This window comes from Myxococcus sp. RHSTA-1-4 (genome assembly GCF_020037125.1).
Classification (GTDB): domain Bacteria; phylum Myxococcota; class Myxococcia; order Myxococcales; family Myxococcaceae; genus Myxococcus.
Window position 1 is genome coordinate 115,343 of sequence record NZ_JAIQDG010000011.1, and the last position, 111,748, is coordinate 227,090.

Below are 111,748 nucleotides of genomic sequence, written 5' to 3' on the forward strand. Positions count from 1 at the left end.
CTGCTCGAGCGCGTCATCTACCCGGGCCTGCCCTCGCACCCGGACCACGCCGTGGCGAAGGAGTTGCTGCTCGGCGGCGGCCCCATGGTGGCCTTCGAAATCAAGGGCATCGGCCGGCCGGAGAGCATGCGCTTCCTGGAGGGGCTGCGAATCTGCAAGCCCGGCCCGTCGCTGGGGGACGTGGGCACGCTGGTGATGCACGCGGCCAGCGCCAGCGCGCGGCGCCTGACGCCCGAGGAGCGCGCCGCCGCCGGCATCCAGGAGAACCTCATCCGCGTGTCCGTGGGGCTGGAGGACCCGGACGACATCGTCGAGGACCTGCTCGGCGCGGTGGCCCAGGTGGTGCGCCGATGAAGATGGTGGACGTGGGCGCGAAGCCGAAGACGGAGCGCGTGGCGGTGGCCACCGCGCGCCTGCGCATGCTCCCCGCCACCCGCGAGCGCATCCTCGCGGGGAAGGTGGAGAAGGGGGACGTGCTCGCCGCGGCGCGGCTGGCCGGCATCATGGCCGCCAAGCGCACCCCGGACTTCGTTCCGCTCTGCCACCCCATTGCCCTCTCCGGCGTGGAGGTGACGCTCACCCCGGAAGAGGAGGGCCTGTCCGTCCGCGTGCAGGTCAAGACGGTGGACCGCACGGGCGTGGAGATGGAGGCCCTTACCGCGGCGTGCGCGGCGGCGCTCACCGTCTATGACATGTGCAAGAGCGTGGACCGCGGCATGGTGCTGGAGGCGGTACAGCTCGAGCACAAGGCGGGTGGCCGCTCCGGCACGTGGCACCGGGAGGCGGAAGGCGCCCGGAAGGCCGAGGCCCGCCCGGCGCGTGGAGGGAAGCGGGGCGGCGGCGCGGCTCCGGCCACCGTGGCGCGTGGCGGGAAGCGCGCGAAGCGCACCTGAGAATCGGAAGGACCGCGCACGGCCCTGGAGACCGTCGTGCGCGTCGGGTGAGCCCAAGCCACCCACCGCTCCACGCTTCCTCCGGCTCCTACCGCGAGCCGCCGGACTCCGCGCGCAGCCGCTCCAGGAAGAAGGCCACCACCACGAGCGAGTGGGTGATGTGGCCCTCCAGGATGAGCCGGGGCACGTCCGCGCGAGGGTGCAGCTCCACCGCGATGTCCTCGCCCTCGTCCTGCCGCCCCGCGTGGTGCTTCACGCAGTCCAGCGCCAGGTAGCTGAAGCACCGGTTGGGCTGGAGCGCGGGGTTGGGGTGCACGTCGCCGAGCGGCACCACCCGCCCCGGCACGTAGCCCGTCTCCTCCTCCAGCTCGCGCGCCGCGGCCACCGCCGGGTCCTCGCCCGGCTCCACCATGCCGCCCGGAACCTCCAGCGTGGGGGACTGGATGCCGAAGCGGAACTGCCGCACCAGGACGAGCTGGTCCTCCGGCGTCACGGCGATGACATTCACCCAGTCCGAGCAGTCCACCAGCACGCGCGGCTGCTCATGGCCCGTGCGCGGGTCTGCCCACCGGTCCTCGCGGACCTTGATGACGCGGTAGTCGTGCTGCAGCCCGTGGCGCAGTCTCAGCCAGGGCTTCACCGTCTGGGACACGCGGTCTCCCTCCAGGCTCCGTCAGTTGAGCAGCGCGGCGCGCTCGCGCAGCTCCCGGGCCGTCAGCTCCAGCCTGTCCCGGTCCGGCGCCTCGGGCGACAGCTCCAGGCACCGCTCCACGTCCTTGAGCGCCGCGCGGTATGCCCCCAGGTTGGCCAGCAGCGCCGCGCGCGTGCGCAGCTCTCCCGGGTGGTCCGGTGCCAGCAGGAGCAGCAGGTCCACCACCGCCAGCCCGCGCTCGCAGTCCTCGCGGCCCAGGTACACCCGCCGCAGGTTGGACAGCATGCGGTAGGTAATCAGCTCCACAGGCGCCGGCGCCAGCATGGCCCGGTCGAACTTGAGCTGTGGCGCCACCCGCTTGAGCAGCTCCTCGCAGCCATGCTCGGTGAGGATGTCCCCGTGGTGGAACGGGTCCATGACGAGCTTGTGGTCCCCCGCGTCGTGCGCCACCAGGAAGTGGCCGGGGAAGGGCACGCCGTACAGGGAGATGCCCGCGCGCCGCGCCACCTCCAGGTAGACCACCGACAGCGTTATCGGCAGGCCCACCTTCCGCTCCAGCACCTGGTCCAGGAAGCTGTTCTCCGGAGAGTGGTAGTCCTCCTCGTTCCCCCGGAAGCCCTCGATGTCCGCCAGCACGTGACGGAGCGCGCGCAGCGGCGCCAGCGCCTCGCCCTTCTCCGTGAGCCGCTCCGCCTCCACCTGCACCCGGCACGCCAGCACGTCCAGCATGTGAAGGCAGCCTGGCGCGTCCAGCGCGGGGCTGCCCAGTGTGGCGATGGCCAGGGCCGCCAGGTCCAGCCGGGGCGGCTCCGCGGCCAGGGCCGACACCAGTCGCTCACGGGCCAGCGGCGGGCTGAATCCAGAGGGAATGCTCACGGCGGGAACGAGTAACCCACGGCGGGCCGGACGGCAAAGGCAGGCAGGCGAACGTCAGATTGCTGGCGGAGCATGCGGCAGCCGTCCCTTGATTTCCGCACGCAGGGCCACCTGGGCCGAAATCAGCCCGGACAGGATTCCGTCCTCGAACTCGAATGTAGGATGCTCCTTGAGTTCTGGGAAATCATGGGGATTGCGCAGCTCCTCGGGGGTGATGTTGGGCACGGCCTCGCGGGCGAGCCGCATCACCTTGGCCTGCTGCTGGGAAATCATCCGCTCGAAAAGCTGGGACGACAGCTCCAGCATCTCCTGGGCCACCTGCTCCGTCATAGGCGTGTCTACTCCTGGGCGATATCCCATTTTGCCCGGCGGTAGCTGTAACGGAAGGCGGACGCGTCCGCCTCCTTTGCGTCGCCCTCGGCCTCACGGCCGTCCAGGAAGGCCACGAAGTCGAGCTGCCGGTCCTCGCGGCCATACTCCGCGTCGAAGAGGCGGACCAGCTCATTGGCGGGCAGGGTGCGGCGGCCGGCCACGTCCACCAGGGGGACGCGCAGGCCCTTCATGTCCTGGGAGGGGGCGTAGGCCTTCCACACCAGCTCCGTGCACACGAGCGTCTGGTCGGAGAAGAAGTCGAAGTTGAAGTCGTAGGGGCGGCCCTGGAAGGTGAAGGCGCGCAGCACGGCGCGGGCCTTCTCCAGCCGGGACACGCGCGGGCGCATGACGCCCAGGTAGTCCACGCGCATGCCGTGCTCCAGGCCGGTGAAGGAGACGCCCTCGCTGATGGACTCGATGATGCGGATGGGGTCCCCGTGCGCGTCCTTGCCGGTGTACTCGGCCCACTTGGCGGGGAAGGCGCGGGCCAGGTGCTGGGTGAAGGAAGCGGGCTTGCCGGGCAGGGTGGCGACCCAGGCCTTCACCTCCGGGTCCGCGTCGAAGTAGGCGGCGAGTTCCTCCGGCGTGCCCACGAACAGCTCCGCGTGCGGCCAGAAGCCCGGCAGGCCGATGTTGGAGAGGTACCAGTTCTGGCGGGCCACCATGACGTCGCCGGGCTCCATGCGCTCGAGCACGGAGAGCACCTGCTCGCGGGCGATGAGCGGCTTGCCGAGGCGGCGCACGCGGGTGTCCCCCATCCACTCGGCCACGGAGCGCTGCACGGGGAAGAAGGCGCGCTGCGCGGTGTCCTGGGTGATGTCCGCCGCCGCCTTGGCGAAGAGCGTGGCGCCGCGCTTCACCAGGAGCCCCTTGGCCACCTTGCTGTTCTCCTTCATCTCCTGCATCACCCAGGGCACGCGCGCGGCGTTGAGCGCGTTGGCCTTCACCAGCAGGGGCCGGAGCTGCTCCTTGTAGCCGTCCCCGGTGAAGAGCTGCGTGGTGGTGGCCACGTGGATGACCTTCTCCTTGAAGCGGGCGAAGGCGCGCGGGGGCAGGCCGTACTCGGGGGCGGGCTCGTCCAGCAGCACCTCCAGTTGCTTGCGGCCGCCGGCCAGCTCCGCGTAGGTGAGCCCGTGAGCCAGCTCCGTGGTGAGCGCGCCGTGGGTGAGCAGGAAGCCCCAGGCGTGTTTCTTCGGCTGGGTGAGGGCGGGCACCTTCACGAAGTCCCAGTAGCGCTGCCGGATGACCTCGGTGGAGACGAAGTAGTCGAAGAAGGCCGCCCAGGTGCTGAGCAGCAGATGCTTCTGGTCCGGCGTGTACGGCTCGCTCTGCTTCTGGAGGTAGACGCCGCGCGACTTCTTCACCTGCTCCTGCAAGGACCGCAGGCCGAGCGCATAGCGCTCCAGTTGGGCCAGGTCCCGCTGCGCCTGGGTCACGAAGGCCTCGTCGTCCAGGTCATAGACGTTGCTCATCCCCGTGGCCTGGGTGGCCGTGGGGGTGGCGGTGGCGGGCGGGGCGGCGGGCGTGCTGGCGAGCGTGAGCCAGGCGGCGAGCAGGGGCGCGGCGGGCATGGGGCGTAGGGCTCCGGCGGGAACGAAGGCTGCGGGGGCACTCTACCTCGGGAAGGCCCGGGGCGGCTGGCCCCCTGCCCGGCGGGGGGCGGGGACGGGGGGAGCCAGGGGGCTCCGGGTGGCTCCTCGCGCGGGGCATCCCCATTTTGTTCCTACCAAGCACCGCGCCCGGGCCTCGTGTCCGGGCAGAAAGGCAGAGTCGCGATGGCATACGGACTCGCGGAAGACCCCGGACTTTCCATCACCGCGCACCTCGACTCGGTGGACTACCCCGCGGAGCGGGAGCAGATAGTCCGGGCCGCGGAGGACAATGGCGCTCCCGTCGACATCATCAACGTCCTCAAGTCGCTGCCCCAGACGGAGTACGCGTCGCGCGAGCACGTGATGAGGGATTTGGCGGAGGCGGCGAGGCGGTTCGGCCGGCCCTGGCTGAAGGACGACGACGGGGTGGACCGGGACCGGCGCAACATCGGGCGGGACCTGGTGGAGAACGCGCCCGAGGGCCACACGCGGCACCCGTGAAGTACCGGGCCCTGGCGTGAGGAAGCGCTCGCGGGCGCTGGCGCTTTCTGCCAGCGTGCGCGGGCGCATGCGTCCAGGCCTCCTGCTGTGCAGTCTCATGCTGTCACTGATTGCCGCCGCCTGTCGGAGGGCTCCGCCGCCCATGGTTCCCGCGGCCGCGCCGCCGCCGCCGGTGCGGCTCGACTTCCAGCCTCCCGTGGACCGGGTCCTCACCGAAACCGTGCGCGCCGTGCGCGTGGTGGAGCGCGGGGGCACCTCCCTGCGCGAGGAGGCGGAAGCCACCACCGAGACACGCTTCACCCCCGCGGAGGGCGGCTGGCTGCTGGCCCAGGCGGTGCCACGCTCGCGCCTGGTGCGAGGGGCCGCGGATGCTGGCACCGAGGTGGACACGTGGGTGGACGACGTACTGGCGCGCTTCACGCTGCGGGTGCGGCTGGCGGCGGACGGCACCTTCGTGAAGCTGGTGTCGCCGGACTCCGCGCTGGAGGCGCTGCGCCAGGGGGGGCCAACGGGGACGGACCTGGCCACGCTGGAGCGCTTCTTCGGGCCGGAGGCGCTGGAGGCGAGGACGCGCCGCGAGTGGGAGGCGAAGTACGCGGGCCTCTTCGCGCGCAACCTCATGGAGGGGCAGCGCATCTGGGCGGTGGACGTGCTGACGGTGGGGGAGGCGCAGGTGGCGTACGTGCTGGAGCGCACGGTGCAGGGCACGCGCGACACGGAGTACGGTGACGCGCTGGTGCTGAGCCTCCGGTGTCTGGGGGCGATGCCGGAGGACGCTCCGGACGAGCTGGTGGAGGCGTGGGAGACGGCGGGGCGGCCGCCACTGACGCCGGGTGTGACGTGCGAGGGCGAGCAGGTGGTGGCGCGGGGCCGCTTCGTTCCGGTGAGCCGGACGCTCACGGTGAAGGCGGCGGTGGCGGGGGAGACGTGGACCGTCACCACGGAGTCGCGAGCACAGGGACTTCAGGAGGAGGCGCGATGAGCTGGGAACAGAACCTCGTGGAGGACGAAGCGGGCGTGGAGCGCGTGGTGAAGAGCGCGCGGCGGGTGGCGGTGCTGGGCATGAAGACGGAGCAGCAGTCGGGGCAGCCGGCCTTCTACGTGCCGGACTACCTGGCGCGGGCGGGCGTGGACGTGGTGCCGGTGCCCGTCTACTACCCGGACGTGACGCACATCCTGGGCAAGCCGGTGTTCCGCAGGCTGGTGGACGTGCCGGGCGAGGTGGACCTGGTGGACGTGTTCCGCCGGCCGCAGGACATCGACGCGCACGTGGACGACATCATCGCCAAGAAGCCGAAGGCGGTGTGGTTCCAGTCCGGCATCCGCAACGACGCCGCGGCGGAGAAGCTGGCGAAGGCGGGCATCCAGGTGGTGCAGGACCGCTGCCTCATGGTGGACCACCGGCGGTACGGGGCGCGGTAGCCGGGCACGTGGAGTGACCTCCACCCCGCCCACGCAGGGGAGCAGGGTGGAGGCCCGAGTCACACGGCCTTTGACTCAGTAGCTGCCGGAGATGACCTTGGGCAGCGCCTTCTTCAGGTCGGGCAGGGGCCCAATCTGCCGCGAGTCGGTGGCCTGCGCGGTGCCGTTGTCGCGCAGCAGGCCGCGCATCTGCACGCTCGTCAGGCGGCGGCCGTTGGCCAGGGCCACGCCCTGCGCGCTGGCGGCGGCGCCCACGACGATGGGCGAGGCGCTCGACGTGCCGCTGAAGGACGACGTGTAGTACTGGTCCTCGCCGTAGGACGAGCCGAACACGTTGCCGTAGCCCATGGAGTAGACGCGCTCACCCCAGCCGTGCACGTCCACGCGGCTGCCGTAGTTCGTCCAGCACATGGGCGCGCGCGTGGCGTACGTGCTGGCGCCCACGATGATGGCGCCCGAGTCGCGCACCGTGCGGTTGAAGGCGCCGCCGTACGCGGCCGCGTCCAGGTTGGCGCTGCCGTTGCCCGCCGCCTCCACCACGATGACGCCGTTGGCCGTGGCCGTGCGGATGGCGTCGTAGTTGGCCGTCCAGTACTCCATGGCGATGTAGTTGCACTGGCTGGTGTTGCACGTGCACGCCGTGCCGTCCGACGGGCCCCCCGCGTGCAGCTCGACGAGGACGATGCCGCCCAGGCCCGCGGCCGTGGCCGCCTTGGAGATGGCGCTCGCGGTGCTCTGGCTGCCGATGCTCTCCACGCCGGCCCGCGCCGCGTTCGCGATGCCCGTCACGCCGTACGCGTTGGCCGTGCCGACAATCTCACCCAGCACCGCCGTGCCGTGGTTGCGCCAGCCGATGTCGGTGTACTGCGTGCCGCCCTGGTAGAAGAGCGCCGGCATGTCCTCGTGGGTGGTGCGCCAGCCGCCCTCGATGTCCACCACCTTCACGTTGGTGCCCTTGCCGCCCCCCACCGTCCACCCGTACTTCGCGTCGATGCCGCCGGGCGCCGCGTTCAGGTAGCCCTGGTTGGCCTCGTACAGCGGCGTCGTCGGAGGAAGGTCCGCCGCGGCCAGCAGGCTCCGCACCGCCGCGTCCATGCCGAAGTTCACCATGGCCGGCTCGGGAGGAGGCTCGGCGTAGGCCACCTCCACGCCGTCCAGGCGGTTCAGCTCGGCGACGAGGTCCGCCACGCGCCCGGCGGTGGTGCCCGGCAGCAGCGGCACCTCGAAGTAGAGGTTCAGGTCCGCGAGCTGCTGGCCGCTGCGCTCCTCACCGGACGCCTTGCGCGCGGCCAGCGTGGGCTCGTCCTCGTCGAAGAGCCGCGACGGGGCGCCGGTGCGCGGCGCGCGCTCCAGCAGGGACTCCACGGCGGCGGTGTCGGCCTGGAGCCGCTCCTCGCTCAGCCCCCGGCCGGCGAGCAGCGCACGCTCCGCCTCGCCCCGCTCGGAGGCGAGCGGCACCAGGCGGTTGTCACGCAGCCGCACGCGGCTGCCCTCGTGGAACTTCACCACGATGCGCTCCACGTACGTCTCGGCGGCCAGCTCGCGGCCGGTGTGCTTCGCCACCAGCCCGCGAGGCTCCAGGGACTTCGGCGCGGCTTCGGCGGCGGGCGCCAGCGCCAGCAGGGACAGGGACAGCAGTGCGCCACGCAGGGGACGCATCGACAGGAGGAACGACGTCGGCATGGACTGCCTCCACTTCGAGAAGAGGACGGCCGTGACGCGCGGCCCGCCCGGACCCATGCCCGGACGGGTGCGAATCACGCGGACATCTTGCGTTCCCGGTCTGTCATCAATTTCTGGATGCGAGCCGGCGACTGTCCACCACCGAACAGTCGCCAGCCACCCGCTCTCAGAGCGAGCCCTGGGGTCCGAACGGCCCCTCCAGGAAGCCCGGGAGCGGCGCTCCACCCGCGGCGCCCACCGCCGGAATCTCCAGCAGCGCGTCATCCGCGAAGCCGTCTCCGTCCGCGTCCACGAGCGACGTGCCGTCTCCCGGGTGGCCGTTGGGCACGAAGAGCTGCGGGTGGTCGAACGGCGCGCGGCGGTAGAGGACCCGCTCGTCGGTGAGCGCCTCCAGCCAGGCGACGATGGCGTCGACCTCCTCCGGCTTCAGGGACGGCACACCGAGCGGCTCGATGGGCGTCCCGTCCGTCTGCGTGACGGGGGCCACGTTGCCACCGCGGCTGTAGAGCTCCACGGCCTCGTGCAGCGTGCGCGCGTCGCCGTTGTGGAAGTACGGCGCGGTGAGGGCCACGTTGCGCAGCGAGGGGACCTTGAACGCGCCCTCCACGCCCAGGCCCTTGGACACGGCCGCGCCGTCGAAGGTGGCGGGCAGCGCGCCGGGGAAGAGGCGCTTCGAATGGGACAACGGGCCGAACACGTCGCTGGCGCCCACGCCCAGGTCATCCGAAGTGGGCCGCAGGCCGATGTTGTTGAAGCCCTTGTCGATGATGTTGCCGTCGCGGTTGCGCACCGGGCCGTTGGCCGCGGCGGTGATGCGGCGCACGGAGGCGTCGGTCAGCTCGGCGGACTCGTGGCAGTTCGAGCAGCGGATGTTCGTGGGCCCGCGCGTGCGGTCATTGAAGAGGTGCGCGCCGAAGAGCGCCTGCCGGCTGATGTGATTCGGCGCGGTGTTCGTCCACGGGTTCAGGGCCGGGTCCGTGGCGGCGGGGTGCTCGCGGCGGAAGCGGTCCCACGGCGTGTCATCCGAGACGAGCGTCGCCTCGTACATCTGGATGGCGATGCCGAAGAAGAGGCTGAAGTTGTACTGCAGCAGCGTGTACTCCTCGGTCGCCGGGTCGTCGTCCGCGTACCTGACGACGGTGCGCGTCCCATCCGGAGCCACCTGGATGAGCCGGCGCGAGCGCCACCACACGTCGTGGAAGGCAGCCTTCACCAGGGCGTTGTACGTCGGCACGTCGAGCCCCGGCTGCGGCCAGCGGCTCAGCGGGCCCAGCACGCTGTCCGTCGGGTCCACCTGCTGGAGCGCGAGCGGGCGGACCTTCTCCATCCGCCGGGCCACCTTCCGCGACGCCTTCGCGAGCGCGCGGCCCACGTCCAGCGGGGTGCGCCCGGGCGCCGCCATCTCCAAATCACTCACGATGGGACCCACGGCCTGGGACGCGAGGCTCGAGTTCGCCAGCTCGACGCGCACCTCCACCGGGTTGCGCGGGTCATCCGCGCGGAACACCTTCGCGTCCGGGTCCCGGGTGCCGAATGGGTTCACCCCGTTGAAGACGCTCTCCGCGCGGCCATCCCAGAACTGGCGGTGGTTGAAGACGGCGTTGATGACCGACGGGGTGTTGCGGGGCTCCACCCGGCGCGCCTTCACGAAGCCCAGCCCGAAGCCCTGCGGGTCCAGTCCCGGCGCCAGCCAGTGCACGCCCTGCGACGAGACGACGTCGTTGCTGTCCGTCGCCGGGTCCAGCGCTCCGCGCACGCCCGGGACGGCCAGCCGCGTCAGGGGGAAGTCCGAGGCCTGGAGCTGGTGGTTCGGCCCGCCGGTGGTGAAGGTGAGGTCGGCGTCCGGCGTGCGCTTCAGGCCCGGGCTGAGCTGGTTCTTCGAGCGCGGGTCCGCGCCGGCCCGGAAGTGGCAGCTCGCGCATGCCGTCTTCCCGTCACTGCCGACCTGCATGTCCCAGAAGAGCGCCTTGCCCAGCGCAATCGCGGCCTGCTCGTCCTTCACGAAGTCACCGAGGTTCGGCGGCTTCGGCACGGAGATGGCGCGCAAATCTCCTGGCAGGTTGCTCAAGTCACTCGCGGGCGGCGGGTTCTGCACGCGGGGGATGCCCTCCTCCAGCGCGCGGGTGGCTGTTCCCAGCCGGCCCTCCGGCGTCGCACTGCCCGCGTCGCCACAGCCGAGGGCCCCCACCACGAGGCTCCCCAGCACTGCTCCAACGTACGGCTTGATTGTCATGGACTCCCCCTCGCTGCACTGTTCAGCGGCCGACAGACTCTAGGGGAGGAGACTGACAATCAAGTTGCAGCAGTTTCCCGGCGCAACCTTCGTGAAGGACGGGTTCTCCCGAGCGCGCCTACCACTCGGCCTGTGCGAAGACCTCACGTTGATCCGGCGTGGGGGGGACGCCCCCAGCGGCAGCGTGCGCGGGCGCCGCTTCGAGCGCGTTCCGGGTCAAGGCTGAACCGCGAGGATGCGCCACTGACGTACGTCGATGGCGTAGGTGGCGCCCGCATCGAGGACAACCGCCCTTTCTTCCTCGGAGCACGCGTCCGGATTGAAGACGAAGCGCACGAACACCACCCCGTCGGTACCGGGAGCAGCCAACACATCGAAGGACTGGCGTCGGTAGAGACACTGCTCGGTGGGAGTGGCTCCGCGATGGGGGCGAGTTCCTGGAGGGCGGAAGTCGTCCATCGCGAGCTGAATCGCGGCGGCGATGGTTCCGGAGAGTTCGTTCAGCCCTTCCGCTGGAAGCTGGTCTGGGAACTGGACCCGTGCCGCCTCTTCAGGCGGAGCATGGACTGGGCGCTCGTGCCGGTGCAGGAGCGCGCATGAGGATGACAGGAGGCAGAAAGTGAGCAGCAGGAGGTGCTTCATCATCGGTCCCGTCCGGAGGCCTGGCCTTGTTGTTCTATTCATCAACGAAGGTCATCCGCCCCGACTTCTTGTCTTCGGGCTTGATGTACGCGGTCAGCACCCACTTCTTTTCTCGCCGCACATACACCTCGCCGGGGCGATCCTCGTTCAGATAGGGAATCAGCTTCATCACGGTGCAGGATGAATCGAACTGGATTCGGACGTGGTAGAGTTGAAGGTTGGCTCGTCTGTCTTCCTCTGACAGGGCAGAGGGGGCCCATGGATGGCTGTGGTAGTCCCCCCAGAAAACCGCCCGGCCTCGCGCATCGTTGACGTAGCGAGGAGGCTGGCACTTCTTCTTCCTGGCCGGTCCGACCAGCACTATCGGAGCCAACGGAGAGGGATGGCTTGCATGGTACACGCCGTCACCGAGGGAGTAGATGACTCCGCAATACTCCTGCCCATAGTCCCCCGCGGTGGCTCGGGGCAACCTCACGATGGCTGGACAGAGTTGGTCGATGACGTCGTCGACGTTGCGTGACGGTTCTATCTCCGGCCAGGGACCGCGTACCCACACCTCCTTTCCCTTGAACCCGTAGTTCTCGGTTTCATCGGTCCGGGTTGCTCCGGTGGAGCAAGCCGTCACCGCCAGCAGAGCCATCCTGAATCGCCGCATGAGTCGATGCCCGATGTGCGCTCCCCGGCCATTCAAGGGGGAGCGGAGTAGCTCCGCATCCGTGTCCAGCCCCCTACCACTCGGCCTGTGCGAAGGGCAGCGGAGGCCGCGCCAGGGCGCGCTCGGCGGACAGGCGCCCCTGGTCCAAAGCGTCGAAGCCGCGCTCCATGGTGGTGGGCGTCACCGGTGGCAGGTTGGAGACGACGACATAGACGGGCACCTGGCGCTGCTCCAGCACGGAGAGCTGGAGGCGGAAGTGGTCTCTGCGCAGCGCCGCCGAGCCCGCGGCCAGGCCCTGCGCGTACGCCATGGGCCCGCCCACCACCTTGCGCGTCCGGCTGGGCAGGAAGTGCACGAGGATGGCGTCCAGCTCCTTGCCCACCGCGCTCTCGTTGAGTGACAGCGCGGGCGCCTTGTCCACGAGCCCGCCGTCCCAGTACAGGTTGCCCTCCAGCGGCACCGCGCGGAACAGGCCCGGATAGGCGCAGGTGGCGTGGACGCGAGGAGCCAGCTCGCCCGAGGTGAAGACCTCGTGCCGGCCCAGCGTGAGATTGGAGGCCACCAGCAGCAACGGGGTCGGCAGCTCCTCGAAGGTGCGCACCGCCAGCGTGTCCTCCAAGAGCCGCCGGAAGCGCTCGCCCTTGAGCAGCCCCGTGGGCCCGTGCCCCGCCGCGCCCGCGTTCAGCACCGCGCCAATCGGGTCCGGGTCCCAGAAGTTGGCCCGCGTCTGCCGCAGCACCAGCTCTTCAATCGCGTGCACCGGCGTCCCCGCCGCCGCGTACGCCGCCACCATGCCACCCGCGGACGTGCCCGCGTACGCGCGGGGCTTCAGCCCCGAGGCCGCCAGCCCCTTGAGGAAGCCAGCGTGCCCATAGAAGCCGAAGTAGCCCGCGGAGAGGACCAGGCCGAACCGTTTGCCTTCGAGGAGTTGCTGCAGGGTGGGAGGCGGCATGTCTCCACATGTACGCCACTGTCCGGAATCAGGCAACGCGACGCGTCGAGAGCCCCCTTGTCCCGCGCCTGGGCATCGACATATGTTGATGCGGCGATATGGAAGAGCTGTCCCAATCATTCCGGGTGCTCGGAGACCCGACGCGGCTGCGCATCCTCCGGCTGGTGGCCGAGGCTCCGCTGAACGTGACGGAGCTGGTGTCCCTGGTGGGGGTGGCGCAGTCCTCGGTGTCGCACCACCTGGGCAAGCTGAAGGGCCTGGGGCTCCTGCGCGAGGAGCGGCAGGCGGGCTTCAGCTACTACTCGCTGGCGCTGGAGCAGGGGGACGCCCGCTGGCCCCTCATCCGGATGGCCCGGGAGGCCGAGGACGCGGCGGGTGACTCGGCGCGGCTGAAGGACTTGCTGCGCGCGCGCGAGGACCGGCAGGCGCTCAACGAGCGGCTCCTGGAGCCGGGCCAGTCCTGGTTCCTGTGGGCCGGGGCGCTGGCGTCGCTGCTGCCGCCGCTGGACGTGGCGGACTTCGGCTGCGGCACCGGTGTGCTGAGCGTGGCCATCGCGCGGTGGGCGCGGCACGTGTGGGCCATCGACCAGAACGCGGACGCGCTGGTGCAGGCCCGCGAGCGCGCCGGCCGCGAGGGCCTCACCAACATCACCTTCCTGTGCGAGGACCTGCACCGCCTGTCGCTGAAGGCGCGGCGGATGGACCTCGTCGTGATTTCGCAGAGCCTCCACCATGTGGAGTCCCCCTCGGCGGTGCTGGCCGAGGCCGCGCGCCTCCTCAAGCCGGGCGGCCGGCTGGTGGTGCTGGAGCTGATGCCGCACGAGGAGCGCTGGGTGCTGGAGCGGCTGGGCCACCGGCACCTGGGCTTCGCACCCGAATCCCTCGAAGCCGCCCTGCGCGAGGCCGGCTTCACGTCCCTTACCCGCGAGACGCACGCGCGCGACGGGGCCAGTCCCTTCCGCGTCTTCCTGTTGACTGGAGTCAAGCCATCATGACGACCCACCTGCCCACCGCACTGCCGCCCCCCGCTGGTGAGAATGGCCGCCGAGTGGAGGCCCTGCGCGCCGCGATGCGCGAGCGCGTGCTGGTGCTGGACGGCGCCATGGGCACGCTGCTCCAGGGGCACGACCTCAAGGCGGCGGACTTCGGCGGCGCGGAGTACGAGGGCTGCAACGAGCACCTCGTCCTCACCCGGCCGGACATCATCGAGAACATCCACGCGCGCTACTTCGCGGCGGGCGCGGACGTGACGGAGACGGATAGCTTCGGCGGCACGCCGCTGGTGCTCAACGAGTTCGGCCTGGGCCACAAGGCGCTCGAAATCAACGAGGCCTCCGCGCGGCTGGCCCGCAACGCCGCCGCCGCCGCCGAGGCCAGGGACGGGCGGGTGCGCTGGGTGGCGGGCTCCATCGGCCCCACCACCAAGGCCATCAGCGTCACCGGCGGCATCACCTTCGAGGAGCTGGTGGACAACTTCGCCGTGCAGGCCGAGGGGCTCGCGCGCGGCGGCTCGGACTACCTGCTGGTGGAGACGGCGCAGGACACGCGCAACGTGAAGGCGGCGCTGCTCGGCATCGAGCGGGCCTTCCAGAAGCTGGGCTACGCGCTGCCGGTGGCGGTGTCCGGCACGATTGAACCCATGGGGACGATGCTGGCGGGCCAGAGCGTGGAGAGCCTGGCCGCGTCGCTGGAGCACGCGGACCTCCTCTACCTGGGCCTCAACTGCGCCACCGGCCCGGACTTCATGACGGACCACATCCGCTCGCTGTCCGCGATGAGCGCCTTCCCGGTGTCGTGCGTGCCCAACGCCGGCCTGCCGGACGAGAACGGCCACTACCTGGAGACGCCGGAGATGATTGCCCGCTCCCTGCGGCGCTTCTGTGAGCAGGGCTGGCTCAACGTGGTGGGTGGCTGTTGCGGCACGCACGCGGGCCACATCGAGACGCTGGCGAAGGCCGTGCAGGGCCTGAAGCCGCGCACCGCCACGCCCCGTCCCCGCGCCTCGCTGTCCGGCGTGGACTACGTGGAGGTGAAGGAGGACGAGCGGCCGCTCATCGTCGGTGAGCGCACCAACGTCATCGGCAGCAAGAAGTTCAAGGAGCTCATCGTCGCGGGCCAGCTCGACGACGCGTCGGAGATTGCCCGCGCGCAGGTGAAGCGCGGCGCGCAGGTCATCGACATCTGCCTCGCCAACCCGGACCGGGACGAGCTGGAGGACATGCGCCGCTTCCTGGAGGTGGTCGTCAAGAAGGTGCGCGTGCCCCTGATGATTGACTCCACGGACGAGCGCGTCATCGAGATGGCGCTCACGTACAGCCAGGGCAAGGCCATCATCAACTCGGTCAACCTGGAGGACGGGGAGGAGCGCTTCGAGAAGGTGGTGCCGCTGGCGCGCCGCTTCGGCGCGGCGCTGGTGGTGGGCTGCATCGACGAGACGGGCATGGCCGTCAATCGCCAGCGCAAGCTGGAGGTTGCGGAGCGCTCGTTCGAGCTGCTCACGAAGAAGTACGGCATGAAGCCGGAGGACCTGTACTTCGACCCGCTCGTCTTCCCGTGCGCCTCCGGCGACACGCAGTACACCGGCAGCGGCGTGGAGACGATTGAGGGCGTGCGCCTCATCAAGGAGCGCTTCCCTCGCTGCAAGACGGTGCTGGGCATCTCCAACGTGTCCTTCGGCCTGCCCACCGCGGGCCGCGAGGTGCTCAACTCCGTCTTCCTCTACCACTGCGTCCAGGCGGGCCTGGACGCGGCGCTCGTCAACTCGGAGAAGCTGGAGCGCTACGCCTCGCTGCCGGAGGAGGAGCGCAAGCTGGCGGAGGACCTGCTCTACAACCGGGGCGAGGACCCGGTGACGCCCTTCGCCGCGCACTTCCGCGAGCGCAAGCCGGCCCGCGCTGCGGTGAGCACCCTGCCGCTGGAGGAGCGGCTGCAGCGCTACATCATCGAGGGCACGCGCGACGGCCTCGCCGCGGACCTGGAGGAGGCGCTGAAGAAGTACGCGCCGCTGGACATCATCAACGGCCCCCTGATGAAGGGCATGGACGAGGTGGGCCGCCTCTTCGCCGCCAACGAGCTCATCGTCGCGGAGGTGCTCCAGAGCGCCGAGTCCATGAAGGCGGCCGTGGGCTTCCTGGAGCCGTACATGAGCAAGGCCCAGGCGGCCACGCGCGGCAAGGTGGTGCTCGCCACGGTGAAGGGCGACGTGCACGACATCGGGAAGAACCTGGTGGAAATCATCCTCGCCAACAACGGCTTCCAGGTGGTGAACCTGGGCATCAAGGTTCCGCCGGAGCAACTGGTGCAGGCGGTGCGCGAGCACCGGCCGGACATCCTGGGCCTGTCGGGCCTGCTGGTGAAGAGCGCGCACCAGATGGTGGCCACCGCGGAGGACTTGAAGCGGGCCGGCGTGGAGACGCCGATTCTGGTGGGTGGCGCGGCGCTCAGCCGCAACTTCGTGGACCGCAACATCGCCCCGGCCTACGGCGGCGGCACGGTGGCCTACGCGCAGGACGCGATGAGCGGCCTGGACCTGGCGAAGCAGATTGTGGACCCGGGCTCGCACGAGAAGCTGCGCGGCGAGCTGGCCGCGCGCCGCGAGAAGCTGGCGCGCGAGGTGAAGGAGCGCCCGGCCGCGACGGCGCCCGTGTCCCGCCCGCGCAGCGCGGAAATCGCCGTCCTGGACAAGGTGCCGTCCGCGCCGGACTGGGAGCGGCACGTGCTGACGAACACGCCGCTGGACCACATCTGGAAGTTCATCAACCCGGTGATGCTGTACGGGCGGCACCTGGGCCTGCGCAGCTCGTCGCGCGCGCTGGGCACGCCGGCGGAGGCGGAGCTCGCGAAGACGGAGGAGGGCCGCAAGGCGCTCGCGCTGAAGGAGGCGGTGGAGGAGCTGAAGGGCATGCTGCGCGGCGGCACCATGCATGCGCGCGCCGTCTTCCAGTTCTTCCAGGCGGCCGGTGACGGCAACCGGGTGGTGCTCTTCGACGGGCGCACCGGGCAGGAGGCGGCGTCCTTCGACTTCCCGCGCCAGGACCGCGAGGGCGGGCTGTGCCTCGCGGACTACCTCCGGCCGCTGGAGGGCGGGCAGCCGAGGGACAACGTGGCCATGTTCGTCGTCACCGCGGGCGCCGGCATCCGCGAACTGGCCGAGGAGCTGAAGGCGAAGGGCGAGTTCCTGAAGATGCACGCCGTGCAGGCGCTGGCGCTGGAGACGGCCGAGGCCTACGCGGAGATGCTGCACACGCAGCTGCGGAGCATGTGGGGGACGCCGGACCGCCCCGACATGACGATGCTGGAGCGCTTCCGCGCGGAGTACCCCGGCAAGCGCTACTCCTTCGGCTACCCCGCGTGCCCGCGCCTGGAGGACCAGGCGAAGCTGTTCGCCGCGCTGCGGCCGGAGGAAATCGGCGTGCAGCTCACCGACGGCTGCATGATGGAGCCGGAGGCCTCCGTCTCCGCCATCGTCTTCCACCACCCGCAGGCCTCGTACTTCTCCGTGACGTGAGCGGGGACGGAGGCCCCGCGTCTAGAAGCGTCCGCTCAGGCTCAGCCCCGCGGTGAAGAGGTCGCCCTCGTCGAAGCTGCCGGGGGCGATGTCCTCTCCGGCCATGACGCGGTACGTGGCGCGCGCGCCCATCGTCACGCCTTCGAGCAGGTATTCGAGGCCGGCCGAGACCGGCACCTCCATGACGAAGCCGTCAGCGAAGACGTTGGCGCCCGTCTCACCCGTCGGGTCGAGGTAGCTGACGCCCCCGCCCGCTCCCAGGAAGGGCGCCCAGCGGTTCGCCAGCACGGGCTGCAGCTTCACCAGGACGCCCAGGTTGTGGCGCCACAGCGCGCCGCTGTTGTCCTCCTCGAAGCCATTGGCCGAGCCCTCGTAACCCACCTCCAGGGCCAGGAATGAGAGGGGCCGGGCCTCGGCCTGGAGGCTCAGGAAGGAGCCCACGTTCGTCTGTCCGCCCAGGCCTCCCGTGAAGGCCGTCACCCCGCTCTGCACCGTCAGTCCCCTGTCCTGCGCGAGCGCGGGAGCGGCCAGGGGCGCCACCGCGAGGACGACTGCACACCCGAAGAATCGCCGGAACCGCATGCGTCCCTCCTGTCGCCGACGGGATGCCTCTCCGGGCACCCTGCGGGAACGATGGGGCCGGCTGGAAAGGTCGGCCACCCGGCGGACCCGGGATGGTGGGGCCCCCCGGAAGAGGAGGGAGCGGATAGACTGGGGCCCATGAGCGCGCCGAACATCCGCCGAGCCGTCCAGCTCCTGCCTGCCTGTGCGACCACCGGCATCGGGAGCCTGCCCCATACCCAGGTGGAGCTGGGCCTCCAGGCCGCGCTGGCCCTGGACATCCCCTTCCTGCCGCAGCTCCCCGTGGGGCACCCCTCCGAGCTGATGATTCCCGCGGCCCTGGAGGGGCTGCCGGGCCTGTCCTTCGACGACGAGGGCCTGTGCACGGTGGACCTGGCGGCCTGGGAGTCGGGCCGCGCGGACTTCGAGGCGCGGCTGGAGGCGGCGCTCTCGGCCGGAACCCTGGAGGCCTTCGAGCCTTCGCCGGAGGCGTGCCGCGCCTGGCGTCCCTTCCTGTGGGAGGTGGAGACGCGGAAGCTGGCCTTCGCGAAGGCGCAGCTCGCGGGGCCCTTCACGGTGCGCTCGGTGGCGCGCACCAGCACGGGCCAGCCGGCGCTGGAGGTGCCGGGGCTGGACCAGGTCATGTTCCGGCTGGTGCTGGCGCGCTCGCTGGCCATGGTGAAGGCGCTGCGGCGCGCGAACACCACGCCGCTGTTCTTCCTGGATGAGCCGGGGCTCTACGCCTTCCAGCGCACCAACCCGCGGCACCTGCTGGCGCTGCAGGAGTTGAAGCTGCTGGTGGTGGCGCTCCAGCGCGAGGGCGCGCTGGTGGGCGTGCACTGCTGCGGCAACACGGACTGGGGCGCGCTGCTGGACGTGCAGCCGGACCTGCTGTCCCTGGACGTGCGGCTGTCGCTGGATGCCATGGTGGAGGAGCGCGACGCGCTGGAGCGCTTCCTCGCGTCGGGGGCGACGCTCAGCCTGGGCATTGTCCCCACGGACCTGGCGTCCTCGTACGAGGTGGGGGAGCTGGTGGACTCGGTGGAGGCGACGCTGAAGGCGGCGCTGCCGCGCGGCTTCACCTTCCCGCGGGTGGTGTCCACCGTGGTGCTGACGCCCGCGTGCGGGCTGGCGATGCGCTCGGTGGTGGACGCCGAGCGCATCCTGGAGGAGCTGAAGGCGGCGCAGCGGCGGCTCCGCGGAGCGCTCGAGGCCGAGCGTCCCGTCGGGTTCCAGTCACCGACTCCCCATTGAGCGGGGACTACTGGCGGCCGAGGCTCAGCTCGCGCTCGGCCTGGAACCAGTCCTGCTCGGGGTTGCCGGGCGTGCCACCCCGGGCGAGGAAGATTTCATAGGCGCGCCGGGCAATCTGCTCGTGCGTGGGGGTGTTCCGGGGCGCCGGGGCCACGGCCATCGTGCTCGGGGGCCGCGCCGGCGTGCTCGCCGGGGTGTGCTGGGGCTGCTTGTTGGCGGTGTTGCGTGCCATGGGAGGCTCCTCCGGTGAATTTGGCGCGCGGAGTTTGGGACTCGGGTGGGGCACGCGAAAGCGACCCCTCGGGTCAGGGGTTCTCGGAGCAACAGGACGGACGCGACACTGTCGGGTGGTGCACGGAAGCTCCGGCGCACCGTCGCTCCGGGTGGAGGCTGCCCGCACGGGCGGGACGTGCGGGATGCTGGTGTCAGGGCTCGGGTGGACGAAGCCGGCGTGGCCCCCGGCAGGGTGGGCGCCGGTGAACCCGCCCGGTGTCAGCCGCCGTTGAGCACGCCCGAGCCGAGCGCGGCGTCCAGCGCGCGCTGCATGGCGGTGCTCATGCCGAGCGCGGCGGCCTCGGCGGGCGTGCACCAGCGCAGCTCCTGGAAGGCGGGAGCGCGGGTGGGGCGCTGGGGGCCGGACACGCGGAGCAGGCGCAGCGTGAGGTCGCGGTGCGTGAGCTGCCGCTTCACCGTGCCCAGCGCGGCCTCCAGCTTCACCTCCGAGCCCAACGAGGCCGCGAGCCGGACGATGGCCTCGGCTTCCGCCAGGTCTTCCTCCACCTCGGCGGCGGGCAACTCCCACAGCCCCCCGAAGAGGCCCGCGTCCGCGCGGCGCGCGAAGAGGAGGGTGCCCGCATGCGGCCACACCGCGAGGGCCAGCGTCAGCTTCTTCGGCGTCGCGCGCACCTTGGCGGGAGGTAGCTCGTCCACGCGGCCCTTGCGGAAGGCGACGCACGCGCCACGCACGGGGCACAGCAGGCACAGCGGGCTCTCCGGCCGGCAGGTGGTGGCGCCGTGCTCCATGAGGGCTTGATTGAAGTCACCTGGGCGCTCGCCCTTCACCAGTGCGGTGGCCAGGGCCCAGAGGGCGGCCTCGCGCTCCTTGTCACCGGGGAGGCCCTCCACCTCGAAGATGCGCGACAGCACGCGCGCCACGTTGCCGTCCACGAGAGGGGCTTCCTCTCCGAAGGCGATGGAGGCCACCGCGCCCGCGGTGTAGCGGCCGAAGCCGGGCAGGGTGAGCAGCTCCTCGGCGGTGGAGGGCAGCCCGCCGCCAAAGCGCGCCACCACCTCCTGCGCGGCGCGGTGCAGGTTGCGCGCGCGGCTGTAGTAGCCGAGGCCCTTCCACCCGGCGAGCACGTCGTCCAGCGGCGCGGACGCCAGCGCGAGCGCCGTGGGGAAGCGCGCGAGGAAGCGCTCCCAGTAGGGAATCACCGTGGACACCTGCGTCTGCTGGAGCATCACCTCGCTCAGCCAGATGGCGTACGGGTCCCTCGTGCGGCGCCACGGCAGGTCCCGCTTGTTGCGGTCGTACCAGCCCAGCAGCGGGCCGCGCACGGCGGCCAGGTGCCCGGGGGCGGGGGACGCGGTAGGAGGAGGAGCCGCGGTTCGTTTCGCGCGGGAAGCTCGCGTGGTGATGGCTTGCCCGGCTCCTTCAGCGTCGGGCGTCGGCGCGGACGTGCCGGAGCGCTTCGCCCGCCCCGTGGCGGTATCGTCCTTCGTGCGCCCGTTCTTTGCCGTGGCGAGCGCCGTGCGCTTCGTGCGAGGCGCCGGACCGTCGGAGTGGGCTTGCACATCGGCGGCCGGGGCCGGAGGGGCCTCGGCCCGCTTCCTACGGGGACCGCGGGGGCTCATGCGTCCTTCTTCTTCGGAGGGGCCGCCATGCGGCGGGCGATGCGGTCGAACAGTCCGGGCACGAGCCGGTTGGCCAGCACCATGACGCGGCCGGGAAGGGTGAGCACGGTGTCGCGGCGGCCGCGCAGGCTCGCGCGCACCATGGCGGTGGCCACGTCCTCGGCGGACATGGCCTTGAGCGGAATGGCCTCCTGCCGCCAGCCCTCCGCGTGGAGGCGGTTCTCCCGGAACTCGCTCTCCGTGAGGCCCGGGGAGACGAGCAGCACGCGGATGCCCTCGGCGGCCAGCTCCGCGCGCAGCGACTCGGTCATCGCGTTCACCGCGGCCTTGGACGCGCAATAGCCTCCCAGCAGCGGCAGCCCCCGGTGGCCCAGCACCGAGCTGACGTTGACCACCTGGGCGCCGGGGCGCCTGCGCAACAGCGGCATCGCCGCCCGTGTCACCCGCCACAGGCCGAACACGTTCAGCTCGAAGACCTGCCGGAGCTGTGCCTCGCTGATGGCCTCCAGCGGCCCGTAGAGCCCCTGGCCGGCATTGTTGACGAGCACGTCCAGCCCGCCGAACGCGGCCTCTGTCTCGCGCATGAGCCGCTCTACGTCCTCGCCCACGGTGACGTCGCACCGCACGGGCAGTGCCCTCACGCCGAGTGACGCCACTTCACGGGCCGCGTCCTCCACCCGCGGAAGGCGCCGGGCGGCGAGCACGACGTCCGCGCCCGCCTCCGCATACCGCTTCGCCGCCGCCCGCCCGATGCCGCCGGAAGCCCCCGTAATGAGGACCACCCGGCCCTTGAAGGGTTGGGTCTTCATGCCGCGCGCACCATACCCTCCTGGTAGCGTCCCCAAAGTGTCTTTCAACCGGAGGCGGGCGCTCGTTTCCCTGCTCGTTCCCCTTCTGGAGGGGCAGGCGAACGCCTAGGATGCGCCGCTTCCATGCGGCGTCCCACCCTCAGCAACGACTTCTCCTGGTCCAAGAGCCGCCACGAGAAGTTCTCCGAGTGCCTCCGGGCCTATTACCTCTACTACTACCGCTCCTGGGGCGGGTGGGAGGCGGACGCGCCGAAGGACGTGCGGGAGCTGTACGTGCTGAAGAAGCTGGCCAACCGCTTCAGTTGGGCCGGCAGCGTGGTGCACGAGGCCATCAAGGACGTGCTGCTCGACTGGCGGGCGGGGCGCGCCGTGGACCCGGCGGTGGTGGAGACGCGGGCGCGCAAGCTGATGCAGGACGACTTCCGGCATTCACGCGGCAAGGCGTACTGGACGCAGAAGTACCGCAAGCAGTTCACCGGCCTGGTGGAGCACGAGTACGGCGACGTGGTGCCGGACGACGCGTGGAAGCAGAACTGGGAGACGGTTCGCTCGGCGCTGGCCTGGTTCTTCACGTCGCGCTGGCCCCAGGTGGCCAGGGGGATGAAGCCCGAGCAGTGGCTGGAGGTGGATGCGGGCTTTGACTTCGCGCACTTCACGCTGGACGGGGTGAAGGTCTTCGCCATCCCTGACTTCGCCTTCGTGGACGCGGACGGCACCACGGTGGTGGTGGACTGGAAGACGGGCAAGGCGCGCGACGGGTACGACGAGCAGGTGCTCGGCTACGCGCTCTACGTGTCGCAGCGCTACCGCGTTCCGGTGGAGAAGGTGCGCGCCTCGCTGGTGTACCTCAACGAGGGGAAGGAGCAGGACGTGATGGTGGACCCGGCGGCCATGGACTCGTTCCGCCGGCACTTCGAGGGGAGCGTGGCGAAGATGCGGGCCCTGCTGAAGGACCCGGTCACCAACACCCCGCTGGACGCGTCCGCCTTCCCGCCCACCGAGGCGCTGACTGCCTGCGCGCGCTGCGTCTTCCGGCGCCCCTGCGGGCGCGAGGCCGCCGCGGCCCAGGCGCAGCAGCAGGTGGCGTAGCGGCTACCGCGTCGCCGCCAGCCGCCGCACCACCACGCCGGCCGCGTTCATGCCGAAGCACGACGTGACGAAGGCCACGCTGCCGTCAATCTGGGTGCGGTGGTCGCAGGTGTGGAAGTCATTGTCCTGCGGGCACACGCACAGGAAGCCGTCGGTGGCGTCGTCGTACTGCAAGGCCACGGGCAGCCGCCGCGCCTCGATGGAGTAGACGGCGGTGATGCCGGTGTGCCGGTCCGTCTCCACCCCGTACTTGCGCTTGAGCAGCTTGCGGATGTCCTTGGCGAACGGGTCCATGTGCGTCTCGGACAGGTCCTCCACGCGGATGGCCGTGGGGTCCAGCCGGCCCGCGGCGCCCATGGAGCTGACCACGGGGATTCCCAGCGTCACGCAGCGGTGCAGCAGGTGCAGCTTCGCCTTCACGTTGTCGATGGCGTCCACCACGAAGTCGTACTGGCCGGCCTGCAGCATCTGCTCGGCCACCTCCTCGCGGTAGAACTCGCGCAGGGCCTCGACCCGGGCCTGCGGATTGATTTCCTGGCAGCGCTGCCCCATCAGCTCCGCCTTGGACTTGCCCACGGACTTCACCGTGGCGTGGAGCTGGCGGTTGGTGTTGGTGACGCACACGTCGTCATGGTCCACCAGCGTGAGGTGGCCGATGCCGCTGCGCACCAGGCCCTCGGCGGCGTAGCTGCCCACGCCGCCCAGGCCGAAGACCACCACGCGGGCATTGGCCAGCCGCTCCATGGCGGAGTCGCCCAGCAGCCGGCCTGTCCGGTCGAAGCGCCGCGACAGCTTGAAGGGGCGGGCGAGCGAGTTCTCGGTCCGGTCCTGGGCCGCCGGGGGGGCGGGCGGAGTCTCTGTCTCGGGAGCGGCGGGGGGGAGCGGCTGCGGGTTCATGGCGGTCCTCTTATAACGCGACGCTCGCCTACCGCGATGGGGGAGGGAAAGCTTCCCGGAAGAACCGGCGGGCGTTCTCGGTCGTCCGCCGGGCGACCTCCTCGACGGGCTCTCCCCGGACGTGGGCCATGCCCGCGATGATGTGGGGCAGGTAGCCGGGCTCGGAGCGCTCTCCCCGGTGGGGCGTGGGGGCCTGGTCCGGCGCGTCCGTCTCCACCATCAGCCGCTCCAGGGGGATGGCCCGCAGCGCGTCCAGGGGCTTTCGCGCCTCCGCCCAGGTGACGGGGCCCGCGAAGGAGAAGTGGCAGCCCTTCTGGAGGTAGAAGCGCGCCAGCTCCACGCCGCCGCTGTAGCTGTGCATCAGCACGCCCGCCTCGGGCAGCTCCTCCTGCTTCATCAGGTCGATGAGCGCGGGGTGCAGCCGGTGGCAGTGCATCAGCACCGGCAGCCCGTGCTTTCGCGCCAGGGCCAGATGCCGCCGGAGGACGGACACCTGCCGCTCCAGCGGAGCGCCGGGAAGGGAGGGGCCGTCCAGGCCGCACTCACCCACGGCCGCGGCGCCGCCCCGGGAGAGCAGGGCATCGAGGTGCTCGAGGACGGCCTCGTCCTCCTCGGGCGGCAGCTCCGGGAGGAGCTGCGGGTGGATGCCCAGGCCCACCTGGAGGCGCGCGTCCTGACGGGACAGCTCCAGCAGCGGCTCCCAGTCATGAGGGCCGACGCCCGGAATCACGATGCCGTGCAGGCCCGCGGCCCAGGCGCGTTCGAGCACCGCGGGGCGGTCCGGGTCGAAGCGTGTCGCATCCAGGTGGCAGTGGGTGTCTATCATTGAGCACGCAGCGGCGGTTCGCCGTTCAATCAGAAACACGGTTTCCGGCCATGCCCCCCAGAGCGAGCACGGCCCCGAGCCACGAAGCTATACGCGGCCCTCGCTTCTTCGGAGGGTCTTTATGACCAAACGTGTCGTTGTCAGCGCGCTGTGCTGCGCGCTGTGGGTGCTCACGACGGGGTGTGAGGATGAGTGTGTCGACCAGTTCGACTGCCGCAACGACAACGGGCAGCCGGACGAGGGGCAGGAGTGGGTCTGCAACGACGATAACGAGTGCGAGCAGCGTGCGGTGACGCAGCCGCCCGAGCCGGACGCGGGCACGGGTGGGGAAGAGGATGCGGGGACCGACGCGGGCACGGGTGGGGAAGAGGATGCGGGCACCGACGCCGGCACGGACATGGACGCCGGTACCGACGCGGGCAGCATGAGCGTTCCGAAGGGCGAGGCCTGCGTCTCGTCGGCGGACTGCATGGCCGGCCTTCGCTGCGAGGGCGCCGCGGGGAGCACCACGTGCCAGGCGATGCATGTCGCGGTGTCGGCCGTCGAGGACGCCAATGACGACGCGAAGGCGCTCGTCATGCGCTTCGACACGCCCGGCATGACGCCGCTGACGGGTGACGGTGTGGAGAGCAGCCATCCGCGCTGGGGCCCGGGCGGCGCGGGCATCGCCTTCGTGCAGGGGGCGACGGCCTCGGCCGCGGGCGAGCTCGCGGTGCGTGACATCCCGCTCGTCGAGGGGCAGTCCACCGTCCTCGCGGATGGAGGCACCGGCGGCACCACCCGGTTCTGGTACACGGAGTGGGAGCCGGGCAACTCCATTGCATGGGTGCGGCAGAACGGCTCGAGCCGGTCCGGCATCTCCGCGGTGCCGACGGATGGCGGCTCCGTGGTGGAGGTGACCCAGAGCGGCACGTTCCCCGACTGGAAGGACGGCACCACCTTCGCGTTCAGCACCGCCACCCTGGGCCTGTCGACCCTGACGCTGGCCGAGGGCGCGGCGCCCACGCCCATCGCGAACTCGGGCGGTACGGCGGAGCAGCCGCACTACAACCGCGCCAACGACCAGCTTCTCTTCCTGGCCAATCCCGACAACAAGACGGTGACCTTCGACGGCGACGCTGACCCGACGCCGCTGCCCAGGCTCTACACCATCCAGGTGACCGGCGGCGGGCAGCCCCAGTTGATTGCCGACTACACCAGCGTGTCCGCCACGGATGGCGCCATCGAGTCGTTCATCGCCAACCCGAACTGGGCTCCGGACGGGAGCTGGGCCGCGTACGTCCGCGCGTACTACTTCAAGCCCACGGCGGGGGACGCGGTGCTCTGCGGCGGCGGGGACGCGCGCTGCGCGGGCACTCCGGGCAACCGCATCTTCCTGCGCCGCATCAACCCCCAGGACGGCACCCCCACGCAGGACCCGGAGGTGGAGCTCGCCGAGGGGGCCACGCTCCCGTCGTTCTCCCCGGATGGCCGTCACGTCGCCTACATCAAGGGCGGGCAGCTCTACGTCCAGCAGATTGACCCGGCCACGGGAAGGGCGCCCGAGGGCGTCGGCCCCATCATCCATCCGAAGGGCGGCTACACCTTGCAGACCCGCGACGGCGATGACCACCGCCCGCGCTGGCAGCCCAAGTAGTCCCAGGCGCCTGATGCCCTGACGTACGAGGCCCGCGTCCCGCCGGAGGGACGCGGGCCTGCGTCTGTCCACTCGGTGGAGGCGGAGTCTTGCTTCCCCCGGAAAAGGGACATAGGCAGGGCGCCTCCTTTGCCCCGGCAGGGGCTCTCCCTTGGAGGACACGCATGAGGCTTCACGTCGCGCTCGGCTTCCTGTTCTTCTCCGGCTGCGCCACCGTCTCGACACAGGGACGGGAGGACGGAAGCGGAGGCACCGTGGCCGGGGAGCCGCACGAGCTGGCCGAGCCCGTGCGCCTGGAGACGCGCTCGGGCACCTTCCTGGTGCACCCGAACAACGCCGGTGACTTCCAGAAGCTGCTCGCGGGGGAGCCCACCCGGCAGCGCTACAGCGCCAGCATCCTGCCGGTAGACGACTGACGACTGTCCGAAACGCGACGGCCCTCCCGCCCGCGTCCCATCATCCGGGAGCGGCAGGAGGGGGGAGGGGAGGCTCAGCCCTCCAGGATGATGCGGCGCCCCAGCGCCCGGCTCATCTGCGGCGAGCGGAGCTGGGCCATGACCTCGCCCAGCTCCCCGCCGGAGGTGTCGAAGGCCGCCGCGATGATTTCGCCCACCGTCAGGTGGGCCTTCTCCGCCACTGCCCGGGCCCGCTGGGCGGTCCGCCGCATCGCCGGCATCACCCGCCGGCCCTGCCTGGTCACCGTCCCGCCCTTGCGTGTCGTCCTCTTGGCCATGTGCTCCTCCCACCGCGCCGCACTGCACGGGTGAGTACACTGGAGGTCTGACACATGCAGGCGAGGTGCCAATGGGAGGGCTACCTGCCTGGTGTGACGAGGCACACGTTTCCCCAGTCGGATAGAGGGTTTCCGTAACACTGTCCGTGAACCGTCCGGCCGCTCTCCTGGGTGGTGACTCGTTCTGTCGAGTTTTTTCGTTCAGTCCGGGCCACGGACTCGACGTTTCGTTCAACAGTCAAGGTTCCGGCACCTGCCGCGAAACGTCCGTCGTGAGGTCCCCGGTGACTTCGCAGCCCCACGTCCTCATTGCCCCAGAGGGCCATGCCCCCGAGTGCTACCCGAGGGGCCCCTGACACCGGAGTCGTGCCTCGCGCCGGTGGGCGCAAGGCCGCGTGTTGCAGTAGAGGAGCCCTCCCATGAACGTCCAGGTCCTCTTCCACGACAGCTGCTTCGACGGCGCCGCCAGCGCGGCGGTGTTCTCCCGCTTCTACCGGGAGCGCATCCGCCCGGACGCGGCCTTCCGGTACCTCGGGCTGGCGCACAAGCCGGGCGCCGAGGGCATCGACCCGGCCGTCTTCACCGGCGAGGAGAATGTCATCGTCGACTTCCGCTACAGCCAGGATTCGCGGCTCACCTGGTGGTTCGACCACCACGTCTCCGCCTTCCAGCAGCCCGGCGACGAGGAGCACTTCCGCGCGGACACCAGCGGCCGCAAATTTCACGATGCCCACCGCAAGAGTTGCACGAAGTACCTCGCGGACGTGGCGCGCGAGCGCTTCGGGTGGGACGCCTCGCCCATGGCGGACCTCATCCACTGGGCGGAAATCATCGACGGCGCCCAGTTCCCCACGCCGCAGATGGCGGTGGCGCTGGAGGAGCCCGCGCTGCGCATCATGACGGTGCTGGAGGCCAACAAGGACCCGGCCCTCATCCCCGAGGTCATCCGCCGCATGCAGTCCGAGTCACTGGCGGACATCGCCGCCTCGCCCCTCATCGCCACGCCGCTGGCCCCGCTGCTGGAGCGCCACCGCGGCCACATCGACCTGGTGCGCGCGAAGGCCCGCTACGAGCGCGGCGTCGTCTTCTTCGACCTGGTGGACGAGGGCGTGGACAGCCTCAACAAGTTCATCGCCTACGCGCTCTACCCGGACGCGCGCTACACGCTGTGGGTGGGGAAGGGCGCCTCGCGCGCCAAGGTGTCGCTCGGCTCCAACCCGTGGAAGCCGGAGCTGCGCAAGCACGACCTGGCGGCCATCGCCGGCCGCTACGGCGGAGGCGGGCACCCGGTGGTGTCCGCGGTCAGCTTCAAGGCGGACCAGGCCGACAAGGCCCGCGCCGCGTACGCCGAAATCCTCGCGGAGCTGTCCACCGCCGGGTGAGGCCCCGGCCCCGGCCCCAGGCCCGGGCGCCACGGCCCGGGCCTCTCGTGTCACCGGCGCGGAGCTAACGGCGCGCGAAGAAGGGGAAGCCGGCCTGCCGAAGCAGCCGCACCACGGCCACCATGGGCAGTCCCTGCACGTTGGTGCGGTCTCCCTCGAGCCCCGCCAGCAACGCCTGCCCGGCGCCCTCCACCCGGTAGCTGCCGCAGCAGCCGCGCCACTCCTCCAGGTCCAGGTAGCGCTCCAGCTCGTCGGGCTCCAGGCGGTAGAAGGTGAGGCGGGCGCGCTCCACGGCCTCGGTGATGTGGCCACCCGGCCCCACCAGGCACACACCGGTGTGGATGTCGTGGGTGCGCCCCATCAGCCGGCCAAGCTGCCGCCGCGCATCGTCCCGGTCCACGGGCTTGGTGAGGATTTCGCCGCCCACCTCCACGAGCTGGTCCGCTCCCAGCACCCACGCGCCCGGGTTCCGGTCCTTCACCGCGCGGGCCTTGCGCGCCGCCAGCTTCAGCACCGCCTCCTGCGCGGACAGGTGGGATGCCACCGTCTCGTCCACGCCCGGGGCCTCGGTGCGATAGGGGATGCCCAGCCCGTCCATCAGGGCCCGCCGGGCGCTCGACGTCGACGCCAGAATCAGGTCTCTCATAGGGCCGCCAACCTAATGCACCTCCCCCGCGGGTGGGGTTGCGGCAGGCAGGCGGACACGCCGATGTTTCCCGCCCGCCGGGTGATGCCGTACCCTGGCGGCCCATGTCGCGGCGCGGTCTGCTCGCCTTCTGCCTCCTTCTCGCTGCCTGCAAGCGCAACGCTCCGGCCCCCGTGACGCCGGACGCGGGCACCCCCGTCACGTCCCCGGTGAGCGCGCCGGGCCCGGGCGCCGGTGACGCTCCCGTCATGATTCCCGGGGACGCCACCCACCGGGTGCGGCCGCTGGCGGTGTGCCGCGCGGACGGTGCCGCCCCGCTGGATGCCGCGCGCCGCTACTTCGACGAGGGGCGCTTCGAGGAGGCCCTGTCCTGCGCCGCGCAGGCCGCCGCGCTGGAGCCGGACCTGGCCGCCGCCCACGCCGAGCGCGGCGTCGCGCTCGCCGCCCTGGGGCGCGACGTGGAGGCGCAGCTCGCCTACGCGCGCGCGCTCGCCATCGACCCCGGGGACCCGGACGCGCTGCTGGGCGCGGCCCACCTGTACGCGGTGCAGCTCCCCTCCACGCGAGAGCGGGACGAGCTGGGCGTCCTCTACGCCGAGCGCGGGCTGTCGCAGCCCAACACGCCGCCGGAGCTGGTGCCGCACCTGGCGCTGGTGGCGGCCATGGCCTTCAACGACCTGGGGCAGGCCGAGGAGGCCCTCGCACGCGCCGCCATCGTCCTGGCCCGCGAGCCCGGCAGCAAGGAGGCCCTCTACGAGCGCGCCCTGGCCCTCTTCGAGCTGTGCCGCTTCGCGGAGGCGCGGGTGGCCTTCTCCGGGCTGCTGGACGACTCGGAGCGCTCCGCGCACGCGCACCAGCACCTGGGACTGCTGCTGGAGCGCGAGGGGAAGTGGAAGCAGGCGCAGCACCACTTCGACAAGGCCCGGGCGCTGGCGCCCGCGGACTTCCCCGAGCCCCCCATGCCCACCGAGGACGCCTTCCGCGCCGAGGTGGCCCGCGCCGTGGCCGCGCTGCCCGAGGACATGCGCGGCGACCTGGACGGCGTGCCCGTCACCGCGGAGGAGCTGCCCGCCGACGGAGACCTGCTGGCCAACCAGCCGCCGCTGTCACCCACGATTCTGGGCCTCTTCCGGGGCCCCCCGCTGGGCGAGCCGTGTGATGGCTCGGAGACGCCGTGCCGCTCCGTGGTGCTCTACCGGCGCAACCTGGCGCGGGCGGTGCGCACCCCCGAGGAGCTGAGCGAGCAGATTCGTGTGACGCTGCTCCACGAAATCGGGCACCTTCGCGGCGAGGACGACGAGGAACTGGCCGCTCGCGGCCTGGAGTGAGAAAAGCCCGATGCCCCCCAAAGCAGCCCTTCCCGTGGCGCGCGCCAGTCTCAAGGGCGCCAAGTCGCTGCGCCGTGGCAACCCCTGGCTGTACCGCACCGAGCTGGCCGCCCCGCCCGACGTGAAGGGCCCCGGCGCGGTGGTGCTGGTGGTGGACCCGCAGGGCAACCCCATCGGCCAGGCCCTCTACGCGCGCCGCTCGCCGCTGGCGCTGCGGCTGCTGACGCGCAAGGGGCCCGCCGAGGAGCCGGTGGACGACGCCTTCTTCCGCCGCCGGCTGGAGGCCTCGCTGGCGCGCCGGGCCCCGCTGGCGGGCCGCGACGGACTGCGGCTGGTGCACGGCGAGGCGGACCTGCTGCCCGGCCTCTTCGTGGACCGCTACGGCGCGGGCCTCACCGTGCAGACGATTTCGGAGGGCATGGACTCCCGGAAGGAGTCGCTGGCGCGGATGCTGGTGGAGCTGACCGGGGCCACGCACGTGGTGGCCCGGGACGACGGCTCCGGCCGTGACTTCGAGGGCCTGCCCCGCGAGGCGCGCCTGCTCCACGGCCAGGGTGACGCGCGCTTCACCTACCACGAGGGCGACAACCGCTTCGAGGTGGACCTGCTGGGCGACATGAAGACGGGCGCCTTCCTGGACCAGGTGGACAACCACCTGCGCGCCGGAGAGCTGGCGCGAGGCGAGGCGCTGGACCTCTTCAGCTACCACGGAGGCTTCGCGCTCTCCCTGGCGCGCAGCTGCGCCTCCGTGCTCGCGGTGGAGCAGGACCCGAAGGCCGCCGCGCGCGCGAAGGCCAACGCCGAGGCCAACGGCCGCGCGAATGTCACCGTGGAGAACGCCAACGCCTTCGACGTGCTGAAGCGCTTCGACACGGAGGGGCGCCGCTTCGACACGGTGGTGCTGGACCCGCCCGGCCTCGCCAAGCGCCGCGAGGGCCTGGCGACCGCGCTGCGCGCCTACCACGAGCTGAACCTGCGCGCCCTGCGCTGCCTCAAGCCGGACGGCCTGCTCGTCACCTGCTCCTGCTCCGGCAAGCTGGACCGCGCCGGCTTCGAGGAGATGGTGCTGGCCGCCGCCGCGGACGCGAAGCGGCCGGTGCAGATTCTGGAGCGCCGCGGCGCCGGGCTGGACCACCCCGTGCTCGGCGGCCTGCCGGAGACGGAGTACCTCAAGGCCCTCTACGTGCGGGCCCTGTAGCGAAAGGCCCGCGGGTGTCCGGCGGGCCGCTACGGCAGCCCCAGCTCCTTCTTCAGGCGGCTCACCACCTTGAAGTACTCGGTCCGGGGGAAGGGGACGTTGAGGATGTGGAAGTCCTTCTTCGCCAGCCCCACGCAGCCGAAGCAGTAGTTGCAGTCCTGCAGGTTGCGGCTCAGCACCAGGTACGCGCTGCTGGTGCAGTTCTCGCTCTGCACGCAGTAGGCGCACGCGTGGCAGCTCTTGCACTCCACGCAGTGCGAGCAGTTGTTGCACAGCTCGCACCGGGTGCAGTGGGTGCACTGGAAGCAGCTGTCGCAGTCCTTGCAGAACATGCAGTTGGCGCAGCGCTGGCAGCCCTCACACGCGTACGAGCCGGGGTTGCCCGGGTCCGCCGCGTAGCTCTTGGCCAGCTTCTGGAACTGCTCCAGGAACTCCCGCTTGCCCAGCATGGCCACCGCCGCGCGCGCCGCCTTCTCCTCCGCGAGCGGGTCCACCTGGGGCCGCGTTCCTTTCTCCTTCACCACCAGGACTCCTTGCCCATGTCTTGACGTTCACTGCAGCCGGGCCAGCCCGGCCAGGTCGATTCCACGCGCCACCCGCCGCACCTCCACGGTGCCCGGGAAGCCCCGGCTGGTGACGGCCACCACGAAGCGGTTGCCCACCAGGAGGTTCGCCTCCGCCAGCGACTCCTCCGCGTCGTACCTCACGAAGCCCACCGCGTCCTCCCAATGAATGGGGGCCGACGGGTCGCTCGCATCCCTGCCCTTCGCCCGCTGGGCGGCCTCGCGGATGGCCTGCCCAATCTTCTCACCCATCGTGGTGTCCACGATGCGCACCTTCACCTCTCGTCCCTCACCTCGGGTGAAGAGGCGCTCGGCCTCGGAAACGGACACCTCGCCGTACTTCCCCGTGGAGCCCTGGGTTCGCGCCACGGTGAAGCCGTCCAGCGCCGGCGGCAGGAAGGGAGAGAGCTGCTTGAAGTACACGCAGGGCGCGCTCTCCGCTGGCACGGATGGTGCCAGCTCCGGCGGGGCGCTTCCGTTGTCGATGCACCCCGCGCTCACGACGAGCGCGAGAAAAGCACCGGTGAACCAGAGGAAGGGGTCGCGCACAGGCGAATCAAAGGGTATCCCTGGCCCGCGCGCAATGGACCTCTCGAAGCTCAACCCTCCGCAGCGCGAGGCCGTGGTGACCCTCCAGGGGCCGCTCCTCGTGCTGGCGGGCGCCGGCAGCGGCAAGACCCGCGTCATCACCCACCGCATCGTCCACCTGCTCAACGAGCGGCCGGGCCACCTCATGGCCCGCAACGTCCTCGCGGTGACGTTCACCAACAAGGCCGCCACGGAGATGAAGGAGCGCCTGGTCCACATGGCGGGCCCGCGCGCGCAGGGGGTGCTGGTGTGCACCTTCCACGCCTTCGGCGCGGAGCTGCTCCGGGAGGACATCCACCGCCTGGGCTGGCCGAAGAAGTTCGCCATCGCCGACATGGGGGACCAGCTCGCCATCATCCGGCGCGCCATGCGCGAGCACAAAATCGACGACCGCTCGTTCGACGCGCGCAAGGTGCTCACGCTCATCTCCAAGGCGAAGAACTCCGGCAAGACACCGGAGCCCAAGCCGGAGGGCATTGGCGACGACTACGACCTCATCACCCACCTGGTGTACCCGGACTACCAGCTCGCGCTGAAGGCGCAGGGCTCGGTGGACTTCGACGACCTGCTGCTGTTGCCCACGCGCCTGCTGCGTGAGTTCCCGGACCTGTACGCCAAGTACACCCGGCGCTTCCGCTACCTGCTGGTGGACGAGTTCCAGGACACCAACATCGCCCAGCTGGAGCTGCTCAAGCTGCTGGCCGGCGAGGCGCGCAACGTGTGCGCGGTGGGCGACGACGACCAGTGCATCTACTCGTGGCGCGGCGCCGAGGTGCGCAACATCCTCGACTTCGACCGCTTCTTCCCCGGAGGGAAGGAGGTGCGGCTGGAGCAGAACTACCGCTCCGTGCAGATGGTGCTGGACGCGGCCAACGCCGTCATCGCCAAGAACCCCGAGCGCAAGGCCAAGCAGATGTGGACCGACCGCAAGGGGGGGCCGAAGGTGAAGGTGGTGGGCTGCCCCAACGACGAGGAGGAGGCCCGCTTCGTCGCGCACGAAATCCAGAAGCACATCGCCCTGGGAGTGCCCGCGGACGAAATCGCCGTGCTCTACCGCACCAACGGGCAGGCCCACCCGGTGGAGGAGATGCTGCGCGAGAAGAACATCCCCTACGAGGTGGTAGGCGGCAGCGAGTTCTTCGACCGGCGCGAGGTGAAGGACGTCATCGCGTACTTCAAGGTCATCGTGAACAAGCTGGACGAAATCTCCCTCATGCGCATCGTCAACGTGCCGGCGCGCGGCATCGGCGACGTGACGATGGAGCGGCTGAACGTCCACGCGCGGGGAGAGGGCGTCACGCTGTGGACGGTGATGCGCAAGGCCGACACGTACGAGGACCTGCCGCCCGGCGCCGGGGGCAAGGTGCTGGAGTTCGTGGAGCTCATCGAGCGCTACCGGGCCGCGTACGAGCACGGCCAGCTCGCCACGGTGACGCGCAAGCTGCTGGAGGAGATTGGCTTCCGCGAGGCCACGCGCGCCCACGCCACCTCCGCCACGTCCGCCGACAAGAAGCTCAAGAGCGTGGACGGGGTGCTCAACTCGCTGGAGAACTTCGAGAAGCGCGAGGGCCCCAAGGCCAGCCTCCTCACCTACCTCAACCGCCTCAGCCTGGACACGCGCCAGGAGGAAGAGGAGGTGCCCGGAGGCCACCGCCGCGTCACCCTGATGACCGTGCACTCCTCCAAGGGCCTGGAGTACCGGCTCGTCTTCTTCATCGGCATGGAGGAGGACCTGATGCCCCACGGCGGCATGCAGGGCGAGCCGCAGAACCTCGAGGAGGAGCGGCGCCTGTGCTACGTGGGCATCACCCGCGCCAAGGAGCTGCTGTACCTCACCCGCGCCAACGTCCGCGTGAAGCGCGGCAAGGAGGTGCCCCGCACCCCCTCCCGCTTCCTGGAGGACCTCCCCCCGGAGGTGGTGGAGAAGGTGGACCTGGATGCACCGCGTCAGGGGCCTCCCACGACGGAGGAGAAGAACTTCTTCGCCAACCTGAAGGAGCGCTTCAAGAAGCCGGGGGCTGCCGGGGCTCCGGCGGCCGGCGCCGGCCCCTCCGCGGGGCCCCCCCGGGGGGCGGCCGGGTAGGGGAGCGGCCCTGGGCGGGCCCTCCACGCCCCTGGGGGTGGGGAATCCGGACGGCAGGTGCGCGGCGACCTTGACTTGATCCGCCGCACCCACTAGGACGGTCGGCCTTTCCGGGCCGGCGTGGAGTTTTCACGGCGGACCCGCGGTTGGTTTGGCACGAGCAGCGGTCCCTGGCATGCACCCGGCGGCCGCGAGAAGTTTGGAGTGCAAAGAAATGTCGCAGAAGACCTACAGCGCGAAGGCTGGGGACATCAAGCGCCAGTGGCACGTCGTTGACGTGTCCGACAAGGTGCTGGGCCGCGCGGCGAGCCAGATTGCCACCCTGCTGAAGGGCAAGCACAAGGCCATCTACACGCCGTCCATCGATACGGGCGACCACGTCGTCGTCATCAACGCCGAGAAGGTGCGGGTGACGGGGACGAAGGAAACGGACAAGATGTACTACCGGCACCCGCACGCGGGTTTCCCCGGTGCCCTGAAGATCACCAACCTGGAGAAGCTCCGCCAGCGTCACCCCGAGGACATCATCATCAACGCCGTGCGCCGCATGCTTCCGCGCAACGCGCTCGGCCGCCAGATGATGACGAAGCTGAAGGTCTACGCGGGTGACACCCATCCTCACGCCGCCCAGAAGCCGGCCGCGTTCGAGGTCGAGGCGTAAAGGGAGACCACGTCCATGCCCATCCACCAAGAACTCGGTTTCTACGCCACCGGCCGCCGCAAGGAGGCCACCGCCCGCGTGTGGGTTCGCCCCGGCACCGGTCAGGTCACCATCAACGGTCGGGAGATCAACGACTACTTCGGTCGTGAGACCTCGAAGATGGTGCTCAACCAGCCCCTCGAGATCCTCGAGCAGAAGGGCAAGCTCGACGTCACCGTGAACGTCAAGGGTGGCGGTCTCTCCGGCCAGGCCGGCGCCATCCGCCACGGCATCGCCCGGGCGCTGTGCTCCTTCAACCCGGAGTTCCGTCCGGCGCTGAAGAAGGCCGGCTTCCTCACCCGCGATGCTCGCGCGGTCGAGCGCAAGAAGTACGGTCAGCCGGGCGCGCGTCGCCGGTTCCAGTTCTCCAAGCGCTAAGCGTCAAGCTCGGCTGCTTGCAGTCACTCGCGGCGGGGGTCCTCTTTCGGGGGCCTCCGCCGTGGTGTTTTCAGGGGTCGGGTTCGTCCCATCGCGCCTGGCCGTGGGGCTCTGCTACCATCCGGCCCGCACATGGAACTCAACGAGATTCTGCAGATCGCCCTGCGCGGCGGCGCCTCCGACATTCATCTCAAGGCCGGCCTGCCGCCCATGTTCCGCGTGGACGGCTCCCTGGTGCCGCTCAAGGACGGCCGCCGCCTCCCTCCGGAGGAGGTCGCGCGCATGGCCTTCGGCATCATGAACGAGTTCCAGAAGGAGAAGTTCAAGACGAGCAACGAGGTGGACCTGGCCTACGGCGTCCCCGGCCTGGGCCGCTTCCGCGTCAACGTCTTCCAGCAGCGCGGCACCGTGGGCGCCGTGCTCCGCGTCATCCCCTTCAAGGTGATGACGATTCAAGACCTGCTGCTGCCCCAGATTCTCGCGAAGATTTGCGGCGAGGAGCGCGGGCTCGTCCTGGTGACGGGCACCACGGGCTCCGGCAAGTCCACCACGCTGGCGGCGATGATCGACCACATCAACGCCAACGAGACCAGCCACATCATGACGATTGAGGACCCCATCGAGTTCCTCATTCGCGACAAGCGCTCCATCGTGAACCAGCGCGAGGTGGGCGTGGACACGATGAGCTTCGCGCAGGCCCTCAAGAGCGCGCTGCGGCAGGACCCGGACGTCATCCTCGTGGGCGAGATGCGAGACCACGAGACGATTGAGACGGCGCTCCACGCGGCGGAGACGGGCCACCTCGTCATGTCCACGCTGCACACGCTGGACGCCACGGAGACCATCAACCGCATCGTCTCCGCCTTCCCTCCGCACCAGCAGAAGCAGGTGCGCCTGCAGCTCGCGAGCGTGCTCAAGGGCGTGGTCAGCCAGCGCCTCGTGCCGCGCGCGGACGGCAAGGGCCGCGTGGCCGCCGTGGAGGTGCTGCGCGTCACCGCCCGCGTGCGCGAGCTCATCGAGGACAAGGACCGGACGAAGGAGATCCACGACGCCATCGCCCAGGGCACCGACTCGTACGGGATGCAGACCTTCGACCAGTCGCTGATGAGCCTGGTGCGCCAGGGGCTCGTCACCTACGAGGAGGCCCACCGGCAGGCCACCAACCCGGACGACTTCGCGCTGCGCTTCTCCGGCATCAGCGGCACGTCCGACTCCAAGTGGGACAACTTCGACGCCAAGCCCGGCGAGGCCCGCCCCGTCCCCGGCTCCGCCGCCTTCGCCCAGAAGGGGGCGCCCGGCGCGCCGGCTCCCGCCGCGCCCACGCCGGCTCCCGCTCCGGTGGCCCAGGCCATGCGCCCGGGGGCTCAGACTCCGGCCGCCGCGCGTCCCGCCGCGCCTCCCCCGGGAGCGCGTCCGCCCGCCGCGCGCCCGCCGACGCCGCCTCCCGCTCCCGCGCCGGCTCCCGCCGCGGGTGGGGATGACGACTTCCAGATTGAACGCTTCTGAGTGGCTGGCGCGGTGGTGCCGGGACTTCCGGCACCGCGCGCCTACGCGTCCTCTTCGCCGAGCAGGGCCCGCAGCCGTGACAGGCGCAGCGGGCCCACCAGGCCCTCCTTGGAGAGCGCCTGGAGGAGCTGCGCGGTGGCGTGTACCTTGGCCTCCTGCTCCTCCTCGGGCCGGTCCACCACCTCCGCGTCGAGCAGCGCCTCCATGTGCTCGGGGTTGATGGGGGCGGGCCCTTCCGACCAGGCGATGTCGAAGAGGGCGCGGGCCATGCCCTCGCGCACCTTGCGCTCGGCCTCGTTGGCGGCGCCCTTCACGAAGGACAGGAAGAGGGCGTCCACGGCCTCCTTGGTGAGGGCGGCCAGCGCGGGCACCTCGCCCAGCGCCTCCTTCACGTACTCGCGGTCGAAGCTGTCCACCTCCTGCTCGTAGCCGAAGGCCTCCTCCAGCAGGATGGAGGCGATGAAGGCGTCCGCCTCCTCCTCGCTGGCGCCCTCCTCGGCGAGCGCCTCGCGGGCCTTGCGCGTGGGCTCGGCCAGCTCGGAGTCCTCCCGCATGGCGCGGGCCGCGGCATGGGCCGCCAGCAGCACCAGCGAGGCCTGGGCGTCGGACGAGAGGACACGGCCGCCCACGCCGAGCATCACGGACTGATGCTTGGGGTGCGCCGCGGCGGCGTCGGCGAAGGCCTGCTCCTCGGGGGACAGGTCTTCGCCTGCCTGCTGCTTGCGGAGTGTCTCCCGGGCGGTGTCGGCGGTGAGGTAGCGGGCGAGGACGGGGTGCATGGTTGGGCCTGTTACCACATGCTAGGTATCCCGCCATGCATCCGGAGGACGAAGCCCCCGACGAGGGCCCCGACGCTGTCCGCCGCGCCACGGACGCCTGCCTGAAGCTGCTGTCCATGCGCGCCCGCAGCCGGCACGAGCTGGAGCTGGCCCTGACGCGCAAGGGCTTCCCGGAGGCGGTGCGCGAGCAGGCGCTCGCCCGCGTCCAGGGCTGGGGCTACCTCGACGACGCGCGCTTCGCACAGGAGCGCGCCGCCTCGCTGCTGCGCAAGGGGCGGCTGGGCCCGCGCGCCGTGCTCCAGCGGCTGGAGGCGCACGGGGTGGGGGACGCGGCCGCCCGGGACGCGGTGGCGCGCGCGAGCGGGGCGGAGGGCTTCGACGCGCTGTCCGCCGCCCGCGCGGTGCTGGAGGGAAAGGGGCTGCTCGGCCGCCCGCTCGCGGCGAAGGAGCGGGCCCGCGCGGCACGGCTCCTCGACAGCCGGGGTTTCTCCGAGGACGTCATCCATCAACTGCTGGGTGAACCTTCGCTGGACCCCTCCGGTCCGGAGGAATAGCGTGGTGGAGATGCGTTCCGCCGTCGCCTTCCTGTCCGCCTTCCTGCTGCTCGCCTCCGGCTGCGCCTCCCTGACCTCGGGGCAGGCCGGCGAGCCCGACTACGCCGTCACCGCCGATGAGAACCTGCGGCTGGGCGCCGAGGCCCTGGAGAACAAGGACTTCCTCCGGGCGCAGAAGTACTTCGAGTACGTCCGCGCGAAGTTCCCCTACCAGGAGGCCGCCCGCGAGGCGGAGCTGAAGCTGGCCGACCTGGAGTTCGCCCGCGAGGCCTTCCCCGAGGCGCGGGAGGCGTACCAGTCCTTCATCAAGCTCCACCCCACGCACCCCAAGGTGGACTACGCCGCCTACCGCTCCGCCCTCACGCACGTGGAGGACTACCCCTCGGAGTTCTTCGCCCTGCCGCCCTCGGAGGAGAAGGACCAGGGGGAAATCCAGGCCGCGCTGCTCGCCATGGAGGAGTTCCAGCGCCAGTACCCGCAGTCCGAGTTCGTCGACGAGGCCAGGGCCCACGCGGACGACGCCCGCAAGCGCCTGGCCGAGCACGAGCTGTACGTGGCCGCCTTCTACAAGAAGCGCGAGCGGTGGAAGGCCGTGGCCCAGCGCCTGGAGGCGCTCCTGCGGCGCTACCCGGGCACGCCCTATGAGGAGCAGGCCCTGTTCGACCTGCACACGGCCTACGTGAGGCTGAACGACCCGAAGAAGGCGGAGGAGACGCTGCGCCAGGTGCTGCGCCGCCTGCCGGGCACGCCCGCCGCGGAGCGTGCCCAGCGTCTGCTCGGCTCGTGAGGACCACCGAGGAGTGGAGCCGCCTGGGCGGTGCGCTCATCCTCGTCCTGGCGCTGGGCGCCACCCTGGCCGTGTTCGCCCCGCGCTTCCTGGGCGCGGCGGCCGGGCCGGAAGCCGAAATCATCACCGCCCTCAAGGAGACCGAGGCCGAGGGGCTGACGCTGCCCATCCCCGGCTCGGACGTCCCCCTGAAGTCCCAGAAGCACCGCTTCGCCCGAATCACCGTGGCGGTGGAGCCCGGCGGGAAGCGGGCCGAGGCGTACGCCACGCTCGACTTCGACGGCACCCTGGGCACCACCCATGTGGGCACCGCCGGGGTGGAGCGGGTGCCCTTCGTCCGTCGCGACGGAGACTGGGTGCCGGAGGGCACGGCGGCCCCCCGGCTGGTGGCCGTGGTGGCGGCGCTGGAGGCCCGGCGCCGGGCGCTCCAGGCGGCGGACGCGGAGGCCCTGGCGAGGCTGGCGGGGCCGGGCACCCCCGGGGTGGGCGGGCCGGAGTGGGAGGAGCTACGCCAGATGCGCGCCCGGGGTTACAGGGCGGAGGCCTGGTACGTCCGGCTGGAGCGGGAGGAGGCCGTCGTCACGGAGCACTGGCGGCTCCAGGGCGCCCTCCCGGCGCGCCCGGTGGATACCCGGGGGGAGCGCCAGCTGTCCCTGACGCTTCGCGGTGATGAATTCTTGTTTTCGCCCGGCCTCATGTAGGCTAGCGGCCTCGGAGGCAGGGCCCGTTCGGGCCGATTCATGGAAGAGCCCCTCAAGCAGCTACTGACCCTCGGGCGCGGCTACTTCGAGAAGAAGCAGTACGCCCAGGCCGAGCAATACCTCGCGAAGATCGTCGAGCAGAATCCGACGTTCGCGGACGTATTCAACATGCTCGGCATCATCTACCACGACCAGGGGCAGTTCGCCCGGGCGCAGCGCGCCTTCGAGTCGGCACTCAAGCTCAACCCCGCGTACACCGAGGCGGCCCTGAATCTGGCCGTCATCTACAACGACATGGGGAAGTACGCCGAGGCGAAGGAGGTCTACCAGTCCGCGCTCTCCCAGCAGAAGAGCGGGCCCGGGGAGCTGGATCCCTACGTCGAGAAGAAGATCGCCAACATGTACGGCGAGATTGGCGACGTCTACGCCTCCAGCGGGGCATGGGCGAAGGCCATCGAGGAGTACCGGCGAGCGCTCGGACTTTGCCCGCAGTTCGTGGACATCCGCCTCAAGCTGGGCAATGCCTTGCGCGACGCGGGCGACAACGAGGCGGCCATCGCCGAGTACGAGCAGGTCATCGCGCAGAACCCGGCTTTCATCCCGGGCCGTATCCAGTATGGAGTGGCCCTGTATTCGGCCGGCAGGCGGGCGGAGGCGGTGCGGGTCTGGGAGGACGTGCTGGCGCGCAGCCCGGATAACAAGAGCGCGCAGATGTACCTCAACCTGGTGAAGGACCCCGGCAAGGTGGAGCAGGCAGGTTGACGACCATGGACACCTCAAAGAGCTACGCCCTCAAGTTCATTTCGGGCAAGTACCAGGGTGGTGAGTTCCCGCTGAAGGCGGACAAGCAGGTCGTCATCGGACGCTCGAGCGAGCTGGACATGGTGCTCGTCGAGGACATGGTCTCGCGCAAGCACGCGAAGATCGTCTTCTCCGACGGGAAGATCACCATCGAGGACCTGGGCTCCACCAACGGCACCTTCGTCAACGGCGAGAAGGTGAAGCAGGCCCGGCTGAAGGAGGGGGACCGCATCCTCATCGGCACCTCCATCCTCAAGCTCGTCCACCAGGGCGCGGACGGGGCCAACGTCGACGAGAGCATGGCCAAGCAGAAGCTGGAGGAGGCCGCCGCCGCCCAGGCCGCGCGCACCACCAACAAGGCCAGCTCCATGACGGGGAAGATTGAAGAGATTCCCCTGCCGGACCTGCTCCAGCTCTTCCACACGTCCAAGAAGAACGGCGTGCTGGTGGTGATGGGCGACCAGGAGGGGAAGATCTACCTGCGCCAGGGCCGCGTGTACTACGCCGTCATCGGCGAGAACCACAACCTGGGCCCGCAGAAGAGCTTCAACCGCATCATCACCTGGGAGAAGGGCGACTTCGAGCTGCGCCCGGCGGACAACCAGGAGTTCATGGTGGAGCTGGACTCGTCCACCGAGGCGCTCCTGATGGACGCGCTCCGCCAGCTCGACGAGTTCAAGCGCCTCCAGCCGAGCCTGCCTCCGCTGGACGCGCCGCTGGCGCTGGCCTCGCCGCTGACGCCGCCGCTCAAGGAGCTGTCGCCGGAGCTGCTGGACGTGCTCCAGCTCATCCACAACCACGGCTCGCTGGGCGGGGTGCTGGACCGGGCGGACGCGGACGACGTGGTGACGGCGGAAGCGGTGGTGCAGTTGCTGAAGCGCGACTACGTTCGGCAGTCGTAACGGACTTCGCGGCCCGGATGGGGCCGCGAGCAGGGAAGGGGAGCACCATGGCGGACGAGCAGCCGGTGAAGCCGAAGCGCCTCACCGAATTGAGTCACTGCGCGGGCTGAGCGGCGAAACTGCGGCCCGCAGATTTGGCGCAGGTCCTGCGCCGACTGAAGACTGCTGGGGGTCCCCAGGCGTTGGTGGGTTTCAACACCAACGACGATGCGGCCGTCTATCGTCTCGCGCCCGGCATGGCCGTGGTGGAGACGGTGGACTTCTTCCCGCCCGTGGTGGACGACCCGTTCCAGTTCGGGGCCATCGCCGCGGCGAATGCCCTGTCGGACATCTACGCCATGGGGGCGCGGCCCCTGTTCGCCCTCAACCTGGTGGGCTTCCCGGACGGCCAGCCGCTGAAGGTGTTGTCGAAAATCCTGGCCGGCGGCCAGTCCAAGGCGGACGAGGCGGGCATCCCCATCCTCGGCGGCCATAGCGTGAGGGACCCGGAGCCGAAGTACGGCATGGCCGTCACCGGCGTGGTGCACCCGAAGAAGGTGCTCACCAACGCGGGCGCGAAGCCGGGGGACGTGCTCCTGCTCACCAAGCCCCTGGGCTCGGGCATCGCCACCACCGCCATCAAGCGGGGCGTCGCCTCGAAGCAGCTCTCCAAGCGCGTGGTGGCGGTGATGTCCGCGCTCAACCGCGCCGCCGGTGAGGTCTTCGCGTCCGGCAAGTTCAAGGTGAACGCCCTCACGGACGTGACGGGCTACGGCCTGCTGGGGCACCTGCTGGAGATGATGACCGGGGCGAAGGCGCGCGCGGCGCTGGATTTGGAGCGCATCCCCCTCATCACCGAGGTGGCCGGGCTGGCCGAGCAGGGCGTGGTGCCCGGCGGCACCAGGGCGAACCTCGCCCACGTGAAGAAGAAGGTCCGCTTCCCGGAGGGGCTGCCGGAGCACATCATGTGGGTGCTCGCGGATGCGCAGACCAACGGCGGGCTGCTGGCCAGCGTGCCCGCCCGTCACGCGCTGAAGGCGCTCAAGGCGCTGGACGCGGCCGGCGTGGACGCCGCCCTCATCGGTGAAGTGCGCGCGGGCCGGCCCGGCATCGACGTCATCGGCTGAACGCCGGGAGTTCGCCCCCGGGGCGCACCTCCGCTAGCATTCCCCGCCAGCATGCCGTCGCCGCACCGCCCCCTCCTGGCCGTCCTGTCGCTGCTCTGCCTCGTCCCCGTCACCGCCGGGGCGGCGGAGCGGCCCGCGCGCATCGTCCTCGACCCGGGCCACGGTGGCTCGCAGGAGGGCGCGAAGGGCCCGGGCTCGCTGCGGGAGAAGGAGGTGGCGCTCCAGATTGCCCTGCGCCTGCGGGCGCGGCTGGAGGCGGCGGGCGGCGAGGTGTACCTCACCCGCGAGCGCGACGCGCAGATGTCGCTGACCGAGCGCGTGGAGCTGACCAACGACCACGGCGCGGACCTCTTCATCTCCATCCACGCCAACTCCATGCCCACCAGGAAGATGCGCGCGCGCACCGAGGGCATCGAGACGTATTTCCTGTCCGCCAACGCCTCCGGCGACGCCGCGCGCGCGGTGGCGGACCGGGAGAACGCGGAGGCGCCGGTGTCCCGGGCCGCGCGGGGTGACTCCACGCTGGCCTTCATCCTCCAGGACCTGGTGCGCACGGAGGCGCATACGGACTCGTCCCGGCTGGCGTACTCCATCCACCCGCGCCTCATCCGCGCCACCCGCGCGGCGGACCGCGGCGTGCAGCAGGCGCCCTTCTTCGTCCTCTCCGGCGTGGAGTGCCCCGCCGTCCTCGTGGAGGTGGGCTACATCTCCCATCCCCAGGAGGGCGCGAAGCTGGGCCGCCCGGAGTACCAGGAGAAGCTGGCCGAGGCGATTTCAGACGGCGTGCTGGCCTTCCTCAAGGAGACCCGCCGGCGCGATGCCGCCCGGGGCCCCGAGGTGGCCGGCTCCGTGTCGCGCTGAGTGCACACCGGTGGCGTTGGACGCCACCTGTCTGGCGCGGCTCTGGTAGAGAGGGGCCCAAGCCGCCCACTCCCAATCCCATCTTCCAGGAGCCTGCCGTGCGTTCCTTCCAACGTGGTCCGCTGGACCTTCGCCCCGTCGTCCTCACCCCCAACGTCTCCCGCTACGCGGAGGGCTCCGTGCAGGTGGAGTTCGGCCACACCAAGGTGCTCGTCACCTGCTCCACCGAGGAGCGCGTGCCGCCGCACCTGATGGGCAAGGGCACCGGCTGGGTGACGGCCGAGTACGGCATGCTCCCCCGCGCCACGCACTCGCGAAACCAGCGCGAGTCCGCCAAGGGCAAGCAGACGGGCCGCACCATGGAAATCCAGCGCCTCATCGGCCGCTCCCTGCGCGCGGCGGTGGACCTGGCCACCCTGGGGCCGCGCACCCTCACCCTGGACTGCGACGTGCTCCAGGCGGACGGCGGCACGCGCACCGCCTCCATCACCGGGGCCTACGTGGCGCTGGTGCTGGCGCTGCGCTCGCTCCAGAAGGCGGGCACCATCTCCAAGCTGCCCAAGCTGACGCCGCTGGCGGCCGTGTCCGTGGGCGTGGTGAACGGCGAGGTGCGCGTGGACCTGGACTACGACGAGGACTCCAGCGCGGACGTGGACCTGAACCTCGTGGCCACTGCGGATGGCCGCATGGTGGAGCTGCAGGGGACGGCCGAGCACCAGCTCTTCGACCGCAAGACACTGGACGCCATGGTGGACGGCGGGCTGGCCGCGATTCAGCAGCTCATCGCCGCGCAGGCCAAGGTGCTGGGATGACGGCGAAGCCCCGGCTGCTCTTCGCCACCACCAACAAGGGCAAGCTGCGCGAGCTGCGCGAGCTGGTGGGGGACGCGGTGGAGGTGGTGTCCCTGGCGGACCTGCCCCCGGTGCCCGAGCCGGTGGAGGACGGCGCCACCTTCGAGGAGAACGCGGTGAAGAAGGCCCGCGCCTATGCCGACGCCACCGGGCTGCCCACGCTGGCGGACGACTCCGGCCTCTGCGTGGACGCGCTGGGCGGCGAGCCCGGGGTGCACTCCGCTCGCTACGCGCCGGGGGATGACCGGGCCCGCTACGAGAAGCTGCTGGGCGCGCTGGCCGGTGTGCCGGACGACAAGCGCACCGCGTCCTTCCGGTGCGCGCTGGCGCTGGTGCGGCCCGGGGGCGAGGCGCGGGTGGAGGTGGGGCGGTGCGAGGGCCGCATCGGCCACGCCCCGCGCGGCACCCACGGCTTCGGCTACGACCCCGTCTTCATCCTTTCGGACAGGGACCGGTCCATGGCGGAGCTGACGCCGGAGGAGAAGGCGGCGGTGTCGCACCGGGGGGCGGCCTTCCGGAAGATGCGGCCCCACCTGCTGGGACTTTAGGCGGGCCGTCAGGCACGTCGGCCTTGCGCGTCCGTTCGCAATGGTTCAACAATGCCGGACTCTACTTCTCGGGGCGTAGCGCAGCCTGGTAGCGCACCTGCCTTGGGCGCAGGGGGTCGGAGGTTCAAATCCTCTCGCCCCGACTTGAAGTAAAGCAGTTGGAAGCAGGCGGCCCGGCCAGCTCCAGTAGCTCAGCTGGATAGAGCACCGGCCTTCTAAGCCGGGGGTCGCAGGTTCGAGTCCTGCCTGGGGCGCCAACCTGCTTGCTGTGTCGGGAAAATTTGGGCCTTGAACGGCCCCGGTTTCCACGATAGGGAAGCCGCCGCTTCAACGCCGTACCCGCTGTAACGGCGGCCATAGCTCAACTGGTTAGAGCGCCGGACTGTGACTCCGGAGGTTACCGGTTCGATCCCGGTTGGCCGCCCACTTCTTCCCGCCCCGTTTCGCTGCGCTCGTAGCTCAACTGGATAGAGCACCGGGCTTCGAACCCGGGGGTTGGGGGTTCAAGTCCCTCCGAGCGCGCTCCTCCTCTTCCCGAGTCGAGCGGCCGGAACGGAAAACGCCCCCGCCACTCCTCGCGGCGGGGGCGCTCCCCTCACTTCCCTGGCTTCCGGACGGACGGGCTCAGGCGTCGTGGGCCGCGCCGCTGCCATTGCGCGCGCTGGCGGGGACGCGGCAGCGCAGCTCCGTCTCCGCCTCCAGCGCGGCCAGATTCTCACGCATCGCCTTGGCCCAGCGCGCCTTCGGCTGCTCCATCAGCTTCTCGTTGGCCATGTCGATGGTCTCACTCAGCTCCTCGTCGGAGAGCTCGGAGGCCGTCCGCCCCTTGTAGGGGCCGAACGCCACCACCACGGCGCTCGGCTTCGGGCGCGGCGCCGCCACCGCCTCCACCACGACTTCCTTCTCCGCCGCGGGCTCCGGGGCCCGGACGCTCTTCCCGCCGGGGGCGCTGGCGGGCTCGGTCTCCACCGCCACCTCCCGCGCGGGAGCGGGGGGCACCGGCATGTCCACGTTGAGCGGTTGCGCCGAGGCCCGGGGCCTCTCCTCCTGGGCCGGAGGGGCCGGAGGCGTGGGCGCCAGCGTGGGGAAGGACGCCTTCACCGGGCCGGGCTTCGCGCCCAGCACCTCGTAGGGGCCGCCGCCGTGGCCAGGCTCCTCGTGCGGTTGCTGCGGCTCGTAGTCCTCGGCGGGCATCTCCTCGCGCACGTACAGGCCGCCGAAGGCCTCCGGGTACGCCTTGCGCAGGGCCGCCACGCGCGCGCACTTCTCAATCATCGTCGTGGGAATCTTGGCCCACAGCGGCGTCTGCTGGACGTAGCCGCTGAAGTCCAGCCACACCACCACCGGCAGCTTGCCGTCGCGCACCACGCGCGCCCAGGCGCCCACCAGCGCGCCCTTGCGCTTGGCCGGGTTGAAGCGGTGCACCACCTCGCCCTTGCCCTGGTCCACGATGATTTCGTCCTCGGCGAATACGGCGGACGCCTGGATGCCCCGGAAGTCCGGAAAGCGCTCCGCCCGGGCGAGCATGCCCGCCTCGGAGGGCTGGAACTCGTACTTCGTCACCCAGTTGGGCCGCTCGCGGTTGCCGGCGTTCTGCCGGCGCGCCACGCAGAAGGCCTCCTTGAGCAGGGGGTCCAGTCCGCTGCGCTTGCACTGCTCGATGAAGAGGGCGAACTCGTCGTCGCTGATGCCCTTGGGGCAGATGGTGCGCTTGACCAGTTCCACGCGCTCCCGGCTCCAGCCGCCCTGCTGGGGGCCCTGGGCCGTCGCCGCGCCGTCCGCCTTCTGGTGGGTGTTGGCTTCCGTCACTGTCGTCTCCTGCATACGTCCTTCGCGAAAAGGGCGGACGACCTCCGTCCGCCCGCCTGGGTGCCGCGGCGGCGCACCCTCATGCGGCATGAGTGCCCACGAATCCCTTCGCCCGCCTCGTGTCCCGGAGTGCGGCTTACGCTCCACGCACAGTGGAGCCGGGACGAAAAGCGTGCCGTGGCCCTGTTGAACATCCGTGGGGGGCGCCTGCTTCACCCGCGCGTGGAGCCGTTCCGGGGGCTGGCCGCCGGGCGGGCGGACCGGCGTCAGGCGCCGGCCTGCGCGGGCGTCACAGCTTCGTGGGCGGGAATGAAGGGGGGCCCGAAAATACTTTTTGACAGCACGGGCGGGCTTCTGTAGTTACCGCCGCCACCTGGACGTCGCGCTGGCGACGGACCGGGGCAGTGCCGGGAGCGTAGCTCAATTGGCAGAGCAATGGACTCTTAATCCATAGGTTGTGGGTTCGATTCCCTCCGCTCTCACTCCGGGGCTCCTCCAGAAATGGAGGGGCCCCGTTTCTTTTTCCGGGCTCTGCCGTCCACCGGACGTTTCGCGGTAAGACGGTACGCGGCGTCGGCGCACCCGGGCGGGTGGCGAAACTGGTAGACGCGCCAGACTTAGGATCTGGTACCGCAAGGTGTGAGGGTTCGAGTCCCTCCTCGCCCATTTCGCGTTGACCCGCTCGTGCCTATCCCCTAAAGGCGCACGTCCCACTTTTCTTCGCGCCGTCCGGGACGTGTGTCCGAGGCGGCGAGCGAGGCCCGCATGAAGGTCCAGGTCGAGGAGCTCTCTCCCATCGAGAAGAAGCTCTCCATCGAGGTCGAGAACTCCCGCGTGGCGGAGGAGCTCAACCGCGCGTACTCCAGGCTCGGCCAGCAGGTCCGGCTGCCTGGCTTCCGTCAGGGCAAGGTGCCCCGCCGCATCCTGGAGCAGCGCTTCCGCGACCAGGTCGAGGACGAGGTCATCCAGCGCGTCGTCCAGTCCGCGTACGTGGAGGCCATCCGCGAGCACAAGGTGGACGTCGTCGCCAATCCCCAGGTGACCAACTCCGGCCTCAAGGCGGACGCTCCCTTCACCTTCGAGGCGCGGGTGGAGGTGAAGCCCAGGGTGGAGCCGAAGGACTACCAGGAGCTGCCCCTGGCGAAGTCCGACACCACCATCACCGACGAGCAGATCAACGAGCAGCTCGAGCGCATGCGCAGCTCGCTCGGCCGTCTGGAGCCCGTGGCGGACCGCGACACCGCGGCCTCCGGCGACTACGTCACCGTGGACTTCGAGGCCACCGTGGACGGCCAGCCGTTCACCGGCAGCAAGGCCCAGGGCATCAGCGTCCAGGTGGCCCCCGGTGAGCTGGTCGAGTCCAAGATTGCCGCCCTGGAGGGCGTGAAGGTGGGCGAGTCCAAGGACATCGACTACGCCTTCCCCCAGGACTACCGGGTGGAGGAGGTGCGCGGGAAGACGGCGCGCTTCCACATCACCGTCAAGGAGCTGAAGAAGGAAATCGTCCCCGAGCTCAACGACGAGTTCGCCAAGGAGACGGGCATCGCCCAGTCGCTGGACGAACTGCGCGGCAAGATGCGCACCGACATGGAGCGGGCGAAGAAGGCCCAGGTGGAGGGCGAGGAGCGCGAGGCCCTGATGAAGGCCCTCATCGAGCGCAACGCGTTCGAGGTGCCCCGCGCCATGGTGGAGCGCGCCATGGACTCCATGCTGCGCGGCGCCCTGCAGCAGCTCCAGCGCCAGGGCGTGGACCCCAGCCGCCTCAACCTGGACTTCAACCGCCTGCGCGAGGACATGCGCGAGAAGGCCCTCCAGGAGGTGAAGGGCACGCTGCTGTTCGAGGCCATCGCCCAGAAGGAGGGCATCCAGGCCTCCGACGCGGACGTGGACGCCCGGATTGAGCAGCTCGCCAACGAGGCCGGCCAGCCCGTGGCCGCGGTGCAGCGCTACTTCAAGGGTCCGGACGAGCGCCTCGGGTTGTCTCTCCGACTGAGGGAGGAAAAGACGATTGAATTCCTGAGGAGCCGGGCGAAGTATTCGTGAGGTTCATCTTCCGAGCTTCCGGTTCCTCCTAGAGGTCGACATGCCCTTCATGCCCGTTCCCTACGTCATCGAGCAGACCCACCGCGGTGAGCGCTCGTACGACATCTACAGCCGGCTCCTGAAGGACCGCATCGTCATGCTGGGCACCGAAATCGACGATGACGTGGCCAACGTCATCGTCGCCCAGCTCCTCTTCCTGGAGTCGGAGGACCCGGACAAGGACATCAACCTCTACGTCAACTCGCCCGGTGGCTCCGTGACGGCGGGCCTCGCCATCTACGACACCATGCAGTACCTGAAGTGTCCGGTGTCCACCATCTGCGTGGGGCAGGCGGCCTCCATGGGGGCCGTCCTCCTGCTCGCCGGGGCGAAGGGCAAGCGCTACTCGCTGCCCTCCAGCCGCATCATGATTCACCAGCCGCTCGGCGGTGTGCGCGGCCAGGCCACGGACATCGAAATCCAGGCCAAGGAAATCCTCCGGATGAAGGCGAAGCTCAACGAGCTCATCGTCAAGCACACCGGGCAGTCCATCGAGCGGGTCGAGAAGGACACGGATCGCGACTACTTCATGGGCGCGACCGAGGCGAAGGCCTACGGCATCATCGACGAAATCCAGAGCCCCCGGAAGGTCGTGGGGCTGGGCAAGGAAGAGAAGAAGTAGTCGGGTTTCCGGGGCCCCGGGGCCTCGGTTGGCGGCCGGAGTCGCGGGAATTCGCACCCGCGGCTCCGGCTTTCTGCTTTCTGCGTCGTGAGGGCCCCCCTGTTAAGTACCTGGAAGGCGCGTGGACGTTCCGGACAGGGGCTGACTAGATTGGACCAGAGGCAGGGGTAGGGGCGTTTACCAGGCGTGGGGCCTTTTCGGGCGCAGCGAGGGATTCAATGGCGGGTAAGAACGTGGAGAAGCGAGACAACCAGACCCTCTGCTGCTCCTTCTGCGGCAAGTCGCAGAAGGAGGTGAAGAAGCTCATCGCGGGGCCGACGGTCTACATCTGCGACGAGTGCATCGGGCTGTGCAACGACATCATCGCGGAGGAGATTGACCGCGAGGAGACCAAGGACACCAAGCTGCGCATCCCCCGGCCTTCGGAAATCAAGGCCGTGCTGGACGAGTACGTCATCGGCCAGGAGCGCGCGAAGAAGACGCTGTCGGTGGCGGTGCACAACCACTACAAGCGCATCGAGTCCAAGGTCGCCATGGAGGACGTGGAGCTCCAGAAGAGCAACATCCTCCTGCTGGGCCCCACCGGTAGCGGCAAGACGCTGCTGGCGCAGACGCTGGCGCGCATCCTCAACGTCCCCTTCACCATCGCGGACGCCACGTGCCTCACCGAGGCCGGCTACGTGGGCGAGGACGTGGAGAACATCATCGTCAACCTGCTCCAGGCGGCCGACCACGACATCGAGCGGGCGCAGCGCGGCATCGTCTACATCGACGAAATCGACAAGATTGCCCGCAAGTCGGAGAACCCCTCCATCACCCGCGACGTCAGCGGCGAGGGCGTGCAGCAGGCCCTGCTGAAAATCATCGAGGGCACGGTGGCCAACGTCCCGCCCAAGGGCGGCCGCAAGCACCCGCAGCAGGAGTTCCTGCAGGTGGACACCACCAACATCCTCTTCATCTGCGGCGGCGCCTTCGGCGGGCTGGAGCAGGTCATCGAGCGGCGGCTGGGCGGGCGCAGCCTGGGCTTTGGCGCGGACATCCAGTCCAAGAAGCAGCGCAACCTCACGGAGCTGCTCAAGCACGTGGAGCCGGAGGACCTGCTGAAGTTCGGCATGATTCCGGAGTTCATCGGCCGCCTGCCCATCATCACCGCGCTGGAGGAGCTGGACGAGCCGGCGCTCATCAACATCCTCAACCAGCCGAAGAACGCGCTCACCAAGCAGTACCGCAAGCTCTTCGAGCTGGACGGCGTCACCCTCAAGTTCACCGACGGCGCGCTCAAGGCCATCGCCCAGGAGGCCATCCGCCGCAAGGCGGGTGCCCGTGGCCTGCGCTCCATCCTCGAATCGGCCATGCTGGACGTGATGTACGAAATCCCGTCCCGCAAGACGGCCCGCGAGGTGCTCATCTCCGAGGAGGTCATCCTCAAGAAGAGCGAGCCTGTCGTCCTCCACGCCCACGAGAAGGAAGCCGAGGTGAAGAAGGAATCCGCCTGAGGCCACCGCCCGCCCCGCCCCGAGCGGGGCCTGGGGCGGATGGAGTGTTGACGGGGCGCGTCACGGAGCCATGAGCAGGCTCCGGCGCGCCCCGCGCGTTGGGAGGGGAGCGAGCCTTGCCGCCCCACCGCACTTTTTGTGGGACGGCCGGGGCCCTTTCTGTATGTGCTGGGCCCCCATGAGAAAGCTGCTCGTCCCAGCCCTGCTGTCCCTCGCCGCGTGCGCCACCCCGAAGGAGGCGGCGCGGGAGGAGCTTCCGGCGTCCGCGTCCGCGGCGCCTCCCCAACCACAGGAGTCCTCGCGAATGGTTTACCCGGCGACCCGGGCGGAGCAGGTGGTGGACACGCTTCACGGCGTGCAGGTGGCGGACCCGTACCGCTGGCTGGAGCAGGAGAAGGCCCCCGAGGTCCAGGAGTGGATGAAGGCGCAGGACGCGCTGGCGCGCGGGCAGCTGGCGAAGATGCCGGGCCGCGACGCGCTCGTGCGGCGCTTCACGGAGCTGTTCTACGTGGACTCCATCTCCCCGCCGGCCCGCCGGGGCGGCCGGTACTTCTACATCCGCACCCACAAGGACAAGGAGAAGGCCGTCCTCTACTGGCGCGAGGGTGAGAAGGGCGCGGAGAAGGTGTTGCTGGACCCGAACACCTGGAGCAAGGACGGCACCGTGTCCATGGGGACGTGGGCGCCGTCGTGGGACGGCAAGAAGCTCGTCTTCGCCCAGAAGCCCAACGCCGCGGACGAGGCGGTGCTGCACGTCATGGACGTGGACTCCGGCGAGTGGTCCAAGGTGGACGTCATCGAGGGCGCCAAGTACGCCTCGCCCCGGTGGACGCCGGACAGCAAGGGCTTCTACTACGAGTGGCTGCCCACGGACCCCAGCATCCCCGTGGACGCGCGGCCGGGCTACACCACCATCCGCTTCCACAAGCTGGGCACGGACCCGAAGGACGACGCGCTGGTGCACCCGCGCACCGGGGACCCCACCACCTTCCTCCAGTCCGACTTGAGCCGGGACGGCAGGTACCTCTTCGTCTACGTCATCCGCGGCTGGAGCGAGAACGACGTCTACTGGAAGCGGCCGGGTGAGAAGGACTTCCGCCTGCTGGTGAAGGGCCAGGGCGCGAAGTACAGCGTCAACGCGTGGAAGGACCGCTTCTACGTCACCACGGACGAGGGCGCTCCGCGCCAGCGTGTCTTCGAGGTGGACCCGGCGAAGCCCGAGCGCGCCGCGTGGAAGGAAATCGTCCCCGAGGACAAGGTGGCCTCGCTCCAGGGCGTCAACATCGTCGGCGGGCACCTGGCGCTGGAGTACCTCAAGGACGCCACCACCGAGGTGCGCGTGGCCACGCTGAAGGGCCAGCCCGTGCGCACCGTGCCGCTTCCGAGCGTGGGCGCCGCCTCCAACCTGGTGGGTCTGGAGGACGAGGACGAGGCGTACTTCGTCTTCACCTCCTTCACCACGCCGCGGCTCGTCTTCAAGACGTCCGTCGCCAGCGGGAAGACGGAGGAGTGGGCCCGGGTGGAGCTGCCCATGGACCCGTCCCTGTACACGACACAGCAGGTCTTCTACACGTCGAAGGACGGCACGCGGGTGCCCATGTTCCTGGTGCACCGCAAGGACCTGAAGCGCGACGGCGCCGCGCCCACGCTGCTGTACGGGTACGGCGGCTTCAACGTGAGCATGGAGCCCGTCTTCCGGGGGAGCATCCTGCCCTGGCTGGACGCCGGCGGCGTCTACGCGGTGGCCAACCTGCGCGGCGGTGGTGAGTACGGGAAGGACTGGCACGAGGCCGGCCGCCTGCACCGCAAGCAGAACGTCTTCGACGACTTCCACGCGGCGGCCGAGTACCTCGTCCGCGAGAAGTACACCCAGCCCCGGCGGCTGGCCATCCACGGCGGCAGCAACGGCGGCCTGCTGGTGGGCGCGGCCATGACGCAGCGCCCGGAGCTGTACGGCGCGGTGGTGTGCGCCGTGCCCCTGCTGGACATGGTGCGCTACCACCTCTTCGGCAGCGGCCGGACGTGGATTCCGGAGTACGGCTCGGCGGAGAAGGGCGAGGACTTCCCGACGCTGCACGCCTACTCGCCCTACCACCGCGTGCGGGCGGACGTGCGCTACCCCGCGCTGCTGATGATGTCCGCGGACCACGACGACCGCGTGGACCCCATGCACGCCCGCAAGTTCGTGGCGGCCATGCAGAACGCGCCTGGCAACCCCTCACCCGTGCTGCTGCGCATCGAAATGAACGCCGGTCATGGTGGCGCGGACCAGGTGGCCAAGAATATTGAGTCCAGCGCGGACCTGTACGCGTTCCTCTTCCAGACGCTGGAGGTGGAGATGCGCCAGGGTGGGGTGGCGGCGCAGGGCCGCTGACACCCCGGGCGGACACCCGAGTGAGCCAGGGGTGTTCCCTTGATGGCACGAGGCCGTTCCCCAATCTTGTCCCGGGGAACGGCTCGCGAAATCGCCGTGTTATAGACGTGCTTCACCCCGTGTGCGCGCCTGCCGGGCGGGCGGACGGGCAACTCTTCAATGGCCTGCTGTCAAGGTGGGCCTGCAGGTGGCGGATACATGTTCTTCGGACGTGACGACAAGAAGGAAGCCCAGAAGCGGGGACTCACCGTCCCGCTCTTGCCCCTTCGGGACATCATCGTGTTCCCGCACATGGTGGTGCCGCTGTTCGTCGGCCGGGAGAAGTCCATCGCGGCGTTGAAGGACGCGATGGCGCACAAGGGGCCGGACGACAAGGCCGTCATCCTGCTGGCTGCGCAGAAGAAGGCCAAGACGAACGACCCCACCCCGGACGACATCTTCCACTTCGGTACGCTGGGCCACGTCATCCAGCTCCTCCCCCTGCCGGACGGCACGGTGAAGGTGCTGGTGGAAGGCGTGCGCCGCGCCCGGGTGAAGAAGTTCCACCCCAACGACGCCTTCTTCATGGTGGAAGTGGAGGAGGTCGAGGAGCAGACGGAGAAGAGCGTGGAGCTGGAGGCGCTCGTTCGCAGCGTCCACTCCGTGTTCGAGGCCTTCGTCAAGCTCAACAAGCGCATTCCCCCCGAGATGCTCATGCAGGTGGCGAGCATCGACGACCCGGCGCGCCTGGCGGACACCATCGTCGCGCACCTCTCCCTCAAGCTGAACGACAAGCAGGCCCTGCTCGAGACGGAGTCCCCGGCCAAGCGCCTGGAGAAGCTCTACGAGCTGATGCAGGGTGAGATCGAGATTCTCCAGGTGGAGAAGAAGATCCGCACGCGCGTCAAGAAGCAGATGGAGAAGACCCAGAAGGAGTACTACCTGAATGAGCAGATGCAGGCCATTCAGAAGGAGCTGGGTGAGCGCGACGAGTTCAAGAACGAAATCCAGGAGATTGAAGAGAAGCTGAAGAACAAGCGGATGAGCAAGGAGGCCACGCTCAAGGTCAAGAAGGAGCTGAAGAAGCTCCGGATGATGAGCCCGATGAGCGCCGAGGCCACCGTCGTCCGCAACTACATCGACTGGATCATCAGCCTGCCCTGGTACGACGAGACGCAGGACCGCCTGGACGTCTCCGAGGCGGAGCGGGTGCTCAACGAGGACCACTACGGCCTGAAGAAGCCGAAGGAGCGCATCCTCGAGTACCTGGCGGTGCAGCAGCTGGTGAAGAAGCTCAAGGGCCCCGTGCTGTGCTTCGTGGGGCCCCCGGGCGTGGGCAAGACGTCGCTGGCGCGCTCGATTGCCCGGGCCACCGGCCGCAAGTTCGTGCGCCTGTCGCTGGGCGGCGTGCGTGACGAGGCGGAGATTCGCGGCCACCGGCGCACGTACATCGGCGCGATGCCGGGCAAGCTCATCCAGTCGCTGAAGAAGGCGGGCAGCAACAACCCCGTCTTCCTGCTCGACGAAATCGACAAGATGTCCACCGACTTCCGTGGCGATCCGAGCGCGGCGCTGCTGGAGGTGCTGGACCCCGAGCAGAACCACAACTTCAACGACCACTACCTGGACCTCGACTACGACCTGTCCAAGGTGATGTTCATCTGCACCGCGAACACGATGCACAACATCCCCGGTCCGCTCCAGGACCGCATGGAGGTGATTCGCATCGCCGGCTACACGGAGCCGGAGAAGCTCTCCATCGCGCGGCGCTACCTCATCCCGAAGGAGCAGGAGGCCAACGGGCTGTCGGACATCAAGGTGGACATCAGCAACGAGGCGCTGAAGACCATCATCCACCGCTACACGCGCGAGTCGGGCGTGCGCTCGCTGGAGCGTGAGATTGGCGGCGTGTTCCGGAAGATTGCCCGCGACGTGCTGAAGAACGGCAAGCGGGACATCGACGTGGACCGGAAGACGGCGATGAAGTTCCTCGGCACGCCTCGGTTCCGCTACGGCGTGGCGGAGAGCGAGGACCAGGTGGGCATCGTCACCGGCCTGGCGTGGACGGAGCTGGGCGGTGAAATCCTCACCACCGAGGCCACGGTGATGCCGGGCAAGGGCAAGCTCATCATCACCGGCAAGCTGGGCGAGGTGATGCAGGAGTCCGCGCAGGCGGCCATGTCGTACGTGCGCAGCCGCGCCGACCGGTTCGGCATCGACCGGAAGGCGTTCGAGAACTTCGACATCCACGTCCACCTGCCGGAGGGCGCGATTCCGAAGGACGGCCCCTCCGCGGGCGTCACCATCTGCACGGCGCTGGTGAGCGCGCTCACGCGCACCCTCATCCGCCGCGACGTGGCGATGACGGGCGAAATCACCCTGCGTGGACGGGTGCTCCCCATTGGCGGCCTGAAGGAGAAGACGCTGGCCGCGCACCGGGCGGGCATCAAGACGGTCCTCATCCCGAAGGCCAACAAGAAGGACCTGAAGGACATCCCGCTGAAGATTCGCAAGCAGCTGCGCATCGTCCCGGTGGAGTTCGTGGACGACGTGCTCCGCGAGGCGCTGGTGCTGGAGAAGCCGGAGGAGTTCGGCCGCAAGCCGCTGTCCACCGACGGCGCGAAGGCGGTGCCCGCGGCGGAGCTGCCGGCCACCGCTCCGGCCCCGGCTCCGGCATAGCTTCCGGGCGTGCCCCGCTGAAATGAAGGCTCCCTCCCCGGACGGGGAGGGGCCACCGAGCTGACGAGAAGCCAGGATGCCGGACGACCGAGGTCGCCGGGGTCCTGGCTTCTCCTTTTCGGGGGTGGCGCGCTTCGGGGTACAACGCGGTCCGGTGGCTTCGCGCGCTCGACTCCGGTGGACGTTCCTCCTGCTGGCCCTGGCGGCCTCGGCCTGCGGCCCATGTGGCTTCCAGCCGGACCCGGGCGTGAAGGTGGTGGTGCCGACCATGCCCACCACGCTGGACTGGAGCCACTCGGACCCGGAGAGCTGGGCGAACTACCCGGTGATGCTGGCCACCCAGCGCGGCCTCACGGAGCTGGGCGCGGACTACTCCGTGCGTCCCGGGCTGGCCGAGCGCTGGGAGCGCGCCGTGGATGCCCAGGGACGCGAGGTCTACACGTTCCACCTGCGGCGGGATGTGCGCTGGTCGGACGGCTCGCCGCTCACCGCGCGCGACTTCGTCGTGGGCTGGCGGCGCGCGCTGCGCGGGCGTGAGCGCGGCGAGATGGCGGACCTGGCGGGCGCTGCCGAGGCGCTGGCCGCCCAGGAGCGCGGTGCCCCGGAAGCAGAGATTCGCGCGGCGCTGGAGCGCGTGGGCGTGGAGGCCGTGGACGCGCACACCCTGCGGGTGACGCTGGCCCGGCCCCGCAGCTACTTCCTGGCCCGCGTGGCCAACGTCTACATCTTCTACCCCGCGCCCGCGGCGGACCTGGAGGGGAAGTCCGACGAGGAGGTCCGCGACTACTTCGACCGGCCTCGCGACGGGCGCCCGCTGGCGCTGGGGCCGTACCGGGTGGAGCGGTGGGACCGCGCCGGAGAGCGCGTGCGGCTGGTCTACAACCCGGCCACGGCCTTCCCGCCGCCGATGGCGCCCGGCGAGACGCCCGCGCCCGTGCTGACCCTGATGAAGTCGGAGATAGGCCCGGCGCTGTACGAGCGCGGCCGGGTGGACTTCGTCTTCATGGACAGCGCCGCGGCGCTGCGCGTGAGCCGGCCGGAGGACCTGCAGCGCGAGCCGCTGCTGTCCACGTACTTCCTCGCCTTCAACACGGAGCGGCCCCCGCTGGACCGGCCCGAGGTGCGGCGCGCGCTGTCGAAGGCGCTGGACCGGGAGGCGCTGGTGGCGGGGCTCCTGCCGGCGGCCCGCCCGTCCAACGTGCTGCTGCCGCCGGAGCTGCCAGGGGCCGCCACGCCCGAGGAGGCCGCGCGCCTGCCGCGCTTCGCTCCGGAGGCAGCGCGGGCGGAGCTGACCGGCGTGCCGGGGCTGGAACGGCCGCTGCGGCTCGTCTACCGGCAGGGCGACGGGTTCCTGCCGGAGGTGGCCATCGCCGAGCGCGTGGCCGCGCAGCTCGCGAAGGTGGGCGTGACGGTGGTGCTGGAGGCGCGCTCGGATTTCTCCGCGGAGATTTCCCGGCGCTCGGAGCAGGGGCCTCGTGTGTATGACCTGTATCTGCGCCGTCTGGGCGGGGACTACGCGCACCCCAATACCTTCTTCACGCTCTTCGAGCGCGAGGGCAACCACCAGACGGGCTGGGAGACGCAGGCGGGAGGCGAACCCATGGCCCGCTTCGAGCGGCTGCTGGAGGCAGGGGACGGAGAGCCAGACGAGGCGAAGGCTCGCGCGCTGTATGCCCAGGCCCAGGAGGTACTGGTGGGCGAGCAGGCCGTGATTGCGCCCATCTACCATCCGGACCGCTACTTCCGCGCCCGGGCTCGGCTGCGCGGGCTGGACGTGGACCCGTTCAACTTCCTCGCCCTGCGCGCGCTACGGCTGGCGCCGGACGCGGCGGAAGTCCGGGCCGGGGTGACGCGATGAAGTGGGGACGGTGCGGCCGACGTGCGGTGGCCCCGTGCGTCCTCATCGCCTCGCGCGAGCCGTGGCGGCATGACTTCCCCGAGGTGACGCCATGAGCGCGGTGACGCAGCGGCTGGCGCGGCAGTTGGTGCTGGTGCCCGTGGTGGCGGTGGCCTCGTACTTCCTCATGGCCGCGCTGCCGCTCACCACGGAAACGGATGCGAAGCGCCAGGTGTCGAAGGAGCTGGCCGCGTCGTACCAGCGGGACCTGGGCATTGGCGAGCCGCTGGGCTTCCTGCGCCCCTGGGAGAAGCTCTTCCGTGGCGAGCGGCTGGGCACGAGCGCCCAGGGCATCACCGGCGACGAGCTGCTCTTGAAGCTCTCCGGCAGCGTGGGCGTGGGGCTGATGGCGCTGCCGCTCGCGCTGGCGTGGGCGCTGGGCTTCGCGCTGCTGCGCACGCGGTGGCGCAAGGGGCGCTGGGCGGCGCTGGGCGACGCGGTACCGGCGGTGGCGTTCGGCACGCCCGTCTTCATCCCCGCGCTGCTGCTGGCACCCGCGGTGGTGGAGCGCGGCAACATGCTGCCGGAGCTGTGCGCGGCGCTCGTCACGTCGGTGTGGCCCGGCATCTTCCTGGGCACGCTGGTGGGGGACTCGCTGGAGACGGAGCTGTCCCGCGACTACGTGCGCACCGCGCTGGGCAAGGGCCTGGCGCAGGGCACGGTGCTCCGCCGCCACGTGCTGCCCAACGTGTGGCCCGCGCTGCTGGACGCCGTGGGGCCGGTGGCCACCTCGCTGCTGGCCGGCTCGTTCGCCGCGGAGCGCGTCTTCGGCCTGCCTTACTTCGGTCAGCTCTACGTGCTGGCGGTGCTCAACAAGCAGGTGGCCGTCGTCGTGGTGGCCACCACCACCTTCGCCTCGCTGCTCGTCATCGTGAGCCTCGCGGTGGAGGTGCTGCGCTACGTGGTGGACCCGCGCTCCCGGGAGGCCACAGCATGAGCCGCCCCTCCGTTTGCGCCGACGTGTCGCTATGTGAGGCCGCGGGCGTGGGTTGCCGCTGTTCGTCGCACCGGCGCTCCGAGGAGGCCGCGCCATGAGCCGCATTCCTCCGCGCGCCCGCTTCGGTCTGGTGCTCCTCGTGGGCCTGGGCCTGCTCAGCCTCGTGGCGGGGCGCCTCTTCCCGGAGGTGCTCTCCAGCACCTGCCCGCTGGGCATGGACCCCACACGTCCCGACCGCACCGTGTGCGAGCTGGCCTTCGGCGGGCTATGGGTCTCCCTCGCCGTGGGGCTGGCCGCGGGCGCGCTGTCCACGCTCATCGGCCTCACCGTGGCCGCCGTGGCGCGCCTGTCCGGTGGCACCGTGGAGCAGCTCCTTCTGCGCGCGGTGGACGCCGTCTTCGCGCTGCCGGACGTGCTCGTGGTGATGGTGCTCCAGCTCGCGGGCCAGTCCCTGTCGGACGCGGGGCAGGTGGGCGGGCTGGGCCCCTTCGGCCTCATGGTGGCCTCGCTGGCGCTGGTGGGCTGGGCCGGCCCCGCGCGCATGTTCCGCAACCGGCTGGCCACCCTCGAAGCGCAGGAGTACGTGGCGGCCGCCCGGGCGCTCGGCGGGAGCGGTGCACACCTCCTGCGTGTCCACCTGTGGCCCGCCCTGCGCCCCTTCGCGCTGGCGGTGTTCCTCAGCCGCCTGCCGGCCGCCATCCTCACCGAGTCCACCGTGAGCTTCTTCGGCATCGCCCGCATGGAGCCCATGTCCCTGGGCCGCTACCTGGGCACCAGCTACGCCGCCCTCATCTACGAGGGCGGCGGCCGCGTGGTGCTGCCCGCGTGGGCGCTGCTGGTGCTGCTGGTGCTCGGTGCCTCGCTCGCCTCCCAGGCGCTCTCGGCGGCGCCGCGCCGGCCCGCCTGAGAGGCACCGCGAGGGTGGGAGAAGCACCGCCCTTCCGTGGAATTCCCAACGTTGGGAGGTGGGTTTCCATCACACGGAAACCTTTTGCCCACCGGTGCCTTCATGTCCCTGCCCACCACCGAAGAGCTTCCCATCGCCACCGGACACGACCGCGAGGAGCGCACCGAGCGCGCCGACGAGCTGAAGCTCGAGCCCGTGCGAGGCGCCGTGCTGGTGGTGGAGGATGACCCGGCGCACCGGGAAATCCTGGTGGAGCTGCTGGCGGGCTGGGGCTACGAGCCGCTGCCGGTGGGCAGCGCCGAGGAGGCCGAGTTCGCCGTACGCAACAAGCGCATGGACGCCGCCATCGTCGACGTCTTCCTGCCCGGCCGCAGCGGCACCACGCTGATGTCACGGCTGCGCGAGCGCTTCCCGCAGGCGGTGCTCATCGGCGTGAGCGCGATGAGCGACGCGGCCATGGCTCGCAAGTGCAAGGGCCTGGGCGCGGACCTCTTCATCGGCAAGCCGCTCAACCCCGAGAAGCTCGCCGAGGCGCTCCAGTCCAAGCACACGAGCTGGCACTGAGCGTACCGGCGTACCGGGGGCGGGTTCCGGTTGCGCCGTCACCTCGAACGGTTGATGCTGTTCTCGTGAAGACCCTCGCTCCCGGATTCCTGCTGGCCATGCCCCGGCTCGGGGACCCGAACTTCTACCGCTCGGTCATCCTGATGATTGAGCACGGTGAGACGGGCTCCATGGGGCTCGTCATCAACCGGGGGGCGCCCCTGACGCTCGGTGAGCTGGCGCGCGGCCAGGACATGGGCATCGCCAAGGAGCGCGAGGGGCAGCCCGTCTTCGTGGGAGGCCCGGTGGAGCCCCAGCGGGGCTTCGTCCTCCATGACGACGCGGAGCTGCTGGAGAAGCACCCGGTGGTACCCGGCCTGTTCCTCAGCGTGACGCTGGACGCGCTGGGGCCGCTCCTGGAGAACCCCACGCCGCGCCTGCGCTTCTGCCTGGGCTACGCGGGCTGGGGCCCCAAGCAGCTCGAGAACGAGATTGCAGAAGGTTCCTGGCTGTTCGCGGACGCCACCGCCGAGGCGGTGCTGGGCCAGGAGCCCGCGAAGTTGTGGGAGACCACGTTGCGTGGCATGGGCGTGGACCCGGCCATGCTGGTGACGGGAAGGGGAATGAACTGATGCTCGACGCCGACTTCGTCCGGGCCCGCATCCTGGAGGCCCTGCCGGGCTCCGAGGTGGAGGTGAGAGACACCACCGGGACGGGAGACCATTTCGAGGCCCGCGTGGTGAGTCCCGCCTTCGCGGGCAAGCCCATGGTGCAGCAGCACCAGCTCGTCTACGCGCCACTGCAGCAGTGGCTGAAGACGGGCGAGCTGCACGCCCTGGCACTCAAGACCTATTCGCCCGAGCAGTGGCAGAAGCTCGGGCCGCGCTAGAAGGAGACGCCGTCATGACCCCTGAGCTCAAGGCCCGGCTGGAGAAGGAGACCCAGTCGCACAAGATTGTCCTCTTCATGAAGGGCAATGCCCTCTTCCCACAGTGCGGCTTCTCCGCGCGGGCGCTGCAGCTCCTGCAGCCCTACGGCGAGGTCCACACGGTGGACGTGCTGGCGGACCCCGAGGTGCGCCAGGGAATCAAGGACTTCACGAACTGGCCCACCATTCCGCAGGTCTTCATCAACGGGCAGTTCATCGGCGGCTCCGACATCCTGATGGAGCTGGCCGAGCGCGGTGAGCTGGCGGACCTGGTCGCCGGCAAGTCCCCGGCCTGAGGCGGTCTCCGGGCGGTGGGGGAGGGGGAGACCGCCTCCCCCCGCAGCGGCTAGAATGGGCCGCCGCTGCCCGGAAGGAACCGCCGTGGTCACCGCTACACAGCCCAACACCCCCGAGAAGAAGGACGAGTCCGTCGAAGCGCCGGGAGCCCCGGCCGCCTCCGGCCATGTCCCCGTCGCCACGAACGCCGCCGTCGCGCTGAACGACACCGCGCTCCCGGCCACCGCGCCCCCGGTGGACCCGGATGACCTGGTGGCCACGGCGAAGACGCCCACCCTCATGGAGAAGGTGCAGGAGTTCCGCACCCGCCACGAGAAGTGGGAGATGGCGCTCTTCTTCTTCGGCGGCTTCATCTACGACATCGTCTCGCTCAGCCGCATCGACGACACGCTGACGCTGGTGCAGAGCTTCGCGTACCTCGTCATCCTGACGTCGCTGCTGCTGCTGGAGCAGCGCTTCCCGGACGGCGCCGAGCCGCCGAGGTTCCTGGCGAAGGTGTGGCGCTGGCGCGAGGACGCCGTCCACTTCTTCTTCGGCAGCCTGCTCAGCGTCTTCATGCTGCTGCTGTTCAAGGCCACGTCGGGCTTCATGCCCTACCTGTTCGTGGTGGGCCTCTTCGCCCTGCTGGTGGCCAACGAGCTGCCGCGCTTCCGCCAGGTGGGGCCCGTCATCCGCGTGGTGCTGCTCAGCCTGTGTGTGACGCTGTACTTCGCCTGCCTGCTGCCGGTGGTGATTGGCCGCATGGGCTTCTGGGTGTTCCTGCTCGCGGTGGCCCTGGGCAGCGCCAGCGTCTTCGGGCTGATGCGCCTCATCGAGCGCTGGCGCCCGGACGTGGAGTTCCTCGTCCGCAACGTGGCCATTCCCGGCTTCGGCGTGCAGGCCGCGCTGCTGGTGCTGTACCTGGTGGGCGTGATTCCGCCGCTGCCGGTGGCCGTGCAGTTCGCGGGCATCTACCACAAGGTGGAGCGGGTGAGCCCCGGCGTGTACCACCTGTCCACGGTGGACGAGAGCGTCTGGTACAAGCCGTGGACGTGGTTCGGCCCGGACTTCGTGATGCAGCCGGGCGACAAGCCCTACTACTTCTTCCGCATCTTCGCGCCCAAGGGCTTCGCGCCGTACAAGGTGCGCGTGCGCTGGTACTACGACCACCCGGAGAAGGGCTGGACGACGTATGGCAACGGCTTCATGGCCAACGTGAGCAGCAACGGCACGGACGGCGGCTACCGCTACTACGCCACCACGTCCAACCTGAAGCCCGGTGACTGGCGCGTGGTGCTGGAGACGGAGGACGGGCACGAAATCCACCGCCTCAACTTCTCCGCCGGGCCGAGCGAGCGCACCGAGCCCCGCGAGTACACGGTGGAGGTCTCCACGCTGAAGGAGGTCAACCCTCTGGCGCTGGAGGAGTGGGAGAAGACTCGCAAGACGACAGCGAAGCCGGGCGAGGCCGCGCCGAAGGCCGGCGCCCCCGCGCCCGGCGCGACGGGCACGGAGCCCGCCCCGCCGGAGGCCGCGTCCGGTACGGCGCCGTAGCGGCTACTTCTTCTTGGAGGCCTTCCACACGGACTTCATCCAGGCCTCCACGTCCTTGACGGTGCGCGGAATCTTCCCGGAGAGGACCTTGCAGCCGCGCGCGGTGACGACGACGTCGTCCTCGATGCGCACGCCGATGCCGCGGTAGCGCCGCGGCACGGAGAGGTCGTCCGTCTGGAAGTACAGGCCGGGCTCCACCGTCAGCACCATGCCCGGCTGGAGCTTGCCGTACTTGTACGCCTCCTGCCGCGCCTGGGCGCAGTCATGCACGTCCAGGCCCAGCATGTGGCTGACGTTGTGGAGCGAGTAGCGCTTGTAGAACTGGTGCTCGTCCTTGAGCGCTTCCTTCGCGTCCTCGAGGATGCCCAGGGCCTCCAGCCCTTGCGCCAGCACGCGCATGGCCACGCGGTTGGGCTCCATGAAGTCGTTGCCCGGCTTCACGGCCTTGATGGCCTGCTCCTGCGCCTCCAGGACCAGCTCGTAGATTTCGCGCTGCTCCTTGGAGAACTTCCCGGAGATGGGCAGCGTGCGGGTGACGTCGGCGGTGTAGAGGGTGTGGCCCTCCACGCCCGCGTCGAGGAGCAGCAGCTCGCCGGGCACCAGCGGGCCGTCGTTGCGCGTCCAGTGCAGCACGCAGGCGTGCGAGCCGCTGGCGGCGATGGTGCCGTAGCCCACGTCGTTTCCTTCCACGCGGGCGCGGAGGTTGAAGATGCCCTCCACGTAGCGCTCCGTCTTCGCCGTCTTGAGGCCGCGGATGACGTCCTCGAAGCCGCGCTGGGTGGCGTCGATGGAGGCCTGCAGCTCGCGCAGCTCCTGCTCGTCCTTGAGCAGCCGCATCTCCGACAGCGCCTGGGCCAGGGCCTTGTCGCGCTCTCCACCCTCGGGCACCGCGGTGTCCACCCTGGGCGAGTAGCCGCGCAGCACGCGCGTGGGGCGGCTCACCTCGCCGCTGAGGCCGGAGAGGTAGTCCTTCAGCGTGTCGAGGCCGCGCGCCTCGTCCACGCCGTAGCGGGCCTTGCTCTCCGGCACACCCAGGCGCGGGCCCACCCACAGCTCGCCCTTCACGCGGTCCGTGAAGAAGGTGGCGTCACTGCGGCCCGGGTTGGGCTCCACGAAGAGGAGGTCCGTGTGGCCGCCGCCCTCCTTGGGCTGGAGGACGAGGACGCAGTCCGGCTCGGTGTTGCCGGTGAGGTAGTAGAAGTCGCTGCCCGGCCGGAAGCGGTAGTAGGTGTCGTTGGCGCGCACCTTCTCGTGGCCGGTGGCGATGATGAGCGTCTCGCCGGGGAACAGCTTGGAGAGCGCCTTGCGGCGGGCACGGAAGGTGGCGGCGTGCTTGAGCTTCGGCGGCAGCTTCCGCGCGCCGGGCTTCCAGCGCTTCATCATGAAGTCGAGCAGCGCCGGCGGCGGCACCGTGTCGTGGCTCGCGGGCTTCGCGGGCGCGGCCTGGGGAGCCTGCGGCTCCGAGGTGACGAGGGGCTGCTGCTCACCCACGGCGGGCTGCGCGGTGCCGTCGGCGGGGGCGGGGGCGGAAGGGGTGGTGGTGGCCATGGCGTGTGACTCTTGAACAGCGCCCGGCGGCCCTTCAAGCCCGAGTTGGTTCATGACGCGCAGCGGTGTCTTCCCGCAGAAGCGCGACCTGCCCCAGCAGCACGGGCACCGCCGTCTCCACCCGGAGGATGCGCGGGCCCAGGGAGAAGGGGCGGAAGCCGTGGGCCTCCAGAAGTTGCGCCTCAAAAGGCACCCAGCCTCCGTCCGGGCCGATGGCCAGCACCACGCGCTCGGCCGTGTCCGCGCCCGTCGCGCGCAGCGACTGCCGGGCGGGAGGGTGGGGGAGCAGCCGGACGGACTCGGGGCCGAAGAGGGTGTCCGCCTCGTCCTCGACGAAGGGGCGGAAGCGCTCGCGGACGAGGACCTCCGGCAGGTGCGTGTCACGCGCCTGCTCCAGCCCCTGGAGGAGCAGCTCGCGGACGAAGGCGTCGTCGAGCACTTTGGAGTCAAAGTAGCTCTTCTCGACGCGGGCCGCGTTGACGAGCACCACCCGGTCCACGCCGAGCGAGGCCACCGCGGGCAGCACCTTCTTCAGCGCCTTGGGGCGGGGGATGGCGAGCAGCAGGTCCACGCCCGCGCGTGGGGGCGGGGGCTCGGTGAGCGAGACGCGCAGGTGGAGCACGCCGGCGCTGTTCTCCAGCACCTCGCCGGTGCCGGTGAGGCCGCCGAGCCGGCCCACGCGCAGGGCCTCGCCGGGCTCGGCGCGGAGCACCTCGCGCGCGTGCCAGGCACGGCGCCCGGTGAGGCGGGCGGTGCCGTCCGGGAGGAAGTCCTCATCGAAGAGCAGCAGCAGGTTCACGGGGCTTGTGTACTCCGTCACCCGGCGGCGAGGGAGGACATCTTCGGTTCGCAGGCCCGGTGTCCTCGGGAAAGGGAGGAGCCTGGCGTAAGGCCTGTCTCCCTGGCCGGGCGCCACCCGGCCCATCGGCAGTGCTTGCCCCGCCCGGGAGCGTGCCGTAAAGCCGGACTGTGCGTAACCTGTGCCTTCGCTGCCGCCGTCCCGAGAGCGCGTGCTACTGCGCGCAACTGCCGCCCCGGTTGGAGACCCAGACTCGCGTCGTCTTCCTCCAGCACCCACGTGAGCGGCGCGTAGCCATTGGCACCGCGCGCATGGCGCACCTGGCGCTGAGCAACTCCGAGCTGCACGAGGGCGTGGACTTCACCGGCCACCCGCGCCTGGAGGAACTGGCGGCCCGTCCCGAGTCGGTGGCCGTGCTCTTCCCGGGAGAGGACGCCATCTCCGTGGAGCAGGCCCGCGAGCGCCCACCCGAGACGCTCATCGTCGTGGACGGCACCTGGCCCCAGGCGAGGAAGATCGTCACCCGCAACCCCGTGCTCGCCGGGCTGCCGCGCATCGGCTTCGTGCCTCGACGCCCGAGCAACTACCGCATCCGCTCCGAGCCCGCCGACCACTGCGTCTCCACCATCGAGGCCGTGGTGGAAATCCTCGGCATCCTGGAGGGCGACACGGCGCGCTTCGACACCATTCTCCGCGCCTTCGAGTACATGGTGGACACGCAGCTGGAGCGGCAGTCGACGCGGACGTCGCCCAACCGCCGCCGCATCTACTTCGGCCCGTGGCGTCCGCCGCTGGAGCTGCGCGCGCTGGCCGAGCGCTTCGAGAACCTCGTCCTCTTCTATGGCGAGGCCAACGCGCACCCGTCCGGAACGGACATTCCCTCCGAGCTGGTGCACGCGGTGGCCTGCCGCCCGGCCACGGGCGAGCGCTTCGAGGCCGTCATCGCTCCCGAGCTCCCGCTGGCGCGCAGCACCCCGCTGCACGTGGAGCTGCCCGAGGAGGTGCTGCTCGCGGGGGAGCCGCGGACGCAGGCGCTGGCGCGCTTCGAGGCGTTCCTCCGCCCGGGCGACGAGCTGGCGGTGTGGACCACCTTCGCGCTGGACCTGCTGTGGGCGGGCGGTGTCACCCGCCGGCCGGCAAGCAACGTGCGGCTGGCCACGGCGCGCGCGCTGAAGGGCAAGGCGGGTGGGGTGGAGCAGGCCATGGAGCTGCTGAAGGGACCGGACCTGCCCCTGTGGGCCCCCGGACGCGCGGGCCGGCGCATCCGCGCGCTGGAGTCCGTGGTGCGCGAGCTGGTGGCGCGCGGCAATGCCACGGAGCCGCCGCGGAAGCTGCCTCGCACCGGTACGGGCGGCTGAGCGCGGTCAGGGCAGCAGCGCGGTCCGGGCCTCGTGCACGTAGCGGCCCCGGGGGAACTCGTTGAGGTACTGGCGGTACTCGCCCTGCGCCGCCTGCGGCTGGAGCTTCTCCTCGAAGCAGCGTGCGCGCAGGTAGCGCGCCTGCTCGCGGTGCTTCGCTCGCGGGCTCTTCTGGGCAATCTCCTCCAGTCCCACCAGGTAGCCCTCGCACGTGCGGCGGTTCAGCTGCAGCCGCGCGTACCCGAGGAACCGCTCGTCCGCGTCCTTCGACAGCAGCGCCATCGGAATCAGCGGCTCCTTCTGCTTCTCCTTCACCGGCCGCTCCGCCACCGCGACGGGCGGCTGGGGCTCCGGCGCCGGGGCCGTCTTCGGGGGCAGCTGCTTCGTCACGGACTCCGCGGGGTAGGGCGCGAACTCCTGGTCCGGCTCCGTGAGGGCTGGCGCGGCGGCCACCGCCACCGACGCGGCCGAGGGCACCGTGCCCATGGCCTGCGCGGGAGCGGGGGGCTCCACCGGCTGTGTGGTGGGCTCCCTCGGGGCCGGAGTGCGTAGCGCCGCCGATGCCACCTGAGACCGGTGCTCCCTCGCGGGCACGGCCGTGGCGACCGCGGGCTTTACCGCGGAGGGGGCCTGCGGTGCCCGGGCCACCGCCTGTACCGTGCTGGCCTCGGTATCCGGCGCGGTCGAGACCATGGGCACCGTGTCACCCGGCGCCGGCTCGGGCGCGTTCAGCTCCTCGAAAGCCCGCTGGTCGGGCGCGGACACCGGCTGGTGCTTCAGCGTCCGCTCCTTCGCGTCCAGCTCCACCCGCTCTCCGGCGCTCACCAGCCGCGCGGGTTGTCCCTCCACCTCCACCCGCACCCGTCCTTCCGCCACGGCCACCGCGGCGCCGCGCTCCGTCCGCTCCACCGTGAAGACGGTGCCCACCACGGACACGCGCAGGCCCGCGGCCTCCACGAGAAACCCGCGCCGCTCCGCATGGGAGGCCTGCACGGACAGACGGCCCTGCCGCACCGTCAGGTGAACGTCACGCGCCTCCGCCCGGGACAGCTCCACCTCCGAGCCCGCCGACAGCCGCACGCGGCTCGCGTCCGGCAGCCGCAGCAGCGCCGTGGAGCTCGCGGGCGTCCGGACCGCCACGCCCGAGCGAAGGTGCGTGCCTGCCCGCAGCGCGCGCTCCGAGCCCCCCGCCTCCCGCAACACCGCGCCCGCGGCGCTCTCCGCACGTGCGGTGGCCGCCGCATCCAGGGCGCCGCCCGCAGCGCTCTCCACCCGTGCGGTGGCCGCCGCATCCAGGGCGCCGCCCTCGACGCTCTCCGCCCGTGCGGTGGCCGCCGCATCCAGGGCGCCGCCCGCGACAAGCTCCGCGTGCGCGGTGGCCGCGCCGCCCGCGGAGTCCTCGCGCACCGGCTCCGCCGGCCCCTCCGCCACCACGGGCGCCACCGGCGCGACCTCCGGCGTCCGCAACATCCAGAAGCCGAGCATCGCCGCGCACGCTCCCGCGAGCGCCAGCGCCCATGGCAGCCGGGCCCTGGGCGCCGCCTTCGTCATGTGCCGGGCCGCGGCGGACCGGAGCCTCGCGTCCACCGCCTCCCAGCGCACGTCCGGCGTCACCGCGCGAGCCTCGTGCAGCACCTCTCGAGACTGCTTCACCCGCTCCAGCTCGAGCGCGCACGCCGCGCACCCGGCCACATGAGTCTCCACGCGCGCCCGGTCTCCCGCCGGCAGCTCGTCAGCGGCGAGCGCCCAAAGCGCCTGGGCCTCATGGCATGCCATGGGGGCCTCCAGGGGGACGGGTGGTGAGCAGTCGCTGCATGGCCTCGTTGAACTCCAGCCGCGCATGGTGCAGGCGGCTGCGGACAGTATTGACCGAGCTTCCCACGGACTCGGCGATTTCGTCCGGGCTCATCCCGCACAGCTCGTAGTACACGAAGACGATGCGCTTCTTCGGCTTGAGCCGCTCCAGCGCCAGCTCCACCAGCCGGGCCGCCTGGCGCCGCGCGGCGGCGCGCTCCGGGTCCTCCCCCAGCGCCTCCGTGTCCGGCGGCTCCGCGAACGAGTCCTCCGGCCGCCGCCGCTTCCAGCGCAGGTGCGACAGCGCGACATTGGCGCACACCCGGTAGAGGAACGTCCGGAAGCGCGACTCGCCCCGGTAGCTCTTCACCGCCGTCAGCAGCCGCAGGTACGTCTCCTGGAGGAGGTCCTCCACCTCCACCCGGTTGCCCACCAGATGGCGCAGGGTGCGCGCGGCGTCCGTCCGGGTGAGGGCGTAGAGCTGGTCGAAGGCGGAGAGGTCGCCTTCCTGGACGCGGCGGACCAGCAGGTGGAGCCGCGTCTCATCCGCGGACGGAGGCGCGGGCACGTCCCGTTCCTGGCGCTCCCCGGACGCGGGACCTTCCACCAATGAGCGGACTCCACGGAGCAACACCGGGGCCTCTCCCTCGGGGACACGCAACGAGCCGGCCCCACTCAGGAGCGCCCCGCCGTACATGGGTAAAGTCCAGGCCAGCACACTACCTCCGTGCCCCTGGGTCGCCGCGGCGACGGAAGACGATCAAAAATTATTTTTGATCAGCCGTCACGCCCCCGGCGTCCTACGACGCTGAAACCGGACAACCTCCCCGGTGGCCGGACCGGTCCCCAGTTCTCTCGGAGTCCCCGCTCATGTGGAACACCCCTTCCCGCGGCTGGCTGTTGCCGCTCCTCGTGCTGCTCGGAGCCACCCTTCCGGGTTGCATCATTCACGAACAGGACGACGGCTGGTACGACGACGAAACCGAAGTCTGTTGCGAGAGCAACTCGGACTGCGAAAGCGGGCAGGTCTGCCGCTCCGGCTACTGCCGGGCCGTCGCTCCGGGCTCGGGGGACTGTGCCTCGTCGAGCGACTGTGACCGGGGAGAGGTCTGCATCAACTCCGTGTGCCTCCAGCCGTGCTCGCGCGACACGGACTGCTCGGGCGGCCGGTGCTTCGACCACTACTGTGTGCCGAGCAGCTCCACGGACGGTGGGACGCGGACGGACGGCGGGACGCGCCCGGACAGCGGCACCGACGGCGGCACGCGCCCGGACAGCGGCACCGACGGCGGGACGCGCCCGGACTCCGGCACGGATGGCGGCCCGGCTCCCATGTGCCGGGTGAACGCGGACTGCGGCTCGGGCAACTACTGCATCAACAACCAGTGCTACCGCGGCTGCACGGGCGACCTGCAGTGCGGCTCCACGGAGGCGTGCATCCAGGGCATCTGCCGCCCGCGTCCTCCGGACCCGAACGCGTGCACCACGGGTTATGACTGCCCGTCCGGCAAGGACTGCGTGGACGGCCAGTGCCGCGCGTCCTGCGACTCCACCACCGAGTGCCCGCCCGAGTACGCCTGCCACATCGGCTACTGCATGCCCATTCCGAGCGGGGGCGAGTGCCGCGCCAACTGCGAGTGCCCCTCGGGCCAGGTGTGCACCAACGGTAAGTGCCAGTCCACGCAGCCTGACCCGGGCCAGACGTGCGTAGCCAACTGTGACTGCCCCTCGGGCCAGGTGTGCACCAGCGGCTACTGCAAGTCGCCCACGCCTCCGCCCCCGCCGCCGGACGCGGGCACGGGCACCGCGTGCCAGGCGAACTGCGACTGCCCCTCGGGCCAGGTGTGCACCAGCGGCTACTGCAAGTCGCCGGAGCCGCCGCCCCCGGCGGACGCGGGCACCTCGACGGTGTGCCGCGCCAACTGCGAGTGCCCGTCCGGCAACGTCTGCACGGACGGCTACTGCAAGCCGGTGAACCAGGGCAGCGGCAAGGCCTGCGTGGCCAACTGCGAGTGCCCCGCCGGCGAGCGCTGCGTCGAGAACGTCTGCTGGCTGTAGCGCGGGCCCCGGTGGCGCCCGGCCCTTCACGTCAGGGCGCCACCATCCGCCAGCAGCGGTGGATTTCCTTCCGCTGGAAGTCCTCGGGGATGGAGCCGGGGGTGATTTCCTCCACCTCCATCCCCCGCGTCGCGGACTCGGTGAGCTGGAAGCCGAGGAAGTTGGTGGAGAAGTAGAGGACGCCGCCGGGCGCGAGCAGCGTGCGGATGGCCGCGAGCAGGCGCGGGTGGTCTCTCTGCACGTTGAAGCTGCCCGTCATCTTCTTCGAGGTGGAGAAGGACGGCGGGTCGCACACCACCAGGTCGTACCGCTCCGGCCCTCCGGCCTGCGCCTCCACCCACGCCTTGGCGTCCGCGCGGATGAGCACGTGCCGCGCGTCCGCCAGCCCGTTCAGGTCCAGGTTGTCCTCGGCCCAGTCGAGGTACGTGTTGGACAGGTCCACCGTCGTCGTGCTCCTGGCGCCTCCCGCGGCGGCGTAGACGGTGAAGGCGCCCGTGTAGGCGAAGAGGTTGAGGAAGCGCTTGCCCTTCGCCTCCGCGCGCACCCTCGCGCGGGTGTTGCGGTGGTCCATGAAGAGGCCGGTGTCGAGGTAGTCGCCCAGGTTCACCCAGAACTTCAGGCCCTGCTCCTCCACGACGATGCGCCCGCTGCCCTGGCCCACCCGCCCGTACTGCGAGCGGCCCCAGGGCTGGGGCGTGTGCGTCTTCACGAAGATGCGCTCCGGGGGCACGTCCAGCACCTCCGTCACCGCGGCGAGCACCTCCTCGCGCTGCGACTCGGCCGTGCCGGACTTGAGGGCGCGGCGGCGCGGGTACTCCACCACGTGCGCGCAGTCGCCGTAGAGGTCCACCGCGTAGGGGTACTCGGGAATGTCCCGGTCATAGACGCGGAAGGCCGTCAGCCCCTGGGCGCGGGCCCACTTGCGGAAGCGCTTCGCGCCCTTGCGGAGGCGGTTGGCGAACATACCCGCCGGGTCGGGTGCCTCTTGCGTGTCGTGGTTACCTTCTGAATCAGCCATGCCCAAGCGTCCTCCCGTCCAGACCGCCGCCCCTCTCATCCCCGAGTCTCCGACGTACGACAAGCTCAGAAAGGCCGCCGCCGGCTGCCGGGCCTGCCCCCTGTGGAAGACGGGGACCCAGACGGTCTTCGGCGAGCCCGTCGGCAGGCCCCACCCCGGCCCCCGCGTCATGCTGGTGGGGGAGCAGCCGGGAGACCAGGAGGACCGGGCGGGGAAGCCCTTCGTGGGCCCGTCCGGCCGGCTGCTGGACGAGGCGCTGGAGGCGGCCGGCATCGACCGCTCTCAGGTGTACGTCACCAATACGGTGAAGCACTTCAAGTGGACCGGCCAGGGCAAGCGCCGCCTCCACGCGAAGCCGAACACGACGGAGATTCGCGCCTGCCTGCCGTGGCTGGAGGCGGAGATTCGCGTGTTCCGCCCGGACGTCATCGTCTGCCTGGGTGCCACGGCGGCGCAGGCGCTCATAGGCAAGGACTTCCGGGTGACGCAGTCGCGCGGGCGGCCCATGCCTTCGGATTGGGCCCGCGTGGTGGTGGCCACGGTGCACCCGTCCTCCATCCTCCGCGCGCCGGACCCGGAGGCCCGCGAGGCGCAGCTCGAGGCGTTCATCGACGACCTGCGTGTGGTGGCGCGGCTCATCCACGGCCGTGGCGCGGAGGCGGGAGAGGGCGCGCACGCGCCGATGTGAGCGGAGCTCCGGCCGCGCGCAGTGCGTCATGGCCGGGGCCATGCCGCGCGTGAGGTCCACCATGTCCCCTGCGATTCCGGCACCCGCCAGGGTAGGCTCCCGCGCCGAGTGCAGAGGGGCCGTCACCGAGGCGCACACCCCTCTGGACCTATGACCCCGCGCCGGAGGACCTCAGAATGACTGCAAGCCGTTGGTTGGGACTGGCCACGCTGACCGTGCTGTTCGCCACGAGTGCCCTGGCCGAGGAGGCGACCCCGGTGGGGCGCTGGACCACCATCGATGACGAGACGAAGAAGCCGAAGTCCGTCATCGCCATCTACGAGGAGGGGGGCAAGCTGTTCGGGAAGATCGAGAAGCTCTACCGCGAGCCCAACGAGGAGCAGAACCCCGTCTGTGACAAGTGCGAGGGGACGCTGAAGAACCAGCCCATCATCGGGATGGTCATCATGCGCGACCTCAAGAAGGACGACGACGAGTGGACGGGCGGCTCCATCCTCGACCCGGCCAACGGCAAGACCTACAAGTGCAAGATTGCCGTCGAGGACAAGGGCAAGAAGCTGAAGGTCCGCGGCTACGTCGGCATGGCACTGCTCGGCCGCACCCAGCACTGGGTCCGCGCGGAGTAGGCCGTAGACGGTGGGTTCGCCCGGGCCAGCGCCAGCCGGGGCGCTGGACCCGGGCCGCGTGCCGGCGGACACTCGGCCCATGAGCGTTCGCATCGAGAAGAACGGCCCTGTCACCACCGTCGTCCTCCACCGCCCCGAGGTGCGCAACGCGGTGGACGCTCCCACCGCCGAGGCGCTGGTCGCCGCCTTCCGCGCCTTCGACGCGGACCCGGACGCCCACGTGGGCGTGCTGTACGGCGACGGCGGCACCTTCTGCTCGGGCGCGGACCTCAAGGCCATCTCCCAGGGGCGGCTGAACCGGCTGGCCCCCGACGGCGACGGCCCCATGGGCCCCTCGCGCATGGTGCTGAGCAAACCCGTCATCGCGGCCATCTCCGGCCATGCGGTGGCGGGCGGCCTGGAGCTGGCGCTGTGGTGCGACTTGCGCGTGGCGGAGGAGGACGCCGTGCTGGGCGTCTTCTGCCGGCGCTGGGGCGTGCCGCTCATCGACGGCGGCACGGTGCGGCTGCCCCGGCTCATCGGCCTGTCCCGGGCCCTGGACCTCATCCTCACCGGACGGCCCGTGCCGGCCCAGGAAGCGCTGGCCATGGGCCTGGTCAACCGGGTGGTGCCGAAGGGGCAGGCCCGCGAGGCGGCCGAGGCGCTCGCCCGCGAGGTCGCCGCCTTCCCCCAGGGCTGCATGAGGGTCGACCGGGCCTCCGCCCATGAGCAGGCGGGGCTGGGCCTCGAGGAAGCACTGCGTCAGGAGTTCAACCGGGGCGTCACCGTCATGGAGGCGGAGGCCGTTGGCGGAGCCGCCCGCTTCGCCCGGGGGGCGGGCCGGCACGGGAAGTCCGAGTAGGCGCCGGGCGGGTCCGCGGCACTCCTGGTGCGTGGCAGGGAGGGCTGTGTTAGTTCCCCGCCCATGCGCTTCGACACGCTTGCCATTCATGCCGGCCAGGAGCCGGACCCCACGACGGGCGCCATCATGACGCCCGTCTATCTGACGTCCACCTATGTCCAGGACGGGCCCGGGGAGCACAAGGGCTACGAGTACAGCCGGACGCAGAACCCCACCCGCAAGGCGCTCCAGGACTGCCTGGCCGCGCTCGAGGGCGCGAAGTACGGCGCCGCCTTCGCCTCCGGCCTCGCGGGCACGGACATGCTGATGCACATGCTCAACGCCGGGGACCACGTCGTCGTCTCGGATGACGTGTACGGCGGCACCTTCCGCATCTTCGACAAGGTCTTCAAGCGCTCCGGCCTCGACTTCTCCTTCGTGGACCTCTCCAAGCCGGAGAACTTCGAGGCGGCGATTACGCCGAAGACGAAGATGGTGTGGGTGGAGACCCCCACCAACCCGATGCTCAAGCTCATCGACCTGGCGCGCATCGCCGAGGTGGCGAAGAAGCGGAACATCCTCTCCGTCGCGGACAACACCTTCATGACGCCGTACTTCCAGCGCCCGCTGGACCTCGGCTTCGACGTGGTGGCGCACTCCACCACCAAGTACCTCAACGGCCACAGCGACGTGGTGGGCGGCTTCGTCTGCACCAGCCGCGATGACGTCGCCGAGCGGATGTACTTCCTCCAGAACGCCGTGGGCGGCGTGTCCGGCGCCTTCGACAGCTTCCTCGTGCTGCGCGGCGTGAAGACGCTGCACGTGCGCATGGACCGCCACGCGCAGAACGCGATGAAGGTGGCGCAGTACCTCGCCACGCACCCGAAGGTGAAGAAGGTCACCTACCCGGGCCTGGAGACGCACCCGCAGCACCAGCTCGCGCGCCAGCAGATGAAGGGCTTCGGCGGCATGCTGACCTTCGACATCCACGGCGGCCTGGAGGCGGCGCGCAGCTTCCTCAAGACGGTGAAGGTGTTCGCCTGCGCCGAGTCGCTCGGTGGCGTGGAGTCGCTCATCGAGCACCCGGCCATCATGACCCACGCCTCGATTCCGCGTGAGACACGCGAGAAGCTCGGCATCGCCGACGGCTTCATCCGCCTGTCCGTGGGCATCGAGGACGCGCAGGACCTCATCGACGACCTCGCCCAGGCGCTCGACGTGGTGAAGTAAGGCCTCCCGCGGACCGCCTGGCACAAGGCACGCCCTCGCTGGTGTCGGAGGGCGCATGGCCCTATATGGGGCCCATGCGCTACTTCGATGACTTCCAACCGGGAGAGGTGAGCGAGTTCGGGCCGTATGTCGTTTCGCGTGAGGAGATCATCGCCTTCGCGAAGCAGTTCGACCCGCAGCCCTTCCACCTGAGCGACGAGGCCGCCCGCGAGGGCATCTTCGGCAGCATCGTCGCCAGCGGCTGGCACACCGCCTCCATCTGCCACAAGCTCATCGTGGAGGGCCTGCTGGGCAAGGCCGCGAGCCTGGGCTCGCCCGGCCTGGACGAGCTGCGCTGGCTCAAGCCGGTGCGCCCCGGGGACACGCTGTCGGTGCGCACGGAGGTCCTCTCCACCACGCCCTCGCGCAGCAAGCAGGACCGCGGCGCCATCAAGTTCCGCTTCGAGGTCCGCAACCAGCACGGCGACGTGGTGATGAGCGAGGTGGCCAACGCGCTCTTCGCCCGGCGGACGCCGTAGAAACACCAAGGGCCTCCCACTCCCGCGCCGGGAATGTGGAGGCCCTCCGTGCTTCAGCCACCCGTGGGGGCTTCGGACTACGCCGCCGTGCGGTGCAGGTAGTCGATGAGGTCGATCTTCGTGACGATGGCGACGACCTTCTCGCCCTCCTTCACGACGGCCACGTTGTCCGCCGCGAAGACCTCACGCAGGCGGGCGATGCTGGTGTCCAGCGACAGCGCGCCCTGCAGCGGCGCGACGATGGCGTCGATGGTGTCGGTGAACTTCACCTTCCCGGCCACCAGCGCGTTGAGCAGGTCGTACTCGTGCACCATGCCCACCGCGCGCCCGTCCTCCGTCACCACCGGCATCTGGCTGATGCCCAGCGCGCGCATGGTCTCCACCACCTGGTCCACGCGGTCACCCTTGCGCGCCGTCTTCACCTCGCGGCGCTTGTCCCCGATGATGTCGCGGACGGTGCCGGAGCCCTTGTCCTCCAGGAAGCCGTTGTCGCGCATCCACTCGTCCGAGTGGAACTTGCTGATGTAGCTGCTGCCCGAGTCCGGGAGCACGACGACAATCGTCTTGCCCTTGCCCACTTCCTTGGCGAGCTGCACGGCCACGTGCACCGCCGCGCCGGAGGAGCCACCCGCGAAGATGCCCTCCTCGCGCGCCAGGCGCCGCGCCGCGATGAAGCACTGGCGGTCATCCACCTGCCGCACGTCGTCCACGACCTTGAAGTCCATGGCGCCGCACAGCATGTCCTCGCCGATACCTTCCACCTTGTAGACGTGCGGCTCGGTCAGCTTGCCCGTCTTGAAGTAGCCCTCGTACACCGAGCCCACCGGGTCCACGCCGACGTTCTTCAGGCCGGGAATCTTCTCCTTGAGGAACTTGCCGGCGCCGCTCATGGTGCCGCCGGTGCCCAGGCCCGCGACGAAGTAGTCGAACTTCCCCTCGGTCTGCTCGTAGATTTCAGGCCCGGTGAGCTTGTAGTGGGCCTCGATGTTGTCGGGGTTGTGGTACTGGTTCAGCATGAACGCGCCGGGCGTCTCGCGGTACAGGCGCTTGGCCGTCTCGTAGTAGCTGCGCGGGTCCTCGGCCGGCACGTTCGTCGGCGTCACCACGACCTGGGCGCCGAGCGCCTTCAGGCGGTTGATCTTCTCCAGGGACATCTTGTCCGGCATGGTGAAGATGCACTTGTAGCCCTTCACCGCCGCCGCCAGCGCCACGCCCATGCCGGTGTTGCCGGACGTGTTCTCCACGATGGTGCCGCCGGGCTTGAGCTTCCCCTCCCGCTCGGCCTTCTCGAGGATGTAGAGCGCCATGCGGTCCTTGATGGACGCGCCCGGGTTCATGAACTCGCACTTCACGAGCACGGTGGCGTCGTTCGGCCCGACGAGCTTGTTGAGCTTGACCAGGGGCGTGTGGCCGATGGCGGTAAGAATGGTGTCGTGGATGTCCATTGCTGCTTCCGGAAAAGGGTTCGCGGCGCGTCTTATATGTCGCCGCCCGGGCCCGGTCGACAGCACATGGCGTCTCGGTCCCTCGGGGTGGAACAGGTCCGGCCCCCGCGTCCTTCCGGACCCCGGGGCGGGAGGCACTTCGGGCGGGCCCCGGCCCCGCCGCCCGGTCCCCAGGCGCTCCGACGCGGCGCGACGTGGTGGGGGCCAGGGGGCCCGTCTCGTACGTGACAGGCCGGGGGGCTTCCGGGCGTTCTCCTCTCGCGGCCTTTGACCCGCACCGACGCGCCTCCCATACTCGGGAGTCACGTTTCAACCCCCTCCGGAGAACCCCGTCGATATGGAACTCGAGGCCGCCCTGCGCGACCAGGTGGGACAGGCCGTTGGCCGTCCCGTGCCCCACGCCGCCATCAAGAAGCTGAAGGGCGACGCCAGCAACCGCTCCTACTACCGCGTCGGCGCGCCACCGGAGAGCTGGGTGGTGATGGTGATGCCCCCGGACGCGACGAAGAAGAGCGAGGAGGCCACCAAGGGTGAGCCGCCGAAGGAGCTGCCCTTCATCAACGTGCACCGCTACCTGGAGAGGCTGGGCGTGCGGGTGCCGCGCATCCTCCGTTACGACGAGCCTGCGGGGATGATGGTGCTGGAGGACCTGAGCGACATCACCTTCGAGGCCGCGCTCGAGGGCGGCAAGCACCGGGAGGCGCTCTACACCCGCGCGGTGGACCTGCTGGCGCGCCTGCGCGCGGCGGCGGAGAAGCAGCAGGACCCGGACTGCCTGGCCTTCACCCGCGCCTTCGACGAGGACCTCTACGACTGGGAGCTGCACCACTTCCGCGAGTGGGGCCTGGAGGCGTGGAGCGGGAAGAAGCCCACCGACGCCGAGCGCGCCGAGCTGGACCGCACCTTCCGCGACATCGCGAAGCAGCTCGCCGCCGCGCCGCGCGGCTTCACCCACCGCGACTACCAGAGCCGCAACATCATGGTGAAGGAGGGGGAGCTGGTCGTCATCGACTTCCAGGACGCCCTCCAGGGCCCGCGCCAGTACGACCTGGTGGCCCTGCTGCGCGACAGCTACGTGGAGCTGGACCGGGCCTTCGTGGACACGATGCTGGACCGCTACATCGCCACCTTCCAGGAGGCGACCGGCGAGCGCATCGACGCGGCGTCCTTCAAGTCCTTCTTCGACCTGCTCACCATCCAGCGCAAGCTGAAGGACGCGGGCCGCTTCGAGTTCATCCACCGCGTGAAGGGCAACCCGGGCTTCCTGGTGTCCATCCCCGCGTCGCTGCGCTACGTGCGCGACGCGTTCGCCCGGAAGCCGGAGCTGCGGAAGCTCCAGGACCTGGTGGCGAAGTACGTCCCCGAGCTGGCGGCCTGAGTCCGGCGTCCGGAAAGGGGAGGCGACAATGAAGGCGATGGTCCTCTGCGCGGGCCTGGGTACCCGCCTGCGCCCGCTCACCGAGCGCTGGCCCAAGCCGGCCATGCCGCTCCTGGGGCAGCCGCTCTTGCGCTACCACCTCGCGGTGCTGAAGGCCGCGGGCGTGACGGCGGTGGGCATCAACACCCACCACCTGCCGGACACCATGGCGGAGGTGGCCCGCGCCGAGTGCGAGCGCGCGCAGCTGCCGCTGCACGTGGTGCACGAGCCCGTCATCCAGGGCACCGGCGGCGGCATCCGCGGCCTGCGCGAGTTCCTCTCCGGGGACGACTTCCTCGTCTTCAATGGGGACATCCTCTACCCGGTGGACCTGCGGCCGGCGGTGGCCATGCACCGTGCATCCGGCGCGGTGGCCACCATGGTGCTGCAGGCCATGCCGGAGGGGGAGAAGTACGCGGCGGTGGAGCTGGATGCGTCCGGCCACGTACGGCGCATCGCCGGCCACGGCCCCGGAGGCGAGGGCCTGACGCCGTGGCACTTCACCGGCGTGCACGTGATGTCCCCGCGCATCTTCGACTTCATGACGCCGGAGGGGCCCGAGGACATCAACCGCGAGGTCTACGTGCGCGCCATGCAGGCGGGCCAGACGGTGCGCGGCGTGCGGGTGGACGGGTACTGGTCCGACCTGGGCACGCCGTCACGCTACCTGGCCACGGTGCTGGACGTGCTCGCCGGCCGCGTGCGGCTGGAGTGGCTGGGCGCGGACGCGCCCGGCCCGTCCTGGGTGCATCCGGAGGCGCGCGTGGGCACGAAGTCCGTGGAGGGCCCGGTGTACCTCGGCCGCGGGGCCACCGTGGCGGAGGGGGCCTCCGTGGGCCCCGGCGTGTCCGTGGGCGCGGGCGCGAAGGTGGGCACGGGCGCGAGAGTCCAGCGGGCCGCCGTCTTCGAGGACACCGAGGTGGCACCCGGCGAGACGCTCACCGAGGTGCTCGCGTGGGGGACGCACCGGATTCCCGCGCCGCTGTCGGGGCGCTGAGAGACTCCGGACCGCGAGCGCGCGCCGGGCCGCGTGCTCCGGTGCCCGGACCGTGGGCTTCCTCCGGGAGTCTGGAGCTCGAGACTCCAGACTCCGCGGGTGCTCAGCTCGCGTGGTAGCGCGCCAGCACGCAGGTGACGTTGTCGTTGCCGCCGGCGGCGTTGGCCAGGTCGATGAGCTGACCGCAGGCCTTGTCCAGCTCGGGGGTGCGCAGGAGGATGTCCTGCATCTGCGCGTCCGTCACCATGCCGCTCAGGCCGTCCGAGCAGAGCAGGAAGATGTCGCCCTCCTGCGGCTCCACGCGCGACACATCCACCTGGACGTTCTCCTTCATGCCGAGCGCGCGGACGATGACGTTCTTGTGCGGGAAGTTCTCGATTTCCTCCGGCGAGAGCTTCTTCGCCTTGAGGTAGTCGTTGAGGAGCGAGTGGTCCTCCGTCACCTGCTTGAGGGCGCCGGCTCGGAAGAAGTACACGCGGCTGTCGCCCACGTGGCCCACATAGGCCACGTCGGCAGCGAAGTGCACGCTGACGATGGTGGTCCCCATGCCCTTGTACTTCGCCTCGGTGCTGGCCTTCTCGTAGATGCGCGCGTTGGCGAGCTTGATGCCGGTGGAGAGCCGGTTCTCGTCGTAGTTGCGGGCCTTGTCCATCTTGAAGGGCCAGGTGCAGTCCTGGTCCTTGGACGTCATCCGGTAGAACTCACCGAGCTCGTCCACCGCGATGCGGCTCGCAATCTCGCCGGAGGAGTGGCCACCCATGCCATCCGCCACGCAGAAGAGGTTCTCCTCCTGGAGCACCAGGAAGTTGTCCTCGTTGTGATTCCGTTTCATCCCGACGTGGGTGCTGCCGGCGACCTCGATGCGCATGCTCGGGAACTCTTCTGGAGGGGGCGGAAAAACTCGCGGCGGAGGTTAACAAAGCCCTCGGAAAACGGTCAAAACTCATGCCTGCCGGCTCTTCAGGCAGGGAAATGGGGGGTGGGCGGCTGGGAGACCGGCTCGAAGCTCAACCGGTCACCTTCCCGCGTTCCGCTGGCCTCCAGGACGCCCGCGGGCAGCTCCAGGACGGAGCGTGATTGAAAGTACACGGAGGTTGCCCGCCAGGGAGGGAGCGCTGAGAGCTGCTTGACGATGACGCCCTGGGCGTCCAGGAAGGCCACGTCAATGGGGATGCGCATGAAGAAGGTGTGGATGGAGTTGCAGGGAAGGATGTGCAGCCCCTCGCCCACGGCGAGCGAGCGCCGCCCCATGAGTCCCTTGAAGCGGTGGAGGAACCCGGTGGCCCGCTCGGCCCGGTCCGCCAACAGCCGCTGCCGTGTCTCGTTGTTCACCCTCCAGCGCATGTAGCGCGTTCTACCCCATGCTCGAACCCCTGGCGCGTCCTCTGCATCTGGTCCTGGTCTCCCCGCAGATTCCCCCCAATACGGGCAACGTGGCCCGGCTGTGCGCGGTGACGGGCTGCCGCCTCATCCTGGTGGAGCCGCTGGGCTTCTCCATCGACGACCGGCACCTGAAGCGGGCGGGGCTGGACTACTGGGACAAGGTGTTCCTCCGGCTGTATCCCACCTATGCGGCGTACGTGGCGGACTACCCGGAGGCCCGGCGGTGGCTCTTCTCGGCGCGGGCGGAGACGTCCCTGTACGAGGCCCGGTTCCAGGAGGGCGACCACCTGGTGTTCGGCTCGGAGGTGACGGGGCTCCTGCCGGAGGTGATGGAGGGGGGGACGGGGACGGCGGTGACGATTCCGATGCTACAGGACCGTCGCAGCCTGAATCTGTCCACGGCGGTGGGGATTGGGGCCTATGAGGCCCTGCGGCAGGTGGCCTTCAGCGGAGCGGGCAGGCAGGCCCCCCCGGCAAGTTGAGGGGAGGGGCGGAGGGACTACACTGCGGCGGAGCATGACCCCGTCGCAGGCCGCCGAAGCGCTGTATTCCGCCCACAAGTCCCGAGCCACCGGGTGGCTGACGCTTTCCGCGGGAGGGCGTGAGTCCCGGCTGTTCCTGCGCGAGGGGAACCTCGTGGGCACGCGGCTGGGGTTCGGGTACCAGAGCCCGGCGCAGGCGCTCTTGCAGAGTGGGATGCTGGGCGCGGAGGCGCTGGATGCGCTGTGGGCGCGCGGCGGGGCGGGGGCGCCGGACGAGGAGTTGCTGGAGGAGTACGGCCTGGAACCGGACGTGGTGGTGGAGCAGCAGGTGCTCGCCCACGTGCGGAGGCTGAGCGAGCTGGCCGAGCGCGCCGCGTTCGAGCCCGGCTCGGTGGAGGAGGACTTCCGCCCCATCGCGGGGGCGCGCGTGGTGCGCGCGGCGCTGGAGACTCCGCACGGTGCGGCGCCGGTGGTCCGGGTGTTCCGCTGCGAGGATGTCGCGGCGTGCGAGCCGTGGCTCACGGATGAGTCGGAGCGGGAGTTCTTGGAGACGCTGGCGGAGTTCCGGCAGCCGGAGGGGTTGACGGCCGCGCAGGAGGCACTGCTGCTCGTGCTGGAGCGCGAGGGGTGTGTCCAGGCGCTGTCGGTGGAGGAGTGGGAGGCGCGGGAGCAGGCTCGGCGGGAGGAGGAGGCTCGGCGGAGGGCGGAGGAGGAGGCACGCCGACTCGCGGAAGAAGAGGCACGCCGCAGGGCCGAAGAGGAACGGCTGGCCGAAGAGGCTCGACTGGCGGAGGAGGCCCGGCTGGCCGAAGAGGCTCGGCGGGCTGAAGAGGCTCGGCTCGCTGAAGAGGCTCGACTGGCGGAGGAGGCCCGGCTCGCTGAAGAGGCTCGACTGGCGGAGGAGGCCCGCCTCGCTGAAGAGGCTCGACTGGCGGAGGAGGCCCGGCTCGCTGAAGAGGCTCGACTGGCGGAGGAGGCCCGGCTCGCTGAAGAGGCTCGACTGGCGGAGGAGGCCCGCCTCGCGGAGGAGCGTCGTCTCGCGGAAGAGGCCCGGCTCGCTGAAGAGGCTCGCCGCGCGGAAGAAGCGCGCCTCGCGGAAGAGCGTCGCCTGGCGGAGGAGGCCCGTCTCGCTGAGGAGGCTCGGCTCGCGGAGGAGGCCCGTCTCGCCGAGGAGGCCCGCCTCGCGGAGGAGCGTCGTCTCGCTGAGGAGGCCCGGCTGGCTGAAGAGGCTCGCCGCGCGGAAGAAGCGCGCCTCGCGGAAGAGCGTCGCCTGGCTGAGGAGGCCCGTCTCGCTGAGGAGGCTCGGCTCGCTGAGGAGGCTCGGCTCGCTGAGGAGGCTCGGCTCGAAGAGGAGCGTCGTAGGGCCGAGGAGGAAGCGCGTCTGGCTGAGGCTGCAAGGCTCGAAGCAGAGCGCCTCCGCGCGGAAGAAGAGGCTCGGCTGGCCGAAGAGGCGCGTCTGGCGGAGGAGCGCCGTCGCGCCGAAGAGGAGGCCCGTCTCGCGGAAGAGGCTCGCCTGGCCGAGGAAGCCCGCCTTGAGGAAGCGCGTCGTCTTGCCGAGGAAGCTCGCCTTCGGGCTGAGGAAGAGGAGCGGCGCGCCGCCGAGGAACGTCGCAGGGCCGAGGAAGAAGCGCGTCTGGCGGAGGAGGCGCGCATTGAGGAGGAGCGCCGGCTGGCCGAAGAGGCGCGTCTCGCGGAAGAGGCCCGGTTGGCCGAAGAGGCCCGCCTGGCGGAGGAGCGTCGTCTCGCGGAAGAGGCCCGGCTCGCGGAAGAGCGGCGCTTGGCTGAGGAGGCCCGCCTCGCCGAAGAACGGCGCCTCGCTGAAGAGGCTCGGCTGGCTGAAGAGGCTCGTCTCGCTGAGGAGGCTCGGCTGGCTGAAGAGGCTCGTCTCGCTGAGGAGGCTCGGCTGGCGGAAGAGGCTCGCCTAGCGGAGGAGGCTCGTCTCGCTGAAGAGGCCCGGCTCGAAGAGGAGCGTCGTCTCTCGGAAGAAGCCCGGCTGGCGGAGGAGGCTCGCCTTGCCGAACAGCGACGCCTGGAGGCTGAAGCGCGTCGTGCAGAGGAGTTGAGGCTCGCGGAAGAGGCTCGGCTGGCCGAGGAAGCGCGCCTCGCGGAGCAGGCGCGCCTCGAAGAAGAGCGTCGCCTCGAAGAAGAGCGTCGCCTCGAAGAGGCTCGGCTGGCGGAGGAAGCGCGCCTTGCTGAAGAGGCTCGCCTCGAAGAGGAGCGCCGACGAGAAGAGGCCCGCCTGGCCGAAGAGGCCCGGCTTGAAGAGGAGCGTCGTCTCGCTGAAGAGGCTCGGCTCGAAGAGGAGCGTCGCCTCGCGGAGGAGGCCCGTCTTGCCGAGGAGGCCCGGCTCGAAGAGGAGCGTCGCCTCGCTGCGGAAGAAGCGCGGCTGGCCGAAGAGGCCCGTCTTGCTGAACAGCGACGCCTGGAGGAAGAAGCGCGTCGCGCGGAGGAACTGAGACTCGCAGAGGAAGCGCGCCGGGCTGAGGAGGAACGCCGCAGAGTCGAAGAAGAGCGCCGCGCGGAAGAGGCTCGGCTGGCGGAAGAAGCTCGCCTCGCCGAAGAGGCTCGCCGCGCGGAAGAAGAGCGTCTGGCGGAAGAGGCTCGACTGGCTGAGGAAGCTCGCCTCGCGGAGGAAGCCCGCCTTGAAGAGGAGCGTCGTCTCGCGGAAGAAGCGGCTCGCCTTGCCGAGGAGGCCCGTCTAGCCGAGGAGGCCCGCCGCGCCGAAGAAGCGCGCCTCGCCGAAGAGGCACGGCTGGCGGAAGAGGCCCGCCGCGCCGAAGAAGCGCGCCTCGCCGAAGAGGCACGGCTGGCGGAAGAGGCTCGTCTCGCCGAAGAAGCGCGTCGCGCGGAAGAGCGTCGCCTCGCCGAGGAGGCCCGTCGGGCCGAAGAGGCACGGTTGGCGGAAGAGGCTCGCCTCGCGGAAGAAGCGCGCCTCGCGGAAGAGCGTCGCCTGGCTGAGGAGGCCCGGCTGGCGGAAGAGGCTCGCCTCGCGGAGGAGGCCCGTCGGGTCGAGGAGGCTCGCCGCGCCGAAGAAGCGCGCCTCGCCGAAGAGGCCCGGTTGGCGGAAGAGGCTCGCCGCGCCGAAGAGGCTCGCCGCGCCGAAGAAGCCCGGTTGGCCGAGGAGGCCCGTCTAGCCGAAGAGGCTCGCCTGGCTGAGGAGGCCCGGCTGGCGGAAGAGGCTCGCCTCGCAGAGGAGGCCCGTCGGGCCGAAGAGGCACGGCTGGCGGAAGAAGCACGCCTTGCGGAAGAAGCGCGCCGCGCGGAGGAGGCTCATCGGGCCGAAGAAGCACGCCGCGCCGAGGAAGCCCGCCGCGCGGAGGAGGCCCGCCGCGCCGAAGAAGCACGCCGCGCCGAGGAAGCTCGTCGCGCGGAAGAAGCGCGCCTGGCCGAGGAAGCTCGTCGCGCGGAAGAAGCGCGCCTGGCCGAGGAAGCTCGTCGCGCGGAAGAAGCGCGCCTGGCCGAGGAAGCTCGTCGCGCGGAAGAAGCGCGCCTGGCTGAGGAGGCCCGTCGCGCCGAGGAACTTCGTCTCGAGGTGGAGCGCCGCCGTGCGGAAGCGGTGCGCAAGGCGAAGGAGGCGCGACTCGCGGAACAGGCGCGGCTCGCGGAGGAAGCTCGTCGCGCGGAGGAGGCTCGTCGCGCGGAAGAGGCCCGCCGTGCCGAAGAGGCCCGCCGCGCGGAGGAAGCCCGCCTCGCCGAAGCGGCCCGTCAATCCGCCGCCTCCGCGCCCGCGCCGGACGACGCCGATGCGCTCGCCCTCGATGTCGGAGACATCATCGTTCCCGACTCCGAGGCGCGGCAGTCACCGGACGCCTCCTGGGCGGACGCCGTCTCGCGGGCAGCATCTTCCACCCTGGACCTCCCGTCCTCGGCCGAGGACCCCGAGGCCCTGCGGGTCGCACGTCAGCGCGCCCAGGCCGCGCTCCTCCACGACATGCAGGAGGCCATCCGCCGCTCGAAGACGCAGCCGCTGGAGCCCTGGCTCGCAGAGGAGCCTCCTCGCGCCACGCCTCCCACGCGGACGAAGGACCTCGTCCCCGCCCAGCACGAGCCGTGGAGCGCCCGGGAGACCACCCTCTCCCCCCCGTCCGAGGCCGACCCGGCGGAAACCGAAACCGACCTGCCCCTGCTGGAGCTCGAACCCGAGGCTCTGCTGGAGGCCACCCCGGTCCCCGAGCCACTCCCGAAGCCCGCCGCTCCGGCCCGGGCCTCCACCTCGGGGCCACCCGTCCTCACCCCCGCCGCGCCCCCCAAGTCCAAGGGCGGGCCGCCCGTCCTCACCCCCGTCGCCGCCCCGCAGCCCCCCACCGCGGACGTGCTCGACGGGGGAGACGACGCCAGCCTGTGGACCTCGCGCCCGGCGCCGCTGGCGGCCCCGCCCCCGCTCCGTCTGGGCCCGGCCGCCCCCAAGGCAGGCGAGGAAGACCTGTGGCGCATCGTCTCCTTCGACAAGGACGAGGGCGCGGCGAGCCTGACGGCCTCCTTCGAGGCGGCGCTCATGCAGGTGGACTCCCACCTGGAGTCGCTCATCCGCTCGGATGTCAATCAGGCGGGCGTCGATTTCAACGAACCCCCCGTCGAAGCCATTGTTGAAGCGACGATCGAACCGGGGGACCCCCTGGATCCAGGTTTCATCCCCGGTGACAACCGAGATGCAACTGGACAGACTGCATGGGCCGAGCCGTCCGGGGACCTGGACGACTGGGACTTCGACGAGGACGACGTGGCGGCAGACCCCTCCAATCCCGACGAGGCAGCGAAGCTCCGGCGCCAGCGCCTGCTGCGCCGTGCGATGGAGAACATGGGCGTACTCGGCTCGCGTGGACCCGCCGTGGTGGGTGCCACACCCACCGCCGAGCCCGCCCAGGCCACCCCCACGCCGCCCGCGCCTTCCGAGCCGCCCAAGCCGGACGAGGCGCGGCTCGCCCAGCAGATTGAGCAGCGCTACTCGGACGTCCAGGCCCGCAGGGACCACTTCTTCGTGCTCGGCGTCCCGCAGGACGCTTCCCGCGAGCAGGTGAAGTCCGCCTTCCTCAGCCTCGCCAAGCTCTTCCACCCGGACCGGCTGCCGCCAACGCTGCCCCACCTGGCGCCGAAGATTACCGCCGTCTTCGAGGCCATCCGCGAGGCCTACGAGGTCCTCTACGACGACGCCCGGCGCAAGGCGTATGTGCAGAGCCTCCAGGCCCAGCAGGCCCTGCCGAAGGCGCCCGCGCAGGCCTCTTCGTCCGCTCCCGCCGCCCGGACCGCGGGCCGTCCCGACAGCAGCCCGGACGACCTCTACAAGATGGGCGAGGTCTACTTCCGCAAGCGGGACTTCACCACCGCCTCGGACCACTACGACCGCGCCTACTCGATGGACCCGAAGCCCCTGTACCTGGCCGCCCGCGCCTGGGCCATCTACATGGACCCGGCCCGCAAGGCGGACATCCCCAAGGCCAAGCAGATGATGGCGGACGCGGTGCGCGCCGACCCCAACTGCGACCGCGCCCACTACCAGCTCGGTGTCATCGCCCGCGTCGAGGGCGACATGGACCGCGCCGAGCGCCACTTCCGTGAGGCGGTGCGCGCCAACTCCAAGCACCTGGAGGCCAACCAGGAGCTGCGCCTCATCGAGATGCGCAAGAAGAACCCGCCCAAGAAAGGTGGCTTCTTCCGCTGAGGCGGCCCCGGCTCCCCGCCCTCACGGAGGGTGAGGGCGAGGACGGGCACGAGCCGCCTGTCCGGCCGGGGGACAGCCGGATTCCCCGTCTTCCCAAGCCATTGACATGCCTGGAAAGCGGGCAGGATGCTCCCGCGCCAGGCTCTCTGTAGAAGTCCGCAGCGACGAAAGGCAAGTAACGTGGCCAAGCAGCACCTGCTCCTGGTCGATGGTGACGCAAAGAGCCTCCGCGTGATGGAGGTCAGCCTGAAGAAGGCCGGCTTCTCCGTGACGACGGCCATCCACGGCAAGGATGCGCTCGAGAAGGTTCAAATCAGCCCACCGGACCTCGTGCTCGCGGACACGAAGATGCCGGAGATGGACGGCTTCGAGCTCTGCAAGGCGCTCAAGTCCGACGAGCGCTTCAAGTTCATCCCCTTCGTCTTCCTGACGAACCAGAAGTCGGTCGAGTTCAAGGTGCGCGGCCTGGAGCTCGGTGGCGACGACTACCTGACGAAGCCCATCTACATCAAAGAAATCGTCACCCGCGTGAAGATGATCCTCCAGAAGGCGGAGAAGGAGAGGATCGAGAAGCGGGAGACGACGAAGGGCGGCTTCGCCGGCAGCCTCGCCGACATGGGCGTGGTGGACCTGGTGCAGACGTTCGAGATTGGCCGCAAGACGGGCATCATCTCCATCCAGGGCGAGCGCACCGGCACCGTCTACTTCAAGGAAGGCCGGGTCATCGACGCGGAGCTGGGGCGGCTGAAGGGCGAGAACGCCTTCTACCGCATGCTCAACACGTTCGAGGGCCAGTTCGAGGTGCAGTTCACCGCGCTCGACCGCCCGGAGCGCATCGAGGTCTCCACCCAGGGCCTGCTGATGGAAGGCATGCGCCGCCTGGACGAGTGGGGCCGCATGCTCGAGCAGCTCCCGCCGCTGGAGACGGTGTTCGAGATTGACTACCACCAGCTCGCCGACCGGCTCTCGGAGATTCCGGACGAGGTCAACGGGCTGCTGCGCCTCTTCGACGGCAAGCGCACCCTGAGCCGCGTGGTGGAGGACTCGGACTTCGAGGACCTCGCCGCGCTGGGCATCATCAGCAAGCTGTACTTCGAGGGCCTCATCCGCGAGCTGGGCAACGCCCCGCTGGAGCCGGTGCCGAGCAGCAAGCCCGGCATCGAGCAGTGGCTCAACGCGGCGCCGCCTCCCAGCGCGCCCGTGGAGCCCGCGCCCGCCACGCCTCCGGAGCCGCCGCCCGCCGCCGTGGCCGCGCCTCCGGAGCCGCCGCCCGCCGCCGTGGCCGCGCCTCCGGAGCCGCCGCCCACGCCCGCCGCGCCCGAGCCGCCGCCCGCCGCGCCCGTGGAGGCTCCGCCCGCGCGCGCCATGCCCCCGAGCGTGCTCGCGCCGCCCGCGGGCGTGGAGGACCCGGGCGCGTCCGCCAGCCCCGCCACCGGGGCCCAGCCCGCCAACGTCGTCGTCTTCCCGGCGCGGCCCCGGCGCAACGGCGCCGTCCCCGCGACGCCGGATCCGGAGGACACTCCCGCGCTTCCGCCCACGGCGGAGGGCTCGTCCTTCCTCGTGGAGCCGCCTCCGGCCCACCGCGCCCGCGAGCACGCGCACCGCAGCCTGCTGCTGGACTGGAGCCGCGTGGACACCGAGGGCATCAGCTCGGCCTCCACGTGGGGGCCGGGCTCCGGCTGGGCTCCCGGGCCGCGCGCCTACCCGAGCAACAGCGCCCCGGCACAGGCCCAGGGGACTTCGGCCTCCGAGACGGCACCGCGCGCTCCCATCTTCGGTGGCGCGGCCGTGGGGCCCAACCCCTTCCCGCCCGTGCCTCCTCCCGCGCCGGCGCCTCCCTCGTCCGAGGTGACGCTGGTGAGCGGCAGGGGCGGCGCGGCTCCGGCCGCGGTGCCGCCGGTGGCGCCCGTGTCCGTGGAGCCCATCGCGGAAATCGAGGAGGTTCCTCCGACTCCGCAGCTCGCACTGCCGCCGTATCCGGGCCACGGGGCTCCCCCGCCCGTGACGCCGGTGGCGCCCGAAATCCCCGAGGAGCCGCGCACGCCGAGCTCGCCGCCGCCCGCGGTCGCCGTGGCGCCTCCTGTCGAGACGAAGCCGGCGGAGGTGAAGCCCACCGAGACGAAGCCGCAGCCGCCCGCCGCCGAGGCGAAGCCCGCGACGGTGGCGCCCGCGAAGCCGGCGGGGACTCCGTCGGAAGATGACGCCGCGCTTGCCGCGGTGGTCCGCCCCAAGCGCACCGGTCTGTACGTGGCCGCCGGCCTGCTGCTCATCGGCGCCGTCGCCGCGGTGGTCGCTCTGGGCGGTGGCTCGGGCTCCTCGGACCCGCGTCAGGCTCCGCCCCCGAAGGCCCCGGTGGAGACGCCGGCACCTTCCAACACGGTGACGCCGCCGGGCACGGACACGCCCACGCCGCCGCCCGAGGCCGCCACGCCTCCGGCCGCCGAGGATGCGGGAGCCGCCACGGCCACCGCGGCCACGCCTCCGGTCACCGAGGACGCGGGAGCCGCCACGGCGACCGCGGCCACGCCGCCTCCCGCCGCCGCGCCGGACGCCGGGACGGCCACCGCGGAGACTCCGCAGCCCCCGGGTGGGGAGACGCCGCCGGTGGACCCGGAGGTGGAGTACGCGAACCTCGTGAAGCAGGCGAAGGCGGCCATCGTCGGTGGCCGCCACAAGTCCGCCGCCATCAGCTACCGCAAGGCGCTGGCCCTCAAGCCGGCCTCGATGGAGGCGAAGGCGGGCCTGGGCATCGCGCTGGTCAACGGCTCCACCTCGGACGCGGCCTACCGCGAGGCCGCGAAGCTGCTCCAGGAGGTCGTCCGGGAAGAGGACCGGAATGCGCGCGCCTGGCTGTCGCTCGGCATCGCGCTGCAGATGACCGGAAAGAATTCCCAGGCGGCCGAGGCCTACAAGCGGTACTTGTTCCTCGAACCGACGGGAGCCTCCGCCACTGAGGCCCGCTTGATGCTCAAGCAACTGGGCAACTGAGCGGCAAGGCGGCCCGCCTCCCATAGCCTCGGAGAAGTGAGCCGCCTTGCTCGTCCTCGGACTGGAAACCTCCTGTGATGAGACCGCCGCCGCCGTCGTGGAGGACGGGCGGCGCGTGCTCGCCGACGTCGTCTCCACCCAGGTGGACATCCACCGGCGCTGGGGTGGGGTGGTGCCGGAGCTGGCCAGCCGCAACCACATCGTCCAGGTGATGCCCGTCATTCACGAGGCCCTCACCCGCGCCCAGAAGACGCTCGACGACGTGGACCTCATCGCCGTCACCTCCGGCCCCGGCCTCATCGGCGCGTTGCTGGTGGGCGTGCAGGTGGCCAAGGGGTTGAGCCTCGCCACCGGCAAGCCCTTCGTGGGCGCCAACCACCTGGAGGGCCACCTGCTGGCCATCCGGCTCATCGAGGAGGCCCCGGAGCCGCCGTTCCTCGGGCTCGTCGTCTCCGGCGGGCACTCCAGCCTCTACGAGGTGCAGGCCTATGGCCGCTACCGGCTGGTGGGCAGCACCCGCGACGACGCGGCCGGCGAGGCCTACGACAAGACGGCGCGCATCCTCGGGCTGCCGTACCCGGGCGGGCTGCCCATCGACCAGCTCGCGCAGAAGGGGGACCCGGAGGCCATCCGCTTCCCGCGCGCGCTCCCCGGCGACAACTTCGACGTCTCCTTCTCCGGCCTGAAGACGGCGGTGCTGCACCACGTGCAGAAGCACGGCGTGCCCGAGGGACAGGCGCTGGCGGACCTGTGCGCGTCCTTCCAGGAGGCGGTGGCGGACGTGCTGTCGAAGAAGCTGGTGGCCGCCGCGCGCCGGCTGGGCCACAAGCAGCTCGTGCTGTGCGGGGGCGTGGCGGCCAACTCGCGGCTGCGCGCGCTATGCAGCGAGCGCGCCCGGGAGCGGGGGCTGAACATGTTCCTGCCGCCGGTGCGGCTGTGCACGGACAATGGCGCCATGATTGCCGTGGCGGGTTATGAGGCGTACCGCAGGGGGCTGCGCGGGGACTTCCGCCTGGCGGCGGACCCCGCGTGGCGCATGTAGAGGGAGGGAGACCGGGTGGAATCGCCGCGAGAAATTCTCAAGAGACATGGCCTGCGCCCCAAGCACAGCTGGGGGCAGAACTTCCTCGGTGACGAGGATGCCCTGGAGACCATCGCCGACGCGCTCAACCTGCGCGAGGGCGAGCCGGTGGTGGAGCTGGGCCCGGGCCTGGGCCACCTCACGCGCTTCCTCGCCGCCACCGGCGCCCGCGTCACCGCGGTGGAGCGGGACCGGGACATGCTGACGGTGCTGGAGAAGGAGGCCATCCCCGGCGTGCGCGTGGTGGCCGGCAACGCCGCCACGGTGGACTTCGCCGAGGTGGCCGGCGCGCCCGAGGTGGCCGTGGTGGGCAACCTCCCGTACCACCTGACCAGCCCCATCCTCTTCCGCGTGCTGGAGCAGCGCGCCCACGTCACCCGCGCCGTCTTCACCCTCCAGAAGGAGGTGGTGGAGCGGCTCGCCGCGGAGCCCGGCAACCGGGACTACGGCCTGCTCACCGTGCTGCTCGGCATGCACTTCGACGCGGAGAACATCCTCACCCTGGAGGCCTGGCGCTTCCACCCGCCGCCCAGGGTGGACTCCGCGGTGCTGCGCCTCACGCGCCGCAAGGCCCCGCGCGCCCCCATCATCGACGAGGCCCGCTTCACCCGCGTGGTGAAGGCCTCCTTCGCCCACCGGCGCAAGACGCTGCTCAACTCCATCAAGTCGGACCCCGCGCTGGGCACGCCCGAGTCGCTCGCCGCCGCGCTGGAGGCCGCGGGGGTGGACCCGCAGCGCCGCGCGGAGACGCTCGCGCCCGAGGAGTTCGCCGCCATCGAGCGCGCGCTGGGCCCCGTCGTGGAGAAGCTCCCACCGCCGACGCTGGAGGAGTAGGGCGGAGGCCTAGCGCCCCCGCATGCCCAGCGCCTGGAGCAGGCCGCCCTGCTGCTCCAGCCAGGCGCGGAACTCGGCCTCGGGAATGCGCATGCGCGCCAGCACGCCGCGGAGGATTTCCTCCACGGTGCCGTCCTGCCGCCGCTTCAGCTCCAGGGCCGCCTTCAGCAGCACCACGCCGTAGAGAGGATCCGGCTCCACCGGCGGTGCGGGTGGCGCCTTGGGGGCCGTGCTCTGACGGGCCTCTTCCAGCCGTACCACCGTCTTCGCCCGCTGCCTGCCGCCACTCATGTCCGGAGACCACCCCGCGCACACGCCAGGAAATCGCGGGGACCGTAGGGGATGACCTCCGGAGCGTCAAGGGAGCCTGGCATCCCCGACGCGGGGTGCGGGCGCGCGAAATTGCCGGATTCGGACGCCCGTGTTGTGTTATCCGCCCGGATGCGTGGCCGGGCCCCCTGAGATATGGGCGCGCGGCTTCAGTGCGCATTCCGCGGTCGGGAGGCCTCGGCGGATGGACTACCGGTACATCGTGGTCGAGGGGCCCATTGGCGTGGGCAAGACCAGTCTCTCCAACATCCTCGCCGAGCGGCTGGGCGGCCGGCGCATCCTCGAGGTGGTGGAGGAGAACCCCTTCCTCTCCAGCTTCTACTCGGACCGGCAGAAGTTCGCGTTCCAGACGCAGATATTCTTCCTCCTGTCGCGCTTCCGGCAGCAGCAGGAGCTGTTCCAGCAGGAGCTCTTCAGCTCGATGACGGTCAGCGATTATCTCTTCGCCAAGGACCGCATCTTCGCCCACCTCAACCTGGACGCCCACGAGCTGTCGCTCTACGAGCGCGTCTTCGAGGCGCTCGGGCCCCGCGTCACCAAGCCAGACCTGGTCATCTACCTCCAGGCCCGCCTGGACGTGTTGCTGCACCGCATCAAGAAGCGGGGGCGCGAGTTCGAGCGCAAGTTCGACTCCGAGTATCTGGAGGGGCTCGTCCACGCCTACAACACGTTCTTCTTCCATTACACGGAGACGCCGCTGCTGGTGGTCGACACCTCGGACATCGACTTCGTCCACCACGAGGCGGACCGGGAGGACCTGCTGGCCGCCATTCGCAAGGCGAAGCCGGGCACCCAGCATTACCTTCCAAAGGCTTCCCGACGGGCCTGAGAGACCAGCGCCCGGCGGGCAGGTCGTCCTCCAGGCCCCCACGACCGCCCGGAGGGCGTTAGAGTGCGGTGGACGGGCCCCTGGCCCCCGGTGATCCCCTGACGGGGACGGCGAGGGGCGAAAGGGTCCGTTACAGGTCGTTCAACCCGTCGACTCAACAGGAGGTGAACCGTGAAGGACAAGGTCACCATCCACACGCTGAAGCGCTTCAAGCAGATCGGCCAGAAGATCTGCATGGTTACCGCCTACGACGCCACGTTCGCGCACATCCTCGACCAGGCCGGAGCGGACGTGCTGCTCGTCGGGGACTCGCTGGGCATGGTGGTGCAGGGGCATGACTCCACGCTGCCGGTGACGATGGACCAGATGGTCTACCACTCCGCCGCCGTCACCCGGGGCGCGCGCCGCGCCCACGTGGTGGGGGACCTGCCCTTCATGAGCTACCAGGTGTCGACGCACGAGGCGGTACGCAACGCCGGCCGGCTCGTCTCCGAGGGCGGCGTGGGCAGCGTCAAGCTGGAGGGCGGGGCCGAGTTCGCGGAGACGGTGCGCGCGATTACCCGCGCCAGCATCCCCGTCATGGGCCACCTGGGGCTGACGCCGCAGTCCGTCCACAAGATGGGCGGCTACGTCGTGCAGGGCCGCGACGAGGAGCAGGCCCGCAAGATTCTCGATGACGCGCTGGCGCTGGAGCAGGCCGGTGCCTACGCGCTGGTGCTGGAGGGCGTGCCGCTGGAGCTGGCGCGCACGATTACGCAGAGCCTGTCCATCCCCACCATCGGCATTGGCGCGGGCGTCGACTGCGACGGCCAGGTGCTCGTCTGCTACGACCTGCTGGGGATGAACCCGGACTTCAAGCCGAAGTTCGTCAAGCGCTACGCCAACCTGCACGGCTCCATCACGGAGGCGGCCGGCGCCTTCTTCTCCGAGGTCCGCCAGGGCGCGTTCCCGGACGAGGACCACTCCTTCAAGTCCAGCAAGAACATCCGCCTGGTGGCCGGCAACCCCGCGGCGCGCGCGGAAGTGCCCGCGGCCGCCGAGGGCGGAGAGAAGATTGGCCCTGTCTACGGGGTTCCGGTCTAGCCATGGCGCCCGTCGTCCTGCGCACCGTGGCGGAAGTGAAGTCGTGGGCGGCGGGCCTTCGCCGTGAGGGGCGCCGGCTCGCGCTGGTGCCCACCATGGGCTACCTGCACGACGGCCACCTCTCGCTCATGCGGGAGGGGCGCCGTCGTGCGGACGGGGTCGCCACCTCCATCTTCGTCAACCCCACCCAGTTCGGTCCCCGGGAGGACCTGTCCCGCTATCCCCGGGATTTGGAAGGGGACGTGGCGAAGTGTGCCAGCGCCGGGGTGGACGTCGTCTTCGCCCCGGAAGACCCCCACGTCATGTACCCGCCGGGGTATCAGACGTACGTGGAGGTGACGGAGGTGAGCCAGGGGCTGTGTGGCGAGCGGCGCCCGGGCCACTTCCGCGGGGTGGCCACCATCGTCACCCAGCTGCTGTGCCTCTTCCGGCCGGAGGTGGCCCTCTTCGGGGAGAAGGACTACCAGCAGCTCCAGGTCATCAAGGCGCTCAACCGCGACCTGCACCTGGGCGTGGATATCGTCGGCATGCCGACAGTGCGCGAGCCCGATGGGCTGGCCATGAGCAGCCGCAATGCGTACCTGTCCCCGGAAGAGCGGCGGCGGGCCCTGTCCCTGTCGAGGGGGCTGAGGGCCGCCCAGGCGCTGCTCAAGGAGGGCACCCGGGAGGCAGGCGCGCTGGTGGGCGCCGCGCGGCGCGAGCTGGAGGCAGCGGGACTGCGCGAGGACTACGTGGAGCTGGTGGACGCGGAGCGGCTCACGCCCCTGGCCTCGGTGGCGCCAGGGCAGGCCGCCCGCATGCTCGTCGCTGCCTTCAGCGGGACGACACGCCTCATCGACAACATGCCGCTGGACGGTTAGGAGACGCGGGAGCGTATGGCATCCGGTGGCAAGTCGAAGGGACCCGGCGGTGAGCCCGGGGTGAAGGTCATCGCCGAGAACCGGCGTGCGCGCTTCGACTACACGGTAGACGAGAAGCTGGAGGCCGGGCTGGAGCTGACCGGCAGCGAGGTGAAGTCGTTGAGGGAGGGTATCGCCAACCTGTCGGACGCCTATGCGCTCCCCAAGGGTGACGAGCTCTTCCTTCACAACGCCAACATCGGCTCCTACAAGGCGGCCAGCGTCTTCGACCATCTCCCCACCCGGGGCCGGAAGCTGCTGATGCACCGGGCGGAGATTGACCGTTGGACGGCGAAGGTGCGGGAGCGGGGTTATTCCATCATCCCGCTTGTGCTGTACTTCAAGAACGGGCGGGCCAAGGTGGAGCTGGGGCTCTGCCGAGGCAAGACACACGAGGACCGGCGCCAGGACATCAAGGAGCGGGAGACGAAGCGGGAGATGGACCGGGCGATGCGCCGACGTTGAGAGGGGCGCCCGAATTTCTCTCGCCGTACACGGATGGACGACAAGAAGGGTCTCGACAAGAAGGAGCGGCTGCTGGCCGCGCTCGACCAGGGGATGGTGATGATCCACCTGGACGCGCGCCGCCCCGGCGTGCTCGTCCCCGCGTCACTCAAGAGCGAGGCCCACCTGCGCCTCAACCTCTCCTACCGCTTCGACCCGCCCGACCTCACGGTGGGCGAGTGGGGCGTGCGCTGCACGCTGAGCTTCTCCGGCTCGCGCTTCACGGTGGCGGTGCCCTGGTCGGCGCTGTTCGCCATCGCCAGCCACGTGACGAAGGAGTTCTGGATGTACCCGGACGACATGCCGCCGGAGCTGCTCCAGCAGCCCGCCTCGGCGCGTCCGCCGCAGCCCGTGCCGGTGGTGCCCGTGGCCGCGGAGCGCCCGCGCACCTTCCTGCGCGAGGTGCCCAGCGTCAGCGCCGAGCGGACCAGTGAGCCCACCGACGTCCCGCCCGAGGGCCCCAAGGATGAGCCGCCGACGCCGCGCCGGGGCCACCTGCGCCTCGTCAAGTGAGGGGCGGGGGGCTCCGCCCTCGACGGCGGGGCGAAGCTCCTGCTCTCGGTGCTCCAGCGCTGGGTGAAGTGAGCCAGGGGCGGCGGCTCAGCGCTCCAGCGCTACCTGGAGCTGGACGGGCTCGCCGCCGCGGAAGGTGCCCTTCCACGCGCGGTAGCCCTTGAGCCTCACCTGCACGGGGATGGACGTGGCGGGGTAGAGGTTCTCCAGCGTCACGGGCGTGGTGCCCACGTCCCTGCCGTCCACCCGCACCGTGGCGCCCGGGGGCTCGCTTTGGATGGTGAGCACCGGCGCGGCGGGCCGGATGTCCAGCGCGGCGAAGACCTCGCGCTGCACCGAGCCGCGCGCGCTCCACAGCCAGAAGCCGCCACCCGCGAGCACGGCCACCCCGCCCAGCAGCACCAGGGCGCGTTTCCAGCGCCCGCGGGCCGGTGGCTCCTCCCAGTCGCTCTCCGGACGTGGTGCGCGCTCGGCCAGCTCCAGCGAGTCCGCGGGCATCTCGAGCACGCTCCTCGCCGGGGCTGTCTCGGGGCGCGGCTGGAGGTCGTCCGCGATGGACAGGGTGGGGGAGGGCTCCATCGCGGGCGTCCTGGCGCTCGTGGCCCCCGGAGCCGGCGCGCGCGAGGAAGACGGGGGCCGCCCCATGGGCGCGGTGGAGGAGACCGGGGTGAAGGCCGGCGAGGGCGGGGCGAGCTCCTCGGCGCAGCGGTCACACGGCGCGCGCGGCGCGGACAGCGGGGCGCCACAGCGCGCGCAGTGGTGCACCACCCGCCCGCTGGCGCTCATCGCCGCGCCACCCGGCAGGGCCTCCTCCGCGCCCTGCTCCGCCCACTCCAGCTGCGCGAGTGGAGGTACCGGGGGCGGGGCCAGGCGCGGGGCGGGGTCCGCCTCGCCCAGCTCCCGGAGGGTGGGGGCCAGCCGCAGCGTCCGCAGGAAGTCCGCGAGCGCGTGCGACGTGGCGGGCTCTCCGGCCTGGGCCAGCCACCGCGCGAGCGCCTCGCTCACGGCCTCCGGCGTCGGGAAGCGCGCATCGGGGGCCCGGGCCAGCATGCGCATGACGGTGGCGGCCAGCGGCGCGGGCACGTCCGGCGGGGGCGGTGGAATCTCGCGGGACAGGATGGCGTACGCCACCGCCATGGGCTCCCGCAGCTCATGGAAGGGGTGCCGGCCCGTGAGCAGCTCGTACAGGACGATGCCCAGGGAGAACTGGTCGCTCCAGGCGGTGGCGGGGGCGCCTTGAATCACCTCGGGCGCGCTGTAGGCCTCCTTGCCCCGGAAGATGCCGGGCTCCGTGAAGGAGCCACTCCCCAGCCGGGCGATGCCGAAGTCCGTCACCTTCACCTCGCCCTCGCGCGACACGAGGACGTTGGAGGGGGACACGTCGCGGTGGGCCATCATCACCGGGCGCCCATCGTGCTGCTTCCGGTAGGCGTGGCAGAGGCCGGCCAGGACTTGAAGCACGACGAAGGCCGCCAGGTGCGGCGGGAAGCGCAGTCCCTGCCGCGCGGCGGTGCGCAGGACGATGCCGAGGTCCCAGCCGTCCACCAGCTCCATCACCAGGAAGAGGCCGCCGGCGCCCTGGCCCACGTCGTAGACGGTGGCGATGTTCTGGTGCTGCAGCAGCATGGCCAGCCGCGCCTCGGCCAGGAACATGCGGGCGATGTCCGGCTCCCGCGCGAGCTGCGGCAGCACCCGCTTGATGGCCACCGTGCGCTCGAAGTCCCCGGTGCGCGCCACGCCGAGGAACAGCTCCGCCATGCCGCCGGTGGCCAGGGGCCGTACGAGCCGATAGCGTTCGTTCACGGACGGCCTCCAGGCACGAGGGCCTTCATCCTCAGGTGGCGGGCTGGGTGACTTCGCGCAGCAGCTTCCAGGGGTAGATGCCGGTGGTGTGGCCGTCGCTGAAGACGAAGGCCAGCGCGTAGTTGCCCACCGGCTGGACCTGCTGGATGCGCAGGTCCGCGGGCACCTTCGCCGGGTCCAGGGTGCGTTTGTTCGTCCACTCGTCCACACACGCGGCGCAGGGGCACTGCTGGCGCAGCACCTGCGCGCTCGCGCCCGTCTTCACGCCGTCGTCCCATGCCAGCTCCAGCCGCGCGCCGTCGGAGGACAGCCGGACATCCGTCGCGCTGACGGGCTTGGGGGCGGGCTTGATGCGGTCCCAGAAGCTCAACGTTCCACCTTCTTCGTCTGGAGTCTCAACAGCACGGGGCCTTCCCTAGCATCCTTCCGCCCCGGCGGCTGGGGGAAGCGCGCGCCCGTGCCCCGTCAGGAGGCGAGTTTGACGGGCAGCCGGTGGCCCTCCAGCCGCACGCCCTGCTTCGCCAGCACCTGCCGCAGCGCCGCCACCACCTTCGGGTCCAGCTGCGCGCCGCTGAGGTTGTCGAGGATTTCCATCGCCTTCTCCAGCGGCATGGCCTTCTGGTACGGGCGCGTGGAGGTGCACGCGTCGAAGGTGTCCGCGCACGCGACGATGCGGGCCAGCAGGGGGATGTCCTCGCCCTGGAGCCGGTCCGGGTAGCCGGTGCCGTCCCAGCGCTCGTGGTGGTGGCGCACGCACGCGCGCACCGCGCCCAGGAAGCTCACCGGACCGATGATGGCGTCGCCGATGGCCGGGTGCTCTCGCATGATGGCCATCTCCTGGTCCGTCAGCCGCGACTGCTTGCAGAGGATGGACTCGACGATGCCAATCTTGCCGATGTCGTGGAGGATGCCGCCGTACTGGAGCTGCCGCAGCTCGCGCTCGGTGAGGTTCAGCTCGCGGCCAATCTGCACCGCCACGTCGCCCACGCGCTGGCTGTGGCCGCGCGTGTACGCGTCCTTCGAGTCGATGGAGTTGGCCAGCGCGACGATGGTCTCCAGGTAGCCCTTCTCCAGGCTCTCGTAGAGGCCGCGGTTCTCCATGTCGTACGCCAGGAGCTGCTTGCTCATGTAGTTGAACGTCTGGGCCAGCTCGCCCAGCTCGTTCTTCTGCGGGACGTCCACCTCCACGCCGAACTTCCCGCGCGCCAGCTCCAGCGCGCTCTGCGTGAAGCCCTTGAGGGGCCGCGTGAGGTTGCGCGAGAAGAGCGCCGCCAGCACCAGCGCCACGAGGATGGCGCCGCCCAGGCCCAGGAGGATGCGGCGCTCCATGGTCTCCACCTGGAGGTAGGCGTGCTCCACCGGCTGCTCGGAGATGATGGCCCAGCCGAGCTCCGGCAGCACCGTGTACGCGGCCACCACCGCGCCCCGGCCCTCGCCGAAGTTGCCCACGTGGAATAGCTCCGTGTCCGGGTTGTGCTCGAGCTGCCGCAGCAGGTGCGCCACCGGACTGCGTCCCGACACGTCCCCGCCCAGGTCCGCCACGCCGCCACCACCAACGACGAGGTGGCCGTGACGGTCCGCCAGGTACGCGAAGCCGGTGCTGCCCACACGCTCCTGCTCCAGCATCCGCCGCAGCTCACCCAACGACAGGTCCGCCGCGACGTAGCCCTGGACGGGCTCTCCCACCGGGAAGGCCAGCGTCACCACCGGCTCGCTTCCACCCGCCTCCATCACCGCGTCCGAGTAGCGCAGCCCGTCGATGTCCTCCAGCAGCGCGCGGGCGCGCTCCTCGTGAGCGGCCAGCGCGGTGGGGGGCACGTCGTGCTTGGAGAAGGCCTGCAGTCCCGGCAGCCGCTGCCGGTCCGGACCGAACACGGTGAGGGCCAGCACCTCGCGCCGCTGCGTGAGCACCGACGCCAGGTGCGTCTGCTGGGCCTCCCGCGGCAGCCGGAAGAAACCGGGTACGCGCGCCAGCCCCAGCACCGTGTTGGCGGGCTCGCCCAGGAAGTCCTCCGCCTTGAGCCGCAGCTGCTTCACCCGTTCCTGTGCCAGCTCCTGCGCGTCGCGCACCAGCAGCTCGCGCGTGTGGGACACGGAGAGCCAGCCCACCATCAGCGTGGGGACGAAGCTCACCACCAACATCAGCAGGAGGATGGCTTTGAACAGGCGCACGGTGCGGCTCCTCCGGTGGCTACTGCCACTGTCCCTTCTTCACTTCGAGCTTGAGCTGCTCCGGCGCCAGCTCGAAGCGCCGGGCGAGGCTGGGCTCGGAACGGCCCGACGGGCCCACCGCGCGCACCGTCCACCGGTACCGGCCGGCCGGTAGCACGGGCAGCTTCACGTCCACGGAGGTGACGTCCTGGGTGAAGACGGAGGCGCCCTCGCTGTCGCTCGACACCTCCACCACGTAGCGCTCCGCCCCATGCACCGGCGCCCAGGCCAGCCTCACCGGCCCCAGCCGGCCCGCCTTGTCCGGGCGCCGCTTCAAGAGCTCCCCATCCTCCGGCAACGCGGGGCGGGGCGCCACCAGGGGGGCGGCGGGCGCGGGGGGCGGGTTGCCCCTCTCCACGCGCAGCGACTCTCCAGGGGGGACGGGCCGGGTGACACCCTGGGCCTCCACCCGCACCGGGGGGCCGCGGCTGACGGTGACGGTGGTGGTGCCCCCATCCGCGCCCACCTCCACGGAGAAGGCGGAGGAGGCGTGCGTCGTGGGCGGCTGCGCTCCGTGCTTTCCGGCGGCGTTGGCCGCCTCGGACGCCTGGGCGTAGCGGCCGGCGCGGAAGTGCGTCTCCGCCTCCTTCAGCCGCACCTCCGCCTCCGGAGACGCGCCCGCGTCCCCCACGAGGGTCCGCGCCGTCTCCAGGGCCTTGCGCGCCAGCACGCGGTCATGGCCCGGCACCTTCAGCCGCGTGCCCGCGGCCACCGCGTCCGAGCTCAGCCCGTTGAGCGCCATGATTTCCGCCGCCGCGTCCGGGTCCCCCACGGTGCGCTCCGCCACCTGGCGCAGCGTCTCGTTGGGACCCACCACCGCCGTGTCCTGCGCGGCGGCGGCCAGCCATGGCAGCAGCAGGAAGAGGGGTAGCCTCATTGGAAGACAATCTCCCTTCCCGCCTGGATGGTGGCCGCCGGCGTGGTGACGGAGAGGGACTGCGCCGCCGGCCTCTCCAGCTCCGCGTCGATGCGGCCGCGCAGCACCGTGAGGTCCGTGCGCTGCTGGCCCGGCCGGAGCCGCGTCTCGGCGATGCCGATGAGTGAGTCGGCGCCCAGGTGCACCGTGCCGCCGTCACTGGCGAAGACGAGGTCCGCGCGCGCGCCCGCCTCGGTGCGCACCTTGTCGTTCTCGAACAGCGGCAGGTCCTCCTGCGCGGGGCTCCAGTCGTCCGCGGCGGCGCGCTTCACCTGCACGGCCCCCTGGAGGCTCCGCAGGTGCGCGCGGGGCGACGGCGCCGGTCGCGCGGAGGACGCGGGCGCGGGAGCCTTCTCGTCGGCGGTGCAGCCGAGCGGTGAGGCCGAGAGCGCGAGCGCGAGCAACATGGGAGACCAGCGTCGTCGGTTCACGTGGGGGTCCGGGGAACCTGCACAGTCTAGCGGGGATGGACCCGCGCGAAACGGGCCCGGCCACCCGGACGCTAGTCCAGCCGACGGTGTTGCAGGCAGGGCAGATTCCTGCGGATGCGCGCCTGGAGCTCCGGGTCCACCGGCGCCAGCGCCAGCCCCTCGCCCTCGGACGCCCGCGCCGTCACCAGCCCCCACGGGTCCACCACCATGGCGTGGCCATAGGTGAGGCGGTTGGCGGAGTGTCTCCCACCCTGGGCGGGTGCGAGCACGTACGCCTGGTTTTCGATGGCGCGCGCCCGCAGGAGTACCTCCCAGTGGTCCTTGCCCGTCATCAGCGTGAAGGCCGCCGGCACCGCCAGCAGCGTGGCGCCGTCCTTCGACAGCCGCCGGTACAGCTCCGGGAAGCGCAGGTCGTAGCAGACGGACAGGCCCAGCCGGCCCACCTCCGTGTCCGCGCCCACCACCTCCGTCCCCGGCGCCACGGCGGCGGACTCCTGGTAGGTGGCACCATCTCCCACCTCCACGTCGAACAGGTGCATCTTCCGGTAGACGGCCAGCCGCTCGCCCCCGGGCCCGAAGAGGACGCTGGTGTTGTACAGGCGGCCGCCCGGCGCTCCCGCCTCCAGCACGCTGCCGGCCAGCAGGGTGACTTTCAGCTCCCGGGCCAGTTGCGCCATGCGGGACAGCGTGGGGCCGTCCAGGTCCTCGGCGGCGCCCGGACGCTCGGGCTCGGGGCCCATCCAGGAGAAGTTCTCGGGGAGGCCCACCAGGCGAGCCCCCAGCCCGGCCGCCCGCCGCACGAGGCGGGCGGCGACGTCCAGGTTGTGGCTCTTGTCCGCGGTGGACACCATCTGCGCGGCGGCAATGAGGTGCATGGGCGCCGTTATAACGTCCCTCGGGGGGCTCGGAACCCCTGGGAATTCCTTGCCCTGTCGGGCAGGTTTCACCCCGAGCACGAGGGTGCGTCCTTCCTTTACACCCCGACGGGGCGTGTGCTACGGACGCCCCACATTTTTCGATGATGGACCTCGAAAAGTGGGCCGCGTGCCCGCTTTTCGCGTTTTTGGAGACCTGTTTCCCGGCTATGTCGGAGAAGAACATCAAGCAGACAGTGGAGGAGAAGGCCGTCGCCTTGCTCGACCCCATTGTCGCCGGTGAAGGCCTGGAGCTCGTGGACCTGGAGTTCGTCCGGGAGCGCGAGGGCTGGGTCCTCCGGCTGTTCATCGACAAGCCGGGCGGACGGGTCGGGCTGGACGAGTGCACCCAGGTGTCGCGCGCCGTGGACCCGGCGCTCGACGTGGAGGATTTCATCCCCCACGAGTACAACCTGGAGGTCTCCAGCCCCGGGGTGAACCGGCCGCTCAAGAAGCCGGCGCACTTCGACCGGGTGAAGGGACAGAAGGTGAAGGTGAAGACCTTCGGGCCGCTGGGAGACCCCCCGCGCAAGAACTTCACCGGCACGCTGGCCGAGGTGTCAGGCGACGGCATCTCGGTGGATGTGGAGGGCGCCGGAACCTTCCACATCCTCTTCAAGGACATCGCCAAGGCGAACCTGGAGTTCGAGTTCTAGACGTCGACATACAGGGTGCCCCTCCGAGCGGGGACGCCCGTGGACCCTTTTAGGAGAAGACCATGGCCACGCAGCAAGCCAACCCGAGCGTCAACCTCAACCTCGTCCTCGACCAGGTCGCCAAGGACAAGGGCATCGACCGGGCTGTGCTGATTGCCACCCTCGAGGACGCGATGAAGACCGCGGCCAAGAAGCACTTTGGCCAGGACCGCAACCTCGAGGCCAAGTACGACCCCGAGAAGGGCGTGGTGGAGCTGTTCCAGGCCATCACCGTGGTGGATGAAATCACCGACCCGGTGCAGGCGGTGAATCAGATCACCATCGCCGAGGCCCACAAGAAGGGCATGGAGGTGGAGTCCGGGGACGAGCTCGTCTTCCAGATCTTCTACCGCGACGAGGACGCCGCCGAGGCCAAGGCGCAGGACGACCAGTACGGTGACATCCTCCGCCTGAAGACCTTCCGCCGCGGCTTCGGCCGCATCGCCGCGCAGACGGCCAAGCAGGTCATCCTGCAGCGCACGCGCGACGCGGAGCGGGAGAACGTCTTCAACGAGTACAAGGACCGCAAGAACGAAATCGTCACCGGCATCGCCCGCCGGTTCGAGCGCGGCAACATCATCGTGGACCTGGGCCGCGCCGAGGCCGTGCTGCCGGTGCGCGAGCAGGTGCCGCGCGAGACGTACCGCCCGGGCGACCGCGTCCAGGCCTACGTGCTGGACGTGCTGCGCGAGTCCAAGGGCCCGCAGATTGTGCTCAGCCGGGCGTCCGTCAACCTGCTCACCAAGCTGTTCGAGATGGAGGTGCCCGAAATCGCCGAGGGCATCGTCGTCATCGAGGCGGCGGCGCGCGAGCCGGGTGGCCGCGCCAAGATTGCCGTGTCCAGCCGTGACTCGGACGTGGACCCGGTGGGCGCGTGCGTGGGCATGAAGGGCAGCCGCGTGCAGGCGGTGGTGCAGGAGCTGCGCGGCGAGAAGATCGACATCGTCCCCTACGACGAGGACCCGGCCCGCTTCGTGTGCTCGGCGCTGGCGCCCGCGGAGGTCAGCCGCGTCATCATCGACGAGGCCAACCACGCCATGGAGCTCATCGTCCCGGACGACCAGCTCAGCCTCGCCATCGGCCGGCGCGGGCAGAACGTGCGCCTGGCGGCCCAGCTCACCGGCTGGAAGCTGGACATCAACAGCGAGAGCCGGGTGCGCGAGCTGCGTGAGTTCGCCAACCGCTCGCTGGGCTCGCTGCCGGGCATCAACGAGATGCTGGTGGAGACGCTCTACGCCCACGGCTTCCGCCAGGCCCGCGACGTGGCCGAGGCGAACCCGGAGGTGCTGGCGCAGCTGCCGGGCCTCGACCCCGCCCGCATCCCCACCATGCAGGAGGCCGCGCGAAAGCGGATGGTGGAGGACCAGGCGGAGCTGTCCCGCATGGATTATGAAAGGGAGCAGGCCCGGTTGGCGGAGGCCCGTCGCCATCCGGACGAGCTCAGCCAGCCCGAGCGCATGGCCCGCGTGCGTGGCGTCGGTGAGAAGACCATCGAGCAGCTCATCCTCGCCGGTTACAAAACGGTGGAGGACATCGCCAACGAGAAGGACCTGGCGAAGCTGGGCGACGTGCCGGGTGTGGGCATCAAGAAGGCCCGCCAGCTGAAGAGCGCGGCGGAGAACTACCTCGTGGAGGAGGCGAAGCTGCGCGCGGAGCTGAACGCCGAGCGTGGCGTCATGGCGGCGACCTCGGAGGGTGGCGCGGAAGCCACCAAGTCGCCGTAAGCTAGGGAAGGGAGGGGACGTGGGGCGCCCGACCGGCCGTTCGGTGCCGGGAGAGCAGAGCGCGGAGTCAGGTCCGGTCCGGACGTGCGTCGGATGCGGGTCACGGCGACCGCAGGCGGAGCTCACCCGGTTCGTGGTAGGGCCTGGGGGCGCTGTGGAAGTGGACAGGGCACGGCGGCTGCCTGGACGGGGCGCCTACCTGTGCGGTGCCGGTTGTCTGACGGCGGCGCTGAAGCGGAAGGCGTTTGGCAGGGCCTTTCGCGGCAAGGCGGGGCAGGTTGACCCGTCGCAGCTCGGGCAGGCTTGGAAGCCGGGGACGGGGAGCTAAGGGGTGTGGGGGGGGAGTGGGTGTTAAGGACCACTCGCACACATTTTCGGGTTTGGACTAGGGTGCTGCGCCCCGGAAGCCGGCGGAGCAGAAGGCCAACAAGGGCAATATGTCGAAGAAGCGCGTCCATGAAATCGCCAAGGAGCTCAAGGGCCACGGAATTGAGCTCGACAACAAGGAGGTCGTAAACGAGCTCGCTGCGCTCGGGTACGACGTCAAGAGCCACTCGTCTTCGCTCGATGACGACCAGGCGACCGCAGCCGTCCAGAAGATCCTGGACAAGCGCAAGCCGAAGCAGGCCGCGCCGCCCGTGACGGCGAAGGGATTCGTCGTCCGCCGCAAGGTGGGCGCGCCCGCCGGTGGTGCGTCCGCCGAAGGGGGAGCCGAGGGCCAGCAGGCCGAGGCTCCGCAGTCCGCCTACGAGGCGCCCGAGGCTCCGGCCATCACGGCCGCGCCGGCCGAGGAGCCGTCGAGGGCTCCCTCCGTCGAGGCCCCGCCGGCCGTCCAGGTGCCGCAGGCTCCCGCCGAAGCACCGCGTGCCGCCGAGCCGTCCCGGCCGGTGGAGGCCGTTCCCCAGGCTCCGGAGGCTCCCGCCGCCGTCGCCGCCACCCCGCAGCAGCCCGCGCCGGTAGCGGAGGCCCCCCAGGCTCCCGCCGCCGCCGTGAGCCAGCCCACGCCCCCCGCCGAGGCCCCCAGGGCCCCGGTGGAGGCGCCCCGCGCCGCCGTGCAGCCGCCCGTCGCCGCGCAGCCACCTTCCCCAGCTCAGGAGCGCACCACCTTGCCCCAACCTCCCCCCCGCTCACCGGTCCCGCCGACTGTCCGGACGCCTTCGAGCACTTCCACGTCCGCGACCGTCGTGTCCCGAGGCCCGGGTTACGTCCAGCGCGGTGGGCCCGGCGGTGGTCGTCCCGGAGGCCCGGGCGGCCCTGGTGGACGTCCGGGTGGGCCGGGCGGCCCTGGCGGACGTCCGGGTGGCCCGGGCGGCCCGGGTGGGCGTCCGGGTGGGCCGGGTGGCCCCGGTGGCCGTCCGGGTGGTCCCGGCGGTCGTCCCAGCTATCAGGGGCAGCCGTCCTATCAGGGGCAGGGTGCTCGTCCGGGCCAGCCGCCCGTGCGTCCCACCGCGGCTCCGGGCGCCGGTGCGCAGGCTTCCGCCGGCGGCGCGGCCGCTCCGCAGGGGCCCACCATCATGGTGGGCGGCGTGCCGCACGCCCAGGTGGCGCCCTCCGCCGGCCAGGCGCGTCCCACGGCCACGCAGGCCGTCGTCATCTCGCGCCCGCTCATCCAGGTGCGCCGGGTGACGCCCACCACGGGCCAGGCCAAGCAGTACCCCATGGCCCCGGGCCGCGCCGGCATCCCCGAGCGGCGTGAGTACAAGGTCGTCCCGGACCACCTGGGCCGTGGCCGCGAGCTGGTGGACGTCTCCAAGAACAAGGAGCGTGGCCAGCGCAAGCGCACCAGCGGCGATACGCAGAGCGTGTCCAAGCAGGAACTGACGGACATGGTCTGGGGCCGCGTCACCATCCCGGTGCGTGGCAAGAAGAAGAAGCCCACGAAGAAGGGCGCCAAGACGCAGATCACCCAGATGGCCGAGGAGAAGAAGGTCATCAAGCTCCAGGAGGGCATCAGCGTGTCCGACCTGGGCCAGCGCATGGGTGTGCGCACCGCGGACATCATCAAGAAGCTGATGGGCCTGGGGAAGATGGCCACGGCCAACCAGCTCGTCGACGCGGACACCGCGGAGATGATTGCCGGCGACTACGGCTGGAAGATCGACCGTGTGGGCTTCGAGGTGGAGGACTACCTGCCCGAGGTGGAGGCCCGTCCCGAGGACGAGCGTCCGCGCCCGCCGGTGGTCACCATCATGGGCCACGTCGACCACGGCAAGACGAGCCTCCTGGACGCCATCCGCAAGGCCAACGTGGCGGCGGGCGAGGCGGGCGGCATCACCCAGCACATCGGCGCGTACAGCATCTCCACGTCGCGCGGTGACGTCACCTTCCTCGACACCCCGGGCCACGAGGCCTTCACGTCCATGCGCGCCCGTGGCGCCGACGTGACGGACATCGTGGTGCTGGTGGTCGCCGCGGACGACGGCGTGATGCCCCAGACGATTGAGGCCATCAAGCACGCCAAGGCGGCCGAGGTGCCCATCGTCGTCGCCATCAACAAGATGGACGTGCCGGGCGCCAACCCGGACCGCGTGAAGAAGGACCTGGCCAACCACGAGCTCGTCCCCGAGGAGTGGGGCGGCGACACCATCATGGTGCCGGTCTCCGCGAAGACGAAGGAGAACCTGGACCTGCTGCTGGAGAACCTGGCCCTCCAGGCCGAGGTGCTCGAGCTGACGGCCAACCCGGCCCGTCCGTCCGTGGGCGCCATCATCGAGGCGAAGCTGGACCGCGGCCGCGGCCCGGTGGCCACGGTGCTGGTGCAGGAAGGCACGCTGAAGCTGGGCGACGCCATCGTCACCGGCACGCACTACGGCCGGGTCCGCGCCATGACGAACAGCCGCGGCGAGCAGGTGAAGGAAGTGAAGCCGGGCTACTGCGCCGAGGTCATCGGCCTGTCCGGCGTGCCCAGCGCGGGCGACACCATCAACGTGGTGGCGGACGAGAAGGCGGCCAAGCAGATCGCCGAGCACCGCAACATGAAGGAGCGGCAGACCGAGCTCGGCAAGGTCAGCCGCGAGTCGCTGGAGCAGCTCTTCGCCAAGACGAAGGCGGGCGGCGGCCCCAAGGAGCTGCGCGTCGTCATCAAGGCGGACGTGCAGGGCTCGACCGAGGCCGTCAAGCAGGCCGTGCAGAAGCTCTCCACGCACAAGGTCAAGGTGGAGATCGTCCACTCCGGCGTGGGCGCCATCACCGAGGGCGACGTGATGCGGGCGGCGGCCTCCAAGGGCCTCGTCGTCGGCTTCAACGTCAACCCCGAGTCCGGCTCCGAGGCCGCGGCCAAGGCGCAGGGCGTGACGCTGCAGAGCTACTCCATCATCTACGAGCTCATCGACGGTGTCCGCTCGGCGATGGAGGAGCTGCTGGAGCCCATCCGCACCGAGCGGAAGCTGGGTCGCGCGGAGGTGCGCAACACCTTCAACGTGCCCCGCCTGGGCACCATCGCCGGCGCGGCGGTGCTGGACGGCGTCATCAAGCGCGGCTCGTTCGTGCGGCTCATGCGCGAGAACAAGCAGCTGTTCTCCGGGAAGATGGCGTCGCTGCGGCGCTTCAAGGACGACGTCAAGGAGGTCGCGCAGGGCTTCGAGTGCGGTATCGGCATCGAGAACTTCAACGACCTCAAGCCCGGTGACATCATCGAGGCGTACGAGATCGAAGAGACTCGTCAGAGCCTCACGTAGTCGACAGTCCGTGCCCTCCCTGACCCCCTGGGAAGACCCCATCTTCCCAGGGTGCTGATGCCCCGGTGGCCGCTTCGTCATGCGCGGCCGCCGGTGGCCGGGGGACTTCTATGTTTGTTGGTGTCGCACGCCTGACCCTCCAGATTCCGGACAGCGGCTCGCTCAAGTCCAAGCGACAGGTGCTCCGCCGGGTGACGGACCGGGTAAAGGCACGGTTCAACGTGGCCGTGGCCGAGGTCGATGACCAGGATCTCTGGCAGAAGGCCGCGCTCGCCCTGGCCGTGGTGGGGAATGACCGCCGCCATGTGGACGAGCAATTGGAGAAGATCATCCACTACGTGGAGGAGATGTACGTCGCCCCGCTGATGGCGAGGGAGACGGAGATTTTCGGCTTCGGCGACCAGCTCTTCGCGAGCGGCGGGACGACGCGCTCGCCCGGCCAGGCCCGGCCTCCGGTGGAGGACGAGGCCGGCGGCGAGGACTCGGAGGAGGTATCCCCCGAGGACGCCGCGGCGCAGTCCGAGGCCGCCATTGCCCGCTTCCTGCGTGGCGAGCGCGCCTCGCTGGCGGAGGCGGAGGGGCTGGGCGACTGGGAGCGCCGGCACGAGGGTGACAACGACGGTGGCCCCGGTATGGGCCGCCCGTCTCCGTCGGGCGGTGGACGGATGACGCTGGACGAGGCGCGGGCCCGGGCCCGCTCCCTGCGCAACCCGCGAGACTGGGAGAAGAAATGACGACGCATTCCCGACCGGAGCGTGTGGGGCAGGAAATCCAGGCGGCCATTGGCGACCTGCTCGCCCGGGGCATGCTGAGGGACCCGCGCATCGGCTACATCACCATCACCGGCGTGAAGGTCTCCCCCGACCTGCGCGTGGCGCGTGTCTTCTACTCGATGATTGGCGGCGAGCAGGAGCGCGCGGAGACGCAGAAGGGGCTGGACGCCGCCAAGGGCTTCGTGCGCCGCGAGGTGACGTCCGCCGTCAACCTGCGCGTGTCGCCGGAGATCTTCTTCACCTTCGACGAGTCCGTGGGTGAGGGCGACAAGATTGACCGTCTGCTGCGCGAGGTCCGGAGCAAGGAAGGCTGGTAGTTCCTTCCCCGGGCCCACAATATTGGCGTGACATGGACGGCGTCCTGGTCATCGACAAGCCTGGCGGCCCCACGTCTTTTGACGTGGTGCGACAGGTGCGTTCGCTGCTGAAGCTGAAGAAGGTGGGCCACACGGGGACGCTGGACCCGATGGCCACCGGTGTGCTGCCGCTCTGCCTGGGTGAGGCCACCAAGGTGGCGGGCTTCATCACCGAGGGCGACAAGGCCTACGACGCCACGGTGCGGCTGGGCTCGGAGACGGACACCCAGGACGCGCAGGGGCAGGTGACGGCGAGCGCGCCGGTGCCGCCGCTGACGCCGGCCCTGCTGGAGTCCGCGCTGGCGCGCTTCCGGGGCACGTACGAGCAGGTGCCGCCCATGTACTCGGCGGTGAAGGTGGCGGGGAAGCGGCTTTACGAGCTGGCCCGCGCCGGCGAGGAGGTGGAGCGGGCCGCCCGCCAGGTCACCGTCTACGAGCTGGTGCTGCGCGACTACTCCGCGGAGCGGCTGCAGCTCTCCGTGCGCTGCTCCAAGGGTTTCTTCGTCCGGACGCTCGCCCATGAGCTCGGCCGGGCGCTGGGCTGCGGCGCGCACCTGGAGGCGCTGCGCCGGACGCAGAGCGGCCCCTTCTCGCTGGCCCAGGCGCTGCCGCTGGCGGACGTGCCGGCCCTGGTGAAGGAGGGCGTGCTGGCGTCCCGGCTGGTGTCCATGACCGACGCGCTGGCGGAACTGCCCGCGGTGCGGGTGGGCGCGGCGGAGGCGCAGCGTGTCTCGCACGGCGTGCCGGTGGAGGTGCCCGCCGGGCGGCCCGGCCGGGTGCGGGTGATGGGCCCCGACGGAGCACTGCTGGCGGTGGCCGAGGTGGTCGGCGGCCGGCTCCGCTACCTCCGGGTGCTCGTCTAGCGGGACTATTCACCCCTCCCGGGTTGTAAGTCTTCGCACTGTCTCGCGCCGCGGGCGCCTGGCAGGCAGGCGTCGAAGGTTGACCCTGCGGGGGGCGAAGCTTATAAGCGCCCCGCTCGTTAGAAGGACGAGACCCGGTCTGTACCCCTCCGCGGACCGCGGCTCGAAGCAGTCCTCCACCGGAGTGGGCGAAGGAAGAGGCACATGTCGGCATTGCATCAGGAGCGCAAGTCGGAGCTGGTCAGCAAGTTCCGCACGCACGAGACGGACACGGGTTCTCCCGAGGTGCAGGTGGCGCTGCTGTCCGAGCGCATCAACATGCTCACCGAGCACTTCAAGACCCACAAGAAGGACCACCACTCCCGGCGCGGTCTGCTGAAGCTGGTCGGTCAGCGTCGCCGCCTGCTGGACTACCTCAAGTCCAAGGACGTGACCCGGTACAAGAAGCTCATCGAGGGTCTCGGCATCCGCAAGTAGTCAGCTGAGCAGCACCCGGGGCGCTGGTGGCAACCAGCGCCCCGCGCGTTTACGACGTATGCGGTAGGCAGCACGTTGTTGGTAGTGAAGCAGCAGAAGCGCGGTGGGTGGAGGCGGGCAAGGGAGTGGTGCCGTCGGAGGTTTTGGTTTCCGTTCGGACCGGCTGACCTCGGAGTCGAAGTCAGCCGGTGCGATCAGGGATCAAAAGTTCCGAGACATCCCTCCGGCGCTCCGCAAGCGCCCTCCGCAGTACAGGCCGGCGGTTGCCTGACCTGAGCCTGTCCAAGGCCCTGGCGACCGCTCAACACACCCCGAGGGCCCTCCCGGGGTGCCGGGTCCTTTTGCGGGCCGGGTGCGCGCGGTGGGGTCCTCGCCCAGCAGGACACAGAGGCAAGGACATGCTGAAGAAGAGCGTCAAGATTGGTGGGAGCGAGCTGAGCATCGAGGTGGGCCGTCTGGCCAAGCAGGCCGACGGCGCCGTGGTGGTGCGCTACGGCGACACCATGCTGCTCGTCACCGCGGTGAGCGCGCGTGAGAAGAAGGACGTGGACTTCCTCCCGCTCACGGTGGAGTACCAGGAGAAGCTGTACTCGGCGGGCCGCATCCCCGGCAGCTACTTCAAGCGCGAGGGCCGGCTGACGGAGAAGGAGACGCTCGCCAGCCGCCTGGTGGACCGCTCCTGCCGCCCCCTGTTCCCGGACGGCTACGCGTACGAGACGCAGGTCATCTCCAGCGTCATCTCCGCGGACCCGGAGAACGAGGGTGACATCCACGGCATCACCGGCGCCTCCGCGGCGCTGTGGGTGTCGGACATCCCGTTCAACGGCCCCATCGCCGGCATCCGCGTGGGCCGCGTCAACGGCGAGCTGGTGGCCAACCCCACCGCGAAGCAGCGTGAGCAGAGCGACCTGGACCTGGTGATGGCGGTCAGCCGTGACGCCATCGTCATGGTCGAAGGCGGCGCGGAGGAGGTCTCCGAGGTGGACATGGTGGCCGCGCTCGAGTTCGGCCGCAAGTCGGCCC

General features: G+C 70.7%; 104 protein-coding genes and 6 tRNA genes (2 of these 110 cut by a window edge). 74 read left to right on the forward strand and 36 right to left on the reverse strand.

The window, feature by feature from the left end; all coding sequences use genetic code 11:
• Positions 1–354: the 3' portion of a PLP-dependent aspartate aminotransferase family protein gene (locus tag K8638_RS17095; protein WP_223755598.1), read on the forward strand. It extends 831 nt beyond the left edge of the window; 354 of the gene's 1,185 nt are visible here — the last part of the coding sequence; its start codon lies beyond the left edge, outside the window; it ends in the stop codon at positions 352–354.
• Complete coding sequence (gene moaC / locus K8638_RS17100) at positions 351–893, forward strand: cyclic pyranopterin monophosphate synthase MoaC (RefSeq protein WP_223755599.1); 543 nt, start codon at positions 351–353, stop codon at positions 891–893. The genes K8638_RS17095 and moaC overlap by 4 nt, the downstream gene beginning before the upstream one ends.
• 88 nt (positions 894–981) lie before the next feature.
• On the opposite strand, the gene K8638_RS17105 is transcribed toward moaC, so the two are convergent.
• The 4 genes from K8638_RS17105 to K8638_RS17120 all read right to left on the reverse strand — a co-directional run bounded on the left by K8638_RS17105 (position 982) and on the right by K8638_RS17120 (position 4,364).
• A complete protein-coding gene (locus tag K8638_RS17105; RefSeq protein WP_223755600.1) occupies positions 982–1,545 on the reverse strand; it encodes an NUDIX hydrolase in 564 nt (187 codons plus the stop codon).
• 21 nt (positions 1,546–1,566) lie between these two features.
• Positions 1,567–2,391: a SirB1 family protein gene (locus K8638_RS17110; RefSeq protein ID WP_223755717.1), complete on the reverse strand. Its 825-nt coding sequence runs from the start codon at positions 2,389–2,391 to the stop codon at positions 1,567–1,569.
• A gap of 84 nt (positions 2,392–2,475) precedes the next feature.
• Positions 2,476–2,751 carry a hypothetical protein gene (locus tag K8638_RS17115; protein WP_223755601.1) on the reverse strand — a complete coding sequence of 92 codons (276 nt, stop codon included), beginning with the start codon at positions 2,749–2,751 and terminating at the stop codon, positions 2,476–2,478.
• An 8-nt stretch (positions 2,752–2,759) separates the two neighbouring features.
• Positions 2,760–4,364: a YiiX/YebB-like N1pC/P60 family cysteine hydrolase gene (locus tag K8638_RS17120; RefSeq protein ID WP_223755602.1), complete on the reverse strand. Its 1,605-nt coding sequence runs from the start codon at positions 4,362–4,364 to the stop codon at positions 2,760–2,762.
• 204 nt (positions 4,365–4,568) lie between these two features.
• On the opposite strand from K8638_RS17120, the gene K8638_RS17125 reads away from it, so the two are divergent.
• The 3 genes from K8638_RS17125 to K8638_RS17135 all read left to right on the forward strand — a co-directional run bounded on the left by K8638_RS17125 (position 4,569) and on the right by K8638_RS17135 (position 6,308).
• Positions 4,569–4,886 carry a DUF2795 domain-containing protein gene (locus K8638_RS17125; RefSeq protein WP_223755603.1) on the forward strand — a complete coding sequence of 106 codons (318 nt, stop codon included), beginning with the start codon at positions 4,569–4,571 and terminating at the stop codon, positions 4,884–4,886.
• A gap of 67 nt (positions 4,887–4,953) precedes the next feature.
• Positions 4,954–5,868 carry a hypothetical protein gene (locus K8638_RS17130; RefSeq protein ID WP_223755604.1) on the forward strand — a complete coding sequence of 305 codons (915 nt, stop codon included), beginning with the start codon at positions 4,954–4,956 and terminating at the stop codon, positions 5,866–5,868.
• Positions 5,865–6,308 (forward strand): CoA-binding protein, encoded by a 444-nt coding sequence (locus tag K8638_RS17135; protein WP_223755605.1) that lies wholly within the window; start codon positions 5,865–5,867, stop codon positions 6,306–6,308. The genes K8638_RS17130 and K8638_RS17135 overlap by 4 nt, the downstream gene beginning before the upstream one ends.
• Before the next feature lie 75 nt (positions 6,309–6,383).
• Here K8638_RS17135 and K8638_RS17140 read toward each other — a convergent pair whose 3' ends face one another.
• The 5 genes from K8638_RS17140 to K8638_RS17160 all read right to left on the reverse strand — a co-directional run bounded on the left by K8638_RS17140 (position 6,384) and on the right by K8638_RS17160 (position 12,473).
• Entirely contained in the window at positions 6,384–7,991 is a 1,608-nt protein-coding gene (locus tag K8638_RS17140; RefSeq protein WP_223755606.1) for a S8 family peptidase, read from the reverse strand.
• 166 nt (positions 7,992–8,157) lie between these two features.
• Complete coding sequence (locus K8638_RS44890; RefSeq protein ID WP_305071171.1) at positions 8,158–10,224, reverse strand: cytochrome-c peroxidase; 2,067 nt, start codon at positions 10,222–10,224, stop codon at positions 8,158–8,160.
• A 216-nt stretch (positions 10,225–10,440) separates the two neighbouring features.
• The gene (locus tag K8638_RS17150) at positions 10,441–10,869 is read right to left on the reverse strand and encodes a hypothetical protein (RefSeq protein ID WP_370644013.1); all 429 of its coding nucleotides are present in this window, start codon (positions 10,867–10,869) and stop codon (positions 10,441–10,443) included.
• 31 nt (positions 10,870–10,900) lie between these two features.
• The gene (locus K8638_RS17155; protein WP_223755607.1) at positions 10,901–11,506 is read right to left on the reverse strand and encodes a hypothetical protein; all 606 of its coding nucleotides are present in this window, start codon (positions 11,504–11,506) and stop codon (positions 10,901–10,903) included.
• Between the two features lie 88 nt (positions 11,507–11,594).
• The gene (locus K8638_RS17160) at positions 11,595–12,473 is read right to left on the reverse strand and encodes a patatin-like phospholipase family protein (protein ID WP_223755608.1); all 879 of its coding nucleotides are present in this window, start codon (positions 12,471–12,473) and stop codon (positions 11,595–11,597) included.
• A gap of 98 nt (positions 12,474–12,571) precedes the next feature.
• Between K8638_RS17160 and K8638_RS17165 the strand changes: the two genes are divergently transcribed.
• Both K8638_RS17165 and metH read left to right on the forward strand, forming a co-directional pair.
• On the forward strand, positions 12,572–13,468 hold the full coding sequence (locus K8638_RS17165; RefSeq protein ID WP_223755609.1) for a metalloregulator ArsR/SmtB family transcription factor: 897 nt from the start codon (positions 12,572–12,574) through the stop codon (positions 13,466–13,468).
• Positions 13,465–16,980, forward strand: a complete 3,516-nt coding sequence (gene metH, locus K8638_RS17170; RefSeq protein WP_223755610.1) for a methionine synthase — start codon at positions 13,465–13,467, stop codon at positions 16,978–16,980. The genes K8638_RS17165 and metH overlap by 4 nt, the downstream gene beginning before the upstream one ends.
• Before the next feature lie 21 nt (positions 16,981–17,001).
• On the opposite strand, the gene K8638_RS17175 is transcribed toward metH, so the two are convergent.
• A complete protein-coding gene (locus K8638_RS17175; RefSeq protein ID WP_223755611.1) occupies positions 17,002–17,562 on the reverse strand; it encodes a hypothetical protein in 561 nt (186 codons plus the stop codon).
• A gap of 138 nt (positions 17,563–17,700) precedes the next feature.
• On the opposite strand from K8638_RS17175, the gene K8638_RS17180 reads away from it, so the two are divergent.
• Complete coding sequence (locus tag K8638_RS17180; protein WP_223755612.1) at positions 17,701–18,795, forward strand: hypothetical protein; 1,095 nt, start codon at positions 17,701–17,703, stop codon at positions 18,793–18,795.
• Between the two features lie 7 nt (positions 18,796–18,802).
• On the opposite strand, the gene K8638_RS17185 is transcribed toward K8638_RS17180, so the two are convergent.
• The 3 genes from K8638_RS17185 to K8638_RS17195 all read right to left on the reverse strand — a co-directional run bounded on the left by K8638_RS17185 (position 18,803) and on the right by K8638_RS17195 (position 21,458).
• On the reverse strand, positions 18,803–19,027 hold the full coding sequence (locus K8638_RS17185) for a DUF2934 domain-containing protein (RefSeq protein WP_223755613.1): 225 nt from the start codon (positions 19,025–19,027) through the stop codon (positions 18,803–18,805).
• Positions 19,028–19,287: 260 nt separating this feature from the next.
• The gene (gene mutY / locus K8638_RS17190) at positions 19,288–20,433 is read right to left on the reverse strand and encodes an A/G-specific adenine glycosylase (protein WP_370644020.1); all 1,146 of its coding nucleotides are present in this window, start codon (positions 20,431–20,433) and stop codon (positions 19,288–19,290) included.
• Positions 20,434–20,645: 212 nt separating this feature from the next.
• Positions 20,646–21,458: an SDR family oxidoreductase gene (locus K8638_RS17195; RefSeq protein WP_223755614.1), complete on the reverse strand. Its 813-nt coding sequence runs from the start codon at positions 21,456–21,458 to the stop codon at positions 20,646–20,648.
• Between the two features lie 123 nt (positions 21,459–21,581).
• On the opposite strand from K8638_RS17195, the gene K8638_RS17200 reads away from it, so the two are divergent.
• Positions 21,582–22,547: a PD-(D/E)XK nuclease family protein gene (locus K8638_RS17200; protein ID WP_223755615.1), complete on the forward strand. Its 966-nt coding sequence runs from the start codon at positions 21,582–21,584 to the stop codon at positions 22,545–22,547.
• A gap of 3 nt (positions 22,548–22,550) precedes the next feature.
• On the opposite strand, the gene K8638_RS17205 is transcribed toward K8638_RS17200, so the two are convergent.
• Both K8638_RS17205 and K8638_RS17210 read right to left on the reverse strand, forming a co-directional pair.
• Complete coding sequence (locus K8638_RS17205) at positions 22,551–23,444, reverse strand: ThiF family adenylyltransferase (RefSeq protein ID WP_223755616.1); 894 nt, start codon at positions 23,442–23,444, stop codon at positions 22,551–22,553.
• Between the two features lie 28 nt (positions 23,445–23,472).
• A complete protein-coding gene (locus K8638_RS17210; RefSeq protein WP_223755617.1) occupies positions 23,473–24,270 on the reverse strand; it encodes a TatD family hydrolase in 798 nt (265 codons plus the stop codon).
• A gap of 121 nt (positions 24,271–24,391) precedes the next feature.
• Here K8638_RS17210 and K8638_RS17215 point away from each other — a divergent pair, with 121 nt between their 5' ends.
• Positions 24,392–25,906 carry a hypothetical protein gene (locus tag K8638_RS17215; RefSeq protein ID WP_223755618.1) on the forward strand — a complete coding sequence of 505 codons (1,515 nt, stop codon included), beginning with the start codon at positions 24,392–24,394 and terminating at the stop codon, positions 25,904–25,906.
• 164 nt (positions 25,907–26,070) lie between these two features.
• Positions 26,071–26,322, forward strand: coding sequence for a hypothetical protein (locus K8638_RS17220; protein ID WP_223755619.1), 252 nt, complete (start codon positions 26,071–26,073; stop codon positions 26,320–26,322).
• A 74-nt stretch (positions 26,323–26,396) separates the two neighbouring features.
• On the opposite strand, the gene K8638_RS17225 is transcribed toward K8638_RS17220, so the two are convergent.
• A complete protein-coding gene (locus tag K8638_RS17225) occupies positions 26,397–26,639 on the reverse strand; it encodes a hypothetical protein (protein WP_223755620.1) in 243 nt (80 codons plus the stop codon).
• Positions 26,640–27,058: 419 nt separating this feature from the next.
• Here K8638_RS17225 and K8638_RS17230 point away from each other — a divergent pair, with 419 nt between their 5' ends.
• Positions 27,059–28,021: a hypothetical protein gene (locus K8638_RS17230; RefSeq protein WP_223755621.1), complete on the forward strand. Its 963-nt coding sequence runs from the start codon at positions 27,059–27,061 to the stop codon at positions 28,019–28,021.
• Positions 28,022–28,085: 64 nt separating this feature from the next.
• Here the strand turns inward: K8638_RS17230 and K8638_RS17235 are convergent, their stop codons facing one another.
• Positions 28,086–28,667 (reverse strand): nucleoside triphosphate pyrophosphatase, encoded by a 582-nt coding sequence (locus K8638_RS17235; RefSeq protein WP_223755622.1) that lies wholly within the window; start codon positions 28,665–28,667, stop codon positions 28,086–28,088.
• Positions 28,668–28,771: 104 nt separating this feature from the next.
• Here K8638_RS17235 and K8638_RS17240 point away from each other — a divergent pair, with 104 nt between their 5' ends.
• Together K8638_RS17240 and K8638_RS17245 are read left to right on the forward strand one after the other, a co-directional pair.
• The gene (locus K8638_RS17240; protein WP_223755623.1) at positions 28,772–29,995 is read left to right on the forward strand and encodes a metallopeptidase family protein; all 1,224 of its coding nucleotides are present in this window, start codon (positions 28,772–28,774) and stop codon (positions 29,993–29,995) included.
• A 10-nt stretch (positions 29,996–30,005) separates the two neighbouring features.
• A complete protein-coding gene (locus K8638_RS17245; protein ID WP_223755624.1) occupies positions 30,006–31,193 on the forward strand; it encodes a class I SAM-dependent rRNA methyltransferase in 1,188 nt (395 codons plus the stop codon).
• Between the two features lie 29 nt (positions 31,194–31,222).
• Here K8638_RS17245 and K8638_RS17250 read toward each other — a convergent pair whose 3' ends face one another.
• Positions 31,223–31,717 (reverse strand): caib/baif family protein, encoded by a 495-nt coding sequence (locus tag K8638_RS17250; protein WP_223755625.1) that lies wholly within the window; start codon positions 31,715–31,717, stop codon positions 31,223–31,225.
• A gap of 27 nt (positions 31,718–31,744) precedes the next feature.
• Entirely contained in the window at positions 31,745–32,215 is a 471-nt protein-coding gene (locus K8638_RS17255; protein WP_223755720.1) for a hypothetical protein, read from the reverse strand.
• 124 nt (positions 32,216–32,339) lie between these two features.
• Here K8638_RS17255 and K8638_RS17260 point away from each other — a divergent pair, with 124 nt between their 5' ends.
• From K8638_RS17260 to K8638_RS17275, 4 genes are all read left to right on the forward strand, one after another.
• Positions 32,340–34,427, forward strand: coding sequence for an ATP-dependent helicase (locus tag K8638_RS17260; protein WP_223755626.1), 2,088 nt, complete (start codon positions 32,340–32,342; stop codon positions 34,425–34,427).
• A 214-nt stretch (positions 34,428–34,641) separates the two neighbouring features.
• Positions 34,642–35,088, forward strand: a complete 447-nt coding sequence (rplM, locus tag K8638_RS17265) for a 50S ribosomal protein L13 (RefSeq protein ID WP_223755627.1) — start codon at positions 34,642–34,644, stop codon at positions 35,086–35,088.
• A gap of 15 nt (positions 35,089–35,103) precedes the next feature.
• Positions 35,104–35,505, forward strand: coding sequence for a 30S ribosomal protein S9 (gene rpsI / locus K8638_RS17270; protein WP_223755628.1), 402 nt, complete (start codon positions 35,104–35,106; stop codon positions 35,503–35,505).
• Between the two features lie 132 nt (positions 35,506–35,637).
• Positions 35,638–37,011, forward strand: coding sequence for a type IV pilus twitching motility protein PilT (locus K8638_RS17275; protein ID WP_223755629.1), 1,374 nt, complete (start codon positions 35,638–35,640; stop codon positions 37,009–37,011).
• A gap of 41 nt (positions 37,012–37,052) precedes the next feature.
• Here K8638_RS17275 and K8638_RS17280 read toward each other — a convergent pair whose 3' ends face one another.
• On the reverse strand, positions 37,053–37,790 hold the full coding sequence (locus tag K8638_RS17280; protein ID WP_223755630.1) for a hypothetical protein: 738 nt from the start codon (positions 37,788–37,790) through the stop codon (positions 37,053–37,055).
• A gap of 35 nt (positions 37,791–37,825) precedes the next feature.
• On the opposite strand from K8638_RS17280, the gene K8638_RS17285 reads away from it, so the two are divergent.
• The 13 genes from K8638_RS17285 to K8638_RS17345 all read left to right on the forward strand — a co-directional run bounded on the left by K8638_RS17285 (position 37,826) and on the right by K8638_RS17345 (position 45,423).
• Positions 37,826–38,344 carry a regulatory protein RecX gene (locus tag K8638_RS17285; RefSeq protein ID WP_223755631.1) on the forward strand — a complete coding sequence of 173 codons (519 nt, stop codon included), beginning with the start codon at positions 37,826–37,828 and terminating at the stop codon, positions 38,342–38,344.
• A 10-nt stretch (positions 38,345–38,354) separates the two neighbouring features.
• Positions 38,355–39,131, forward strand: coding sequence for an outer membrane protein assembly factor BamD (locus K8638_RS17290; protein ID WP_223755721.1), 777 nt, complete (start codon positions 38,355–38,357; stop codon positions 39,129–39,131).
• Entirely contained in the window at positions 39,128–39,832 is a 705-nt protein-coding gene (locus K8638_RS17295; protein WP_223755632.1) for a hypothetical protein, read from the forward strand. Before K8638_RS17290 ends, K8638_RS17295 begins: the two co-directional genes overlap by 4 nt.
• Positions 39,833–39,871: 39 nt before the next feature.
• On the forward strand, positions 39,872–40,594 hold the full coding sequence (locus K8638_RS17300) for a lipopolysaccharide assembly protein LapB (protein ID WP_223755633.1): 723 nt from the start codon (positions 39,872–39,874) through the stop codon (positions 40,592–40,594).
• Positions 40,595–40,599: 5 nt separating this feature from the next.
• On the forward strand, positions 40,600–41,535 hold the full coding sequence (locus K8638_RS17305) for an FHA domain-containing protein (RefSeq protein WP_223755634.1): 936 nt from the start codon (positions 40,600–40,602) through the stop codon (positions 41,533–41,535).
• Positions 41,536–41,582: 47 nt separating this feature from the next.
• The gene (gene selD, locus K8638_RS17310; RefSeq protein ID WP_223755635.1) at positions 41,583–42,641 is read left to right on the forward strand and encodes a selenide, water dikinase SelD; all 1,059 of its coding nucleotides are present in this window, start codon (positions 41,583–41,585) and stop codon (positions 42,639–42,641) included.
• Positions 42,642–42,692: 51 nt separating this feature from the next.
• The gene (locus K8638_RS17315; protein ID WP_223755636.1) at positions 42,693–43,502 is read left to right on the forward strand and encodes an N-acetylmuramoyl-L-alanine amidase; all 810 of its coding nucleotides are present in this window, start codon (positions 42,693–42,695) and stop codon (positions 43,500–43,502) included.
• A gap of 98 nt (positions 43,503–43,600) precedes the next feature.
• Positions 43,601–44,314 (forward strand): ribonuclease PH, encoded by a 714-nt coding sequence (gene rph / locus K8638_RS17320; protein WP_223755637.1) that lies wholly within the window; start codon positions 43,601–43,603, stop codon positions 44,312–44,314.
• Positions 44,311–44,901: an RdgB/HAM1 family non-canonical purine NTP pyrophosphatase gene (rdgB, locus tag K8638_RS17325; RefSeq protein WP_223755638.1), complete on the forward strand. Its 591-nt coding sequence runs from the start codon at positions 44,311–44,313 to the stop codon at positions 44,899–44,901. The genes rph and rdgB overlap by 4 nt, the downstream gene beginning before the upstream one ends.
• A gap of 69 nt (positions 44,902–44,970) precedes the next feature.
• Positions 44,971–45,044: transfer RNA gene (locus K8638_RS17330), tRNA-Pro, on the forward strand.
• A 37-nt stretch (positions 45,045–45,081) separates the two neighbouring features.
• Positions 45,082–45,158: transfer RNA gene (locus K8638_RS17335), tRNA-Arg, on the forward strand.
• A 93-nt stretch (positions 45,159–45,251) separates the two neighbouring features.
• Positions 45,252–45,325: transfer RNA gene (locus K8638_RS17340), tRNA-His, on the forward strand.
• Positions 45,326–45,349: 24 nt separating this feature from the next.
• A tRNA-Arg gene (locus K8638_RS17345) sits at positions 45,350–45,423 on the forward strand.
• A gap of 102 nt (positions 45,424–45,525) precedes the next feature.
• Here the strand turns inward: K8638_RS17345 and bet are convergent.
• Positions 45,526–46,710, reverse strand: coding sequence for a phage recombination protein Bet (gene bet / locus K8638_RS17350; protein WP_223755639.1), 1,185 nt, complete (start codon positions 46,708–46,710; stop codon positions 45,526–45,528).
• A 409-nt stretch (positions 46,711–47,119) separates the two neighbouring features.
• On the opposite strand from bet, the gene K8638_RS17355 reads away from it, so the two are divergent.
• The 15 genes from K8638_RS17355 (at position 47,120) to K8638_RS17425 (ending at position 62,984) form a co-directional block, all read left to right on the forward strand.
• Positions 47,120–47,192: transfer RNA gene (locus K8638_RS17355), tRNA-Lys, on the forward strand.
• A gap of 102 nt (positions 47,193–47,294) precedes the next feature.
• Positions 47,295–47,376 (forward strand) — tRNA-Leu (locus K8638_RS17360).
• A gap of 99 nt (positions 47,377–47,475) precedes the next feature.
• Positions 47,476–48,753: a trigger factor gene (tig, locus tag K8638_RS17365; RefSeq protein WP_223755640.1), complete on the forward strand. Its 1,278-nt coding sequence runs from the start codon at positions 47,476–47,478 to the stop codon at positions 48,751–48,753.
• 40 nt (positions 48,754–48,793) lie between these two features.
• Entirely contained in the window at positions 48,794–49,414 is a 621-nt protein-coding gene (clpP, locus tag K8638_RS17370; protein ID WP_169344207.1) for an ATP-dependent Clp endopeptidase proteolytic subunit ClpP, read from the forward strand.
• Between the two features lie 218 nt (positions 49,415–49,632).
• On the forward strand, positions 49,633–50,910 hold the full coding sequence (clpX, locus tag K8638_RS17375) for an ATP-dependent Clp protease ATP-binding subunit ClpX (protein WP_223755641.1): 1,278 nt from the start codon (positions 49,633–49,635) through the stop codon (positions 50,908–50,910).
• A 304-nt stretch (positions 50,911–51,214) separates the two neighbouring features.
• Complete coding sequence (locus K8638_RS17380) at positions 51,215–53,284, forward strand: prolyl oligopeptidase family protein (protein ID WP_223755642.1); 2,070 nt, start codon at positions 51,215–51,217, stop codon at positions 53,282–53,284.
• Between the two features lie 198 nt (positions 53,285–53,482).
• Positions 53,483–55,942, forward strand: coding sequence for an endopeptidase La (gene lon, locus K8638_RS17385; RefSeq protein ID WP_223755643.1), 2,460 nt, complete (start codon positions 53,483–53,485; stop codon positions 55,940–55,942).
• A gap of 268 nt (positions 55,943–56,210) precedes the next feature.
• A complete protein-coding gene (locus K8638_RS17390) occupies positions 56,211–57,800 on the forward strand; it encodes a peptide ABC transporter substrate-binding protein (protein ID WP_223755722.1) in 1,590 nt (529 codons plus the stop codon).
• Between the two features lie 91 nt (positions 57,801–57,891).
• Positions 57,892–58,776, forward strand: a complete 885-nt coding sequence (locus K8638_RS17395; protein ID WP_223755644.1) for an ABC transporter permease subunit — start codon at positions 57,892–57,894, stop codon at positions 58,774–58,776.
• Between the two features lie 94 nt (positions 58,777–58,870).
• The gene (locus K8638_RS17400) at positions 58,871–59,683 is read left to right on the forward strand and encodes an ABC transporter permease (protein WP_223755645.1); all 813 of its coding nucleotides are present in this window, start codon (positions 58,871–58,873) and stop codon (positions 59,681–59,683) included.
• Between the two features lie 102 nt (positions 59,684–59,785).
• Positions 59,786–60,247, forward strand: coding sequence for a response regulator (locus K8638_RS17405; protein ID WP_223755646.1), 462 nt, complete (start codon positions 59,786–59,788; stop codon positions 60,245–60,247).
• 65 nt (positions 60,248–60,312) lie between these two features.
• Positions 60,313–60,858: a YqgE/AlgH family protein gene (locus K8638_RS17410; RefSeq protein ID WP_223755647.1), complete on the forward strand. Its 546-nt coding sequence runs from the start codon at positions 60,313–60,315 to the stop codon at positions 60,856–60,858.
• Positions 60,858–61,115, forward strand: a complete 258-nt coding sequence (locus tag K8638_RS17415) for a BolA family protein (protein WP_206720857.1) — start codon at positions 60,858–60,860, stop codon at positions 61,113–61,115. Before K8638_RS17410 ends, K8638_RS17415 begins: the two co-directional genes overlap by 1 nt.
• A gap of 14 nt (positions 61,116–61,129) precedes the next feature.
• Positions 61,130–61,450 (forward strand): Grx4 family monothiol glutaredoxin, encoded by a 321-nt coding sequence (gene grxD, locus K8638_RS17420; RefSeq protein ID WP_223755648.1) that lies wholly within the window; start codon positions 61,130–61,132, stop codon positions 61,448–61,450.
• 85 nt (positions 61,451–61,535) lie between these two features.
• Positions 61,536–62,984: a DUF2914 domain-containing protein gene (locus K8638_RS17425; protein WP_223755649.1), complete on the forward strand. Its 1,449-nt coding sequence runs from the start codon at positions 61,536–61,538 to the stop codon at positions 62,982–62,984.
• Positions 62,985–62,987: 3 nt separating this feature from the next.
• On the opposite strand, the gene K8638_RS17430 is transcribed toward K8638_RS17425, so the two are convergent.
• Positions 62,988–64,532 carry an aminopeptidase P family protein gene (locus K8638_RS17430; protein ID WP_223755650.1) on the reverse strand — a complete coding sequence of 515 codons (1,545 nt, stop codon included), beginning with the start codon at positions 64,530–64,532 and terminating at the stop codon, positions 62,988–62,990.
• A gap of 34 nt (positions 64,533–64,566) precedes the next feature.
• Positions 64,567–65,331, reverse strand: a complete 765-nt coding sequence (locus K8638_RS17435; protein WP_223755651.1) for a 16S rRNA (uracil(1498)-N(3))-methyltransferase — start codon at positions 65,329–65,331, stop codon at positions 64,567–64,569.
• Positions 65,332–65,501: 170 nt separating this feature from the next.
• Here K8638_RS17435 and K8638_RS17440 point away from each other — a divergent pair, with 170 nt between their 5' ends.
• Positions 65,502–66,689, forward strand: coding sequence for a tRNA-uridine aminocarboxypropyltransferase (locus tag K8638_RS17440; protein ID WP_223755652.1), 1,188 nt, complete (start codon positions 65,502–65,504; stop codon positions 66,687–66,689).
• 6 nt (positions 66,690–66,695) lie between these two features.
• Here the strand turns inward: K8638_RS17440 and K8638_RS17445 are convergent, their stop codons facing one another.
• Together K8638_RS17445 and K8638_RS17450 are read right to left on the reverse strand one after the other, a co-directional pair.
• A complete protein-coding gene (locus K8638_RS17445) occupies positions 66,696–68,465 on the reverse strand; it encodes a FecR domain-containing protein (protein WP_223755653.1) in 1,770 nt (589 codons plus the stop codon).
• A complete protein-coding gene (locus K8638_RS17450; RefSeq protein WP_223755654.1) occupies positions 68,452–69,051 on the reverse strand; it encodes an RNA polymerase sigma factor in 600 nt (199 codons plus the stop codon). Before K8638_RS17450 ends, K8638_RS17445 begins: the two co-directional genes overlap by 14 nt.
• Positions 69,052–69,353: 302 nt before the next feature.
• Here K8638_RS17450 and K8638_RS17455 point away from each other — a divergent pair, with 302 nt between their 5' ends.
• Positions 69,354–70,541, forward strand: coding sequence for a hypothetical protein (locus K8638_RS17455; RefSeq protein ID WP_223755655.1), 1,188 nt, complete (start codon positions 69,354–69,356; stop codon positions 70,539–70,541).
• A gap of 31 nt (positions 70,542–70,572) precedes the next feature.
• Here K8638_RS17455 and K8638_RS17460 read toward each other — a convergent pair whose 3' ends face one another.
• Positions 70,573–71,559, reverse strand: a complete 987-nt coding sequence (locus tag K8638_RS17460; RefSeq protein WP_223755656.1) for a class I SAM-dependent methyltransferase — start codon at positions 71,557–71,559, stop codon at positions 70,573–70,575.
• On the opposite strand from K8638_RS17460, the gene K8638_RS17465 reads away from it, so the two are divergent.
• The 5 genes from K8638_RS17465 to K8638_RS17485 all read left to right on the forward strand — a co-directional run bounded on the left by K8638_RS17465 (position 71,558) and on the right by K8638_RS17485 (position 75,441).
• On the forward strand, positions 71,558–72,247 hold the full coding sequence (locus tag K8638_RS17465; RefSeq protein ID WP_223755657.1) for a UdgX family uracil-DNA binding protein: 690 nt from the start codon (positions 71,558–71,560) through the stop codon (positions 72,245–72,247). The genes K8638_RS17460 and K8638_RS17465 overlap by 2 nt on opposite strands.
• A gap of 176 nt (positions 72,248–72,423) precedes the next feature.
• A complete protein-coding gene (locus K8638_RS17470) occupies positions 72,424–72,873 on the forward strand; it encodes a DUF2147 domain-containing protein (protein WP_223755658.1) in 450 nt (149 codons plus the stop codon).
• Positions 72,874–72,952: 79 nt separating this feature from the next.
• Positions 72,953–73,714 (forward strand): crotonase/enoyl-CoA hydratase family protein, encoded by a 762-nt coding sequence (locus K8638_RS17475; RefSeq protein WP_223755659.1) that lies wholly within the window; start codon positions 72,953–72,955, stop codon positions 73,712–73,714.
• Between the two features lie 63 nt (positions 73,715–73,777).
• On the forward strand, positions 73,778–74,923 hold the full coding sequence (locus K8638_RS17480; RefSeq protein ID WP_223755660.1) for a cystathionine gamma-synthase: 1,146 nt from the start codon (positions 73,778–73,780) through the stop codon (positions 74,921–74,923).
• Between the two features lie 74 nt (positions 74,924–74,997).
• Positions 74,998–75,441 (forward strand): MaoC family dehydratase, encoded by a 444-nt coding sequence (locus K8638_RS17485; RefSeq protein ID WP_223755661.1) that lies wholly within the window; start codon positions 74,998–75,000, stop codon positions 75,439–75,441.
• A gap of 77 nt (positions 75,442–75,518) precedes the next feature.
• Here the strand turns inward: K8638_RS17485 and K8638_RS17490 are convergent, their stop codons facing one another.
• Positions 75,519–76,886 (reverse strand): pyridoxal-phosphate dependent enzyme, encoded by a 1,368-nt coding sequence (locus tag K8638_RS17490; protein WP_223755662.1) that lies wholly within the window; start codon positions 76,884–76,886, stop codon positions 75,519–75,521.
• 337 nt (positions 76,887–77,223) lie between these two features.
• On the opposite strand from K8638_RS17490, the gene K8638_RS17495 reads away from it, so the two are divergent.
• Positions 77,224–78,264, forward strand: coding sequence for an aminoglycoside phosphotransferase family protein (locus K8638_RS17495; protein WP_223755663.1), 1,041 nt, complete (start codon positions 77,224–77,226; stop codon positions 78,262–78,264).
• 28 nt (positions 78,265–78,292) lie between these two features.
• Complete coding sequence (locus tag K8638_RS17500; protein ID WP_223755664.1) at positions 78,293–79,300, forward strand: sugar phosphate nucleotidyltransferase; 1,008 nt, start codon at positions 78,293–78,295, stop codon at positions 79,298–79,300.
• Between the two features lie 103 nt (positions 79,301–79,403).
• Here the strand turns inward: K8638_RS17500 and K8638_RS17505 are convergent, their stop codons facing one another.
• Positions 79,404–80,168 carry a Stp1/IreP family PP2C-type Ser/Thr phosphatase gene (locus tag K8638_RS17505; protein WP_223755665.1) on the reverse strand — a complete coding sequence of 255 codons (765 nt, stop codon included), beginning with the start codon at positions 80,166–80,168 and terminating at the stop codon, positions 79,404–79,406.
• A gap of 92 nt (positions 80,169–80,260) precedes the next feature.
• Complete coding sequence (locus K8638_RS17510; RefSeq protein ID WP_223755666.1) at positions 80,261–80,644, reverse strand: DUF192 domain-containing protein; 384 nt, start codon at positions 80,642–80,644, stop codon at positions 80,261–80,263.
• A 17-nt stretch (positions 80,645–80,661) separates the two neighbouring features.
• Here K8638_RS17510 and K8638_RS17515 point away from each other — a divergent pair, with 17 nt between their 5' ends.
• The 5 genes from K8638_RS17515 (at position 80,662) to rsmA (ending at position 91,727) form a co-directional block, all read left to right on the forward strand.
• Positions 80,662–81,165 carry a tRNA (cytidine(34)-2'-O)-methyltransferase gene (locus K8638_RS17515; RefSeq protein WP_223755667.1) on the forward strand — a complete coding sequence of 168 codons (504 nt, stop codon included), beginning with the start codon at positions 80,662–80,664 and terminating at the stop codon, positions 81,163–81,165.
• Between the two features lie 34 nt (positions 81,166–81,199).
• Complete coding sequence (locus K8638_RS17520; RefSeq protein WP_223755668.1) at positions 81,200–86,824, forward strand: DnaJ domain-containing protein; 5,625 nt, start codon at positions 81,200–81,202, stop codon at positions 86,822–86,824.
• Between the two features lie 180 nt (positions 86,825–87,004).
• A complete protein-coding gene (locus K8638_RS17525; RefSeq protein ID WP_223755669.1) occupies positions 87,005–89,812 on the forward strand; it encodes a DUF4388 domain-containing protein in 2,808 nt (935 codons plus the stop codon).
• Between the two features lie 46 nt (positions 89,813–89,858).
• Entirely contained in the window at positions 89,859–90,854 is a 996-nt protein-coding gene (tsaD, locus tag K8638_RS17530) for a tRNA (adenosine(37)-N6)-threonylcarbamoyltransferase complex transferase subunit TsaD (protein WP_223755670.1), read from the forward strand.
• A gap of 15 nt (positions 90,855–90,869) precedes the next feature.
• Positions 90,870–91,727: a 16S rRNA (adenine(1518)-N(6)/adenine(1519)-N(6))-dimethyltransferase RsmA gene (gene rsmA / locus K8638_RS17535; protein ID WP_223755671.1), complete on the forward strand. Its 858-nt coding sequence runs from the start codon at positions 90,870–90,872 to the stop codon at positions 91,725–91,727.
• 9 nt (positions 91,728–91,736) lie between these two features.
• On the opposite strand, the gene K8638_RS17540 is transcribed toward rsmA, so the two are convergent.
• Complete coding sequence (locus tag K8638_RS17540; RefSeq protein ID WP_223755672.1) at positions 91,737–92,018, reverse strand: hypothetical protein; 282 nt, start codon at positions 92,016–92,018, stop codon at positions 91,737–91,739.
• A gap of 223 nt (positions 92,019–92,241) precedes the next feature.
• On the opposite strand from K8638_RS17540, the gene K8638_RS17545 reads away from it, so the two are divergent.
• The 5 genes from K8638_RS17545 (at position 92,242) to K8638_RS17565 (ending at position 95,885) form a co-directional block, all read left to right on the forward strand.
• Complete coding sequence (locus K8638_RS17545; RefSeq protein WP_223755673.1) at positions 92,242–92,886, forward strand: deoxynucleoside kinase; 645 nt, start codon at positions 92,242–92,244, stop codon at positions 92,884–92,886.
• A 171-nt stretch (positions 92,887–93,057) separates the two neighbouring features.
• Positions 93,058–93,969 carry a 3-methyl-2-oxobutanoate hydroxymethyltransferase gene (gene panB, locus K8638_RS17550; RefSeq protein ID WP_223755674.1) on the forward strand — a complete coding sequence of 304 codons (912 nt, stop codon included), beginning with the start codon at positions 93,058–93,060 and terminating at the stop codon, positions 93,967–93,969.
• Positions 93,970–93,971: 2 nt separating this feature from the next.
• Complete coding sequence (panC, locus tag K8638_RS17555) at positions 93,972–94,829, forward strand: pantoate--beta-alanine ligase (RefSeq protein WP_223755675.1); 858 nt, start codon at positions 93,972–93,974, stop codon at positions 94,827–94,829.
• A 15-nt stretch (positions 94,830–94,844) separates the two neighbouring features.
• On the forward strand, positions 94,845–95,333 hold the full coding sequence (gene smpB / locus K8638_RS17560) for an SsrA-binding protein SmpB (RefSeq protein WP_223755676.1): 489 nt from the start codon (positions 94,845–94,847) through the stop codon (positions 95,331–95,333).
• 33 nt (positions 95,334–95,366) lie between these two features.
• Positions 95,367–95,885: a ClpXP protease specificity-enhancing factor SspB gene (locus tag K8638_RS17565; RefSeq protein WP_223755677.1), complete on the forward strand. Its 519-nt coding sequence runs from the start codon at positions 95,367–95,369 to the stop codon at positions 95,883–95,885.
• Between the two features lie 87 nt (positions 95,886–95,972).
• On the opposite strand, the gene K8638_RS17570 is transcribed toward K8638_RS17565, so the two are convergent.
• The 6 genes from K8638_RS17570 to K8638_RS17595 all read right to left on the reverse strand — a co-directional run bounded on the left by K8638_RS17570 (position 95,973) and on the right by K8638_RS17595 (position 102,121).
• Positions 95,973–97,688: a protein kinase gene (locus tag K8638_RS17570; RefSeq protein WP_223755678.1), complete on the reverse strand. Its 1,716-nt coding sequence runs from the start codon at positions 97,686–97,688 to the stop codon at positions 95,973–95,975.
• 31 nt (positions 97,689–97,719) lie between these two features.
• The gene (locus K8638_RS17575) at positions 97,720–98,058 is read right to left on the reverse strand and encodes a DUF971 domain-containing protein (RefSeq protein WP_223755679.1); all 339 of its coding nucleotides are present in this window, start codon (positions 98,056–98,058) and stop codon (positions 97,720–97,722) included.
• 95 nt (positions 98,059–98,153) lie between these two features.
• Entirely contained in the window at positions 98,154–99,860 is a 1,707-nt protein-coding gene (locus tag K8638_RS17580; protein ID WP_223755680.1) for an HD domain-containing phosphohydrolase, read from the reverse strand.
• 19 nt (positions 99,861–99,879) lie between these two features.
• Complete coding sequence (locus tag K8638_RS17585; protein WP_223755681.1) at positions 99,880–100,776, reverse strand: LysM peptidoglycan-binding domain-containing protein; 897 nt, start codon at positions 100,774–100,776, stop codon at positions 99,880–99,882.
• On the reverse strand, positions 100,773–101,222 hold the full coding sequence (locus K8638_RS17590) for a FecR family protein (protein ID WP_223755723.1): 450 nt from the start codon (positions 101,220–101,222) through the stop codon (positions 100,773–100,775). The genes K8638_RS17585 and K8638_RS17590 overlap by 4 nt, the downstream gene beginning before the upstream one ends.
• A 95-nt stretch (positions 101,223–101,317) precedes the next feature.
• Complete coding sequence (locus K8638_RS17595; protein ID WP_223755682.1) at positions 101,318–102,121, reverse strand: carbon-nitrogen hydrolase family protein; 804 nt, start codon at positions 102,119–102,121, stop codon at positions 101,318–101,320.
• A gap of 209 nt (positions 102,122–102,330) precedes the next feature.
• Between K8638_RS17595 and rimP the strand changes: the two genes are divergently transcribed.
• From rimP to pnp, 9 genes are all read left to right on the forward strand, one after another.
• The gene (gene rimP, locus K8638_RS17600) at positions 102,331–102,816 is read left to right on the forward strand and encodes a ribosome maturation factor RimP (RefSeq protein ID WP_223755683.1); all 486 of its coding nucleotides are present in this window, start codon (positions 102,331–102,333) and stop codon (positions 102,814–102,816) included.
• Between the two features lie 62 nt (positions 102,817–102,878).
• Positions 102,879–104,579, forward strand: coding sequence for a transcription termination factor NusA (gene nusA / locus K8638_RS17605; RefSeq protein ID WP_223755684.1), 1,701 nt, complete (start codon positions 102,879–102,881; stop codon positions 104,577–104,579).
• A gap of 133 nt (positions 104,580–104,712) precedes the next feature.
• Positions 104,713–104,907: a DUF448 domain-containing protein gene (locus K8638_RS17610; protein WP_370644015.1), complete on the forward strand. Its 195-nt coding sequence runs from the start codon at positions 104,713–104,715 to the stop codon at positions 104,905–104,907.
• A 109-nt stretch (positions 104,908–105,016) separates the two neighbouring features.
• Entirely contained in the window at positions 105,017–108,256 is a 3,240-nt protein-coding gene (gene infB / locus K8638_RS17615; protein WP_223755685.1) for a translation initiation factor IF-2, read from the forward strand.
• A gap of 110 nt (positions 108,257–108,366) precedes the next feature.
• Entirely contained in the window at positions 108,367–108,990 is a 624-nt protein-coding gene (locus K8638_RS17620) for a DUF503 domain-containing protein (RefSeq protein WP_223755686.1), read from the forward strand.
• On the forward strand, positions 108,987–109,346 hold the full coding sequence (gene rbfA / locus K8638_RS17625; protein WP_223755687.1) for a 30S ribosome-binding factor RbfA: 360 nt from the start codon (positions 108,987–108,989) through the stop codon (positions 109,344–109,346). The genes K8638_RS17620 and rbfA overlap by 4 nt, the downstream gene beginning before the upstream one ends.
• Before the next feature lie 32 nt (positions 109,347–109,378).
• Positions 109,379–110,248, forward strand: coding sequence for a tRNA pseudouridine(55) synthase TruB (gene truB / locus K8638_RS17630; protein WP_223755688.1), 870 nt, complete (start codon positions 109,379–109,381; stop codon positions 110,246–110,248).
• 204 nt (positions 110,249–110,452) lie between these two features.
• A complete protein-coding gene (gene rpsO, locus K8638_RS17635) occupies positions 110,453–110,725 on the forward strand; it encodes a 30S ribosomal protein S15 (protein ID WP_223755689.1) in 273 nt (90 codons plus the stop codon).
• A 398-nt stretch (positions 110,726–111,123) separates the two neighbouring features.
• A protein-coding gene (gene pnp, locus K8638_RS17640) for a polyribonucleotide nucleotidyltransferase (RefSeq protein WP_223755690.1) crosses the window boundary here: on the forward strand, positions 111,124–111,748 show its start. The gene runs 1,553 nt beyond the window's last position; only the first 625 of its 2,178 coding nucleotides appear in the window; it begins with the start codon at positions 111,124–111,126; the stop codon falls past the right edge of the window.

Bases quoted from the DNA above. Each gene is read 5' to 3' on its own strand.
- K8638_RS17520 (WP_223755668.1), top strand. From the start codon at position 81,200: ATGACCCCGTCGCAGGCCGCCGAAGCGCTGTATTCCGCCCACAAGTCC.
- K8638_RS17125 (WP_223755603.1), top strand. From the start codon at position 4,569: ATGGCATACGGACTCGCGGAAGACCCCGGACTTTCCATCACCGCGCAC.
- clpX (WP_223755641.1), top strand. From the start codon at position 49,633: ATGGCGGGTAAGAACGTGGAGAAGCGAGACAACCAGACCCTCTGCTGC.
- nusA (WP_223755684.1), top strand. From the start codon at position 102,879: ATGGCCACGCAGCAAGCCAACCCGAGCGTCAACCTCAACCTCGTCCTC.
- K8638_RS17200 (WP_223755615.1), top strand. From the start codon at position 21,582: ATGCGGCGTCCCACCCTCAGCAACGACTTCTCCTGGTCCAAGAGCCGC.
- K8638_RS17300 (WP_223755633.1), top strand. From the start codon at position 39,872: ATGGAAGAGCCCCTCAAGCAGCTACTGACCCTCGGGCGCGGCTACTTC.
- K8638_RS17150 (WP_370644013.1), bottom strand. From the start codon at position 10,869: ATGATGAAGCACCTCCTGCTGCTCACTTTCTGCCTCCTGTCATCCTCA.
- grxD (WP_223755648.1), top strand. From the start codon at position 61,130: ATGACCCCTGAGCTCAAGGCCCGGCTGGAGAAGGAGACCCAGTCGCAC.
- rdgB (WP_223755638.1), top strand. From the start codon at position 44,311: ATGACGGCGAAGCCCCGGCTGCTCTTCGCCACCACCAACAAGGGCAAG.
- panC (WP_223755675.1), top strand. From the start codon at position 93,972: ATGGCGCCCGTCGTCCTGCGCACCGTGGCGGAAGTGAAGTCGTGGGCG.
- K8638_RS17620 (WP_223755686.1), top strand. From the start codon at position 108,367: ATGTTTGTTGGTGTCGCACGCCTGACCCTCCAGATTCCGGACAGCGGC.
- K8638_RS17160 (WP_223755608.1), bottom strand. From the start codon at position 12,473: ATGCCGCCTCCCACCCTGCAGCAACTCCTCGAAGGCAAACGGTTCGGC.
- infB (WP_223755685.1), top strand. From the start codon at position 105,017: ATGTCGAAGAAGCGCGTCCATGAAATCGCCAAGGAGCTCAAGGGCCAC.
- K8638_RS17285 (WP_223755631.1), top strand. From the start codon at position 37,826: ATGCATCCGGAGGACGAAGCCCCCGACGAGGGCCCCGACGCTGTCCGC.
- clpP (WP_169344207.1), top strand. From the start codon at position 48,794: ATGCCCTTCATGCCCGTTCCCTACGTCATCGAGCAGACCCACCGCGGT.
- K8638_RS17230 (WP_223755621.1), top strand. From the start codon at position 27,059: ATGAACGTCCAGGTCCTCTTCCACGACAGCTGCTTCGACGGCGCCGCC.
- K8638_RS17395 (WP_223755644.1), top strand. From the start codon at position 57,892: ATGAGCGCGGTGACGCAGCGGCTGGCGCGGCAGTTGGTGCTGGTGCCC.
- K8638_RS17585 (WP_223755681.1), bottom strand. From the start codon at position 100,776: ATGAGGCTACCCCTCTTCCTGCTGCTGCCATGGCTGGCCGCCGCCGCG.
- K8638_RS17390 (WP_223755722.1), top strand. From the start codon at position 56,211: ATGCCCACCACGCTGGACTGGAGCCACTCGGACCCGGAGAGCTGGGCG.
- K8638_RS17380 (WP_223755642.1), top strand. From the start codon at position 51,215: ATGGTTTACCCGGCGACCCGGGCGGAGCAGGTGGTGGACACGCTTCAC.
- K8638_RS17235 (WP_223755622.1), bottom strand. From the start codon at position 28,667: ATGAGAGACCTGATTCTGGCGTCGACGTCGAGCGCCCGGCGGGCCCTG.
- K8638_RS17475 (WP_223755659.1), top strand. From the start codon at position 72,953: ATGAGCGTTCGCATCGAGAAGAACGGCCCTGTCACCACCGTCGTCCTC.
- K8638_RS17205 (WP_223755616.1), bottom strand. From the start codon at position 23,444: ATGAACCCGCAGCCGCTCCCCCCCGCCGCTCCCGAGACAGAGACTCCG.
- K8638_RS17495 (WP_223755663.1), top strand. From the start codon at position 77,224: ATGGAACTCGAGGCCGCCCTGCGCGACCAGGTGGGACAGGCCGTTGGC.
- K8638_RS17510 (WP_223755666.1), bottom strand. From the start codon at position 80,644: ATGCGCTGGAGGGTGAACAACGAGACACGGCAGCGGCTGTTGGCGGAC.
- K8638_RS17470 (WP_223755658.1), top strand. From the start codon at position 72,424: ATGACTGCAAGCCGTTGGTTGGGACTGGCCACGCTGACCGTGCTGTTC.
- truB (WP_223755688.1), top strand. From the start codon at position 109,379: ATGGACGGCGTCCTGGTCATCGACAAGCCTGGCGGCCCCACGTCTTTT.
- metH (WP_223755610.1), top strand. From the start codon at position 13,465: ATGACGACCCACCTGCCCACCGCACTGCCGCCCCCCGCTGGTGAGAAT.
- K8638_RS17140 (WP_223755606.1), bottom strand. From the start codon at position 7,991: ATGCCGACGTCGTTCCTCCTGTCGATGCGTCCCCTGCGTGGCGCACTG.
- lon (WP_223755643.1), top strand. From the start codon at position 53,483: ATGTTCTTCGGACGTGACGACAAGAAGGAAGCCCAGAAGCGGGGACTC.
- K8638_RS17275 (WP_223755629.1), top strand. From the start codon at position 35,638: ATGGAACTCAACGAGATTCTGCAGATCGCCCTGCGCGGCGGCGCCTCC.
- K8638_RS17405 (WP_223755646.1), top strand. From the start codon at position 59,786: ATGTCCCTGCCCACCACCGAAGAGCTTCCCATCGCCACCGGACACGAC.
- K8638_RS17595 (WP_223755682.1), bottom strand. From the start codon at position 102,121: ATGCACCTCATTGCCGCCGCGCAGATGGTGTCCACCGCGGACAAGAGC.
- rpsI (WP_223755628.1), top strand. From the start codon at position 35,104: ATGCCCATCCACCAAGAACTCGGTTTCTACGCCACCGGCCGCCGCAAG.
- rpsO (WP_223755689.1), top strand. From the start codon at position 110,453: ATGTCGGCATTGCATCAGGAGCGCAAGTCGGAGCTGGTCAGCAAGTTC.
- K8638_RS17590 (WP_223755723.1), bottom strand. From the start codon at position 101,222: ATGTTGCTCGCGCTCGCGCTCTCGGCCTCACCGCTCGGCTGCACCGCC.
- rimP (WP_223755683.1), top strand. From the start codon at position 102,331: ATGTCGGAGAAGAACATCAAGCAGACAGTGGAGGAGAAGGCCGTCGCC.
- K8638_RS17165 (WP_223755609.1), top strand. From the start codon at position 12,572: ATGGAAGAGCTGTCCCAATCATTCCGGGTGCTCGGAGACCCGACGCGG.
- K8638_RS17540 (WP_223755672.1), bottom strand. From the start codon at position 92,018: ATGAGTGGCGGCAGGCAGCGGGCGAAGACGGTGGTACGGCTGGAAGAG.
- K8638_RS17305 (WP_223755634.1), top strand. From the start codon at position 40,600: ATGGACACCTCAAAGAGCTACGCCCTCAAGTTCATTTCGGGCAAGTAC.
- K8638_RS17500 (WP_223755664.1), top strand. From the start codon at position 78,293: ATGAAGGCGATGGTCCTCTGCGCGGGCCTGGGTACCCGCCTGCGCCCG.
- K8638_RS17505 (WP_223755665.1), bottom strand. From the start codon at position 80,168: ATGCGCATCGAGGTCGCCGGCAGCACCCACGTCGGGATGAAACGGAAT.
- K8638_RS17210 (WP_223755617.1), bottom strand. From the start codon at position 24,270: ATGATAGACACCCACTGCCACCTGGATGCGACACGCTTCGACCCGGAC.
- K8638_RS17185 (WP_223755613.1), bottom strand. From the start codon at position 19,027: ATGGCACGCAACACCGCCAACAAGCAGCCCCAGCACACCCCGGCGAGC.
- K8638_RS17445 (WP_223755653.1), bottom strand. From the start codon at position 68,465: ATGGCATGCCATGAGGCCCAGGCGCTTTGGGCGCTCGCCGCTGACGAG.
- K8638_RS17135 (WP_223755605.1), top strand. From the start codon at position 5,865: ATGAGCTGGGAACAGAACCTCGTGGAGGACGAAGCGGGCGTGGAGCGC.
- K8638_RS17220 (WP_223755619.1), top strand. From the start codon at position 26,071: ATGAGGCTTCACGTCGCGCTCGGCTTCCTGTTCTTCTCCGGCTGCGCC.
- K8638_RS17490 (WP_223755662.1), bottom strand. From the start codon at position 76,886: ATGGACATCCACGACACCATTCTTACCGCCATCGGCCACACGCCCCTG.
- K8638_RS17455 (WP_223755655.1), top strand. From the start codon at position 69,354: ATGTGGAACACCCCTTCCCGCGGCTGGCTGTTGCCGCTCCTCGTGCTG.
- K8638_RS44890 (WP_305071171.1), bottom strand. From the start codon at position 10,224: ATGACAATCAAGCCGTACGTTGGAGCAGTGCTGGGGAGCCTCGTGGTG.
- K8638_RS17260 (WP_223755626.1), top strand. From the start codon at position 32,340: ATGGACCTCTCGAAGCTCAACCCTCCGCAGCGCGAGGCCGTGGTGACC.
- K8638_RS17130 (WP_223755604.1), top strand. From the start codon at position 4,954: ATGCGTCCAGGCCTCCTGCTGTGCAGTCTCATGCTGTCACTGATTGCC.
- K8638_RS17430 (WP_223755650.1), bottom strand. From the start codon at position 64,532: ATGGCCACCACCACCCCTTCCGCCCCCGCCCCCGCCGACGGCACCGCG.
- smpB (WP_223755676.1), top strand. From the start codon at position 94,845: ATGGCATCCGGTGGCAAGTCGAAGGGACCCGGCGGTGAGCCCGGGGTG.
- K8638_RS17245 (WP_223755624.1), top strand. From the start codon at position 30,006: ATGCCCCCCAAAGCAGCCCTTCCCGTGGCGCGCGCCAGTCTCAAGGGC.
- K8638_RS17155 (WP_223755607.1), bottom strand. From the start codon at position 11,506: ATGGCTCTGCTGGCGGTGACGGCTTGCTCCACCGGAGCAACCCGGACC.
- K8638_RS17400 (WP_223755645.1), top strand. From the start codon at position 58,871: ATGAGCCGCATTCCTCCGCGCGCCCGCTTCGGTCTGGTGCTCCTCGTG.
- K8638_RS17180 (WP_223755612.1), top strand. From the start codon at position 17,701: ATGAGCGCGCCGAACATCCGCCGAGCCGTCCAGCTCCTGCCTGCCTGT.
- K8638_RS17215 (WP_223755618.1), top strand. From the start codon at position 24,392: ATGACCAAACGTGTCGTTGTCAGCGCGCTGTGCTGCGCGCTGTGGGTG.
- K8638_RS17565 (WP_223755677.1), top strand. From the start codon at position 95,367: ATGGACGACAAGAAGGGTCTCGACAAGAAGGAGCGGCTGCTGGCCGCG.
- K8638_RS17480 (WP_223755660.1), top strand. From the start codon at position 73,778: ATGCGCTTCGACACGCTTGCCATTCATGCCGGCCAGGAGCCGGACCCC.
- K8638_RS17515 (WP_223755667.1), top strand. From the start codon at position 80,662: ATGCTCGAACCCCTGGCGCGTCCTCTGCATCTGGTCCTGGTCTCCCCG.
- K8638_RS17280 (WP_223755630.1), bottom strand. From the start codon at position 37,790: ATGCACCCCGTCCTCGCCCGCTACCTCACCGCCGACACCGCCCGGGAG.
- K8638_RS17115 (WP_223755601.1), bottom strand. From the start codon at position 2,751: ATGACGGAGCAGGTGGCCCAGGAGATGCTGGAGCTGTCGTCCCAGCTT.
- K8638_RS17120 (WP_223755602.1), bottom strand. From the start codon at position 4,364: ATGCCCGCCGCGCCCCTGCTCGCCGCCTGGCTCACGCTCGCCAGCACG.
- moaC (WP_223755599.1), top strand. From the start codon at position 351: ATGAAGATGGTGGACGTGGGCGCGAAGCCGAAGACGGAGCGCGTGGCG.
- tig (WP_223755640.1), top strand. From the start codon at position 47,476: ATGAAGGTCCAGGTCGAGGAGCTCTCTCCCATCGAGAAGAAGCTCTCC.
- K8638_RS17240 (WP_223755623.1), top strand. From the start codon at position 28,772: ATGTCGCGGCGCGGTCTGCTCGCCTTCTGCCTCCTTCTCGCTGCCTGC.
- K8638_RS17290 (WP_223755721.1), top strand. From the start codon at position 38,355: ATGCGTTCCGCCGTCGCCTTCCTGTCCGCCTTCCTGCTGCTCGCCTCC.
- K8638_RS17195 (WP_223755614.1), bottom strand. From the start codon at position 21,458: ATGAAGACCCAACCCTTCAAGGGCCGGGTGGTCCTCATTACGGGGGCT.
- rplM (WP_223755627.1), top strand. From the start codon at position 34,642: ATGTCGCAGAAGACCTACAGCGCGAAGGCTGGGGACATCAAGCGCCAG.
- K8638_RS17460 (WP_223755656.1), bottom strand. From the start codon at position 71,559: ATGGCTGATTCAGAAGGTAACCACGACACGCAAGAGGCACCCGACCCG.
- K8638_RS17315 (WP_223755636.1), top strand. From the start codon at position 42,693: ATGCCGTCGCCGCACCGCCCCCTCCTGGCCGTCCTGTCGCTGCTCTGC.
- rbfA (WP_223755687.1), top strand. From the start codon at position 108,987: ATGACGACGCATTCCCGACCGGAGCGTGTGGGGCAGGAAATCCAGGCG.
- K8638_RS17175 (WP_223755611.1), bottom strand. From the start codon at position 17,562: ATGCGGTTCCGGCGATTCTTCGGGTGTGCAGTCGTCCTCGCGGTGGCG.
- K8638_RS17465 (WP_223755657.1), top strand. From the start codon at position 71,558: ATGCCCAAGCGTCCTCCCGTCCAGACCGCCGCCCCTCTCATCCCCGAG.
- K8638_RS17225 (WP_223755620.1), bottom strand. From the start codon at position 26,639: ATGGCCAAGAGGACGACACGCAAGGGCGGGACGGTGACCAGGCAGGGC.
- K8638_RS17415 (WP_206720857.1), top strand. From the start codon at position 60,858: ATGCTCGACGCCGACTTCGTCCGGGCCCGCATCCTGGAGGCCCTGCCG.
- K8638_RS17485 (WP_223755661.1), top strand. From the start codon at position 74,998: ATGCGCTACTTCGATGACTTCCAACCGGGAGAGGTGAGCGAGTTCGGG.
- K8638_RS17545 (WP_223755673.1), top strand. From the start codon at position 92,242: ATGGACTACCGGTACATCGTGGTCGAGGGGCCCATTGGCGTGGGCAAG.